Genomic DNA, 112,654 nt, shown 5'->3' with positions numbered 1-112,654 from the left:
GGCCGAGGCGGAAACCGCAACCGATCCGCACCGTATCGCGGAAATCCAGATGCGGCTTGTCGATATCGACGCCCATTCGGCGGAAGCGCGCGCCTCCAGCATTCTTGCCGGCCTCGGTTTCGATCACGAAGCGCAGCTTCGCCCGGCCTCCTCCTTCTCCGGCGGCTGGCGCATGCGCGTGGCGCTCGCCTCTGTGCTGTTTGCCGAACCCGACCTTTTGCTGCTCGATGAGCCGACGAACTATCTCGACCTCGAAGGCACGCTCTGGCTGGAAGATTATATCCGGCGTTATCCGCATACCGTCATCATCATCAGCCACGACCGCGATCTTCTCAACAATGCCGTCAACTCCATCGTGCATCTGGATCAGAAGAAGCTGACCTTCTATCGCGGCGGTTACGACCAGTTCGAGCGGCAGAAGGCCGAGGCCGACGAATTGCAGATGAAGGCGAAGGCGAAGAACGACGCCGCGCGCAAACACCTGCAAAGCTTCATCGACCGTTTCCGCGCCAAGGCCACCAAGGCGCGGCAGGCGCAGAGCCGCATCAAGGCGCTGGAGCGCATGGGCACCGTCGCCGCCGTGATCGAGGATCACGTCCAGCCGATCACCTTCCCGGAGCCGGAAAAGCAGCCCGCCTCCCCCATCGTCGCCATCAATGGCGGCGCTGTGGGTTACGAGCCGGGCAAATCCATTCTGAAGCAGCTCAATCTCAGGATCGACAATGACGACCGCATTGCGCTGCTCGGCTCCAACGGCAACGGCAAATCCACCTTCGCGAAATTCATTTCCGGCCGGCTTGCGCCACAGGCGGGCGATCTTCGCGTCGCCCCTGGCCTCAAGATCGGTTTCTTCGCGCAGCATCAGCTCGATGACCTCGTGCCGGATGAAACGCCGGTCGAACATGTGCGCAAGCTGATGCCGCTGGCCCCGGAGGCGCAGGTGCGCTCCCGCGTGGCGCAGATGGGTCTCGCGACCGAAAAGATGGCGACGGCGGCAAAGGACCTTTCCGGTGGCGAAAAGGCCCGGCTTCTGATGGGACTTGCGGCCTTCCATGCGCCGAACCTTCTCATCCTCGACGAACCGACCAACCATCTCGATATCGACAGCCGCCGTGCGCTGATCGAGGCGCTGAACGATTACAGCGGCGCGGTTATCCTCATCTCGCACGACCGCCATCTCATCGAGGCGACAGTGGACCGGCTGTGGCTGGTGGCTGACGGCACGGTCAAGACCTTCGAAGGCGACATGGAGGAATATCGCGATCTCGTCGTTTCCTCCGGTAAAAAGAAGGAAGACAAGACCGACGCTGTGGCCGATCAGGCTTCCAAAGCCGATCAACGCAAGGCAAGCGCGGAAAAGCGCGCCCAGCTCGCGCCGCTCAAGAAAAAGATCAATGAAATCGAATCCCTGACGGCAAAGCTTGAGAAAACGATTCAGTCGCTCGACGCCGAGCTGGCAGATCCCGTCTTATACGAAAAAGCGCCCGCCAAGGCCGCACAGAAAGTGAAGGAGCGCGGCGAGGCCGCCGCGAAGCTTTCGGATGCGGAGGAGCAATGGCTGCTGCTTTCGAGCGAATATGAAGAAGCAATGGCGGGGTGATGCGCGACTGCGCTTTCGGTTAAACTGGAGATGTCCTAGGCGCATGCCCTGCGCGGTTGCAGGCGGTCGAGCGGTACGGCGGGGGAATAAAGATAACCCTGCCCGAAGCGAATGCCCATCTGCATGAGGAGCCGGCTCTGCTCCTCGGTTTCTATGCCTTCCGTCACCAGTTTTGCGCCGTAACGCTCCGCACTCTCGAAGGCGAGCGCGATGGCCTCCCTGAACCGCGACTGGTCGAGCCTTGATGTCATCCAGTGATCGATCTTGACCTCTTCGAACGGGAACCGCGCCAGCAAAGTGAGGGCGGCATAACCGGTACCGAAATCATCGAGCGCCAGCCGGACGCCTGCGGCGATCAGCGTATCGAAATTCTGCTGTACGACATCCGTGGTCGGTATCCTGCTCATCTCCGTCACTTCGATCGAGAGGCGATGCGCCGGCACCGTCATTTCGTGCAGCAGCGCCACGACCCGGTCTGCAAAATGCGCGCTCGCAAAGGACGAAGCGGAAATATTCACCGCCAGATGAAAATCCGCCTCGAGGCCGTGCAGGTCGCGAAGATCGCGCACGACGGCTTCGATCGTCGACCATTCGAATTCCACCAGTAGCCGATGGCGTTCGGCGATCTCCAGCACATAATAAGGCGAAAGCGCCTGCCCCCGCGCGTCGACCGCGCGCAGCAGCGCTTCGGCACCGATCATGCGGCGATTGCGCATTTCGAATTTCGGCTGATAACAAATTGGCGGCGTGCCGGATTTGATCCAGTTGACCAGCATTTGCCGCACCGCCTCGTCCCGTGTCGCTTTCTCGGCAAAGGAGAAGGGGAAAATCTGCACCGGATGATCGCTTCCCTTCAGCGCAAGGCTGAGGTGTCTGAGGAAGGAGGCTACGTTCTGCTGGGAAAGCCGGTCCAGATTCGCCGCCCCGATCTTGAGATGCGGCACCGGCCCCGCCTCCGCCGAGCGGCAAAATGCGCTCAACCCGTCATGCAGATGCATCATGAGTTTCGCACTTTCGGACTTCTCCAGCGAAATCCCCCGCATGACGACCGCAAGTGTCGTATCGCCGAACATGAAGCTGCGGGGCGTAGTGGACCTGCATAGCAGGCCGTCTTCCCCGTCGCAGATTTCCCGCGCCAGCCTGGGCCAGAAAAGATCGCTCCAGTCCTCGCCCTCGCAGGCAGCGACATCGGCAATATTGACTATCTCGATCAGAATGAGGGCGTGCGGAACGGCCGGCTCCTGCCGCATCGTCGCTTCTATATGGTCCTTGAGGGCGCGTCTGTTGGGCAGGCCGGTCAATGCATCCGTCCGCGCCGCCACCTCGCGTTTCCTTGTCTCTTCCCGCGCCCGCGCTTCGCTGCGCAGAAGGATGAACAGGCAGAAGATCATCGGCAGGCCGACGGCGACCGCGCCCAGCGTTCGGCGGCCCACTGCACTCAAAAACAGTGCCTGGTCGACCAGCCCAAAAGCGAATGAGATCGAGATGGCAAGCAGCACGGCGATGAACCTGACCGCGAAGACGGTGAGAATATCCCGAATTCCCAGATTGGCGAGGCGGCGCTTGCGCATCCAGCCATACATGATGATGCCGCAGGCCGAAATGACGACCATGTCCTGCAGCGCCGCAAAAAACAGCACGGGACCGCCGAACACGAAACGCCCGGCCGCCACGAGGGACAGGCTGATCAGCCCGCCCTGCCAGGACCCCAGCACCCCGGCCAGAAACAGCAGGTCGGAGCGGATATAGGGTTTGGAAGGCAGCTTGATGAACTCGGACACCAGCAGCGTCAGCAGAAAGCCCGCCATTCCGAAAATGATGCCGTAATAGACTTTGTAGCGAGGATCCTCGAGCGCAATGTTTCGCCGCAGAAGGATAAGCACGGACACCATGCCAATCACGGCGGCCGCCTGAAGCAGCAGGAATGGAAGCTCGGCAGCCGACGCTGCCGCTTGTGCGGCGATCAATTCCATCATCTGCGTTCCCCGGTTATTATGTGTTCTGGCGCCGGAATTCCGGCACATGGCTCAAAAATCCCGCTTCCCGCGGGACAGAATTTATAGCGCGCCGCCAAGCCCTTAGTATCCTATGCCGACATCGCGGCTTCGATGCCGTAAAGTTCCGCTGGCCCGACAATCGTTCCCATATGCCCGGAGGCGAGCACCAGCCGGTCGCGTCCCTGACGCTTCGCCTCGTAGAGCGCCATATCGGCCCGGTTCACCATCTCGTATATGATTTCCCTGCCGTCACCGGAAACGGCAACGCCGAGGCTGACCGTGACTATTTCCCGCCCGTCGGGACGGTTGAGATGGGGTATGGCCTCATCGATCACAGCCAATCTCAGTCTTTCGCCGATGGCGAGCGCGGCGGAAACAACGCAATTGTCGAGCAGAACCACAAATTCCTCGCCACCATAACGCGCGACGAAACTTCTGTCGCCATCGTCCCTGCGAAGCGCGCTACGCAGCCTGCCGGCGATCCTGCGCAGGCAGTCATCGCCGGCCACATGACCCTCCGAGTCATTGTAGTTCTTGAAATAGTCGACATCGAGAAGGATGAGCGCCCGCGGCCTGCCGCTGCCGCCCGAAGCCTCGCTCGCCGCCTCGTCAAAGCTGCGGCGATTGCGGATGCCGGTGAGCTGGTCGGTATTGGAAAGCTGCTGAAGTTCGTGATTTGCGGTTTGAATCCGCTGCACCAGGGTCTTCTCACGTAGCGACGCCAGATAGTCCCGCCTTTCCACCTGCTCGATACGATAGGCCGCAAACAGCGAGACGGCGCTGATTCCGACGGAACACATGATCGCCGGCAGCTTGGCTACCTCGCTCGTCACCGTGACATATTCCATGCCGACGATGAAAACCGCCATGCAGCCGACCGTGCCCATAACCGCAAGCGGAAACGGTTTGCGATGTATCGTATTCATATAAAGGACGACGGTGACGATGCCCATGTAATATTCGCTCGCCGACGAGGTTTGCGCGTTGGCATAGATGAACATGATCGATGCGACGACCAACATGCAGCCCAGCCCGTGAAGGACCTCGTGCGCCACGGCATCCGGCCGCATCCTGAACGCATAATATCGCGCAGGAAAATAAAGAAACAGAAGCGGCGTGATGACAAACAGGCGGACTGTCAGATCCAGCCAGATGATCTCCGGGACCAGACTTATGTCCACAAACACGTAGAGATTGTAGAGGATGACACCGAAAATCAATCCGTATGTATTGAATTGCCGGCTGCTTTCGTTGACTTTCTGAACGAAGCCAGACAAACGGTCATCTTTAAATAAAATCACCACACACCTGCCACTCAAAATATATTAAAGTAAAATACGAAATTGACATCAATAATTACGGAACATACCTTAAAAAATTAACATTAAAACCGCCGACCAACAAAAAATATCACTTAAAGATTCAAAATAGTATTTTTTATTCTCAAATACTACACAATAAAAGAATACACATGCGAAATTTGTTATGACGTTACAGCTTGAAAAAAGACGTGCCGTATGGAAACGATCACCTTGCTCCTTTGATCGTTTCTGCTAAAAACTTGTAAAAATCACACTTTATCCCATGCAGCACTCACACGGGTTCCACTTCATGTCAGCCACCAAGCTTGCCATCGTCGGCGTCGGCAAAATCGTTCGCGACCAGCATCTTCCCGCCATTGCAGGCAATCCGGATTTTGAATTGATCTGCACCGCAAGCCGTCACGGCACCGTGGACGGCGTCGCTTCTTATGGCACCATCGAAGCCATGCTGGAAGCTGTGCCCGATATCGATGCGGTATCGCTGTGCATGCCGCCGCAATATCGCTACGAGGCGGCTTACGCGGCGCTGAATGCCGGCAAGCACGTCTTCCTCGAAAAGCCGCCGGGCGCCACCCTTTCGGAAGTGCAGGATCTCGTCCGGCTGGCGGATTCGAAGGGCCTTTCGCTGTTTGCAAGCTGGCATTCGCGTTATGCGCCGGCGGTCGAGGCTGCGAAGGCGTTCCTGGCTTCCACGAAAATCGACAGCGTGCATGTCATCTGGAAAGAGGATGTGCGCCACTGGCACCCGAACCAGGCCTGGATCTGGCAGGCGGGCGGTCTCGGCGTGTTCGACCCCGGCATCAACGCGCTTTCGATCATCACCCATATCCTGCCGCGCGCGCTGTTTCTGACCAAGGCGACGCTGGAGTTCCCGGAAAACCGCGACGCCCCGATCGCCGCCGACCTGCATTTTTCCGATGTGACGAAAACGCCCGTCCATGCTGAATTCGACTGGCGCCAGACCGGCAAGCAGAGCTGGGATATCGTTGCCGAGACGGCGGCGGGACGGATGGTGCTTTCGGAAGGCGGCGCAAAGCTCTCGATCAACGGCGAGGAAAAACTCTCCCAGCCCGAGCGGGAATATCCGGCGCTTTACGAGCGTTTCTCGGAGATCATCAAGGCTGGCCGTTCCGATGTCGATCTCGCGCCGCTGACCCACGTGGCCGACGCCTTCCTGCTCGGCCGCCACAAATTCGTGGATTCCTTCTACGACTGAGAAGCAGAAACGCTTCCCGAAGGACAATGCCTCAAAGGGCGCGGCTGACGAAACGGTCGCGCCCTGATTTTTTGGCCTGATACAACGCTTCGTCGACGCTGCATAGCAGCGTTGCCCGGTTGGCACCCGCCTGCGGAGCAAGCGCGCCGCCGATGCTGAGACGGGCGTCCACCTCCTGCCCGTCCACGTCGAAGGAGTTTCGGAAGGCGGCCAGAAGCCGGGCCGCCATTCCGCTCATGACATCTGGGCTGCGGGGTCGCGGTATAAAAATCGCGAATTCATCGCCGCCCATGCGCACGACGATATCCTCCTTGCGGATTGCCTTGCGGATGCGTCCGGCGGCGGCGGCCAGAACCCGGTCACCGGCAGGATGGCCGAACGTGTCGTTGATGGTCTTGAAACCGTCCAGATCAAGATAGAGGACACCGAAGGCCTCGTTTGCACGCAGGGCCGCGCCGAGCTGGCCATCGACAATCGCCTCCAGCGCCTTGCGATTGTAAAAACCGGTCAGCGGATCGGTCATCGCCGCATCTCGCACGCGCCACGCCAAAAACCCCTTGCCCCAGTTGTGACAGCACTTTCAGCTCCGGCATCTCGGCATTCTTGAAAGACATGATCGACCGCACCGCGACCAGACGCTCGGTTTCTCCCTCCGGTCGCGATATCGCCCGTCCCATACCCATGTCCTTCTGCTGTTGCGCTACAGGAAGCCGCCCCGAGGCAGAGCAGGTCAAACCAGCCGCCTCGATCGAAGCAGAAGCCCATTCCGTTACGTTTCCTTTGGGCGCATAATGCAAAAACCGGCAATTGGCGCCACGTGCGAATTTTTGCCGGTCTGTTTGCGTATGGAACCAATCTTTGGGATACCCAATCGGCGGTGCGATCAGGCCTTCTTCTGCCAGCGGCCTTCAGGCGACTGCTGCCAGTAGGTCAGGGAATGTCCCTCTGTTTTCAGCCTTTTCCAGTGATTCCGCGCCATTTCGAGCTGGTAGGCATCGTATCCGTCGAACATGAATACGATACGTTCATAAGCCTCGACCGCCGGCGGCTCGGCGCCATCGACGAGAAAGCGGACACTTGCCGCGTTGGCGTTCTCGTCGGACGCCGTCAGGAGAATCGGCTGGTTTTGCGGTGCGGGCGAAGTGTCGGTGGCGTGCGGCAGGAAACTATCTTCACGAAAGGTCCACAAATGCGTATCGAGGAAATCACGGCGCTCCTCGCCCACCGTCTGGATCGCGACTTTCCAGCCGCGTTCCAGCGATTTCTCGAGCAAAGGCGGCAAAGCATCCTCCAGCTTCGATTCCGTCAGATGGTAAAAAAGAATTTCAGTCATCCGCAGACGTGCCGCTCCGCTCGCTTCAATCTTCGTAATGGGCTCGAACGAGTTCGTTCAGCAGCCTGACGCCGTAGCCCGATCCCCATGACTGGTTGATCTCGGTCAGCGGCGACCCCATGGCGGTGCCGGCGATATCGAGATGCGCCCAGGAGGTTTCGCCCACGAAACGCTTGAGGAACTGCGCAGCGGTGACGGAACCCGCCAGACGGCCCGAGCTGTTCTTCATGTCGGCGAATTTGGAATCGATGATCTTGTCGTAATCCTTGCCGAGCGGCATGCGCCACAGTTTTTCGGCCGTCACATCGCCCGCCTGCGTGAGGCGCGCTGCAAGCTCGTCGTCATTGGAGAAAAGACCGGCCTGAAGATTGCCGAGCGCCACCGTGATCGCGCCCGTCAGCGTGGCGAGGTTCACCATGAATTTCGGGTTGAAGCGATCCTTGGTGTACCAGAGCGCATCGGCCAGAACCAGCCGGCCTTCGGCATCGGTATTGATGATCTCGATGGTCTGGCCGGACATGGAGGTAACGATATCGCCCGGACGCTGGGCATTGCCGTCAGGCATGTTTTCCACAAGGCCGATGACGCCGATCACATTCGCCTTGGCCTTGCGGGCGGCGAGCGCATGCATCAGGCCGGTCACGGCGGCGGCCCCGCCCATGTCGCCCTTCATATCCTCCATATTGAGGCCGGGCTTCAGCGAAATGCCGCCGGTATCGAAAACGACGCCCTTGCCGACGAAGGCAATCGGCTCATCCTTCTTGTTGCCGCCGTTCCACTGCATCACCGCAAGTCTGGGCGGGCGCGCCGATCCCTGCGCCACACCGAGAAGCGCATTCATGCCTAGCTTCTTCAGCTCCTTCTCGCCGAGGACTTCAACCTCGACGCCGAGCTTGCGCAGCTCCTCCGCCTTCTCTGCAAATTCGACGGGGCCGAGAGCGTTCGGCGGCAGGTTGACGAGATCGCGCGCCAGGGTAACACCGCCCGCAACGGCCTCGGAGACGGCAAAAGCCTTTTCCGCTTCCTGATGGGCGGCCGTGACGATGACGATCTCCACCTTCTTCGGCGTCTTCTCTTCGTCGGACTTTTTCTTGGTTTTGTAGACATCGAAGCTATAGGCGCGCAGCAGCAGGCCAAGCGCGAAATCCGCAGCCGCCTGCGCACCGACCTCTACGCCCGGCGCATCGAGATAGATGACGACCCTGTCCGCCTTCTTGAAACTGGCGGCGGCGGTGCCGCCGGCGCGCAGCCAGTCATGGGCGACCAGTTTCGAGGGCTTACCGAGGCCGATAACGAGCAGCCTGTCGGCGGCGGAACCCTGCGGCGCGATCACGTCGAGCGTCGTCATGGATTTTGCAGAAAAGCCCGAAATCTTCGCCGCCCTTTCGATCACACCGCCCGGATCGGCCTCGGAGGCGCCGGCGACGGCCTGAGCCTCACCCGAGGCCTGCAGCACAACGGCGAGCGCGTTTTCAAGCGCGGCGGAATTGGCGAAAGAAATATCGAATTTGGCGGACATGTTTTCCTGCTCTTCTTCTACGACTTGCACGATGCGCATGATCATGGCCTTTTCGGCCCCGGGCGCAACCCCGCATTCTTTAAAGGCCTACAGTCGTTAAAGGAAAGGCATTTTTGCGGAATGCGAAATCGCGTCATGAAACCGACAGCTTGTTCCACAAAAAGACACAGGCGATGGAAAAATCATCGCGCAAAACATATTTGTGAGCACGCCGGAATAGCCAATTGCAAACGATGCGATTAGATAGGCGGAAATTCGGCGAGCGATCGCACGGAAAAACAATGTCGAACAGGGCCGTATGAAGCTTCTCGAGAACTATATCCTGCGGCGGACAACGCAGATGTTTCTGGTCGCGCTGCTGCCGGTGCTGGCCATCATCTGGACCATCCAGGTTCTCCAGAGAATCAATCTCGTCACCGATACCGGCCAGTCGATGGGTTCCTTCATGGCGCTCGCGACGATGATCCTGCCGACGCTGATCCCGGTCGTCCTGCCTTTCGCGCTGGTGATCGGCATCACTCAGATCTTCACGACGATGAACAACGATTCCGAGCTTGCCATCATCGATGCGGCCGGATCGCCCCGTTCGATCATGTATCGCCCGGTTCTCGTTCTGGCCGCCATTCTGAGCGTGTTTTCCTTCACCATCACCAATTTCATCGAGCCGCCCGCCCGCAGCTCCGCCCGGCAGATGGTGGCCGCCGCCTATGCCGACCTGCTGTCCTCGGTGATCGAAGAAAAGACGTTCCGTACCATTCAGGACGGTCTTTATGTGCAGATCGCCCAGCGGCAGGGCCGCATCCTCAAGGGCCTGTTCGTCGCCGACCGCCGCGATCCGAATTTCGATCTCATCTATTATGCCAAGGAAGGCATGATCGATGAAAGCGGCACGTCGCTGACCATGCGCGACGGCGAAGTGCAGCAGAAGACGCCGGACGGCAAGGTCTCGATCGTCAAGTTCCTGTCCTATGCCTTCGACCTTTCGACCATGTCGGAAAAGCAGGATTCCGAGCCGTCGCTCTCGCCGGGCGATGCCAGCCTCGGTTTCCTTCTTTCGCCCGACGAGAACAATGCGAGCTACAAGCGCTCGCCGGAAGCCTTCCGCAGCGAGCTGCACAAGCGCCTGTCGGACTGGATGTTCGCTTTCTCCTTCGCGCTGATTTCGCTGGTCATCGCCGCCGATGCCCGTTCTCACCGCGAAGCGCGCCTGCATCCGATGGTGGCCGCGCTGGTGACGGCCTTCATGCTGCGGTGGCTTGGCTTTTACGTCACCAATCAGATCAAGCAGAGCGCGGCCTTCATTCCGCTGGTCTATGCCGTGCCGGGCCTCAGCGGCGGGGCCGCCGCCTTCATTCTGCTGACCGGCCGCAAGCCGAAAATGCCGAAAATCATCGCCGATGCGATGGGTCGTCTGCGCCGTCTCTTCTCCAGCCGGATGGCGAAAAGCTCTGGGAGCGGCAACGCATGATTTTCAACACGCTCTCCCGGTATTTCCTGAAGCGATATCTGATCACCGCCATCTGGTTCGTGCTCGGCGTATCCTCGATCATTTATCTTGCCGACTTCAGCGAAACGGCACGGCGCATGTCCGGCCTGCCCGGCTATTCCGTTCCGGCCGCCCTTGGCCTGACGGCGCTTCGCCTGCCGCTGATCCTGCAACAGACCGTGCCCTTCATCGCGCTTTTCGTCGGTATGACGACGCTGATCTCGCTCAACCGGCGTTACGAACTGGTGGTGACGCGCGCCGCCGGCATTTCCGCCTGGCAGTTCATCCTTCCCTTCGTGCTCGGCGCGGTTTTCATCGGCATCCTGTCCGTCACCATCCTGAACCCCATCGCGGCATGGGGCCAGAACAAGTCGCTGGCGATGGAAGCCGGTCTGCGCAACGAAGCGGGCGGCGGCCGCCAGCAGGAGATCATTCCGTGGATGCGCCAGGCAAGCGGCGGCCAGGATACGATCATCGGCGCCAAGAGCTTCGAGGACAATGGAACGCTGCTTCTCGACGTGGTTCTGATCGACATCGACAAGGACGGAAACATCGTCTCGCGTAAGGATGCGAAGTCGGCTAAATTGGAAGATGGTTACTGGCTTCTTAACGGCGTTTCGGAAACGCGCGCCGGGCATGTGCCAGTTCGGCAAGAAAGCACGCGGATCAGTACCAATCTGAGACGGGAATTCGTTCAGGAGCGCATGACGCAGACGGAAACCGTTGCTTTCTTTGACCTTTCTCACAAGATCGAAGTTGCAAAGTCCTTTGGACTATCTTCGAAGGCGCTTGAGACGCAGTATCATTTCCTGCTATCGACGCCCCTGCTTCTGGTCGCGATGACCTTGATCGCCGCGACCGTTTCATTAAAGTTCAGCCGCTTCGCCCAATCGCGCTCCGTGATTCTGGGTGGAATCGTTTCCGGCTTCGTGCTTTATGTAGTAACCGTGCTCGTAAGGGCATTCGGGAGTGGTGGTGTTGTCCCTCCCACCGTCGCGGTCTGGGTTCCAGTCATCGTGGCGTTGGCTTTGGGGGCAACCATTCTGCTTCATCAGGAGGACGGCTAAGTGGCGGTAATTGACCGCGGGAATATCAGGCGGCTTTGGACGGCCCTTCTGACAGGTGCCGCTGTGTGCGCGTATTTGGCATCCAGCCCGGTCGCTTTCGGCCAGGATGGTTTGCTTGCGTCGGCAAGCCAAGACGATTCGAAACTCCTGCTTACAGCAAATGAACTGACCTATAATCGCGATTCCCAGCGCGTGATCGCGAAGGGCGTGGTTCGCATGAAATATTCGGGCTACCGCATGGTGGCCCAGCAAGTGGAATATAACCAGCAGTCCGGCCGCGTGATCGCCCATGGCAACATCGAGCTGATCGAGCCGGGCGGCAACAAGATCTATGCCGACGAGATGGACGTGACCGACGATTTCGGTCAGGGCTTCGTCAATGCGCTGCGCGTCGAGACCACGGACAATACCCGTATCGCCGGTGAAAGCGCCGAGCGTCTCGAAGGCGACCTGATGGTGCTCAACAACGGTGTCTACACCGCGTGTTTGCCCTGCGCCGAGCGGCCCGAAAAGGCGCCTTTGTGGCAGGTCAAGGCCGAGCGCGTCGTTCAGGACGGCAAGACCCATACGGTGCGGCTGGAAAAGGCCCGCCTGCAGCTTTTCGGCCATTCGATCGCCTATCTGCCGTTCCTTACGGTTCCGGACAATACGGTGAAGCGTAAATCCGGCTTCCTGTTCCCGCAGATGAGCATTACCGACAATCTCGGTTTCGGTATCGGTGTCCCCTATTTCCACGTGCTGTCCGACACCTCGGACGTGACCGTCACCCCGACCTATTACACGACGCAGGGTTTGCTGCTGCAGGCGGAACTGCGCCAGCGCTTCGAAACCGGCATGCACACGGTCACGATCGCGGGCATCAGCCAGCAGAAGTCCGAAACCTTCACGGCCGGCACCAGCGACGCCCTCAACGACAATCGCGGCATGATCGCAAGCAAGGGTGATTTCTCGATCAACCCGCGCTGGGCTTTCGGCTGGGATGCCATGGTGCAGACCGACAATAACTTTTCGCGCACCTATGGGCTGAAGGGTTATAAAAACGACGTTCAGACCAACCAGATCTATCTGACCGGTGCGAGTGAGCGTAACAGCTTCGAAGCCCGCGGTTATTATTTCAACGTTCAGGATACGGACAATACCGAAGCCAAGGAACGCAAACAGGCAATCGTCCATCCGGTCGTCGACTACCGTTATTTCGTGCCGGATCCGGTTTATGGCGGCGAACTTTCGCTGACCACCAACCTGACGAGCATCACGCGCCTGCGGCAGGATGCTTACGCGCTCGGCGGTTATCCGCGTTTCAGCGGGCTTGAGGGCGACTATACGCGCCTTTCCACCGAAGCCGAATGGAAACGTACCTTCACGATGGATAGCGGTCTGCAGATCACGCCGATCCTTGCCGCGCGCGGCGACGCGCTCTGGACGGACATGTCTCCCGCAGCCTTCACCTCGGGTGGGACCTCCTATGCCTATGAGGGCATGATGCATGACGGCGCAGCTTTCCGCGGCATGGTCACCGGCGGTCTGGAAGTGCGTTATCCATGGCTGTTCACCGCGCTCAACAGCAGCCACGTGATCGAGCCCATTGCACAGATTTTCGTGCGTCCGAACGAACAATATGCCGGCCGCCTTCCGAACGAGGATGCACAGGCATTCGTCTTCGACGCGACCAATCTCTTCGAACGCGACAAATTCTCCGGTTTCGACCGGATCGAAGGCGGCACGCGCGCCAATATCGGCTTCCGCTATAACGGTACGTTCGACAACGGCTACGGCGTTCGCGCCATTGCCGGCCAGTCCTTCCATCTGGCGGGCGACAATTCCTTCGCCTCCTACGATCTCGTCAATGCAGGCGCCAATTCGGGCCTCGAATCCGACCGTTCGGATTACGTCGCCATGGCCGCTTTCGATGCGCCGATCGGACTTTCGCTGTCGTCGAGCCTGCGTCTCGACAAGGACGATTTCGACATCAACCGCTCGGAAACCGGCATCAGCTATTCGGACCGTCGCCTTACCGGCAAGCTCAGCTATACGCAGGTCAAGGCGCAGCCGAAATACGGCTATAACGAAGACCGCGATATCATCCAGGCGTCCGGTTCGCTGCGCATGGACGACAACTGGTCGCTGTTCGGTTCGATCAATTACGATCTGAACGGGAAGTTTGCCGCCGAACGCCGCATCGGCATTGCCTATCAGGATGAGTGCACGATCCTGACGGTCAGCTATTCCGACGAAGGCAATATCAATTCCAGCCGTCAGGCCGCCAATGACTGGTCGATCAACGCCCGTCTGGCCTTCCGTACGCTCGGCGATATCAGCGTCGGCTCGGCCAATGAGGACTGGAGCGACATGGATATTGGCTGGAAGCCAAACAACTACTGAGTTTAGAGGCAGGTTACGCAGCATCGTGACCTGCCTTTTTACCATTTGGCCAGTAAAGCCACGGTTTCGCCGCAACAACACGCCAATGTCGGCCGCACATGGAACCTATCGGGTTTTCTTTCAACAAACCGACACATTGCCGTCTTGCGGATCGCGATGATATATACGTGGCAAATTCGCGGTGCGGATGCACAGGTGCAGGTCTGAAAAGCGGGGGAGTTCAATATTTCCCTCATCAGGCAGAACAGATTGGCGGGACAGGGCAACAGGACCCTGCCCGACGAAAGGGAGAAGGATATGATGAATTTCGGAAAGACGGCTTTGCGTGGCGCTGCTTTCGCCTTTGCGATATTCGCCGTTCCCATGGCCGTTGTGCCCTATGCCGGCCAGGCCTTCGCCGATAGCACCGTGAAGATCGTCGTCAACAAGACCCCCATCACCAATGACGATATCGCCAAGCGCGTCGCCTTCCTCAAGCTGCAGCGCCAGTCCGGCAATCTCAATGAAAAGGCGCGCGAGCAGCTTGTCGATGAAGCGCTGAAGCGCGAGGAAATCGGCCGCGTCAAGATGTCGGTCAGCACCGACGATGTCGATGCGGCCTTCGCACGCTTTGCCGGCAACAACAAGATGACCCCGCAGCAATTGACGAAGGTGCTTGCGCAGGCGGGTGTTGGAGCCGACCATTTCAAGGCCTTCATCGCCGTTCAGATGAGCTGGCCGCGCCTCGTCAACGCCCGTTATGGCGCACGCGGCAAGATGTCGACGCAGGATCTCGTTACCCGCCTGAAGGAACGCGGCGACAAGCCCGTCACCACGGAATATTTCCTGCAGCAGGTCATCTTCGTTATCCCGGAATCGAAACGCAACGCCATTACCGGCAAGCGCAAGGCCGAGGCTGAGGCCTCGCGCAAGCGTTACCCCGGCTGCGACCAGGCCATGAGCTTCGCCGCGACCATGCGTGATGTGGCGATCAAGGACCTTGGCCGCATTCTGGCGCCGGAGCTGCCGGAAGACTGGAAGGCGCTGGTGGAGAAGACCAAGGAAGGCGGCACCACCGGCACCCGCGTCACCGAAAAGGGCGTCGAATATCTGGCCATCTGCAAGCAGCGCCAGGTTTCTGACGACTATGCGGCGGAAATGGTGTTCAAGTCCGAAGACCTGATGAAGGCCAAGGACGGCGAAAACCCGAACGAAAAGAAATATATGGATGAGCTGCGCAAGAAGGCGCAGATCGTCAACACCTGATATTGATACGAGAGCCGGGTCTTTCCGTGACATATGCATCCCTGCCGCTTGCCCTGACACAGGGAGATCCAGCCGGTATCGGCCCCGACATCGCCATCACCGCCTGGGCTAAGCGCCGGGAGAACGGCGTGCCGCCCTTCATCTTCATCGGCGACCCCGATGTGGTGGCGAGCCGTGCGGCGCTGATCGGCGTGCCGGTCAATATCGAGACCTGCGAAGCGGGTGATGCCGTAGGCCTGTTCGAGCGCGCTTTCCCCATCCTCTCCCTTCCTGTCGGCTTCGAAGTGCAGGCGGGTCAGCCGCATGTCGGCGCGGCGCACGCGACGATCAAGGCCATCGAGACGGCCGTTTCGTTGACGGTCGAGGGCAAGGCTGCGGCCGTCGTCACCAATCCGATCGCGAAATCGGTGCTTTATGAGGCGGGTTTCGGCTTTCCCGGTCACACGGAATTTCTGGCCGATCTCGCCCTGCGCCAGACCGGCGAGCAAGTCCTCCCGGTCATGATGATTGCCGGCCCCAAGGTCCGTGTCGTCCCGGTGACGATCCATATCCCCGTGAAAGACGTGCCGGCCGCTCTCACCGAAGAGCTGATCGTCACGACCTGCCGGATCATCGATGCCGATCTTCGGCAGAAATTCGGCATCGAGGCGCCGCGTCTGGCGGTTGCCGGCCTCAACCCGCACGCGGGTGAAGATGGTGCACTCGGCACCGAGGATCGCGATATCGTCCACCCGGCGACCATGCGGTTGCGGAAGGACGGGATCGATGCTTTCGGCCCCTTGCCCGCCGACACCATGTTCCACGATGCCGCACGCAAGCGTTATGACGTGGCGGTGTGCATGTATCACGATCAGGCGCTCATTCCGGCCAAGGCGCTCGGCTTTGACGATTCCGTCAATGTCACGCTCGGCCTGCCCTTCATCCGCACCTCGCCCGACCATGGCACCGCTTTCGGCATTGCCGGCCAGGGCATAGCCAATGAGGCGAGCCTTGTGGCGGCGCTGAAGATGGCGGCGGACATTTCCCTCCGCAGCCGGGCCAACGCATAATGGCGGCCATCGACGGACTACCGCCGCTGCGCGATGTCATCCAGCGCCACGGGCTCGACGCGAAGAAATCGCTCGGCCAGAACTTCCTGTTCGACCTCAACCTTACCCAGAAGATCGCAAGGACAGCAGGACCGCTAGACGGCGTGACGGTGATAGAGGTCGGCCCCGGTCCCGGCGGCCTCACCCGCGCCATTCTTTCGCTCGGGGCGAAAAAGGTCATCGCCGTCGAACGCGACAGCCGCTGCCTGCCGGCGCTGGCGGAAATCGAAGCGCATTATCCCGGGCGGCTCGAAGTCATCGAGGGCGACGCCCTCAAGACCGATTTCGAGGCTCTGGTTCCCGTCGGCGAGCCGGTGCGGATCATCGCCAACCTGCCCTACAATGTCGGCACGCAATTGCTGGTCAACTGGCTGCTGCCGAAACAATGGCCACCCTTCTGGCTCTCCATGACGCTGATGTTCCAGAAGGAAGTCGGCCAGCGCATCGTGGCCGAAGAAGGCGATAACCATTATGGCCGGCTGGGCGTTCTCGCCGGCTGGCGCACGGTTTCCGAAATGGCCTTCGACGTTCCGCCACAGGCCTTCAGCCCGCCGCCGAAGGTAACCTCCACCGTCGTGCACCTGTTGCCGAAGGACAAGCCGCTGCCCTGCGATGTCACAAAGCTTGAAAAGGTGACGGAAGCCGCCTTCGGCCAGCGCCGCAAGATGCTGCGCCAGAGCGTGAAAAGCCTTGGCGGCGAAACGCTGCTGGAAAAAGCCGGGATCGATCCCACACGGCGAGCGGAGACGCTGTCCGTGGAGGAATTCGTCACTTTGGCGAACGCGCTGGGATAAATGCGAAGCTCTGAGACTATACCCAGTTTTCGGCTCGCAAACCGGGCATCCGGACAAACTCGCGCATATTATTGGTTACGACAATCAGCCCCTCGCTACGGGCATGACCACCAATCTGCATATCATGAACGCCGCACGGCGTTCCAACCTTGGCAAGTTCGGCCCTGATCTGGCCGTAATGTGCGGCGCCTTTGTCGGCGAAAGGCAGAACGTCCAAACGCGCGGTAAAATTTTCAATGGCGTTGATGTTTTCGTGACGCCGGACGGATTTTTCAGCACCATAATAAAGCTCGCCAAGTGTGATGCTCGAAATACACAGTTGATCTGCCAGAGCGTTGAATTTCTCCCGCAGTTCCGGAGGATAAGTCTTCATCACATAGATACATATATTGGTATCGAGCATATATGTGAGCATCAGAAGGACTCGCGCTCATCCAATGCAGGCTCTTCGCGAACGGAAAGAAAATCATCCGTTGCACGAGGGCCAGTCAGAAAAAGGTCGTCCCAGCGCTTTCCCTGCGGCACTATAACACGCGCAAGACCGATTTTCAGAACATCGACCTTATGCACGTCATCAGGAAAAGCCACGGCCTTCGGTAGCCTTACAGCTTGACTGCGATTGCTTATAAAAACCGTTGACGTAGCCATTGTCAGAGCCTCGTATATCCTGCTGGGATATACATAACGTCTAACCGCTTCGATTTCAAGATTTTGGGGTCGGTAGCCAGACGCTACCTCCCATCAGAGCTTCGGCTCTTCCTCGAGCAACGCCCGCACGAAATCGAACATGCCGTGGCGGCGGTCGCGGCGGACGCGTTCGGCCTTCACGATTGCTTCGACGGCCTCGAAGGCGGCCTGCAGGTCGTCATTGAGGATGACATAGTCATAGTCGCGCCAATGCTCGATCTCGGCACGGGAATTGAGGAGCCGGGTCTTGATGACCTCTTCGGTGTCTTCGGCGCGGCGATGCAGGCGCGATTGAAGTTCAGTCATGGTCGGCGGCAGGATGAAGATCGAAACGACGTCCGCCTTCATCTTGTCCTGAAGCTGCTCGGCGCCCTGCCAGTCGATATCGAACAGCATGTCGCGGCCGGCAGCCATGGCATCTTCCACCGGCCCACGCGGGGTGCCGTAAAAATTGCCGTGAACTTCAGCCCATTCCAGCAGCGCATCGCTATCGCGCAGGCGCTCGAATTCACGCGTGGAAATGAAATGGTAGTGGATGCCGTCAATCTCGCTCTGGCGGCGCGGGCGCGTCGTGACGCTGACGGACAGGCCGATATTCTTGTCCTTGTCGAGCAGGTTGCGCGCAATCGTGGATTTGCCCGCGCCGGATGGCGAAGAAATCACCAGCATCAACCCTCTGCGGGCAATCGTGACGGGAGAATTATTCACGGGGACCATGGGGTCTACTCCAGATTTTGGACCTGCTCGCGGAACTGGTCGATCACCACTTTCAGCTCTATGCCTGCTGCGGTTACCGCACTGGCGTTCGATTTGGAACAGATTGTATTCGACTCGCGGTTAAATTCCTGTGCAAGAAAATCGAGCTTGCGTCCTACCGGCCCGCCATTGGCCAAAAGCTCCCGCGACGCCTGAACATGGGCGTGCAGCCGGTCGATCTCTTCGCGCAGATCCGCCTTGGTGGCGAGCAGCGCCGCCTCGGCATGCAGCCGGTCACGGTCGAGACCATGCAAGCCGTCGCCGATGAGGGCGATCTGCTGGGCGAGCCGTGCCGCGATCTGTTCCGGCTGGCGGGAAGGATCGTTTTCAATGATGTCCGCGAGCTGCTCGATCCGGTTGATATGACCGGACAGGATCGCAAACAGCGACGCCCCTTCCCGTTCGCGCATATCCTTCAGCTTCTCGACGGCGGCAGCGAAGCCGGCAAGCACATCGCCGTTGCGTGCGGCCTGCGCCTCCGCGTCATCTTCCGCCTCGCGAAAATCGACGAGCCCGCGCAGCGTGAGCAGTGTGTCGAAGCTCAGCGGCTTGTCTTCCACGACATCGCCAAGCTCCTTCTTCAGCGCCAGAACCGCCGCCAGAGCATCGCGGTTGATCACCGCCTCCAGCCGGTTTTCCGCAATCGCCAGCGTCAGGCCCGCCTGGATATTGCCGCGGGAAAGATGCTCGCCCGCGATTTCGCGCAGGGCCGTTTCCAGCGCTTCAAGACCGGTCGGCAGACGCAGGCGCACATCGAGCCCCTTGCCGTTCACCGAGCGCAATTCCCACGCCCAGCGGTAACGGCCGGAGGTCCCTTCGCTGCGTGCGAAGCCGGTCATCGATTGCAATGTCATATCTGGAAGCCCCCGTCATGCTGTGCAAAACCGGGCCCGTGCGGATCGCAGGGCCCGGTCAGGATTATCAATTATTGGCCGGCTTTTCCGCCTCGGCCCCGCCCGGCTGGCCATCCACGACAACATCGGGATTGGCGCCGGAGGCCGCCTTTTCGGCCTCTATCTTGCGCCAGCGGCGCACATTGGCGTTATGCTCTTCAAGCGTCTTTGCAAACACATGGCCGCCGGTGCCATCGGCAACGAAATAAAGGTCATCCGTGCGCCATGGATTGGCCACGGCCTCAAGCGCCGCCCGGCCCGGATTGGCGATGGGCGACGGCGGCAGGCCCTTGATGACATAGGTGTTGAACGGCGTCTGCTTCTGCAGGTCCGACTGGTAGATCGGACGGTCCGACGGTTTGCCATCGCCACCGAACAGGCCATAGATGATCGTCGGGTCGGATTGCAGGCGCATGCCCTTCTTCAGACGGTTGTAGAACACCGAAGCGACATGGGCGCGCTCGTCATCCTTGCCGGTTTCCTTCTCGACGATAGAGGCGAGCGTCACGAATTCCTCGATGGTCTTGATTGGAAGGTCCGGATCGCGCCGTTCCCAGATCATGTCGATCAGCTTGTCCTGCGCCGCACTCATCTGGTTGATGATTTCTTCGCGCTTGGTGCCGCGGGTGAAGCGGTAGGTATCGGGGCGCAGGCTGCCTTCCGGCGGCAGGGCTGAGGGCAATTCGCCGTCCAGCACTTCATCCGCCCCAAGGCGCGCGAACATCTGCTTCACGGTCAGGCCTTCCGGCAGCGACACGGAATAAAGGATCGACTTGCCGGACTCCAGCAGCATCATGATATCCTTCATCGATGCGCCGGCCTTGATCTCGTATTCACCGGCCTTCAGCGTCTGGTCCTTTTGCAGGTAGCTGCCGGTCATAAGGCGGAAGACACGGGCGTTGGAGATCACCTCATTACGCTCGAGATTATTGGCGATCTCGATGATGCCGGCGCCGTTGCGCACCGTGAAATGTGTGTTCGTCTGAAGCGGACCGGGCTCCTGGAACGCATCGATCATGTAATAGAAAGCGGCAATGGCCAGCACACAGACGGCAACCGCGAGCGTCATCAGAAAATTCAGAAAGATCACAAGCTGGCCGTGGGCCTTGCGGGAGCGCTTGGGCGGAGCCGGCACTTTCTCCGGCCGCAGTGCTTCCGTCGGGGATTTCGGAATGATCGGGCCGCGATTGCCTTCGCCCGTGCCGTTTTGTCCGTATGGTCCCTGGCTGTTCTGGTTCGTGTCGCTCACCGTCGGTCCTTTTCAGTTCGGCGTTGTCAGCGCTTTTTGCGCAGGTAATGCGGCAAAAACAGGTTCGGAATGTCTTCCTGCACCACATAGAGATATCGTGAAGCCTTGCTATTCCGCTTCACGAACATCGTTTCGGACAAAGCCGATGGAGGAAGCAGCCTGCGGCCGGAAATTACCCCGAACCGGCAAACGCTTCCCATAAACGACTACAATATCGGCGCGAAAACCGGAATGGCCTTCGCAAGCCGCAATGCGTTCTTCAAAGGAAAGAACGTCCTTTGTCAGCACCCGGTGGGAGGGCGCCAGCGGCGGCAGAGCCGCCGCCGCAATTATGCTTCGTAACGACGCAGCACGAGGGAGGCGTTGGTGCCGCCGAAGCCGAAGGAGTTCGAGAGCGCCACGTCGACCTGCCGCTTGCGCGCCTTGTGCGGCACGAGATCGATCTTCGTCTCCACATCGGGATTGTCGAGGTTCAGCGTCGGCGGAACGATGTTGTCGCGGATCGCAAGCGTCGCGAAGATTGCCTCGATAGCGCCCGCCGCACCCAGAAGATGGCCGGTGGCCGACTTGGTGGAGGACATGGAAATTTTCGAAGCCGATTCGCCGACAAGCCGCTCGACCGCGCCAAGCTCGATCGTATCGGCCATGGTCGAGGTGCCATGGGCGTTGATGTAGTCGATATCGTCAGGCGTGAGACCTGCACGCTTCAGCGCCATCGACATGCAGCGATAGGCGCCTTCACCGTCCTCGGACGGTGCGGTGATGTGATAGGCATCGCCCGAAAGACCGTAACCGACGACTTCCGCATAAATCTTCGCACCGCGCGCCTTGGCATGTTCCAGCTCTTCCAGAACGACGATGCCCGCACCTTCACCCATGACGAAACCGTCACGGTCGCGATCATAGGGGCGCGAGGCCTTTTCCGGATTGTCATTGTGCTGGGTGGAGAGCGCCTTGCAGGCGGCGAAGCCGGCAAGCGCGATGCGGCAGACCGGCGATTCGGCGCCACCGGCGACCATGACGTCAGCATCGCCAAGCGCGATCAGACGGGCGGCGTCGCCAATGGCGTGCGCGCCGGTCGAGCAGGCCGTCACCACGGCATGGTTCGGTCCGCGCAGCTTGTGGCGGATGGAAACCTGGCCGGATACGAGGTTGATCAGGCGGCCGGGAATGAAGAATGGAGAAATGCGCCGCGGGCCCTTGTCGCGCAGCGTATAGCCCGCCTCGACAATGCCCTCCAGGCCGCCGATGCCGGAGCCGATCAGAACGCCGGTCGCGATCTGGTCCTCGTCCGTTTCCGGATGCCAGTCCGCGTCGGCAAGCGCCATGTCGGCGGCAGCCATGCCGTACAGGATGAAAGGATCGATCTTGCGCTGTTCCTTGGGTTCCATCCAGTCGTCGGCATTGAAGGTGCCGTTGGAACCATCGCCCACGGGAATACGGCAGGCGATCTTTGCGGGCAAGTCCTCGACTTCGAATTCAGTCACGAGACCGGCGCCGTTCTGGCCGGCCAGCAGCCGCTCCCAGGTCACTTCCGTCCCACATCCAAGAGGAGATACCATGCCGGTACCGGTGATAACGACACGCCTCATCGCCAATGCTCCGCCCTTATCCAAATCATCGGTCTTCATGCAACGCCGGACATCAGGAGATGTTCATCGGATGCTGCAGTATTTCAAATCTCAGCATGACGGTTGTGGGCGCCGTTTCCGGGCCCGTGACCCCATGCATTGCCCGGAACACGCACCGTCGGGGGCATGTTACCGTCTGCCTATAAAACATTGGCCCGGACGAGCCGGGCCAAGGACGGGAGGATATTGCACCTCCCCCATCAAGGTCGATCAGGCCTGGGCCTTCTCGATGAACTTTACGGCGTCGCCGACGGTCAGGATCGAGTCAGCTGCGTCGTCGGGGATTTCAACGCCGAATTCTTCTTCGAAAGCCATGACCAGTTCAACGGTGTCGAGCGAATCAGCGCCCAGATCGTCAATGAAGCTGGCGCCTTCGACAACCTTGTCGGCGTCAACGCCAAGATGATCAATTACAATTTTCTTTACGCGTTCTGCGATATCGCTCATGTCGGTTTCCTCGACCTTTATTTTGAAGGGAATGCCTTGCGGCACCCTGCCCTGTTAGAAGCCCTCATGCGCCGTTCAAATCCGGCACTGCTGGCAAACCCGTTCAACCCGGTCCAAGCTAGACATCGTCACGCAAAATCGCAACGGCTTCCTGTCTCTCCGGGACGACTGTTCACAGTCTTGGCCCGCTTAACATGGTTTCAATCGGTCGAAAAGCCTGAAAACGCGCTAAGCACAGCGTATGACAGGCAATTTCGCCGAAAACCAGCCGGCGGGGCCTTGCGGCGCCAGCTACCCAAGAAGGTGCTTAAACAGCGCCGCAATCCTTTTATGACGGTCACGAGTGCCGTCAGATCATCGCCATGCCGCCATTGACGTGCAGGGTCTGGCCGGTCATGTAGCCCGCCTCGTTGGAGGCGAGGTAAAGAACGGCCGATGCGACCTCAGCACCGGTTCCCATGCGCTTCATGGGAATAGCGCCCATGATGGCGTCTTTCTGCTTGTCGTTCAGCTTGCCGGTCATGGCGCTTTCGATGAAGCCCGGCGCCACGCAGTTGACGGTGACGTTGCGCGTGGCGATTTCCTGGGCCAGCGACTTCGAAAAACCGATCATGCCGGCCTTGGAGGCGCAGTAGTTGGCCTGGCCGGGATTGCCGGTAACGCCGACGATGGAGGTGATGTTGATGATGCGGCCGAAACGGCGGCGCATCATCGGATGCGTCAGCTCGCGCGTCAGGCGGAACATCGCCGTCAGGTTCACTTCGATGACGTTGTCCCAGTCCTCGTCGCTCATGCGCACAAAGAGGCCGTCCTTGGTGATACCGGCATTGTTGACGAGGATATCGACGCCTTCCAGCTCGGCTTCGGCCTTTTCGCCGAGCGCCTTGACCTCGGCGCGGTCGGCAAGGTTCGCCGGGAAAATCTTGACGCGTTCGCCAAGTTCCGCCGCCAGCGCTTCGAGCTTTTCAACGCGGGTGCCGTGCAGGCCAACGGTTGCGCCCTGGCTGTGCAGAAGGCGGGCGATTTCTTCGCCGATGCCGCCGGTCGCGCCGGTTACGAGAGCCTTGCGGCCTGTCAGATCAAACATGTCCTATTCCTTCTTTAGAGCTTCGGACTGAAAATGTTCAGCGCAGTTGCGCCCGATGAATGCGGCAGCCGGAGTATCCCGTCTCAGCCGATGAGGGTGGCAAGAAGCTGGTCGATATCGGCAGCGCCGTTGACGGCAACGCCGTTCACCGTCTTGTCGATGCGGCGGGCAAGGCCCGTCAGCACCTTGCCGGAGCCGATCTCGAAAAGCTGCGTGACATTGTTGGCGGCGAACCATTCCACCGTCTCGCGCCAGCGCACCTGACCCGTCACCTGCTCGACCAGCAGGGCGGCGATCTCATTGGCATCGGAAACGGGGGCGGCGCGCACATTGGCGATAACCGGCACGACCGGGTTGTGCTTTTCGACGGCCGCCAGCGCCTCGCGCATGGCTTCCGCCGCCGGCGCCATCAGCGCGGAGTGGAAGGGGGCGGAAACCGGCAGCATGATGGCGCGCTTGGCGCCCTTTTCGGAAGCGATCGCCGCAGCCTTTTCGACAGCGGCCTTGCCGCCGGAGATGACGAGCTGACCGCCGCCATTGTCGTTGGCGATCTGGCAGACGCCGAGAATGGCCGCCTCTTCGCAAATTGCCGAAACGGCGTCATGCTCCAGCCCGATGATCGCCGCCATGGCGCCCTCGCCCACCGGCACGGCGGCCTGCATGGCGTTGCCGCGGATGCGCAGAAGACGGGCGGTATCGGCAACCGAGAAGGTGCCGGCGGCACAGAGCGCCGAATATTCGCCGAGCGAGTGGCCCGCGACATAAGAAACCGTATCGGACAGTTTGAAACCCCGCGCTTCTAGAACCCGCATGACCGCCATGGACACAGCCATGAGGGCCGGCTGGGCGTTGGCGGTCAGCGTCAGCGTCTCTTCCGGGCCGTTCCACATGATATCGGAAAGCTTCTGGTCGAGCGCCTCGTCGACTTCCTGAAACACGGCGCGCGCTTCCGGATAGGTATCCGCCAGCTCCTTGCCCATGCCGACGGCCTGGCTTCCCTGTCCGGGAAATGTGAATGCAATACCCATGGGATGTCGTCCTTCTTGTCTGGCCTTGCCTTTATTCTTTCGGACTTCCATTCACATTCCCGCCAGCGAAGTCAAGGCTTGAAGCCCCATGGCAGGCCCATGTCAGGGGTTTTGCCGTCCTGTTTTCCCCTTTCTTTTCATCATATTTTTTCTTGCACTGCGGCAATTCCCCATTACTTTCACACCACCTTCCAAACTATCTGGCCAAGCACCGGGACATTTCCATGAAACAGAGACTATTGGGCCGCACGGATATTTCCGTGTCTGAAATCTGCCTCGGCACGATGACGTGGGGCACGCAGAACACCGAAGCCGACGCGCATGCGCAGATGGATTACGCCGTCGAAAACGGTGTCAATTTCTTCGATACGGCAGAACTTTACCCCACCACCCCCGTTTCCGCCGAAACCCAGGGCCGGACGGAAGATTATATCGGCACATGGTTCGAAAAGACCGGCAAGCGCGATCAGGTCGTGCTCGCCACCAAGGTCGCCGGTTCGGGACGCGATTATATTCGCGGCGGCCGCGATATCGACGCCGCCGCCATCCGCGAGGCGGTGGATACCAGCCTCAAGCGCCTGAAGACGGATTACATCGACCTCTACCAGATTCACTGGCCGAACCGCGGCACCTATCATTTCCGCGGCGTCTGGAGCTTCGACGCTTCCGGTCAGGAAAAGCAGCGCACGCTCGCCGAAATCACCGAAAAGCTCGAAACGCTCGGCGAACTGGTGAAGGCCGGCAAGATCCGCGCCATCGGCCTTTCCAACGAGAGCGCCTGGGGCACGCAGAAATATATCGACATCGCCGAGGCCAACGGCCTGCCGCGCGTCGCCACGATCCAGAACGAATATAACCTGCTCTACCGCAGCTTCGATCTCGACATGGCGGAAGTCGCCCATCACGAGGATGTCGGCCTGCTCGCCTATTCGCCGCTGGCGGCGGGTCTTCTGACCGGCAAATACCAGAACGGCGCGCGCCCGGCGGGATCGCGCGGCACCATCAACAGAGACCTCGGCGGCCGCCTGCAGCCGCTCCAGGAAGCGCCGGTCAAGGCCTATCTGGAGCTTGCCGCGCAGCATGGAATCGATCCGGCAAAGCTCGCCATCGCCTTCTGCCTGACACGTCCCTTCATGGCCTCGGCCATCATCGGCGCAACGACGATCGAACAGTTGAAGGTGGATATTGCGGCTGCGGATGTGACGTTGTCGGAAGAGGTACTAAAAGGGATTGCGGCAATCCATCGCCAATATCCGATGGCGATCTGATATCGAGCCTATGAACCATCGCAAGCGCTTCTTTTGGGGCGCTTGCATAATGACGCCATAGACTTTTTCGCGACAATACAATATATCGTTTACTCAAATTAAGCTCAGTAATTTAATAAAGAAATATTTCACATCTATGTTACCATTCTCTGGTTTATTCGGCCGGATCGCTAAAGGTCTTGATAAAAACTCCGAAGCGCTTTTGCTTTTCGGTCTTTCGACAGTGGCTATCACTCTGGTCTACATGAAAGTGAACGAGTGGCTTGCTTGCGGTATGCCCATGGCGCTTTATATCGTGTATATTGTAAGGCAGGAGCGAAGTGAGAAACATGCTGTTGCGATGGCCAAGCACGATCTGGACAAACTTGAAGCGGCCAGAGCTGCAAGCCTTGCGAAAGCATATGGGAAGAAAATGAAACCGCAGGGGCAGATCGCCTCTTCCGTACCAAGGGCAAGAAGATAGGAGGTGGCAACAATGTTCGATTTACAAATGACCGTAGCGCCCCTCGCCGCTTTCCTTGTGGGAATTCTGGTTGCGTGGAGTTACAAGCGCCGGATCGCCCAGCATAGGGAACGGCTCCGCGATCTTCAGGAAACACGTAAGGCAATGCTCTCGCATTACGACGCGATGGACAGAATTATTGCCCACGAGGCCGTACCCGAAAAAATAAAGCGGTCGATGATTTCTGTCACGAATGCGCTGAATGATCGCGAGCTCGCGATAAAAATGTGCGCACTTCTGACCACCAAGCCTCGGTCTACCAAGAGCAGCGGGTTCGAAGACGCCGTCTCCAAACTGCGTATCGAACGGCCGGACGTCATGGACGATATTGAAACAGCCATGAGTTCAGCACTTTTCATCGTCATGCTGCGCTGGCCGGAAACATCGAAACAGTTCAAACAGTTCGTTGTATCGTCAATGGTCAGTGAGCACAGGGAAGCAACGGTATTCAACCGGGTCGCCGAAATCGTTCGCACCAATACGACGCGACAACGGCTTGGGAACGATCCGATCGAATCAGACGGCGCATACGCCTGATAGAAACGATGCAGGCCGCACGGCAAATCCTTCGCTGCCGCGCGGCTTTCCAGTCTCAAACTTCCCCCTATGGGCAAAGGCCCTTGCATTCCGGGCAAAACTGCGTATAAGCGCGCTGTTCACAACACCCGGTCCAATTGGCTGGTGGCTGAACGGAGGGCTGGTTCCGGTAACGGAACAGCAGGAACCATAAGGTTTTTCCGGCCTCCCGTGTCTCCGCTCTCGACCGTCTCGAACAACGCTTTTCTTGCTTCAAGGCCTTACCGCCTTACCCAAGAGCAGTCGTTGAGGCTTAGCGCCGTTGCCGGGTGAAGGACGAAACGCAAGAAAGGCAAAGCTTAAATGGCTCTTTACGAACACATCTTCCTTGCCCGGCAGGATATTTCTGCCCAGCAGGTCGACGCACTTGTCGAGCAGTACAAGGGCGTTATCGAATCGTTCGGCGGTAAAGTCGGACGCATCGAGAACTGGGGTCTGAAGTCCCTCACCTACCGCATCAAGAAGAACCGCAAGGCTCACTACGCTCTCATGGACATCGACGCTCCGGCGGCCGCCATCCATGAAGTCGAGCGCCAGATGCGCATCAACGAAGACGTTCTTCGCTACATGACCATCGCCGTCGAAGCCCACGAAGAAGGCCCGTCCGCGATGATGCAGAAGCGCGACCGTGACGACCGTCCGCGCCGCGATGGCGACCGTCCGGACCGTGGCCCGCGTGAAGATCGTGGCCCGCGCGCACCGCGCGAAGGTGGCTTCGGCGACCGCGAAGACCGTCCGCGCCGTCCGCGCGAAGACCGTGCATAAGAAGGAGTTTTGACCAATGGCTGACGCATCCTCTTCCCAGGCACGCCGCCCGTTCCACCGCCGTCGCAAGACGTGCCCCTTCTCCGGCGCAAACGCTCCGAAGATCGACTACAAGGACGTACGTCTGCTGCAGCGCTACATTTCCGAGCGCGGCAAGATCGTTCCGTCCCGCATCACGGCCGTTTCCCAGAAGAAGCAGCGCGAACTCGCCCAGGCGATCAAGCGCGCCCGTTTCCTCGGCCTGCTGCCCTACGTCGTAGCGTAATACACTAAACGAAGACCCTCTGGTCCCAAACCAGAGGGTCCTCATCCTTCCGCGTTGGGCGCGGATCGATACCATAAAACCCATGTTGGGGATGAGGCTCCACGGAGCGATCCTCTAACTGCTTTCGTTTCAGCAGGACAGCGAAGTGCAAAAGTTGAACCAGACAGTGCTGATCACCGGCGTTCTCGCCGGCATATGCGCCGCGTTTTTGACGCTTGGCGCAACGGCACAGTCGTCCTTTTCCTTCCTGCTCTATGCCGGTTCCGCCATGCCGATCCTGATCGCAGGCATGGGCTGGGGCAATCGCGCCGCCATCGTCGCAATCATCACCACGGCCATCATCGGCGCGCTTGTCATGTCGCCGCTGTTTGCGCTGACCATCGCGATCTTCACGCTGATCCCGGCGGGCTGGCTTTCGCATCTCGCCAATCTGGCGCGCCCGGCTTCCGAACTCGGCGGCCCGGACGATCTTCTCGCCTGGTATCCGCTCTCCGGCATCGTCCTGCACCTGTGCATTCTGGTCTCCATCGCCGTCGTCATTCTCGGCTGGATGATCGGTTACGGTCCCGATCTGGTCGCCCGCATGGTCGATATCATGATGACCTCGGTGCAGAACCGTGAGCCGCTGTTCGAACCCAATGCCGAGGCGCTCGCCCAGACGAAATCGCTGCTGGTGCTGATGCTGCCGATCGTGCAGGGCGGCCTGTGGGTCATCCTTTTGTTTGCGGCCTATTATTTCGCGACCCGGCTGGTCGGCTCCTTCGGCAAGGGCCTTCGCCCGCGCGAGGACATCGCTTCCGCGCTGCGCATGCACCGCAACGCCATCTTCATTTTTCTGGCCGGCATCGTCGCCATGTTCCTCGGCGGCGTCGCGGCCATGGTCGGCGCGGTCATCTGCGGCACCTTCGGCGCGGGCTTCCTGATGGCGGGTTACGCCTCGCTGCACAAACGCGCCCGCGGCAAGGACTGGCGGCTGCCGGTTCTCATTCTCGCATATCTCTCGGCGGTCTTTGTCTTTCCGCTGTTCATCATTCTCGTGTTCGGCCTGAGCGACGTGCGCAGCACGATCTCTCTTACTCCGACGCGGAAAACCGACAATACGAACGAAACCAAACCATAGAAAGGATCAAGAAGATGGACGTCATTCTTCTCGAACGCATCAACAAGCTCGGCCAGATGGGCGAAACCGTAAAGGTTCGCGACGGCTACGCCCGTAACTTCCTGCTGCCGCAGGGCAAGGCGCTGCGCGCCAACGCTGCCAACAAGGCACGTTTCGAAACCGAGCGCGCAACGCTCGAAGCCCGTAACCTCGAGCGCAAGTCGGAAGCCCAGAAGGTTGCCGAGGCTCTCGAAGGCAAGTCCTTCATCGTCGTCCGTTCGGCTGGCGAAACCGGCCAGCTCTACGGCTCTGTCGCTGCTCGCGACGTCGTTGAAATCCTGGCTGCCGAAGGCTTCAACATCGGCCGCAACCAGGTTGAACTGAACACGCCGATCAAGACCATCGGCCTGCACAACGTCACCCTTCACCTGCATGCCGAAGTCGAGCTGCAGGTTGAGCTGAACGTTGCCCGTTCGGCTGAAGAAGCAGAGCGTCAGGCCAAGGGCGAAAGCCTCACCTCCGCTGACGCCATCTACGGCGTTGACGAAGACGCACTGCGTCCGGAAGACTTCTTCGATCCGGAAGCCGATCGCGACGGCGACGACGAATAAGATTTGGCTTAAAGGTCAAAGGAAAACCCCGGATGGAGACATCCGGGGTTTTTTGGTTTTCGGTTAGGTCGAATGTGTGGAGGGATACCCCCCTCTGTCCTGCCGGACATCTCCCCCACAAGGAGGGAGATCAGCAGGGCGATCCCACATCGCTACAGCCGCAACGTTGAGGTTGTCGAGCGCAAGCCACGATTCGATCTCCCCCCTTGTGGGGGAGATGTCCGGCAGGACAGAGGGGGGTGTCCCGCAGCAAATTCGGCGTAATACTACCTCGCCGCCGTCTCCGCCCCCTCCGGCGCCACGCTCTTGTCCACATGCACCACCACCGACATGCCCGGCGACAGATCCGCGGCCAGCGGCTGATCGGCATCAATGGCGATACGCACGCCGAGGCGCTGGGCGATCTTCACGAAATTGCCCGTCGCATTGTCCGGCTTGATGACGGCGAATTCCGAGCCGGTGGCGGGCGAGAACCGTTCCACATGGCCGGTAAGCTTGCGGCGATGCAGCGCATCCACGGCGATCGTCACCGGCTGGCCGACCTGCATGCCCGCAAGCTGGGTTTCCTTGAAATTGGCGATGACCCAGACATCATGCGGCACGACGGCCATCAGTTGCGTTCCGGCGGTGACATATTGGCCGGTGCGGACGCCGACTTCGCCGAGCCTGCCATCCACGGGCGCGTGGATTTCGGTATTGGCAAGGTCGATCCGGGCAAGTTCGACCGCCGCTTCAGCATTGGCGACGGCCGCCTGCAGCGAACTGCGGTTGACGATGATGGTTTGCAGATCCTGCCGCGAAACCTCAAGCGCCGCCTTGGCCTGCGAGAGCGACGCCCGCGCCTTTTCGAGCGCGGCATGGGCCTCTTCCTGGAGGCTGGAGGTTCCCACACCGCTCTTGATGAGGTTATCCTGACGGTCGGATGCGAGCTGCGCCTGTTTCAACGAGGCCTGCGCGCTGTCGACCGCCGCCTGGCTGGAAAGAATATTGGCATTGGCCGCATTTTCCTGCTGGCGGGAATTATCGAGAGCCGCCTTCTGCGTATCGAGCGTTGCTTCCGCCTGCGCCTGCTTCTGGCGGTAGATGCGGTCATCGATCTTCGCCAGAAGCGCGCCTTGGCTGACCTCCTGATAATCCTTCACCGGCACGTCCACCACATAGCCGCTCACCTGCGGGCTCATCGTCGTGACATAACCACGCACGAAGGCGTTGTCGGTCATTTCGACGGTGGAAAGGAACGGCGGCAGCCGCCAGGCGTAAAGCACCAGCGCCACGCCGGCGAGACCGCCGAGCAGCACGAGAATGGAAACGGGGGTAAAAAACTTCTTCAGCATTTTGTCACTCTTGGAATGGTCAAGACTGTGGTGCCGGTACGGCATCGATTTCTTCCCGGAAAAGGAAAGGACGGATGCGCAGCCATGCAAGGTGGATCAAAAGCGTGGCCAGCGCCAGCGCAGAGACGACGGAGATCAGCAGGAACGTATCGTTATAGGCAAGCACATAGGCCTCCTTGCTGACCTGCTGGCCAAGCAGCGACAGCCCCTCGGCCTTCAGCAATGCCGGATCGGTGATGACATGGCTGTAAGCGCCGGAAAGCTGCGAGACGCGCTGGGCGACCACGGGATTGGTGAGCAGGATATTTTCCACCAGAATATTGGAGTGGAATTTCTCCCGCAGCGTCACGAAACTGCCGAGCAGGCCGGTCATCAGCATCGATCCGGTGATCTGCGTAAACAGGAAGATTGTGATGAAATTCACGAGATAGGGCGCACCCCGGGCCAGAGCGGCGGCAAAACCCTTGGCCATGACGGGCGGCAGGAACATGGCCGCGCCAAAGGCGATCATCATCTGGCTGAGATACATCTCACCCGGCCGCGTTAGATTGTTGGACTGGCTATCCATGAACGAACCGGCGGCGATCAGCGCCAGCGCAATCACGTGGGCAGTATCGACGTATTTCGTGAGCATCAGCCACGCACAGGCCGCACCGCCGAGAATAGTCGCCAACAGCACAAGTGCATAAAGTGTCGTCGTCTGTTCGTTCAGCAGGCCGAGTTGCTGGTAAAAGCTGACCGCCGTTGAAGATTGCTCGGAGGAAACCGCACGGTAGACGAGCAAGACCGCAATAATGTGCAGGTTGGTTTTCGAGAAAATCCAGCGCAGGTCGAGCAGCGGGTTCTTGCGCGGCAATTCGATGAAAGCCATGAGGGTCAGAAGTGCGATCGACGTCGCCAGAAGAACGCCCAGCCACCAGGTTTCGAACCACCAGTAGAACCGGCCGAGCGTGAGCATGACCGCCAGACAGCCGAGACCACCTGCAAACAGAAGATAGCTCAGAATATCCATGCGCTCGATAACTTTCGCGCGCGGTGGTGGGGTGACTTTCAGCACATAGATCATGGCGAAAGCGACCAGCGCGAATCCCACTTCCATGGAATAGAGCGCATTCCAGCCGTCGATTTCCAAGAGGGATGGCGAGACGATGCGCGCGAGCGGCGCCGACAGCAAAGTGCCGGTCAGCGCTATGCTGAAACCGAGCGAGAATTTCCGCGCAGGCGGAAAGGCCTCCAGAATATAGAGAAAGCCGAGCGACGAGATCGGTGCGGCGGCCATGCCACTGACAAAACGGATAACGATTGCCGAATGCAGGTCTGTCACGAAAAGGTTGAGACAGGAAGCGACGACAAACACGATAATCGAAACTTCGGCAAAGGGCCGCAGGCCATATTGCGCCCGGACCTTGAACAGCGCGATGGAAAAGGTGGCATAGGGCGCCATATAGGCGGCGGAGAGCCAGGCGACCTCGGCCACGGTGGCGGAAAACTCGCCCTGCAACTGGTAGATATTGGCCATGACGAGGTTCATGCCCAGACCCTGGGTAATGAAGAACGACAGGCCCGCGAAGATGAAGCACAGCCGCAGCCATAGCGGCCGCTCGACCGGCTGAGGTGCGGCGGCGGCAGGCTCTGGCCCGGTTTCACCCGCGCCCGAAGCCCTCATCGGCGTCACAACCTCTTCCGGAAGGTCGGCGGGCTTGGAGACCGCCTCAGCATTTCGGGCAGCGGCCTCATCTGCGGTTTGTGGCACAGGGGTACTCACGACTGCACCCTCCCCGCCGCCAGATTTTGCAGATTGGCCGAAAGCCGGCGCATGACATCGAGCGCCATGGCCAGTTCCTGCGAAGAAATATCGGCGGCAATCTCGGAGCGCAGCGACTTCGCCATCGCCTGCACCGTCTCGGAGGTTTTCTCCCCTTCCGCCGTCATGTGGATGCGTTTGGCGCGGCGGTCGTTCTCATCGGAACGGCGTTCAATGAGGTTCTGTTTCTCCATGCCATCCAGCACCCGCACCAGCGTCGGCGTTTCGATTTCCATTTCCTCGGCAAGCTCCGTCTGCGTCAGCGGTCCACGACGCGAGAGTGCAAAGAGCGCGCGCGCGCGCGCAAGCGTCAGCCCGCTCTCCCCCACCCGCGCATCGAAAAACGCGCGCAGTTTGCGGGTGAAAGCGGAGACTTCATCCAGAAGCTGTTCCTTGTCGGTCTCGCGGGACATGTCAGCAAGCCTTATAATTAGCACACTACTTATTTTCTGCCTATTTATTCGTAAGACTGACGATTTTCAAGTTTCTTTCACGCCGGGTCTGCCATGCGATAAACTCATGGCAGCGAATCACCTTGCCGGAAGGATCCGGCGCCTTGTCCCCAACCCGCCTGTGGATTGCTGGGGACAACTGAAGAAGTGATCGAGCTTCGCAGAGCGGACGTCAGCCTGCCATAGAGTGTTGCAACATTATCATTGACTGCCATGCCCCAGAAAGCCAAACCCGAGGTTCAAGGACAAAGGCAAAGGGAGATCGCGCAAACCATGAACGACGCTGTGAGAAAGATCACCCCCGCGCAACCGGCGGAACCGCATTACCGCGAAGCGCCGAACAACATCGAGGCCGAACAGGCGCTGCTCGGCGCCATCCTCGTCAATAACGACGCCTATTACCGCGTGTCGGACTTTCTGAAGCCCGTGCATCTTTACGAACCGCTGCACCGCAAGATTTTCGAGGTGGCGGGCGATATCATCCGCATGGGCAAGACCGCCAATCCGGTAACGATCAAGACCTTCCTGCCCGCCGACGACAAGATCGGCGATCTGACGGTGGCGCAGTATCTCGCACGTCTGGCGGCGGAAGCCGTATCGATCATCAACGCGGAAGATTACGGTCGCGCGATCTACGATCTGGCGCTGCGCCGCGCGCTGATCCAGATCGGCGAGGATGTCGTCAACATCGCCTATGACGCGCCGCTCGACATGCCGCCGCAGGCGCAGATCGAAGACACCGAACGCCGCCTGTTCGAGCTGGCGGAAACCGGCCGTTACGATGGCGGTTTCCAGTCCTTCAACGATGCGGTGGCGCTGGCGATCGACATGGCGGGCGCCGCCTTCGAACGCGACGGCAATCTCTCCGGTATTTCCACCGGCATTCATTCGCTCGACGCCCGCATGGGCGGGTTGCAGCGTTCCGACCTTATCGTGCTTGCCGGTCGTCCGGGTATGGGCAAGACCTCGCTTGCGACCAACATCGCCTACAATATTGCCGCGTCCTATGAGCAGGAAGTACAGCCGGACGGGTCGTACAAGGCCAAGAACGGCGGCGTCGTCGGCTTCTACTCGCTCGAAATGTCGTCCGAACAGCTGGCCACCCGTATCATTTCCGAGCAGACGGAAGTATCTTCCTCGAAAATCCGCCGCGGTGACATTACCGAGGCCGATTTCGAAAAGCTCGTCGCCTGCTCCCAGATGATGCAGAAGGTGCCGCTTTACATCGACCAGACCGGTGGTATCTCGATTGCCCAGCTTTCCGCCCGCGCCCGCCGCCTGAAACGCCAGCGCGGCCTCGATGTTCTGGTGGTCGACTACGTTCAGCTGATGACCGGCTCCGGCAAGAGTGGCGAAAACCGCGTGCAGGAAATCACCCAGATCACCACGGGTCTGAAAGCACTCGGCAAGGAACTCAACGTTCCGATCATCGCGCTGTCACAGCTCTCCCGTGCGGTGGAAAGCCGCGAAGACAAACGCCCGCAGCTTTCCGACCTGCGTGAATCGGGCTCCATCGAGCAGGACGCCGACGTGGTGCTTTTCGTGTTCCGCGAGGAATATTACGTCAAGAACATGGAGCCGCGCGATATTTCCGATCCCAAATATGCCGAATGGGAGGCCCTGTTCGACAAGGTGAAAGGCACGGCCGACGTCATCATCGCCAAGCAGCGTCACGGACCGACCGGTACGGTGAAGCTCGCCTTCCAGTCCGAATTCACCCGCTTTACGGATCTGGCCGATCCGAGCTTCAGCCAGTACGAAGAACATTGAGGCTCAGCAACGCCGGCCATCGATAAAAACGCCCCGTCCTGCTTCAGGATGGGGCGGAATCTTTTCAATGGCTTGGGACTGACACCTCAGAAGCCGATTCATCGATTGTACCGCTCGGCAATGCAATGACCTGATCGCCGGCGCGGATGCTGCTCTGGCGGTGGGTGATGGCGATGATGGTGATATCGCTGTCGACCCGTCTTAACTGGTCCATGATTTCCCGCTCCGTCTCCTCGTCCAGCGCCGAGCTTGCCTCATCGAGCAGCAGAATGGAGGGTTCGCCGTAAAGCGCACGGGCAATGGCAACCCGCTGGCGCTCACCGCCGGAAAGCTTCAGCCCCCTTTCCCCGACAATCGTATCGAAACCCTCCGGCATCGCCTCTATCCTGTCGAGTATCGCGGCGCGCTCAGCCGAGCGGCGCAGTTTTTCCTCATCCAGCACCCGCCCAAGCACGACATTGCTGCGCAGCGTATCGTTCAGCAATTGCACCTCCTGCGGAACGATGCCGGCAACGGCAAACCAGTCGTCGCGGCCGATTGCGGTCAGATCGGTGCCATCGATGGTGATACGACCCGATTGCGGCGCCATGGTTTTCTGCAGAAGCCGGAAGAGTGTCGATTTGCCGGAACCGGTCTCGCCGATAATGAAGGTCATACGTCCCGGCGTTGCAGTGAAAGAAACACCTTCGACGCCGCGACCGTTTTCGTAGCGAAACCCCACATCGTCGAATTCTATCGCTTTGCCCGATAGCCGCAGCGGGTTGGCATGGGGCGGTTCCTCCTCTTCCGGCGCATTCCACATGCGGGCATAGGGCGCGAAGTGGGCGAAGGAACGAACCGCCTCGCTGATCGACTGCCCGATCAGTTCAAAAGGCATGTTGAGCTGAAGCAGAAGCGTGTTGAAGAGAACGATATCGCCTATCGACAGGGCTCCCGCCTCGTAACGCGGCAACAGGAGATAAAAGCCGATAACCATCTGCATGGCGAGTGCGAGCGAGATGGTGAAGACGAAGCCGATCCGGCGCAGGGAATAAAGCCGCCAGTTATGATAGATCGAGCCCGCATTATCCGCAAAGCGACGCTTCATCCACGCCGTGCTGCCCGTGTGCCGCAAAGGCTCGATCATGCCGATGGCGTTTCCGACAAAACCGGCATTCTCCTGCCCGGCTTCGATGGCCTTTTCCAGAAAAGGCGTGGTCAGGCGGTTCGAAGCGAGCGTGAGCGCAATGAAGGCCGCGCCGTAAACGACGACGATGGCGACCAGATCCGCACTGAGGACCGTTCCCAATAACAGGGTGCTGAACAGGAACGTGGCGATGCCCGGCACAAAATAAATAAGGCCGATCTGCATGATCGCCGAGGCGGCCGAAGCGCCCCTTGTCTGCGCAGCCTGAATTTCCGCCGGGTTGTGATCGTTGAAGAACGACGGGTTTTTATGGACGATGCGCTCGAAGAAGCGTGTCGTCGCGACATATTCCAGCCGCTCCGAATGGATGACCGACATATATTGCGTGGAGCGCTGAATACCCCTCGCCAGTGCCGTCAGGCCCGCATAGAGCGAAAAACCGAGCATCCATTGCAGCGGCGCATCCGGCAGATCGTCGATCAGGCGGGAAAACACGTAAGGCCCCGCGGTGGCGAGAACAGACCCGAGCAGGATCGTCAGCAGCAAAAAGGTGATGGACGGCCATGACGTCTTCAGGTCTTCGGCATAGATTCGGGAAAGCGGTCCGAATGCAACTTCGCGATTGCCTGTCATCACTCTCTCCCGCCCGGCGCTGCTTGAAAGATACGGCAGGCATTGGATAACGGCTTGGAAGCGCCTGCTCAAGTCCGGACTATCGTACTCCGTTCACATTCAATATTCCGCATGGAACGGGTTTGCGCCCTATCCCGCCCGTTCTGCTCCCAAGGGCGGAATCTTTTCAACGGTTTGACCGGATTGTCTCACAATCCGATTCCACGCAGCAGCGCCACGGCGGCAACACCGAGCGTTGCGGCCGGCAGAAGGCTGAGGCGCAGCGCCGCAACCGCGGTTATCGCGCAGGCGATGGTTTCCGCCGGTCCGCTGGCGAGCGCCGTCGGCGTCACCACGGCCATCAGGACGGCGGGCGGCACCACGCCGAGCGCCTTTTTCAGGCGCGGTGTCAGCGTAAAATGAGTGACCAGCAAAAGGCCGCCAAGGCGCGTGGCGACGGTTGCCGCCATCATGGCAAGGATTGTCAGCAGCGTATTCGGATCGAGCGTCATGCCGGCTGCTCCGCCTGTTCCTCGTGGCCGAAGGCGGCGACGGCCAGACCCGCCAGCGCGCCGGCGGCGATATACCAGGCGCCGGGAACCAGCGCGTGGGTAAGACAGGCAGCGGCAGCGCTTGCCAGAAGCACGAAGCCGGTTTCCCTGCCCTTCCAGAAACCCATGAGCAGCACGATGAAGACGGCGGGAAAGGCAAAATCCAGACCGATGACCGACATGTCCCCCACCACCGAGCCGAGCAGCGCGCCGGCAAGGGTTGCAAGGTTCCAGACTAGATAGATCGAGAGCGCGGCGCCGGTGAAGAAACCCGCCGTCAACCGGCCGGCAATGACACGAAATTCCGACAATGCCCAGGATTCATCCGTCAGCACCAGCATGGCGGCATATTTGCGCCAGCCCCTGAAATCATCCAGCTTGCCGGCGATGGAGGCACTCATCAGCACATGGCGCAGATTGACCAGCAGCGCCGCAAAGCCGAGTGCGCTCCAGCTTGCCGGATGCGTCCATAGATCCATCGCCACGAATTGCGAACCGCCGGCAAAGACCAGCAGCGACATCAGCGAGGCTTCGAGCGGCGACAGACCCTTGCCGATGGCGACCGCACCGAACACCACGCCGATGGGCACCATGGCGACCAGCAACGGCGCGGCTGCCCGCAATCCCGCGCTGAATTCCGTGCCTTTTCCCGATATGGACATCGCATTCTCCCTTTCGAAAGAGAGGGATTACGCTTGCGACATTCTTCGGTCTTGAACGAAAGTGACGTCAGGCGGTTTTCCGCTGAAGCGTCGCTTTTTCTTTTGTTACATTTCCGAACGGAAATGCGGGCTTTGAACTCAGGCCATCCGGAACTGCCCCGGTGTGACGCCGGTGCGGGCCTTGAAATGCCGGGTGAAATGCGCCTGGTCGGCAAAACCGCACATTGCCGCCACCTCGGCCGGCATCTCGCCGGCGCGCAGAAGCCGGCGCGCCCTGCGGATGCGCACATCCGTCAGATAAGCGTGCGGGGTGATGTGAAACTCTTTCCTGAAAGCGCGAATGAGGTGCGCGCGGCTGAGACCGGCGATGGAGGCCAGTTCCTCAAGACCGATATCGGTCTCGTAATTGTCGGAAAGATAGTCGCGGGCGGTATAAACCGCCGTTTTCTCTCGTGTTTCGACGGGCAGGATAATGGCGCTGCCGTGCCTGCCGAACAGGGCGGCAAGAACCGAGAACATACCCTCATCCGCCTCCAGAGCGCCGGATTTCTCCTCCAGCCGCCGATGCGCCATCTGGAAAGCCGCCGCCATCTGCGGATCGCGCGGCAGAAATCTTGGAAAGGAGGGCGTGCCGTGAAAGGCCCTGCCCGTCACATCCTCGATAATATCGCGCAGCAAGACGATATCGGGATAGATCATCCGATAGCGATAACCGCCGCCGCCCGGTGCGCCATCGTGAACCTCATCCGGATTGATGAGATAAAGATGCCCCGGCCCCGTCTGCTCGGTGGTGCCCTGAATGGTGGAGATCTGCGAACCGCTTTCGATCGCGCCGATCGAGAAGGTATCATGCGCATGCGGGGAATATTCATGGGTCAGAAAAGTCGCGCTCAGGCACTCCATGCCGCCAAAACGCCTGTCACGCCAGAAACGCGTGGTTTCCGTCGTCGCAACCGGCATGACATCTATGGCCTGTTCCTGCGAAACATTGTGCATGGAACGAGTTTAAACCAATCGACCGGTACCGTCTTGAACAAAAGTGCCCGCGCTTCATTCCCGCACATTTCCACAAATGTGCGGGAATGAAGCTCTAACACTTTGAATCTACGCATCGTGCTTTGCAAAAATCGATAACGATTTTTGCGCCGATGCTGTAGGGTCCGCGAGGTTCCAACCAACCGGACGCATGGCATGACAGACGACTTCGAAGACAGCTTTCCCGAAAACGAAACCGACACTTTCGAGCACGCGCCGCTGAGGCTGACCGTCGATCTCGGCGCGCTCGCCGATAATTGGCGGGACATGAAGAAGCGTTCCGGCAGGGCGCGAACGGCGGCTGTCGTCAAGGCCGATGCCTATGGTCTCGGTATCGAGGATTGCGGCGCCACCCTCTACCATGCCGGCGCGCGCGATTTCTTCGTGGCGACGGTGGCCGAGGGTGCGACCCTGCGCTCCTATACCCCGGAAGCGCGCATTTTCGTGCTGTCAGGCATATGGCAGGGTCAGGAACGGCAGGTCTTCGACAACGATCTCGTGCCGGTTCTCGCCTCCGAGGAACAACTGTCCTTCTGGATGGCGACGGTTGCCGAGCGGGGCGATCACCCCTGCGCGCTGCATGTGGACACGGGCTTCAACCGCCTCGGTCTGCCCCTCGACGACGCGCTGTTTCTGGCCGACGACGTGACGCGGCCGGCAAGTTTCGATCCGGTTCTGGTGCTGTCGCATCTCGCCTGCGCCGACACGCCTTCCTCGCCAATGAACAGGGTTCAACTCGAATCATTCCGAAAGGTTAGCGCCGCTTTCGAAGGCATCGAATCAAGCCTCTCGGCTTCCGCCGGGATTTTCCTCGGCTCGGAGTATCATTTCGACCTCACCCGCCCCGGCATCGCCCTTTATGGCGGCGAAGCGGTCAACGGCATGGCGAACCCGATGCGGCCCGTCGCCACAGCCGAAGCGCGGATCATCCAGATTCGCGAAGCGGGCGAAGGCCAGACCGTGAGTTATGGCGGCACCTTCCTGCTGAAACGCGCAAGCCGCCTTGCCATCGCTTCCGTGGGTTATGCGGATGGATATCAGCGTTCGCTTTCCGGTTCCGGCATTCCGCTGCGCGAAATGGGCCATGGCGGCGCCTATGGCGTCGTCAACGGCCACAGGGTGCCGGTCGCCGGCCGCGTGACCATGGACCTCACCATTTTCGACGTGACGGATATTCCGGCCAACGCCATCCGTGCCGGCGACTATATCGAGCTTTTCGGCCCCAATGTGCCGGTCGACGAGACCGCACGGGCGGCCGGCACCATCGGTTACGAGATGCTGACGGGGCTTGGCCTGCGTTACGAGCGGCAATATCTGATGGCCGACGACTGAGCAGCGCCTTTAGCCCTTGGAAAGCTGCGGCGACCTGTGCTAGAAGAGAACAAAAGGAGATCGAAATGCCCGAAATCCATTTGAGCGAGCAGGACGAGAAGTTCATCGAGGAGCAGGTGGCGGCGGGCATCTACAGCGATGCGGACGCGGTTATTCATGCAAGCCTGCAATTGTTGAGCAGTGACGAGGGACGACTCGCGGAGCTTCGGAAGATGATTCACGAAGCTGACGCAGAGTTCGAACGGGGTGATTACGTGACCTTTTCCCCGGAGGATGATCTGACCGCCTACATCATCGAACGCGCCAGAAATGAAAAGTGACAAAGGCCCGCACCTATTCACTATCATCGCAGGCCATTCGCGATCTTATTCATCTCTATAAATTTCTGGAGGACAAAAATCCGGTCGCCGGCGAACAGCTTGTGTTGGCCATTGAGTGGAAAATCCGGGACACGGCCCGGCTGGGCCTGACCGGAGTTTCCCGTGACTGGATCAGCAGCGGTCTTCGTGCCGTAAATCACAAAAATCGCTGCATCTATTTTCGTGTAAAAGAAAACGAATTGCGCATATTGCGCATCGTCCACGGCCATCAACACATTGGCGCTGAAGACGTAGAAGAAGAAAACTGACACAAAATGGCCAAAGCCAAGACCCAATTCGTGTGCCAGAACTGCGGCACGGTTCACACCCGCTGGGCGGGAAAATGCGAAGGCTGCGGCGAATGGAATACCATCGTCGAGGAAGACCCAATGGGTGGCATCGGCTCCGGACCGGGCAAGACACCCAAGAAGGGCCGGCCCGTCACGCTCACCTCGCTTTCAGGTGAAATCGAAGAGGCGCCGCGCATTCCGACCGGCATCAGCGAACTCGACCGGGCGACCGGCGGCGGTTTCGTGCGCGGTTCGGCGGTTCTGATCGGCGGCGATCCGGGCATCGGCAAATCGACGTTGCTGATGCAGGCCGCAGCGGCCCTTTCGCGGCGCGGGCATCGCATCATCTATGTCTCGGGCGAGGAGGCGGTGGCGCAGGTGCGTCTGCGCGCGCAGCGTCTCGGGGCTGCGGAAACCGATGTGCTGCTGGCGGCGGAAACCAATGTCGAGGATATTCTCGCCACGATTTCCGAAGGCAAGCGGCCCGATCTCGTCATCATCGATTCCATCCAGACGCTGTGGAGCGATACGGCCGATTCCGCCCCCGGCACGGTGACGCAGGTGCGCACCGGCGTGCAGGCGATGATCCGCTTCGCCAAACAGACGGGCGCAACCATGGTGCTCGTCGGCCATGTGACCAAGGAAGGCCAGATCGCCGGTCCGCGCGTGGTCGAGCACATGGTCGATGCCGTGCTTTATTTCGAAGGCGACCGCGGACATCATCATCGCATCCTGCGCACCGTCAAGAATCGCTTCGGGCCGACCGATGAAATCGGTGTTTTCGAAATGTCGGATCGCGGCCTCAGGGAGGTCTCCAACCCCTCCGAACTGTTTCTCGGCGAGCGCAACGAAAAGTCGCCGGGTGCTGCGGTTTTTGCCGGCATCGAGGGCACGCGGCCCGTGCTTGTCGAAGTGCAGGCGCTGGTCGCTGCCACTTCGCTGGGTACGCCGCGCCGCGCCGTGGTCGGTTGGGACAGTTCTCGCCTCGCCATGATTCTGGCGGTGCTGGAGGCCCATTGCGGCGTGAAGCTCGGCCAGCATGATGTCTATCTGAATGTCGCCGGCGGCTACCGTATTTCGGAACCGGCCGCCGATATGGCGATTGCCTCGGCGCTCGTTTCCTCGCTTGCCGGTCTTGCCCTGCCCGCCGATTGTGTTTATTTCGGCGAAATCAGCCTGTCGGGTGCGGTTCGGCCGGTCTCGCATACGGGCCAGCGATTGAAAGAAGCTGAAAAACTTGGCTTTTCCGCCGCACTTCTGCCTTCTGCTTCGGCTGAATTGCCGAAAGGCGGCAAGGGACGCTGGACGGAAATCGAAAGCCTTCCGGACCTCGTGGCCCGCATCGCCGGCTCCGGCAACCGGTTCAAACAGGTTGAGGACGACGAATATTGATCCTTTCGCCAAGGGAAACAGTGGTGTAAGAGGATCGCAAAATTGGCAAGGCAGCGTCTGACAAGGCGTCGCACCTCCGGAGTTGGTATATGCCCATTACAATTTTCGACGGCATCGTCATCGCCGTTGTTCTTTTCTCCGCCCTTCTTGCAATGGTGCGCGGTTTTTCACGCGAGATTCTGTCGATTGCGAGCTGGGGCGGTTCGGTCGCCGCCGCCTATTATCTCTATCCGGTCCTGCTGCCCTATGCGCGCAACTATACCGATGACGACAAGATCGCCATTGCCGGTTCGGCAGGCGTGGTTTTCCTCGTTTCGCTTATCGTGATTTCCTTCATCACCTCGCGCATTGCCGATTTCATCATCGACAGCCGCATCGGCGCGCTGGATCGCACGCTCGGTTTCCTGTTCGGCGCGGCGCGCGGCATTCTGCTTTTGGTCGTCGCGGTCGCCTTCTGGAACTGGCTGGTGGATGTGAAGACGCAGCCGGAATGGGTGACGCAGGCAAAGTCCAAGCCCTTCCTCGACGGGCTGGTGGGCAAGCTGGAAGCGGTTCTGCCTGACGATATCGAGCCGCAGATCCGCGCCCGCATCCTCGGAAAACCACAGGAGCCGGCAGCCACGCAGGCGCCTGCAGAAGATGTGCCGGCAACAAATCCGCCGGCAACGAATAATTGACACAGTGTCGCGCCTTGCAATGCATGCAAGGCGCGCTATTTGTGCTAAATATCAAGCACGACACAGACGGACCGACCGGGGGAAATACTCACCGGAGAGGTCTTTCTTTTTTTTCTCGGTAGAGAGCAAGGGCAAGCCGGATGATTGAGCCGCTTTCGCATTCCCCGTTCCCTGGGGCCACTTTCAAGGAAGAGATCGACGGCGACACGCTGCATGAAGAATGCGGCGTGTTCGGCATTCTCGGCCATGCCGACGCCTCGGCGCTGACCGCTCTCGGCCTGCATGCGCTTCAGCATCGCGGCCAGGAAGCAGCAGGCATCGTCTCCTTCGATGGCAAACGCTTCCATCAGGAACGCCATATGGGCCTCGTCGGCGATCATTATACCGATCCCGCAACCCTTGCCCGCCTGCCCGGCTCGATCGCCATTGGCCACACCCGTTATTCCACGACCGGCGAAGTGGCGATGCGCAACGTGCAGCCGCTGTTTGCCGAGCTGGAAGAAGGCGGCATTTCCATTGCCCATAACGGCAACTTCACCAACGGCCTGACGCTTCGCCGCCAGATCATCGCGACGGGCGCCATCTGTCAGTCGACGTCGGATACCGAAGTCGTGCTGCACCTCATCGCCCGCTCGCGCCACTCCTCCACCGCCGATCGCTTCATCGATGCGATCCGCCAGATGGAAGGCGGTTATTCGATGCTGGCGATGACGCGCACCAAGCTGATTGCCGCGCGTGACCCGATCGGCATCCGCCCGCTGGTCATGGGCGAGCTGGACGGCAAGCCGATCTTCTGCTCGGAAACCTGCGCTCTCGATATCATCGGCGCGAAGTTCGTTCGCGACGTTGAAAACGGCGAAGTCATCATCTGCGAAATCCAGCCTGATGGTTCGATCACCATCGATGCGCGCAAGCCCTCGAAGCCGCAGCCGGAGCGTCTCTGCCTGTTCGAATATGTCTATTTCGCCCGCCCCGATTCCGTCGTCGGCGGCCGCAACGTCTATACGACGCGCAAGAACATGGGCATGAACCTGGCCAAGGAAGCCCCGCTGGAAGCCGATGTGGTGGTTCCGGTTCCCGATGGCGGCACACCGGCAGCACTTGGTTTTGCGCAGGAAAGCGGCATTCCCTTCGAATACGGCATCATCCGCAACCATTATGTCGGTCGTACCTTCATCGAACCGACGCAGCAGATCCGTGCATTCGGCGTCAAGCTCAAGCATTCTGCCAACCGGGCGATGATCGAAGGCAAGCGTGTGGTGCTGGTGGACGATTCCATCGTGCGCGGCACGACCTCGGTGAAGATCGTGCAGATGATCCGCGAGGCGGGCGCCAAGGAAGTTCATATCCGCGTCGCCAGCCCGATGATCTTCCACCCGGATTTCTACGGCATCGACACGCCGGATGCAGACAAGCTGCTCGCCAACCAATATGCCGATGTCGAGGCGATGGCGAAATATATCGGCGCCGATTCGCTGGCCTTCCTGTCCATCGACGGGCTTTACCGTGCGGTGGGCGGCGAAAACCGCAACCCGGCCCGCCCGCAGTTCACGGACCATTATTTCACCGGCGACTATCCGACCCGCCTTCTCGACCAGAATGGCGAGGCGATGGGCAGCAAGATTTCCATGCTGGCCAGCAACGGCTGATACGCCTTAAACAAAGCGGCCATCCGGCTTCCGGTGGCCGCTTTTTTCTTGCCTTTTGTTCAGGCCCTCGCATGCGACGATATGATCGCTTGCGAAAAGCCAGCGGCGCTTCGTAGAAGGAAGCGCAATCAATTCGGGGGAGACAATGACTATCGATCTGAAGGGGACTATCGATCTCAAGGGCCGCATCGCTCTCGTTACCGGCGCTTCGCGCGGCATCGGCTATTTCACGGCGCTGGAACTCGCGAGGGCCGGCGCGCATGTCATCGCCTGCGCCCGCACGGTGGGCGGCCTTGAGGAGCTGGACGACGCCATCAAGGCCGTCGGCGGCACGGCGACGCTCGTTCCCTTCGATCTCTCCGACATGAAAGCCATCGATGCGCTGGGCGCGAATATCTTCGAGCGCTGGGGCAGGCTCGATATTCTCGTCGCCAATGCCGGCGTTCTCGGCGTCATCTCGCCGGTTGGACATATCGAGGCGAAGGTCTTCGAAAGGGTCATGAACATCAACGTCACCGCCACCTGGCGGCTGATCCGCTCGGTCGAACCGCTGCTTCTGAAGTCGGACGCCGGCCGCGCGCTGATCCTGTCTTCGGGCGCCGCCCATAGCTGTCGCCCCTTCTGGGGTGTCTATTCCACCTCCAAGGCGGCTGTCGAAGCGCTGGCCCGCACCTGGGCGGCGGAAACCCAGAAGAGCGCGCTTCGCGTCAACAGCATCAATCCCGGTGCGACACGCACGGCGATGCGCGCCCAGGCCATGCCCGGCGAAGACCCGGCCACCGTGCCGCATCCATCAGAGGTGGCCGCGGCCATTCTTCCGCTCGCCTCGCCCGATCTGACCGAAACCGGCAAACTCTTCCTCGTGCGCGAGGGAAAATTCGTGGACTACCGCCAGCCGGAGTGAATATTTTCCGCTCGGGGCGGCGATAAGGCCACCACGGTTGCTCTTGACCGGGCCGCACCGCCGCGCCATAAAGCAAGATATGAGAACGATGATCTGCACCTGCTGCTGAGATTTTTTTTGCTGGTTCGCCACCGGCCAGATCGTTTTCGTCTCCCGCAAGGTCAAGAAAGATAAACGTTCCGGCCAGGATAATATTCTGCCTTTAGGGAACTGCCGCATGTCCTTGCGCCTGAAATTTCACAATACACTCACACGCGAAAAAGCGGAATTTTCACCGATCGACGCTGACAATGTGCGCATGTATGTCTGCGGCCCGACGGTTTATGATTTTGCCCATATCGGCAATGCGCGCCCTGTCATCGTGTTCGATGTTCTCTACCGGCTGCTGCGCCACGTCTTTGGCGAAGACCACGTGACCTATGCCCGCAACATCACTGATCTCGACGACAAGATCAACGCGCGGGCGCTGAGGGATTATCCGCATCTGCCGCTGAACGACGCCATCCATGCGGTGACGAAAAAGACCGCCGACCAGTTCCATGAAGATGTGGCCACGCTCGGCTGCCTTCCGCCGACCGTCGAACCGCGCGCCACCGACTACATCGCGGAAATGATCGACCTCATCGAGAGGCTGATCGCCCGCGGCCATGCCTACACTGCCGGCGGCGAGGTGTTGTTCGACACCCGCTCGATGGCCGATTACGGCCAGCTTTCCAAGCGGCCGCTGGACGAGCAGCAGGCCGGCGCGCGCGTGGCGGTGGAAGCCCACAAGAAGACCCCCGGCGATTTCGTGCTGTGGAAACTGTCCTCGGATAATGAACCGGGCTGGGAAAGCCCCTGGGGCCGCGGCCGTCCGGGCTGGCACATCGAGTGCTCGGCCATGGCCGGTCGCTATCTCGGTGAAGTCTTCGATATTCACGGCGGCGGGCTCGACCTTATCTTCCCGCATCATGAGAACGAAATTGCGCAATCGCGCTGCGCCAATGGCACGCATGTCATGGCCAATGTGTGGATGCATAATGGCTTCGTGCAGGTGGAAGGCCGCAAAATGTCGAAGTCCGAGGGCAACTTCGTGACGATCTACGAATTGCTGCACACGGAGAAATTCGGCGGCCGGAAATGGCCGGGCGAGGTTCTGCGCCTTGCCATGCTGATGACGCATTATCGCGAGCCGATCGATTTTTCGGTGAAGCGTCTGGAAGAAGCCGAACGCCTGCTCGCCAAATGGCCAGCGGCGGAAGCCTCCGATGCTGCACCGGATGAAACCGTGCTCGAAGCGCTTGCCGACGATCTCAACACGGTTGCCGCCGTGCAGGCGCTGCATGCGCTGGCGCATGCAGCCAATCTGGACCCATCCAGGCTGCCCGCCTTTGCGGCCAGTGCTGCCCTGCTGGGTGTCCTGCCGAAGAAGGCGGAAATGGACGAGGCCATCGTTTCGGCTGTCGATGCGCTGGTTGAGCTGCGTCTGGAAATGTTGAAGGCGAAGAACTTTGCGGAAGCGGATCGTTTGCGTGACGAGCTTTCCGAGAAGGGCATTCAGTTGAAGGATGGGAAGGACAAGGAGACCGGGGAGCGGACGACGACGTGGGAGTTGAAGCGGTAATTTACTGCTGCGGCTTGCGGCTTACCCCCCTCTGCCCTGCCGGGCATCTCCCCCACAGGTGGGGAGATCGGCTAGAAGCACACTCCCCGCTCGATCCGCAGCGTCAGAGTTAGGCGAGCGGTTACCGCGATTGATCTCCCCACCTGTGGGGGAGATGCCCGGCAGGGCAGAGGGGGGCCCGACGGTCACCACAATCCGCTTGCGGTTTTGAGTTACCTCAACCAATCTGAGTTGAGGTACTAAACAGCGAGCCAAATCATGCCGCATGCAGACGTAGATCCGATGCATCGCAAATATGCGAAGCAGATGCGTAAAGTCATGACGGATGCCGAGCTGAAGCTCTGGAATGCCATTCGCGCTCATCGCCTTGAACGACTAAGTTTTCGCAGACAAATGCCGATTGCCGGCTTTATCGTTGATTTCGCCTGTTCGGATCATCGTCTGATTGTTGAGGTAGACGGTTCTCAACACACATCTGAAGCGGCACTGCGCTACGATCAGGCAAGAACTGCGCGGCTTCAGGAAGACGGCTGGACAGTCCTCCGTTTCTGGAACGAGGATATCCTCAGAGACATCGACAATGTCTGTCTCCACATTATCCGAACGATGAAGGAGGACCGAGCATGACGACATATACCGGCGGATGCCAGTGCGGCGCGATCCGTTTTCGCGCCTCCGGTGAACTGAAAGACAGTTCCATCTGCCATTGCCGCATGTGCCAGAAGGCTTTCGGGGCCTATTACGCGCCGCTGGTTTCGGTGCGCGGCGTGCAGTTTGAATGGACCCGGGGAGAGCCGAAACGCTTCCAGTCTTCCAGTGTCGTCAAGCGCGGTTTCTGCCCTGAATGCGGAACCCCGCTGACCTATGAGGCGCCTGACGGTGTGGCGGTGGCGGCCGGGGCTTTTGACGATCCGGCCGCGTTGCCGCCGACCATTCAGTGGGGCGTGGAGCGCAAGATCGATTTCGTCGACACGCTTCACACGCTGCCTGCCGTTGCCACCGAGGACGACCTGACGCAGGTGGATTACCTCGCCGATCTCGTTTCTTACCAGCACCCCGACCACGACACTGAAAACTGGCCACCGGAGAAGAGATGATGAGCGAAGCGGGATTTTCCGGCGGTTGCCAGTGCGGCGCGGTGCGTTTCCATGCGGGCAAGCTCGGCCGGGCCTCCATCTGCCATTGCCGCATGTGCCAGAAACATTTCGGCAATTTCTTCGGCGCGCTGGTCAGCGCCGATCAGGCGCATCTGACCTGGACACGCGGCCAGCCTGCCCTCTTCCGCTCCTCGGGGAAAATCCATCGCGGTTTCTGCAACAAATGCGGCACGCCGCTGACCTACCATTATCCCGGCGGCGTGGAGATCGCCATCGGCGCCTTCGATGAACCGGAGCGGATCGAGCCGCAGGTGCAGGTCAATTTCCACAAGCGCATGCCGTGGATCGAGCAGCTGTTCGGCAAGCCCGCCGTGGAGCAAGGCGTGGACGAGGCGGAAATCACCTCCTATCAGCACCCGGATCACGACACCCAGGTCTGGCCGCCGGAAGACGAGCGCGCATGAGCGGAGCCGAGGGTTTTAGCGGTGGATGCCAGTGCGGCGCGGTGCGTTATCGGATAGGAGGCGGTCTTCGTTATCCGCATCTGTGCCATTGCCGCATGTGCCAGAAGGCATCGGGCAATTATTTCATGCCGCTTGCCGCAAGTACGCTTACGCAGTTTGAAATGACCCGCGGCGAAGCAGCATGGTTCCAGTCCTCCGATCACGTGCGTCGCGGCTTTTGCGGCCGATGCGGCACGCCGCTGTTCTACGACATGCCGGGCGCTGATTTCATCAATATCACCCTCGGTTCGCTGGACGAGCCGCAGCGGGTAAGGCCCGAGGCGCAATCCAATCTCGCCGGCAAAATGCACTGGTTCGGCGCACTCGATGGCTTGCCGGTCGAGCCGGAACCTGCAACGGATAGCCCTCCCCCTCGGGTGAGCAATTGCCAGCACCCGGACCATGATACGGCCGAATGGCCAGCGAAGGATGATGACCCATGAGCGAAGAATTGCGCGGCCTTTACCCCGAGATCGAACCTTTCGAGACCGGCATGCTCGATGTCGGCGACGGCCATACGATCTGTTGGGAACGGGTTGGCACACGCGGTGCGAAACCGGCGGTATTCCTGCATGGCGGCCCCGGCGGCGGGGTGAACCCCACGCATCGCCGCGTTTTCGATCCCGCCCTTTACGACGTCATCCTGTTCGATCAGCGCGGCTGCGGTCGCTCCACGCCGCATGCGGAGCTTGAAGCCAACACCACATGGCATCTTGTTGCCGATATCGAAAGGCTGCGCGAACTCTGCGGCTTCGAAAAATGGCTGGTTTTCGGCGGTTCCTGGGGCTCGACGCTGGCGCTCGCCTATGCCGAGACCCATCCCGACCGCGTCAGCGAACTGGTTCTGCGCGGCATCTACACCGTCACCAGACCGGAACTGGACTGGTATTACCAGTTCGGCGTTTCCGAAATGTATCCGGATCGGTGGGAAAAATTCATCGCGCCCATCCCGCAAGCCGAACGCGGCGAGATGATGCAGGCCTATAACCGCTATCTCACTGGCGCCGACGAGGCAAAGAAACTCGAATGCGCCAAGGCATGGAGCCAGTGGGAAGGGGCGACCATCTCGCTCGTCAGCGATCCCGACCGGGTCGAGGATTTCGGCGAGGATAAATACGCCATTGCTTTCGCCCGCATCGAAAACCACTTCTTCGTCAATGGCGGCTGGCTGGAGGAAGGGCAATTGCTGCGCGACGCCGGCAAACTGAAAGATATCCCCGGCGTCATCGTACATGGGCGTTATGACATGCCCTGCCCGCTGAAATATGCCTGGCAACTGGCCAAGGCCTGGCCGAAGGCGGATTTCCACATCATCGAGGCGGCCGGACACGCGATGAGCGAGCCGGGCATTCTTGACCAACTGATCCGCGCCAACGACCGTTTTGCCGGGAAATAACCAGTCCTTTCAGCGCCTTGCAACGGCCGGATAAGACAATGATTCACGCGGGGCTTCCTGCGTGAATCATTTCCTGCTGTCGCGGGGCAGCCCATTTCAAGGGCAGCGCGCCTTTTATTCATGCAGTTTTTCTCATGAACCCTTCACGGAAATGAATTGGCCGCCACTGTGGCGATCCGTTATAAAACGCCATCCGAACAATTGGCGGTACTCCCCATGGCACTCGACAAATCGCTCCCGGCCCAGGAGGGCGGCGACAGCGCGCGCGGTTTTGCTTTCGCGCTTTCCGCTTATCTGCTCTGGGGGTTCCTTCCCTTTTACATGAAGGCGGTTGCGCATATTTCGCCGATCGAGGTCATCGTCCATCGTGTCGTCTGGTCGGTGCCGATTGCGGCGGTCGTGCTGATTGCGCTGGGGCGCACGGCGGAAATCAGAACCGCGCTCAGAACCCCGAAGATGCTGGCGATGGCCAGCCTGACGGCCATCCTCATCAGCATCAACTGGGGCGTCTATATCTGGGCGATCGGCGCAGGCCGCGCGCTCGATGCCGCGCTTGGCTACTTCATCAATCCGCTGTTCAGTATTTTCCTCGGTGCGGTTCTGCTCAAGGAAAAGCTTTATCCGGCGCAGATCGCCGCCATCGGTCTTGTGGCGCTGGCGGTGGCGATCCTCACCTGGCATGCGGGCAGCCTGCCCTGGGTGTCCATCGCACTCACCGTGTCCTGGGGTTTTTACGCCTTTTTCCGCAAGACTTTGCCGATTGGCGCGACGCAGGGCTTCCTGCTGGAAGTCATGCTTCTGTCCATCCCCGCCGTACTGGTAATGATCTGGCTTGCCTTCAACGGACAGGCGCATTTCATGGGCGGCAATTCCGCCGATACCTGGCTTCTGGCGACAAGCGGGCTCATCACGGCCGTGCCGCTCATCCTCTATGGCAATGGCGCAAAACTGCTGCGGCTGTCGACCATCGGCATCATGCAATATATCGCGCCGACGATGATCTTCCTCATCGCCATTTTCGTCTTCAAGGAGCCGTTCGACATGGTGCGCATGGCAGCCTTTGCGATGATCTGGGTGGCGCTGGCGATCTATACCGGCTCCAGCCTGCTGCGGCTCAAGCGGTAATCAGAGCCGCTTCCCTCATTCCTTTGCTCATCACGGGAATGAGGAGAAGTGGCGTCAATAATCCACCAGCAATTGCGGGTTGGCATCATAACCGAAACGCGGTTTGACGCCGAGAAGACCTGCCGTCTGGGCGATGATTTCGCGGGTCATGGGGGCTGCGGTGGAGGCCGCCGTGCGCCCGCCGTTCACGCCGGTTCGCGGGGCGTCGATCATCGTCAGCACGACATATTTCGGCTTGTGCATGGGAAAACCGGCCACGAAGGCGTTGAAATTGATATCCTTGGCGTAACGGCCATTGATCACCTTGTCGGCGGTTCCGGTCTTGCCGCCCACATGAAATCCTTCCACCTGCGCGCCACGGCCGGAACCCTTGATGCCGTTCCAGTTGAACAGGTAACGCATATCGGCGCTCGTCCTGTCGTTGATGACGGTGCGCGCGAGCGATGCGGCGGCCTCTTTCGAACGCGGCAGGAAGGTCGGCGAAATCAGGTTGCCGCCATTGATCAGCGCGGCAGCGGCCACCGCCGTCTGCAACGGGGTGGTGGCGACGCCATGGCCGAAGGAGATGGTGACGGAATTGATCTTCTTCCAGTTTCTCGGCTGGGTGGGCGTGGCAACGCCCGGCATTTCCGTGTCCATCCGGGTGAGAAGCCCGAGCTTCGTCAGGAATTGCTGATGGCCTTCGACGCCAACCTTGTCGGCCACCGCCGCCGTGCCGATATTCGATGAATATTGAAACACTTCCGGAATGGAGAGCGGCCGGTTCCGGCCCTTGAAATCCTTGATGGTGAAGCCGCCCATGCGGATCGGCCGCGACGCATCCACCACCGAACCCAGCGTGATCGCCCCGGCATCCAGCCCCATGGCGAGCGTGAAGCTCTTGAAGGTGGAGCCCATTTCGAAGGTGGCGTTACTCATCCGGTTGAACCAGCCCTTTTCGTACTCCTTGTCGATGCTGCCATCGGCAAGGGTGCGGGAAGGCTCGTTCGGATCGTAATCCGGCACGGAGGCCATGGCCAGCACCTCGCCCGTCTCCACATCGAGGATCACAGAGCCTGCCGCTTCGGCCTGATAGGCGCTTTTCGCCTTCACGACCACTTCGCGGACGATGTTCTGTACCCTGAGATCGATGGAGAGCCGCACCGGCTCCAACGGCGCGCCGCTGGCAAGACCCACGGCGCGCAGATCGGCCAGGCCCTGCTGGTCGAGGTAACGCTCCATGCCGGCAAGCCCCTGATTGTCGACATTGACGTGGCCGATAATGTGAGAAGCGGTGGGGCCGCCCGGATAAAACCTTCGCTTTTCCGGCCGGAAGCCGATGCCCGGTATGCCGAGATTGAGAATATCCGCCTGCTGCCGGGGCGTCAGCTGGCGTCGCAGCCATTGAAAGCCGGTATCCGAGCGCAGCCGGCGGTGCGTTTCACGCCAGTCGAGATTGGGGATAACGGTCGCGAGTTTCTCCACCACCTCATCCGGATCGACGATCCGGCGCGGATCCGCATAGAGCGAGACCATGTTGAGATCGGTCGCCAGAAGCGTGCCGTTGCGATCGACAATATCCGGCCGGGAGGCGACGGCGTTGGCGCCGGTATTGATCCATGCGGTCACAACCGGTTCGGCAAGGCCGTATTGGACGAGACGCGCGGCGACAACGGCATAGATGACAGCGAAGACGGCGATCAGGATGCCGAGCCTCATGCGCGCATCGACCCTGCGGCGGGCGGCGGAACCGAGGAGCGTCTCCCTGCCCTGCGCGGAATTTCTCTGAATAATAAAATGCGCCCGGCTTTTGAGCCGCACCACAAAAGCAATCATTTCCCGATGACACCCACTCTCATGGCGGCGAAACGAATTCCGCGACAACCAACGCCTTATTGAGGCTGGCACAGGATCAGTCGCAGGGCCATGAAAAGAGCGGGCGGTGCGAGGCCGCCGTTAAATCTGTATTAATATACATTTAAAATTGTAAAGAGCCGCCCGGGCGGCCGTTAACAATCGTCACGCCGATCAGGATGAACAGACCGGGATTTAAGGCGAAAACCGCTTACGCTTTTCGCCATCCCGGCCTAGAGGCGGGAAATCACCGAAGGATCGCCTTCCGGGTTCTGCTGCGCCAGCGCCCGGTCGATGATGGCGGGCACGATATCCTTCACCTCGTCGATGACGAGCGGGTTGAGAAGATGCGCGCGGTGGATGAAACCCTGATCGCGCATGTGCTGCACCAGTTCCAGCATCGGGTTCCAGAAACCGTTGATATTGGCGAAGACCATCGGCTTGGCATGGCGGCCGAGCTGCGCCCAGGTCATGATCTCGACGATCTCCTCCAGCGTGCCGACACCGCCCGGCAATGTCACGAAGGCATCGGAGCGCTCGAACATCATATGTTTGCGCTCATGCATGTCCTTGGTGATGACAAGCTCGTTCAATTGTCCGAGAGAATGGCGCGTCGCCTCCATATCGACCAGAAATTCCGGTATGATGCCGGTCACTTCGCCGCCATTGGAAAGAACGCCGCTGGCAACCGCGCCCATGATGCCCTTGGTGCCGCCGCCATAGACGAGGCGAATGCCGTTTTCGGCAATGGATTTCCCAAGCGCGCGGCCCGCTTCCATATGGGCCGGATCACGTCCGGGCTGGGAGCCGCAATAAACGCAGATGGATCGAATCGCTGTATTTTTGTCCGTCATGAAGGGAAGGAACTATGTGCGATGCGGCACGTCAAGAAAATTTGGGAAATCCCTTGCAAATATGGCCTTTTGGCCACTCGCCGCTTGTCTGGCGCAAGGTAAGACGCTAGCAATCTCAACTCGTGTGAAAAGCTTGAAATACCCGGAGATTCCAGGATGAAAAACAATAAGGCCGGTTTGCTGGCGCTGATCGTGCTGGGCGTTGCGTCCCTGCTCATGATCTTTTTCGTCCTGCCGCGGATTTCAAACGACGGCAAACCGATCGGCGACGCCATCAACGAAGCCGGCAACGCCGTGAAGAACAGCGTTGAAATGGGCGCCGACAAGGCGGGCGACATCCTCTCCGACGCCGCCGAGGAAACCGCCAATATCGCCGACAAGGTGGGGCGGCTGGCGGCTTCCGCCACCCAGTCGATCAAGGATCTGACGACGCTTTTCGCCGATAGCAAGGTTCCCTCCGACGCTGATTTCGCGGCGGCGCGCAAGAAGGTCGAGACCTCGCTCAAGGAACTGACGAATATCGAAATTCCAGAGTCGCTGGACGAAACGACGTCGCGGCTCATCACCACCGCCCGCACGGCCGCCGAACGCACCACGGCGTTCCTGCGCGGCCTGCCCGAGAATGCGGCGGCGGCGGCAGCACAGGTGCGTCGTCTGGCAGGCGTTTTCGCCGGCACCGACGATGGCGCGCCCGAACCTGCGGCACAATCGTCTGCCGCCACGCCGACTTTCGACGTGCTGCGCGTCGAGCCGGACGGTTCGGCCGTGATTGCCGGCAAGGCACAGCCCGGCGCAAAGCTCGAAATCTTAAGCAACGGCAAGGTGGTTGCCCAGACGACCATCGACGGCACCGGCGATTTCGCCGCCGTTTTCGACAATCCGCTCCCCCCGGGCGATCACGAGCTGGTGCTGCGTTCGACCGATGCCAGCGGCAAGGCGACGCAATCCGAAGAAGTGGCAACGGTTTCCGTGCCTGACGGCAAGACGGGCGAGCTTCTGGCCATGGTTTCCAAGCCCGGCAAGGCAAGCCGCGTGCTGGCCATGCCGGAGGCGGCTCCTCCGGCGCTTCAGCCGCAAGCCGCGCCGTCGCAGCAGCCTGCGGCAACACCTGAGCCCAGCGCCAACACCGCTTCCGCACCGCTCGCCGGTACTGCGGTTCCGTCCGCTACGGCCCCGCTGACGTCGAGCGTTCAGGTCACCGCCGTCGAGTTCGAGGAATCGAAGATTTTCGTCGCGGGTTCCGCGCCCGCCGGTTCGACGGTGCGCGCACTGGTCGATGACAGGGAAATCGGCAAGAGCATCACGGAAGCCTCCGGTCATTTCGTCGTCGAAGGCGATGTCGATCTTAGCGTCGGCAGCCACATCATCACCGTCGAGGAACTGAATGCCGACGGCACCGCGAAGGTGCGTGTGCGCGTTCCCTTCGAGCGGCCGCGGACCGATCAGGCAACCGTCGCCATGCAGGCACCGGCCGCTTCGTCATCAGCGACCGCGACTGCGGCGCCGGCCGAAAACCAGAGCACGGCAAGCGACCGCGCCGCTTTCGAAAAGCTGCGCGCCGATGTCGCCAAGGCCTTCGGCATTCTTTCCAATCTTTACAAGGATCAGGCCACGCCGGCGCTCGATCAGGCCATTGCCGGTCGCTCCGCCGTCGTCATCGGTCTCAAGTCGCTTTCGGAATTCCGCACCGCAGCCGCGACCGAACCCGCCTTCACCGCTTTTGCGGGCGATATCACCGCCAAGGCGCGCCAGTTGCTGACATCCGTTGAAGCATGGCCGAACGATGTGGCGGCAATCGGCAAGGGTATTGCCTCGCTGGCAAGCCGGTTGGCGGAACTCCACATCACGGCACCCGCTGCTCCCGCGCCACAGGCGCCCGCCGGCCCGCAGACCTTCGAGCAGGCGCCGCTGGCCGAGAGCCAGAACAGCGTCATCATCCGCCGTGGCGATACGCTGTGGCAGATTTCCCGTCGCGTCTACGGTCAGGGCGTGCGTTACACCACAATCTACCTTGCCAACGAAGACCAGATCAAAAACCCCGATCTGATCGAACCCGGCCAGATTTTCGGCGTGCCGAAAGAGGCGCTGCCGAATGCGGAGGAACTTCACCGCAAGCGGCTGAAGAGCGGCTCCTGAGCATTTGAAGCGTTGCGGTGAACCCGCAACGACCCTATCTGTGACACGCGCGGCGGCTTGACCAAAGCCGCCGCCCTGCTGTCGGCTTCCGGCAGTGACCGGAGCGAATGATGGCCACGAAGAAAAAAACCATTTCGGCGGATTCCAGCAATCCCACCCAGACGCTGATCAATCTCTGGCCCTATATGTGGCCGGAGGGACGGTGGGACCTGAAGATGCGGGTGATCTGGGCCACCGTGTACCTGATCGTCGCCAAGCTGGTGCTGATCTCCGTTCCCTATTTCTTCAAATGGGCGACCGATGCGCTGAACGGCCGGCTGGACATGGCCGGGCTTGTTCCCGCCTTCCTGCTCGGCGCCGTCGCACTGGTGATCGCCTATAATCTGACGCGGCTGATCCAGGTGGGGCTCAACCAGCTTCGCGATTCGCTTTTCGCCAGCGTCGGCCAGCATGCGGTGCGCCAGCTCGCCTACAGGACCTTCGTGCACATGCACCGGCTTTCTTTGCGTTTCCATCTGGAGCGCAAGACCGGCGGACTGTCGCGGGTCATCGAGCGTGGCACCAAGGGCATCGAAACCATTGTCCGCTTCACCATTCTCAACACCGCGCCGACCTTCATCGAATTCCTGCTGACGGCGATCATCTTCTGGGCCTCCTACGGTTTTTCCTATGTGCTCGTCACGGTCATCACGGTCTGGGCCTATATCTGGTTCACCGTGCGGGCCAGCAACTGGCGTATCGGCATTCGCCGGGCCATGAACGACAGCGACACCGACGCCAACACCAAGGCGATCGACTCGCTTCTGAATTTCGAAACCGTCAAATATTTCGGCAATGAGGAGATGGAGGCGCGGCGTTTCGACGTCGCCATGGAGCGTTACGAAAAATCGGCGATCTCCATCTGGACCTCGCTAGGCTGGCTGAACTTCGGCCAGGGTGTGATCTTCGGCATCGGCTCCACCGTCATGATGGTGATGTCGGCGCTTGCCGTTCAGCGCGGCGAACAGACCATCGGCGATTTCGTCTTCGTCAATGCGTTGCTGCTGCAGCTTTCGGTGCCGCTCAACTTCATCGGTTTCGTTTATCGCGAAATCCGCCAGGGCCTGACCGACATCGAACAGATGTTCGATCTTCTGGAAGTGGAGGCGGAAGTCACCGACAGGCCGGATGCACAGCCGCTCGCAGCCGGACCGGGCGCGATCTCCTTCCGCGACGTGCATTTCGCCTATGACCCCGAAAGACCGATCCTGAAGGGCGTTTCCTTCGACGTGCCGGCGGGCAAGACGGTGGCCATCGTCGGCCCTTCGGGTGCGGGGAAATCGACGATCTCGCGGCTGCTTTATCGTTTTTACGATATTCAGGAAGGCTCCGTCACCGTCGACGGGCAGGATATTCGCGATGTGACGCAGAAGAGCCTGCGCTCGGTGATCGGCATGGTGCCGCAGGATACGGTGCTCTTCAACGACACACTCGCCTATAACATCCGTTATGGCCGTCCCTCGGCCACCGATGAGGAACTGAGGGCGGCAGCGGATGCGGCGCAGATCAGCGCCTTCATCGGCAAGCTGCCGGAAGGTTATGCCACCATGGTCGGCGAACGCGGTCTGAAGCTTTCCGGCGGGGAAAAACAGCGCGTGGCGATTGCCCGCACCATCCTCAAGGCGCCGCCGATCCTCATTCTCGACGAAGCCACCTCGGCGCTCGATACGCATACGGAACAGGAAATCCAGAGCGCGCTCGACATCGTCTCGAAGAACCGCACCACGCTGGTTATCGCCCACCGCCTTTCCACCGTCATCGGCGCGGATGAGATCATCGTGTTGAAGGAAGGGCAGATCGCCGAACGCGGCACGCACAGCTCGCTGATGGGGCAGAACGGCCTCTACGCTTCGATGTGGAGCCGCCAGCGCGAGGCGATCCGGGCCGAGGAAATGCTGCGCCATGTGCGCGAAACCGACGATCTGGGTGTCATCGACCGCGGGGAACCCGCGCATTGATGGGTATAGCCGGGGTAACAGGGCCGACAGAAGAACCCCACCATTGCCGGGCGGCCCTTTTGGCTGTAACCAGCTAGGCAAAATTTGTCGCATTGCCGTTTGGATCGTGTCGTATCACGACCACATATAGACGCGACAGACGGAAACCGGAGCAAGGAATCTCATGAATCTGTTCGACACCATTCACAACACCATCGTACCGATCCACAAGGAAGGTTATGTCTTTGTGGCGGCCTTCTTCGTCGCATCGCTGGTGCTCGGCTGGATCGCCGAACCGCTGTTCTGGGTCGGTCTGGTGCTGACGGCCTGGTGCGCCTATTTCTTCCGCGATCCCGAGCGCGTCACGCCGCAGGATGACGACCTCATCATCAGCCCGGCCGATGGCAAGGTTTCCGCCGTGCAGAGCGTCGTTCCGCCGCTGGAGCTGGAACTCGGCAAGGAGCCGCTGGTGCGCATCTCGGTGTTCATGAACGTGTTCAACTGCCATGTGAACCGTTCGCCGGTGCGCGGCCGTATCGTCAATGTCGCCTACCGTCCCGGCCTCTTCCTCAATGCCGAAGTGGACAAGGCTTCCGAAGACAATGAGCGCAACGGCCTCGTCATCGAGACGTCGCACGGCAAGGTCGGCGTGGTGCAGATCGCCGGCATGGTTGCACGCCGCATCGTCTGCTGGGTAAAGCCGAATGAACCAGTCGATGCCGGTGAGCGTTTCGGTCTTATCCGTTTCGGTTCGCGCCTCGATATCTTTCTTCCCGCAGGTTTCGAGCCGCGTGTATCGGTCGGCCAGACGGCGATTGCCGGTGAAACCGTGCTCGCCGAATTCGGCTCCGCCAAGGGTCCGGTCGTCAGCCGTCGCGGCTGACGGAAACAGGAAGGGCATGCGCATGAAAACGCCGATCGCCGAGCCGCAACAGAACGGCAAACCAGAGGGCCGCAGCGACAGCGGCCGTGGACCGCGGCTGAGGGAAATTCCCTTTCGCCTCGTCGTTCCCAATCTCATAACCGTTCTGGCCATCTGTGCGGGCCTGAGCGGCGTGCGTCTCGCCATCGAGGGTCGCTTCGAGCTGGCCGTCGGCATGGTGCTGCTCGCCGCCTTCCTCGACGGCATAGACGGGCGCATCGCCCGCATGATGAAAGCGACGTCCAAATTCGGCGAGCAGATGGATTCGCTGGCCGATATCGTCAATTTCGGTGTCGCCCCTGCGCTGGTGGTCTATGCCTACCTTCTCGACCAGGCACGCTCCATCGGCTGGATCGCCGCCCTCATTTACGTCATCGCCGCCGGCCTGCGTCTGGCGCGTTTCAACGTCATGATCGAGCGGCCGGTGAAGGCGCCCTGGCAGAATGAGTTCTTCGTGGGCGTTCCCGCCCCGATGGGCGCCATGCTGGTGCTGCTGCCGGTTTATCTCGGTTTCCTCGGCGTCGAGCCGGACAAGCCCTTCGCCTATGTCGCCGCCGCCTATACCGTGCTGATCGGTTATCTCCTCATCAGCCGCCTGCCGGTCTGGTCGGGGAAATCGGGCACCAGCCGCATTCGCCGCGATCTGGTGCTGCCGATGATCCTCGTCGTCGTGCTCTATGTGGCGATGCTGATGAGCTTCACCTGGGAAGTTCTGGTTCTGACGGTTGCCGCCTATCTCGTCTTCATTCCCATCAGCGCCCGCCTCTGGCATCGCCGCTACGGCACGCTGACCATCGAGGAAGACGTGCATGACGACGCCAATGGCGGCAACGGCCTCGACCGCGGCATTTAAAACCGCAGGTTTATTTTTTCTCGCACAAGCCGGCGCAGGATGTGACGCAAAATGTCGCAGCCTGAAAAGCCGGCTTCGTTTTTCTTCGCCTCGAATCCGTCAAGATTAGCCGCGAAAGAAGTGGCTCACACGCATCGCAACGGCGATTGGCGTGAATTGTGGAGAGAGAGAAATGACGAACGAGACGAAGGCGCAGCCCTAGGCGAAGCCCGACCTCAACAGCCACTACCGCCCGCTCGGACTGAAGGCCGTTGCGGCCGCAGCCCTGATGCTGAAGCGCAAGCCCGCCGCCAAAACCGCCTGAAAATATTCGATTTTTTGATTTTTCGAATTTTGCGGACTGCCCGGAAAACGGAACGTTTCCAACGGAAAATCAACAATCACGCGGCGCCTTTTCCGGGCGCCGTTTTTATTTCAAGCACTGCCGCTAAACTGCAGAGCGTCAGTCTTTCATAAAATCGGCAGCCTTCTGTAACGAAGCTGCAACGAAAGTGTAGTAAAAAGCTCGCCTTCCACAAGAAGGCTATACGAACACCGACGTATAGATTAGTGAATACAAAATAACTTTTCTATTCCGCATTTTTTTCCACAACAATGCATAAGCCGGCTTTCGAATCCGCAGACACGCGGATGACGAATATTCGGCGTTGAGGGAAGATTGTGAAGACAGGCCAGGGGGGCTTGGGACGGCCATGCAGGATAAAATCCTTCTGATTGAAGATTCCGTTGCTCTTTCCATGCTGCTGAAGACGCGGCTTTCGGAAGAAACGGAAGCCGAGGTCGTCCATTGCGACAGCATGGCCGCGGCCGATACCCTCATGCAGGCCCATAATTTCACGCTGGCGCTGACGGGCCTTAACCTGCCCGATGCGCCGAAGGGCGAAATTCTCGCACTTCTATCCGAGCGCAAGGTGCCGGCCATCGTTTTCACCGCCACGGTGGATGAGGAGGCGCGCAAGCGCTACGCCGAAAAGAAGATCATCGATTACATCGTCAAGGACGGCCATCGCACCGTCGATGCGGTGGTCAGAACGGTCCAGCGGATTTTGAGCAACAAGCTCTTCTCCGTTCTGGTCGTCGATGATGTGCGCACGGCCCGCTCCGGTCTTGTGGAAATTCTGGAGCGGCAGAATTTCAGGGTCAGCGAGGCCCATTCGGGCAAGCAGGCGCTGGAAATACTGTCGCAAGACCCGACGATCCAGCTTGTCATCACCGACTACCATATGCCCGACATGGACGGTTATGAGCTGACGCGCCGCATCCGCGACAGCCGCTCATCCGAAGATTTGCGGGTGATCGGCATATCGTCCTCCACAGACCGGTTGCTTTCGGCAAGCTTCCTGAAGGCCGGCGCCTCGGATTTCGTCTACCGCCCCTTCGTGCCCGAAGAATTGCAGTGCCGCATCGATAACAATATCGAGACGTTGAAGCAGCTTAAACGCCTGCGTGAACTGGCCGAACGCGACCACCTCACCGGCCTGCCGAACCGCCGCTCCTTCTTCGAGCGCACGCGGGCGCTGATGGATGTCATCAACGGCAATGACGAAAGCGGCGCCGTCGCCATTCTCGACATCGACCATTTCAAGAAGATCAACGACACGCTGGGCCACGATGCCGGCGACAGGGCGCTGAAAAAACTGGCAGAACTGCTGCATGACATGTGCGGCGAGCAACGCCACATTCCCGCCCGCCTCGGCGGCGAGGAGTTTGCCGTGTTCCTGCGCGGGCTGGATGCGCGCGCCGCCTATCAGTTCTGCGAGGAGCTGCGCGGACAGGTGGAAAAGAACGGCCGGCAGCTGAGCGGCAGCAGCCTCGCCCTGACGATTTCGCTCGGCGTCGTGGAGATCGAAAAGGGTGAACCCTTCGACAACCAGCTGAATGCGGCCGACCAGCTGCTTTATCTCGCCAAGGCGAATGGCCGTAACCGCGTTTATTCCGATATCATGATCCAGGAAGGCCTGCAGAAGATCGGGCGGAAGGGCTGATCCTCTCGGGTGCCGTCAAAACAATGACATCTGCCCTTCGTCCTTTACCGGCTTGATCTTCGCCAGCGGCGCGCTTTCCGGCACCGGCTCGATGAGATCCGCGCCGACATTCGCGACCTTGTTGACCTTGTCCGATACCGGGATCATCTCGAAAAAATCATCCTGAACCGGCCGCATCAGATCGGCGACCTCGCGCGGCTCCTGGGTCTTGCAATCCAGCCAGCGGCTGAAATCCTCGGGCGCGATGACAACAGGCATGCGGTCGTGAATGCGGCCAATTGCGGCATTGGCGGCGGTAGTGAGGATCGCGCCGGTGTCGACCTCCGAGCCATCGGCGGAAGACCAGGTTTCCATGAGACCGGCGAAGGCGACGATGCCGCCGCTTTTCGGGCGGATGAAATAGGGCTGCGGTTTGCCGCCCTCCTCCTTCGGCGAGCGTCGCCATTCGTAAAAACCGGTTGCCGGAACCAGCACGCGGCGATGGCGCATGGCGGCGCGGAAGGAGGCCTTGCCGATGGCGGTTTCCGACCGCGCATTGATGAGCAGCGGAAAATCCTTCGGATCCTTCACCCAGCCCGGCATAAAACCCCAGCGGACCAGCACGGCCCGGCGATTGGGCAGGTTGCTGCCGCGCTCCTGCCGCTCCCCCTCCATCACGACCAGAATGGGCTGCGTCGGCGCGATGTTGAAACGGGCGGGAAAATCCTCAAGGCCGATCAGATCGAGATAATCGGCGATCTCTTCCGGCGTCGCCTTCAGCACGAAACGTCCGCACATGGCCTTCTCCTTGAGCATTGTTCACCGGAAATGTTCTAGGCCCTTGGCCCGAACAGGATGATGGCGGTGCCGGCAAGGCAGACGACGCCGCCGGCAATATCCCACCGGTCCGGCGCATGCCCTTCCACGCCCCAGAGCCAGAAGAGCGAAGCAGCAATGTAAATCCCGCCATAGGCGGCTTAGGCCCTGCCCGCCGCCTCTGTCGGAACCAGCGTCAGAAGCCACGCGAAAGCGGCCAGCGCCACCATGCCGGGCAGCAATATCCACCCAGTCTTGCCGAGTTTCAGCCAGGCCCAGAAGGAAAAGCAGCCGGCAATTTCGGCAAGAGCCGCCAGAACATAGATAAGATAGACCTTCATTCCACCGTCTTTAGCATGCACAATCGCGCCAGTTCCGGACTATAACCATCGGCACGGAAACCGGAATCGATTTTTCCGAGCCACGTACCACTATAGACAGGCCGGCAACGGCCGAAACAAGCGAAACCATTCATGACCCTCCGTATCAAGCCCCGCCCCGCCTCCTCCGCCATTGTCAGGAACGGCGACCGGCTGCTTCTCGTGCGCCGCATCAACCCGCCTTCAAAGGACATGTTCGCCTTTCCGGGCGGTCGCGGCGAAGACGGCGAAACGCCGGCCGAAACGGCGCTGCGCGAATTGCACGAGGAAACCGGCATCGTGGCGCGCCGGCCGCAGCTTTTCGCGACATACGATCTTCCCTCCCGCGACGCCGAAGGGGTGCTGACGAGCCACTATTTCCTGTCGGTCTTCACCGTGGAAACCGATGCCGATCCGCTCGTGACTGTCGGTGACGATGCGGTGGATGCGGGCTGGTACACATTGGCGGAAATCCGCCTTCTGCCGGCGCCGGAAAGCGTCGTCGAATGCGCCGAACGCCTGCTTGCATGATTGCCAGCCAGCCAGAATCGCTATTATCTAGGGCTGATCCGCCCGCCGGATGGTCACGAGCCAACAGTTCACGAGCCAATAGTTCACGAGTATGTGTGGGGCAGAATAGAATTTTGATACGGCCAACCATCTTCCTGTCTCTTTTTCTGACAATGCTTGCCACCGCCGGGCAGCAGGGCGTCGCTTATGCGCAGCCTTCAAAACCCGGTTCCGAGGTGCGTCCGGCGGAAACCGCGCCGCCCAAACCGGCCCCTTATGACGACAAGCTGGCACGGCTGTCGGAGATACTGGGCGCGGTGCAATATCTCAGAACCCTGTGCCCTTCTTCCGGACCGGAGGACTGGCGCAGATCGATGAGCGATCTTCTGGCTGCGGACACGGCCAACGAACCTGAACGACGTCAGCGCATGACGGCTGCATTCAACCGTGGATACCGCTCCTTTGCGGCCATCCACACCAGTTGCACACGCGCCGCCATCATGGCAGAAGAGAACTACCGTAACGAAGGGGCAACACTCGCGCAGGAAATCGCGTCCCGGTTCGGAAATTAGAGGATTATTAACCTCTTTTCGCCGCAGGCCGTGCCGTTTTGATAAAAGGCTGCTAGTGTTGTTAACAGGGTGGTAAGGACTTGCCCGCCCTGTCGAGGATGAAAGATGCAGACAAGCCGTAACGAAATCGACGATATGATCGTGCATGAAAAGATGCAGGTCGCTCTGGAACACCAGAACGAGGCATGGGCTGACGGCATGGCCGACGGCATCGAGCCGGAGATCATCGCCGATGCCGCCATCGCTCTGGCCATGCGCGAAACCATCCGTATCCATGGCGAGGCCGGCGCTGAAGCAATGCTGGAATCGCTGCGCCAGCGCATGCTTCAGGGCGAATTTTCGCCGCAGCGGGTAATACAGTAAAGCCGGGGTCTATCATGTCTTGCCTGAGCAAGGGGCTTTTGCGCTCTTCCGCCCTGCTGTCCATCCTGCTTGCCCTGACCGCCGGGCCGATTGGCATGCCAGGCCGCGCCTTTGCCCTTTCCGAGCTGAAGCCGGCGCAGAACACCGAAAGCGAGCCGAAGGCTGAGAATGGCGGTGAGCCGCAGCAGGCCCAGCCTGCGGAGCCGGACGAAATCGAAGGCGATTCGGAAGGCATTCCCCTGCCCGACCCGCTGGTGGACCGTTCCGCCAATCAGTCGAACCAGCAATCCTCCAAGCCCGACAACACGCCTGAAATGTCCGTTGTGATCGAGCACGACATTTCCAAGGCGCCGGAACCCGTGCGCAAGCTGCGCCAGCAGATTATCGATGCCGCCGCCTCCGGCGATATCGAAAAGCTGCGGCCCTTCATCGCCGCCGGCCAGAAAGAATTCCGCATCGACGGCAATGACGGCGAAGACCCGATTGCGGCGCTGAAAAGCTATTCAGGCGATCCTGACGGGCTGGAAGTGCTGGCGATCATCATCGACCTGCTGTCGACCGGATATGCCCATATCGATGCCGGCACGCCTGACGAAGCCTATGTTTTCCCCTATTTCGCCGGAAAGCCGCTGAATACGCTGACTGCGCCGGAAAAGGTGGAGCTTCTGCGCATCATCACCGCGGGCGATCTGGCGGACATGCAGGAATTTGGCAATTACAGCTTCTACCGGGTCGGCATTTCGCCTGACGGCAAGTGGAAGTTCTTCACCGCCGGCGATTGATCGCATCGCGGTGCTTGCCGTTCTCTGGCAAAAATCCTAACTGTGCGGAATGAGCATTCCGGCAAAGCGCATCTGCTTTTTGCCGGAGATCACAGAGTCTCGACGAACCGAACGGTGACGCCATGCCTTCCGCCCTTCTTGCCGACCGCCGCCTGATCCGGGTTTCCGGCACCGGCGCCGAGGAATTTCTGAACAACCTCATCACCGCAGATGTTGAAAACCTGCCGGAAGGCGAAGCACGGGCCGCAGCCCTTCTGACGCCGCAGGGCAAGATCCTGTTCGATTTCATGATCTGGCGCGATGGCGGGGATTATCTGATCGAGACGGGCGCTGCAGAACAGGACGCGCTGCTGCGCCGCCTGACCATGTACAAGCTGCGTGCACCGGTCGATCTCAAAGCCGAGACTGTCGAAGGCGTGAGTGTTTTCTGGAACGAGACTGCGCCGACGGCAGGCATTCGGGATGGTCGTTTCGGCAAGGCCGGCATCGATCTTTACCGTATACCGGGCGCGTCCGCATCCGGCGGCATCGCGGCTTATGATGCGCTCCGTATCGAGCATGGGATTGCCGAATCCGGCCGGGATTATGCGTTGCAGGATGCCTTTCCCCATGACGTGCTGATGGATGTGAATGACGGCGTTTCCTTCAGGAAGGGCTGCTTCGTCGGTCAGGAAGTCGTCTCGCGCATGAAACATCGCGGCACGGCAAGACGCCGCGTCGTCACCGTTTCGGCCGAAGGCGCGCTTCCCGCCAGTGGGACGGAGATGACCGCCGATGGAAAACCGATCGGCGCGCTCGGAACCGTTTGCGGCAACAGGGCGCTTGCCATTGTGCGGATCGACCGCATTGCCGATGCGCTCGCATCCGGCACGCCGCTTCTGGCGGAGACTGTCCCCGTGACCGTGGCGCTGCCCGCCTGGAGCGGCCTTTCCTTCCCGGCGGCTGATCCGGCAGCGCGGGCGGAGGACTGAGAGTGGCGCCTGCAAAAAGCCCGCGCGCCTGGCAGCGCATGCTGTCCGGCCGGCGGCTCGATCTGCTCGATCCTTCGCCGCTCGATGTGGAAATCGCCGATATCGCCCACGGTCTTGCCCGCGTTGCCCGCTGGAACGGCCAGACACGCGGCGACCACGCCTTTTCCGTCGCCCAGCATTGCCTCATCGTCGAAACCATCTTCTGCCGCATGTGCACAGGCGCGACGCCTGACGACATGCAGATGGCGCTTCTGCACGATGCGCCGGAATATGTCATCGGCGACATGATCTCGCCGTTCAAATCCGTGGTCGGCGGTGGTTACAAGACCGTGGAAAAACGGCTTGAAGCGGCCGTGCATCTGCGTTTCGGCCTGCCGCCGCATGCATCGCGCGAATTGAAGGACCGCATCAAGAAGGCCGATACGGTCGCCGCCTTTTTCGAGGCGACGGAGCTTGCCGGTTTTTCTACCGCCGAGGCGCAGAAATTCTTCGGCCTGCCGCGCGGCATTACCCGCGACATGTTCGACATCACGCCCCTGCCCTCAACCGAAGCGCAAAAGCTGTTCATCGAACGTTTCGAGGCGATCGAGGCGATGCGTGCGGTCAAGACGGGGAGTGCGACATGACGGCCATTGTCGTATCGCCGCTGTCGCGGATCGCGGAGATGGCCGTCAAACACAAGGCCCGCGAAATGGTGACGCTGATCGCCAAAGAGCAGTCCTTTCACCGTCCCGCCGTCATTGCCGCAGGCCGGCATCTGACGCTCGCCATGAACGACATCGCATTCAAGGGCACCGCCGATCTCATCGCGCCTGACGATGCACATGTGCTGAAGCTGATCGATTTCGCCCGCGAATGGGACCAGTCAGCACCACTGCTCATCCATTGCTGGATGGGCGTTTCCCGCTCACCCGCAGCCGCCGTCATCGCCGCGCTCAGCCTTTATCCCGATCAGGATGAGATGGAACTTGCGCTGCGCCTGCGCGCCGTCTCACCCTATGCCACGCCCAATGCACGCATCATCGCCATCGGCGACCGTCTGCTCGGGCGCGATGGACGACTGGTGGCGGCAATCAAAAAAATCGGCAGGGGCGCGGATACGGATGGTAACGTGCCCTTCGTGCTGCCGCTCGGCAACTGAGGTCGTTTTGGCGGAACCCTCACGGCGTCCAGTCGTTACCAACCCTGAAGAGCAATGAAAATCACAGGATAATTTATGGAACAACAGGCAACGGATATCATCGTCGCATCGCAGGCGGCGTTGCAGCAGGCAAGCGCGCTTGCGGTGCAATATTCCTTCTCGGTCGTCGGTGCGCTTCTGCTGCTGATCATCGGCTGGCTGGCCGCCACTTTCCTGCAACGCTGGGCTTTTCAGGGCCTGTCGCGCATTCGCGGCTTCGATGCGACACTCGCCGGTTTCTTCGCCGGCGCCATCCGCTATGTGGTTCTCATTCTGGTGCTGGTCATGGTGCTTGGCCAGTTCGGGGTGCAGACGGCCTCCATTCTCGCCGCCCTTGGCGCCGCCGGTCTGGCCATCGGCCTTGCGTTGCAGGGCACGCTGCAGAATATTGCCGCCGGCATCATGCTTCTGGTACTGCGCCCCTTCCGGGTCGGGGAATACATCGAGACCAGCACGGTCAGCGGCACGGTGATCGAGATCGGGCTGTTTGCGACCGAGCTGAAGACCAGCGACGGACTTTACCGTCTCGCCCCCAACTCCACGCTCTGGAACGTGCCCATCACCAATTACAGCCGCTTTCCCTCGCGCCGTCACGAACTCAGCCTGACGGTCAAGAATGACGAGGATCTGGCGGCCGCACAGGATATGCTGATGAAAGTCGTGCGTTCGGAGAGCCGGGTTTTGCTGGACCCCGCCCCCGTTACTTTCGTCGATTCGGTCAGCGCCGACAGCGCCACCGTCAAATTGCGCTACTGGGTACGCAGCGACACTTATTTCGCGACGACCCGCGATGTGACGAAAGCCATGAAACTCGCCTTCGACGAGCGCAAGGCGGAAGTGAGCGCCCAGCCGGCCTGAGACCTTACGTTTCCCTTTTTTCCAAGCGCGGTGGCTGCAACAGCCATCGCGCTTTTTCGTTGCGCCACCTTGCAGCGCGCACTTGCATCCCGCGAATGCGGTCTCTATAGGTCGATACGTAATGTTATTACGTAACTATCTTCGTCGATATGAGAGGGCCGAAACAATGCAGAAGATACTCACCCGCGTCACCGGCGCCGTCGCACTTGGTTCCCTGCTGCTGGCGGCGACCGCGGCAATGGCTGCCGGTGGCGACAAATCCGCTGCCCACAGCCACGACCACGGGCACGATCACGGCCACCAGATGACCGAGGCTGAAAAGCAGATCTACAAGGGTTATTTCGAGGATGCGCAGGTGAAGACGCGCACGCTTTCCGACTGGGAGGGCGACTGGCAGTCGGTCTATCCCTACCTGTTGAACGGCTCGCTCGATTCCGTCATGGCCGAAAAGGCGGCGCATGGCGACAAGACGGCGGCGGAGTACCGCGCCTATTACGAGATCGGTTACAAGACCGATGTGAACCGCATCGTCATCAAGAGCGACAGCGTGGCGTTTTATAAGGACGGCAAGCCCGCTGAAGGCACCTATGTCAGCGATGGCCATGAAATCCCGACCTACAAGAAGGGCAATCGCGGTGTCCGCTACATCTTCAAGAAAACCGGCGGCGATGAGGCCGCACCGCAATTCATCCAGTTCAGCGACCACTCCATCGCCCCGGTCAAGGCGGGCCATTACCATCTCTACTGGGGCAACGACCGCAAGGCATTGCTGGACGAAGTGACCAATTGGCCGACCTATTACCCGTTCCTGATGGACGGCGGCGATATCGTGGAAGAAATGGCGGCGCATTAACTTCGCACGACATTCCGGCACGGGCATATTCTTCATGCCCGTGCTGCATTCCTTATTGCCCCATGGTGGAGCGATGCGCCCAGCCGGTCATGCGCTTTTCAAGCCAGGCCATGATCGCATACATGACGATGCCTTCCACCGCGAGCATCAGCAGACCGGCAAAGACGAGCGGCACGTTGAACTGGCTCTGCGCCGAACTCATCATGTTGCCGAGGCCGTAATTGGAAGCGACGGTTTCCGACACGACCGAGCCGACGAAGGCGAGCGTGATGGCGATTTTCAGCGAGCCGAAGAAATAGGGCATGGAACGCGGAATGCCGACCTTCAGCATGATGTCCATCTTCTTTGCGCCAAGCGCCCGCAGCACATCCTCCGTTTCCGGCTCTATGGTGGCAAGCCCAGTCGCGACGTTGACGACGATGGGGAAGAAAGAGATCAGGAAGGCGGTCAACACGGCAGGCACCGTGCCGATGCCGAACCAGATGACGAGGATCGGCACCAGCGCCACTTTCGGGATGGCGTTGAAGCCGATCATCAGCGGATAAAGCCCGGCATAGATGGTTTTGGACCAGCCGATGAACAGGCCGATGGCGAGACCGGCGGCCACCGCAATGGCGAAACCCAGCGTCGTGGTATAAAGCGTCTGCAGCGAATTCTTCCAGATCGGCGACCAATATTGCACGATGGCCTGTCCGACCCTTACCGGTGACGGCAGAATGGTGGGCGGCATTTTCAGCGCGTAGACCAACAGTTCCCACAACACGAAAAGCGCCAGAGTATAAAGCCAGGGGGCGGCTTTCACCCAGTTGACGCGGGCAATCAGCGGCTTGCGCGGCTCGGCCGCAACGGTGCCTTCCATGATCGCGCTCATGCCGCCACCCTCGCCTGCGCGATCTCGCCATGCAGTTCCTGCACCATGTCGTTGAAACCCTTGTCATACATGATATCGAGCTGGCGCGGGCGGGCAAACGGCACGCGATGTTCCGCCAGCACGCGGCCCGGCCTTGCGCTCATCACGAAAATCTTGTCGGCCAGAAATGTCGCCTCGCGCAGATCATGGGTCACGAGGATGATGGTGACGCGCTGCGCGGCGTGCAGGTCGCGGATGACGCACCACAATTCCTCGCGGGTGAAGGCATCGAGTGCGCCGAAAGGCTCGTCCAGCATCAGCAGTTCCGGTTCGTGGATCAGGGCCCGGCAAAGATTGGCGCGCTGCTGCATGCCGCCGGAAAGCTGCCAAGGATACTTCGAACCGAACCCCTTCAGACCGACGATTTCCAGAAGGCGCTCGGCTTTCGCGACATATTCCGCCTTGTGGGCGCGCAGGCGTCGGCGATGTTTCTCGACGATCTCCAGTGGCAGCAGGATGTTCTCAAGCGTGGTGCGCCAGGGCAGCATCGTCGGGTTCTGAAACGCCATGCCGACAATGGAAACCGGCTCCGTCACCTGCCGCCCGGCAACGATGACATTGCCCTTCTGCGGAATGTGCAGCCCCGTCACCAGCTTCATCAGGGTCGACTTGCCGCAGCCGGAGGGCCCGACCACGGCCGCGAATTCGCCCTTGTCGACCGTCAGGTTCAAACCGGATACGGCCAGCGTGCCGGCGGAACCGCCATAGCGCATGTCCACACTGTCTATTTCCACGAGATGTGACATTGCTGTCCCCTATTTTGGCGCGCGCCCGCGGCCCCATCATCCTCGCCTCAATTTCGAGGCAATCGCTTACGCCCGGCGTCGCTGCTTGTTTCTTCTCCCCGCCGGGGAGAAGGTGGCCCGAAGGGTCGGATAAGGGGGCAACGTCAGCGATAGACCGCACCCTTGCCCCCTCATCCCGCTGCCGCGACCTTCTCCCCGGCGGGGAGAAGAAATTTGCGACGCCCGCTCGCTCTATCCGCAACGGCTATCCCAATCAGGGAAGCATGCGCTCTTCCTTGGCCGGCAGATAGGTCGCGTCGAAGACCTGTTCCGCCTTGACGTTGCCCTTCAGGCCGAGGGAAACTTTCAGCGTCTCGATGGAGGCGGAAAGCCGGGCCGGATCGACGCCGCCCATGCCGTTCTCCACCACATAGGGCGTCTTGATATTCATGCTGTTGGCCATGTTGAGGCGTTCAAGCTCGATGGCGCTGTCGAGCGTCTCGTTGCGCTTGAGCACGGCCGCCACGCCCTCTTCGGGGTTCTTGACGGAATCGGCGAAGCCCTTGGCCAGCGCTTTCAGGAAGCCCTTCACGGCATCCGGGTTTTTCTCTGCGAAATCAGTGTTTACCAGCACCGCATTGCCATAGAGATTCAAGCCGTGCTCGGCCATCAGGATGGTCGAGATATCGTCATCGGCGATGCCCTGTTTCTTGAGGTTGAGGATCACCGAAAAGGCAAAGCCGAAAACGGCGTCGACATCGCCCTTGGCGAGCATCGGTTCACGCACCGGAAAACCGATCGATTCGATCTTGATCTTGCTGTCATCGAGACCTGCGACCTGCTTGAAGGCAGGCCATTGCGCGAAAGCGCCATCCGGCGGCGGCGCGCCGAGCTTCTTGCCTTCCAGCGACTTCGGATCGCCGGTGACACCGAGCGACTTGCGGCCCACCACGGCAAAAGTCGGGCGCTCATAGACCATATAAACGGCCTTGATCTTCTGGCTGGGATCCTCGTCGAGGAACTTCATCACCGAGTTGATGTCGCCGAACCCCATCTGATAGGCGCCGGTCGCCACGCGCGGAATGGCTTCCACCGAGCCGTTGCCGCTATCGATGGTGACATCGAGGCCTTCAGCCTTAAAGTAACCCTTGTCGAGCGCCAGCAGGAAACCGGCGGCGGGGCCTTCGAACTTCCAGTCGAGCGTGAATTTCACCGGCGTTTCGGCCCGCGCCTCGACGACCGGCAGCGAAAAACCACCGGCTACACCGATGGCGGCAATGGCCAGAGCCCTGGTCAACAACCTGCGCGTTAAAATCATCTATTCCCCCTGATGGTTTTGTTGGATTGGTTGCATAAGACCCAATTCCAGCCCTCAAGGCAAGATAAAATTGCATACAAAATAGCCGTTATTTTGTATGCTTATTTTATATGCACAAACACGCGCAAGGCAGGCAAAAAGCTGGCATCTTGCCCATCGCGCATGCAACGAAGCGAAAGCGGGATCGTTCACGCAGAGAACACAGCGTTCTCATTTGCCGGGGTTGCGGATCAGGGGCAGCGTGCGGCAAATAGGGCCACGAACAGCAGGCGAAACAGCGGGACGGCAAGATGAATTCTGCACTGGGAATACACCACATCACCATGATTACCCGGAAGGTGCAGGCGAATGTGGATTTTTACGCCGGCTTTCTGGGCTTGAGGCTTGCCAAACGCACGGCCGGTTTCGAAGACGCCATGCAGCTGCACCTGCTTTATGGCGACGATATCGCCTCGCCCGGCTCGCTTCTCACCTTTCTCGTCTGGGAAGATGGCGGCCAAGGCCGTGTCGGTTATGGCCAGACGCTGGAGATTTCCGTGGCTATCGATCCCGCCGCCATCGGCTTCTGGCTGACACGGGCGCTGAAATTCGGCATCCGGGCGGAAGGCCCCTCCGATGAGTTCGGCGCTCCGGTCATCCGGCTGAAAGATCCTGACGGTCTGATCGTCAAGCTGGTCGGCACCCACGCCTTTGCCGATGCCACGCCGCATGTGACGGACGATATTTCCGCGGAGGACGCCGTTCGCCGCATCTATGGCGCGACGGTGCTAAGCGAAGTGCCGGAAGAAACCGTGGCGTTTCTGGAGAAACATTTCGGTTACCGGCAGGAAAGCCAGGCAGGCGCAATTCGCCGGCTCGTTTCCGACAGCGGCGACATTATCGACGTGCGCGACGCCACCGGCTTCTGGTCGAGCGCGCCGGGCACCGGCACCGTCGATCATATCGCCTTCCGGGCGAAGGACATGGATGAGCTGAACGCGGTTCATACCGGGCTGAAATCGCTGAACTCCAGCACCACCAACGCCCATGACCGCAAATATTTCCACTCGCTCTATGTCCGCGAACCGGGCGGCGTGCTGATCGAAATGGCGACCGACGGGCCGGGCATGACGGTGGACGAACCGTTGGAATCACTTGGGGAACAACTGTTCATCCCACCGCTCTTCATGAAGGACGAGGCGGATGTGCGTGTCGCCCTGCCGCAATTTGCAATGCCGGGCGAAGAGCGCATCGTCTATCGCGACCTGCCCTTCGTGCACCGTTTCTATACGCCCGAGGAGCCGGATGGCAGCACAATCATCCTGCTGCACGGTTCCGGCGGCAGCGAAACCAGCCTGATGCCGCTGGCGCACCGGGCAGCGCCGCGCGCCACCCTTCTCGGCGTGCGCGGCCGCAGCACGGAAGAAGACATCGCCCGCTGGTTCCGCCGCAATCCCGATTTCAGCTTCGACCAGAAGGATATCACCTCGGAAACGGAAGCCTTCGCCGCCTTCGTGGAGGGGGCGATACGGTCCTATGGTCTCGACCGTTCGAAACTGCGGTTTATCGGCCATTCCAATGGCGCAAATTTCTACGCGGCCTTTGCCGCGCTTTATCCCGAACTTGCCGGAGACGCCCTGCTCTATCGCCCGATGCCGGTTCTGGAAACATGGCCGCAGGCCGAACTTTCCGGCCGCAACTTTCTGCTTATGGCGGGAGAACGCGACAAATATCTCGACAAGGCGCGAGAATTGCAGGGCCGGCTGGCGGCGAACGGAGCAAGAGCCGAGATGGAAACGGTTGAGGACGGGCATGAGCTCGGTCTTGCCGATATCGAAGCGGCGCGGCGCTGGCTGGCGGATGTTTCCTGACACGGCGGGCGGGCGTGTGCCACCCACTCGCCACCCAGCCATTCATCAACCGGGCCTTGCATAAATTCACCAAAAGGGCTTTAAAAACAGCTTCGTAATTGGAGAGTCCGTTTGGAAATCCCGCTGTTTGTCCTCGCCCTCGTCGCGGCCTTCATCTACACGCTGGTCGCGAGCATCCGCAATTCAAGTCGAATCAAGTCGCTGGAACGGGAAGTTCTCAGTCTCAAGCGGCTGATGGCTGCGGGCGTGACGTCGCCTGTGGCGGCGCAGGCGGAGAGCGCGGAAACCACGGCAAAACCGGATCTCGAGGTGGAACAGGAAAGCAGGACGCCTGCGGAAGACGCAACCTTCCAGGCTGAATACGCCTCCGAACCCCAGGACGCCGCCGCCATGGCGCAGGCGGAAGACGCCGTCCGCGAGGAAGCACCTTCCGCTCCTGCGAGCGATACGGCATCAGCACCGGCAACGAAGGAAAGCTTCGAAATCCTGCTCGGCGCGCGTTGGGCCGTATGGGCAGGCGGGCTGGCGCTGGCGCTTGGCGGTATTTTCCTCGTCAAATATTCGATCGAATCGGGGCTGCTCAGCCCGGCGGTCAGGCTGTCGCTCGCCGCCATTTTCGGCTTCGTCCTCGGACTTGCAGGCGAGGCTGTCCGCCGCAAGGCGGTGCCGGGTATCGCCGCCACCTATTCCAACGCCATGATACCGGGCGTGCTGACGGCGGCCGGCGCCTTGACGCTGTTCGGCGTCGTCTACGCCGCCTATGGCATTTACGGCTATATCGGCCCCGGCATGGCTTTTGGCCTGCTTGGGCTCGTCGCCTTCGCCACCATCGGGCTTTCGCTGCTGCACGGGCAGGCGCTGGCCGGTCTCGGCCTTCTCGGCTCGATGCTGACGCCGGCACTGATTTCCACCGAAACGCCGAATATCTGGGCGCTCTTCGTGTTCCTCACCATCTCCTGGCTGGCAACAGCGGCCGCGGCGCGCAGGCAGGGCTGGACCGTGGTTCCCTCTCTCGCCAATGCCGGCCTCGGCCTCTGGGCGCTCGGCTATATCGGCTTTTCCGAAACGATCAGCGCCGAACCGCCGACACTCGCCCTGCTCGTCATGATGGCGGGAACCATATTCCTCTGGCCGGGCAAGACATTCGACACGCCGCCTGCCGAGGCCGGTGAAACCGCCGTTCCCGAGCGGCGCGCCATCCGCGCCATGCGGCTTCTGCTGCGCCCGTCGCTCGCCCTCAATCTCACTGTCTCGATGGCCGTGATCCTGCCGGCCATCGGTTTCCTGTTTGCCGATGGCGGTATCGACACCCATCCAGCGCTCATCGTTTCAACGCTCATCGCCGCCCTTGCGGCCCTTGGCGCCGCCCGCCATTATGCGGTATGGCCCGCCATCATCGCAGCGCTCGGTGCGCCGGCTGCCGTGTCGCTGATGTCGCGGCAGGGCATCGACTTCATCGGCCTCATCAACGATACGTCCGTGTCCCTTCCGCCCGTATCGGTCGGCTACACGGCGGAAATCGCCATGGCGCTCGGCCTCGGGGCCGTCTTCGTGCTCTGCGCCTTCTCCTTCCTGAAGCGCAAGGGCGCTGACGATGCGGATTTCGCCCAGCTCTGGGCAGGTATCGCAGCACTTTTCCCGGTCTGGCTCGCCACCGCAAGCTTTGTCGAATACGGCAATCTCGGCCGTGACTGGCTGCACGCCGCCTATGGCCTTGGCCTCGGACTGGTGTTGCTTGCGGGCGCCGAGTGGCTGCACCGGCAGAACGACGAGGCCTATCGCAAGCCGCTGAACATCCTCGTGCTCGGCTCCTTCGCCGCCTTCGCGCTTTGCCTGCACACGCTGACGGAGGGGCTTGCGACGACCGTGCTGCTCTCCGCCATCGGTTTCGTTTATGTGCTCGCGACACGTTACCGCAACTGGGATGTGCTGCCCTGGGTGATGGCCGTGGCAAGCGTTGCCGTTCTCGGCCGCATCGCCTGGGAACCCACCATTGTCGGGCCGCAAAATCTTGGGCTCACGCCGGTCTTCAACGCGCTTCTGCCGGGTTACGGCATTCCCGCACTGCTGGCCGTCGCCTCGGCATGGCTGCTGCGCGACTGGCCGGGGGTCAGGGCGAAGAACTTCCTGCAGGCGATTGCCAGCGTCATGGGCCTTCTCGCCGTCGCCATCCTCATCCGCCACGCGATGAATGGCGGCACGCTGGATGACAGCGTGCCGACGCTTGGCGAACAGTCGATCTACACGCTGCTGACCATCGGCTTCTCGGGCGTGTTGATGACGCTCGATCTCAAGAGCCCCAGCCCCGTCTTCCGCTACGGCTCGATGATTGCCGGCGTGATTGCCGTCATCAACGTGCTGACGATGCATTTCTTCACGCTCAACCCTTATTTCACCGGCGAAAATACCGGCAGCATCCCGTTCCTCAACCTGCTGCTGATCGGTTACCTGTTGCCGGCGCTCGCCTATGGCGGCCTTGCCTATTATGCGCGCGGAAAACGTCCGCCGCCCTATGTCAGCATGCTAGCGGTGGCCGGTGCGGCACTCGGCTTTGCCTGGGCCACGCTTTCGGTGCGCCGTTTCTGGCAGGGCGAGAACATTGCCGACTGGAAGGGCTTTCTGCAGGGAGAGACCTATAGCTATTCGGTGGTCTGGCTGCTGATCGGCGTGTTGCTGCTCGTGCTCGGTTCGCGCTTCAATGCCCGCAGCCTGCGTCTTGCATCGGCCGCCTTCGTGCTGATCTCCGTCGCCAAGGCCTTCCTGATCGACATGAGCAATCTCGAAGGCGTGCTGAGAGCGCTGTCCTTCATCGGGCTCGGCGCGGTGCTGATCGGCATCGGCCTGTTCTACCAGAAAATCCTCACCCGGAAGCCGCAGGCATGATCGCGGCCGATGCTTTCGCGCCCTATGCGGCGCTTGCGCAGGATTTGATACCGCACGCCGCCGATACGGGCGACGGCTCGCATGATCTTGCCCATATTCACCGCGTCTTCCGCAACGCCATGCGCATCCATGCGGGCGAAGGCGGCGATGGCACCGTGCTGGCGGCCAGCGTGCTGTTGCATGATTGCGTGGCGGTGGAGAAGAACTCGCCGCTCCGCGCGCAGGCCTCACGGCTCGCGGCAGAAAAAGCCTCGGGCATTCTCGAGTCTCTCGGCTGGCAACGGCAGGATATCGACGCCGCCGCCCACGCCATCACCACCCACAGCTTTTCCGCCAATATAGAGCCGCAGACGCTGGAGGCAAAAATCCTTCAGGATGCCGACCGGCTGGACGCCATCGGTATGGTGGGGGCGGCGCGCTGCTTTTATATTGCCGGGCGCATGGGTTCGGCGCTTTACGACCCGGTCGACCCGCTGGCGAAGGAGCGGCCGCTTGACGACCGCGCCTTTGCCATCGACCATTTCGAAACCAAGCTGTTCAAGCTGGCCGACGGCTTTCGCACCGAGACGGGCCGGCAGATGGCCAAGGCCCGCCATGAGCGGCTGAAACAGGTGCTGGACCTGTTTCTCGACGAGATTTGAGGAGACCCGAGATGCGTGTGACCGAACTCAACATCTATCCGCTGAAAAGCGCGCGCGGCATTCCCCTCTCCGAAAGCACTGTTTCGGCAGAAGGCCTGCCGGGCGACCGTCGCGCCATGCTCATCGATCCCACCGGCCATTTCATCACCCAGCGCGAATTGCCGGCCATCGCCACGGTTCTGGCCCGGCATGAAGATGGCGGCATGGTGCTTTCGCGGGAAGCGAATGGCGAGGTTCTCGCAAGACCTTCCGGAGAGCGCATGGATGTGGCGGTGTGGAAATCGATCGTCAGCGCCAATATCGCGGATGGCGAGACCAACGACACGCTCTCGGCATGGCTGGGGCGCGAGGTGAAGCTGGTGTTCTTCGACGACGCCTCGAAACGCATTGCAAGCCTCGAATGGACCGGCAACGAAACGCCCGTCACCTTTGCGGACGGTTACCAGATCCTCGTCACCACCACCGCCTCGCTTGCCGCGCTGAACGACAATATGCGCGCCAATGGCGAGGACGCGGTCGGCATGGAGCGCTTCCGGCCCAATATCGTGCTTGATACGGACGAGCCATGGGCCGAGGACCGCTGGGCGGCCATCGAGATCGGCGGCATTCGCTTCGATCTCGTCAAACCCTGCGCCCGCTGCATCATGACCACGCAGGACCAGACGACCGGCTCCCGCGATGTGCCCTCCCCCATGAAAGCCATGGGCCGCATCCGCATGTCCGGAGACCGTCGCGTGCCCGGCCCGCTGTTCGGCTGGAACGTGACGCCGCGTGGCGAAGGCAGGCTATCGGTTGGCGATGTGGCGAAGGTGATCGAGGAAAGGCCGGAAGGCTGGGCGATCAAGCGGCGGTAAGCGACTGGTTCGGTCAAACCGAACCCACAGCCCACGGCGAAAAGTTTCATAGGCTGGCGCACCCTCTCTCCCTCATTCCTGTGCTTGTCACAGGAATGAGTAGACGGAGGGTTCATCGCCTCACGGCTTGCGCGCCCCGACGATCAGAAAAATCGGGCGGCGATCTTCGTGCCTGAGTTCCGGCCGCTCGGCCATCAAAGCGGGATCCGGCCTCGGTTCCGCCAGCCGCTTCAAAACGAATCCGGCGGCCAAGAGACCGTTGAGAATGCCTGACACCGTGCGGTGATATTTGACCACATCGTCCGCCATCCAGTTGGAATGGCGCACGCCCTCGCTTTGATAATTATCGAGCGGCCAGTGCAGGATTTCACCATCCTCGCCATAAAACCAGTCCTGTTTTTCCAGCGCCGTGAAAACGGGATGTTCGATGGAAAAGATGAAATCACCGCCGGATTTCAGCACGGCGAAAATCTTTTCGAATGCCATGTCGAGATCGCGAACGTAATGCAGGGCGAGAGAACTCAGCACCACATCGAAACTTTCCTGCGGAAAATCGATGTCTTCGATAGCGGCGCGACGGTATTCGATGCCGGGCCCGCCATTTATCTCGGCGGCGCGGCGCAGCATATTCTCCGACAGATCGACGCCAACGATATGGGCCGCCCCCTGCTCTGCGGCATAACGACAATGCCAGCCGAAACCACAGCCGAGATCGAGAAAATCCGTGCCTTTCAGATCCGGCAACATAGCGCGCAATTCATGCCACTCGCCGGCCTGACGCAGACCTTCCACGGAGCGCGGCATGGCGCTGTAACGCTCGAAAAACCCGGGATCGTCGTAGATATTCTGTTTCATCGTCGTCTCTCCGGTGGCCGGCATGTGGGGCATTCCATCAATGGCATGAATAGTGGCCGTCAAGAAAAGTCGCTAGTGGGACCGGCTGACAAAAGATAATATTCATCCCATCGCAGCGGAATCCGCGGCAAGCCATGCCCCTCTTTTTTGGGGACGAGGCGCCGCGATGGGGGAATATTCATGTCGCAAGCCACACGCCAGACCATGCCCTGGCTGATTATCGCCGCCGGGTCGCTGATCGCGGTCATGACATTCGGCCCCCGTTCGGCCATGGGCTTTTTCCAGCTGCCGATGCTCGCCGATACCGGCTGGGACCGCTCCACCTTCGGTCTCGCCATGGCCCTGCAGAACCTCTTCTGGGGGCTCGGCCAGCCCTTCTTCGGCGCCATCGCCGATAAATACGGCACGGGCCGCGTACTCGTGCTTTCCGGCCTGCTTTATGCCGCCGGCCTCATCTGCATGTCCTTCGGCACCTCGCCCTTCTGGCTGCATTTCGGCGGCGGCGTGCTGGTCGGGCTCGGCATTGCCGCCGGCTCATTCAGCGTCATCCTTTCGGCCTTTGCGCGCCATGTCACGCCGCAGCAGCGTTCGCTCGCCTTCGGCATCGGCACCGCGGCGGGCTCAGCCGGCATGTTCCTGTTCGCGCCGATCAGCCAGGGCCTGATTTCCACCTATGGCTGGTCGGACAGCCTCGTCTGGCTTGCCGCGATGATGATGCTCGTGCCGCTGCTCGCCTTTCCGATGCGCGGCAATTCCTCTTCCGGCAGCCAGTCGCAGGCGCAGTTCCAGCAGACGGCGGGCGAGGCCTTGAAGGAAGCGCTCGGCCATAAAAGCTACCTGCTTTTGACCACGGGCTTTTTCGTCTGCGGTTTTCAGGTGGCCTTCATCACCGCGCATTTCCCGGCCTATCTCGGCGATATCGGCATCGAACCGCGCTACGCCGTCATCGCCATGGCGCTGATCGGCTTCTTCAACATCATCGGGTCGCTTGCCGCCGGCGTCATCGCCCAGCGTTATTCGAAACCCTATCTGCTGGCCTATATCTATCTCGCCCGTTCGGTTGCCGTCACCGCTTTCCTGCTTCTGCCGCAATCTCCGCTTTCGGTCATCATCTTTGCAGCCGTGATGGGCATTCTCTGGCTTTCCACCGTGCCGCCGACCAACGCGCTGGTGGCGATCATGTTCGGCACGCGCCATCTCGGCATGCTCGGCGGCGTCGTGTTCCTGTCGCACCAGATCGGCTCGTTCCTCGGCGTCTGGCTCGGCGGCTTCCTTTACGACAGGCTGGGTTCCTATGATCTCGTCTGGTGGCTGGGCGTCGGCATGGGGATTTTCGCGGCCATCGTACATTGGCCCATTCAGGAACGGCCGGCTCCGCGGCCTGCAATGGCCTAGTCAGACAGCCTTATCGAGGGCGGGCGGCATCGCCCTGCCCTCCGTCGCCCTGCGCTCAAGCGCCTTCAGCGCCGCCTGCACGAAACCGTCGCGGGCGGCGTTTTCGTTGAGGCCACGCGGATCGTAGACATGCCGGTTGAGGAAATGAGCGGTGAGGCGGAAAGCCGCCGCGAGGCTGTCAGGATCGGCGGCTTTCGACTGGCCTTCGCTTAAGAAAGCCGGAAGCGACAGCATCCGCTCCGCATAGGGCGCACCTGCCGTGCGGCACACCGCCCTGCCCGTTTTCGGCGATACATAGATGAGGTCGGTGCGCAGCCCCGTCGCCGCGCATTCGGTAAGATCGAGCCCGAAACCGAGTTCGTTCAGCACCGCCAGTTCGAAGCGCACGAACAATTCCCCGGCATCGACGGGGTCATGCAGATTGTCGAGAATGATATCCAGCGCCTGATAGAGATGCGGGTGCGGATCGCGCTCCGGCAGAAGCCTGAGCAACGCGCCCATGGCCTGCACGCCATAAACGGCGGTCGCCGTTTCCATCAGTTGCGCAGCGCGCAATTGCAGCGGCTCGATGCGGAATTCACCCAGATGATCGTGAAGGCGCGCCCGCCAGATGACATCCACCCGGTTGCCCGCCTGTAGCACGGGCTGCATGCTGCGGGAACGGCCGGAACGCACCAGCCCCAGATGGCGGCCACGCGAAGGGGTCATCACCTCGGCGATGACACTGGTCTCGCCATGGCGTTTGACGCCGAGAATGATTGCCTCTTCCTGCCACTGCATGAAACGCGTCCGAATTTCGATTCAGGTCCGATCATACCCGATCTGGCGGCAAAACGTTATTCTTTTACGGCACCGTCGACCGCGCCGACGAGGTTGAGAACGAAATCGACAATTTCGTTTTCCCCGAAGGGCTTGCCAAGCAACGGCGCGTGCATGAGATCGTCCGGAAAACCCGTCGTGTCGCCATAACCGCTGACGAAACCGAAGGGAATGCCCGCATCGCGCAGCCCGCGCGCGAAATCGTAGCTCTTGCCGTCGGTGAGGCTGACATCGAGAAGCACGCAATCGGCGCCATCCTCTTCGACAGCCTGCCTCGCCTGCGCAAGCGTGGTGGCGATGGCGACGGTTTCCACCCCCATGGACTGGAGAACCGCTTCGACATCGAGCGCCACCAGATATTCATCCTCAACGATGATAACCCGTTGTGGCACCATATGTTTTCTTCTTCCCAAAAAAGAGGACCGCACGGCTCGAAGCTGCGGTCTCCGACATGATTCTCCCGTGAGATAACACGGCAGGAGTCGCAAATTGCGGCTCCGCCGTCATTTAAAAAAGACATGTCAAAGGAAGATCAGATGAATGGCCTCTGCCGCTTCTCTTCACTTTCCCATCCGGCCACATGGCTCAACCCGGCATCGTCCAGCACCAGGCAGCCCTTGTCCGTCCAGCGGATGAGATCGCGATCGACGAGCTTTCTCAAGGTCTTATTGGTGTGGACAATGGAGAGGCCGAGCGTATCGGCCACATGCTGCTGGGTGACCGGGATCGGCGTTTCCCCCTGTATGAGATGGGCTGCTTTTGCCTTGCTGTAGAGGAAAACAATGAGATAGGCGGCGCGTTCCAGCGCGGTGCGCCGGCCGATGCTGAGGAGGTGGCTGTCGAGCATGCGTTCCTCACTCGCCGCGATCCAGGTGAGGTCATAGGCAAGCGTCGGATGATCGGTGAAGAGGTTGTTGAGGCGGGACCGCTCGAAGACGCAGAGCGTCACCGGCGACAGCGCTTCCACCGAATGCTGCATTTCCCCCATCACCGTGCCCTGCAGACCGACGAGATCGCCGGGCATGACGTAATTAAGGATCTGCCGTCGGCCATCTTCCAGCGTCTTGTAACGGAAAGCCCAGCCCTGCAAAACGGTGTAAAGATGGGCGCTATGCGAGCCTTCCATCAGGATGACGGAGCCGCTTTCCACCGCAAGTTCCCCCGTCTTGAAACGCGAGACGAAATCCAGTTCGGAAGAGGAAAAATCCCGGAAATGCGGCAGGTCGCGCAGGGGACATTGCTGGCACGGGGTGGTGGAAATTCCGTTCGGTTTTTTTGGCGACATGAATATCCGTCATCGAAAAAGGTTGCGCCCAATTGTTTTGGAACAACCCGCCCGAACGTATTCGGTTCCCGATGGTGGGTGAAGATATTCAGTTCGTTCTTTGTGCGTCTTTCCGTTTCCCCCGGCGCCCTCATTCCTGTGCCTGTCACAGGAATCCAGCCGACGCGCGTCTGCGCGGCGGGAAGGACTCCTTTCAGCCCAAGGACTTGGGCTGGCTGGATCCCTGTGACAGGCACAGGGATGAGGGAGGATGCCTGGAACTAGCCCCGCGGGAACTCCAGTCCCATTTCACGGAAGCGCTCGGGGTCGTCGCCCCAGTTCTCGCGCACCTTGACGAACAGGAAGAGATGCACCGGCTGTTCGAGGATTTCCGACAGCTCCTTGCGCGAGGCGGTGGAGATGGCCTTGATCGCATCGCCGTTCTTGCCGAGCGCAATCTTCTTCTGGCTGTCGCGCTCGACATAGATCACCTGCTCGATGCGCACGGAGCCGTCCTTGCGTTCTTCCCACTTTTCGGTCTCGACGTGCGAGGCGTAGGGAAGCTCCTGATGCAGGCGCAGGAACAGTTTTTCGCGGGTGATTTCGGCGGCGAGCTGGCGCATCGGCAGATCGGAAATCTGGTCTTCCGGATAATACCACGGGCCTTCCGGCAGTTCGGCGGCCAGATAGTTCATCAGGTCCTCGCAGCCCGAACCGTTTGTCGCCGAGATCATGAAGGTGCGGTCGAAGGCGACCGTCTCATTGGCGGCGGCGGCGAGCTTCAGAAGGTCTTCGCGCTTCACCTGGTCAATCTTGTTGAGGCAAAGGATTTTCTTCTGCGGGACATCCTTCAGACCTTCGAGAATGGTTTCCGCATCGCCCTTCAGGCCGCGTTCGCTGTCGATCAGCAGCAGGATGAGGTCCGCGTCCTTCGCGCCGCCCCAGGCGGAGGTGACCATGGCGCGGTCCAGCCGGCGGCGCGGCTTGAAGATGCCGGGCGTGTCCATGAAAACGATCTGGGCATTATCGTGAATGGCGATGCCGCGCATCACGGCGCGCGTCGTCTGCACCTTGTGGCTGACGATCGAAACCTTGGCGCCCACCAGACGGTTCACCAGCGTCGACTTGCCGGCATTTGTGGGGCCGATGAGGGCGACAAAGCCGGAGCGGGTCGGAAGGGCGGCATCTTCGCCAGTCATGGCGGGGTTTTCGTGATCGGTCATGATATCCATTCAAGGTCAGAGGTATTCAACATGCGACCAAAGGGCCCGTCATGCGCTCGATGTTCAGCGCCCGGTTCGCCGGGTGCTCAGTTCCGGGTGGAGGTCTTCTGCCAGACGCCTTCGCGTTCCAGCAATCTTGTTGCCGCCACCTGTTCGGCCGCGCGCTTGGAGCGCTCGACGCCGGTTTCCGGCTTTACGCCGGGAATTTCGACAGTCACCGTAAAGCGGGGATCGTGATCCGGTCCGGAGCGATCGTCAACCCGGTAAGAGGGCGTCACCGCAAATCTGGCATGCGCCCATTCCTGCAACTCGGTCTTGGCGTCGCGCCGCCCGGCATCCACGCTGGTGGCGCGGCCCTGCCAGTATTTCAGAATGAATTTGCGCGATGCTTCCAGCCCGCCATCCAGATAGATGGTGGCGATCAGGCTTTCGACGACATCGGCGCGCACGTTCAGCATCGCCTTGCCGGTCAGCTTCTTCACATCCGAGCCGGTGCGGATGAAATTATGCAGGCCCATCTCGTCGCCGATCGCGGCGCAGGATTCGGCGCTGACGAGCTGGTTCAGACGGACCGAAAGCTCGCCTTCGGTGGCATTGCGGAAGGTGGAGAACAGCAATTCGGCAACGCAGAGACCGAGAACACGGTCCCCTAGAAATTCCAGCCGCTCGTAATTGCCGGCCGCAGCCGAGCGGGCGCTGGCATGGGTCAAGGCCCGGTCGAGCCGGGCCTTTTCCTTGAACTCATATCCGATCAACGCTTCCAGACGGGAAATCTCGTCCGCCGCAAGCGGCTTGGTCTTGCTCATTCCACAACCTTGAAGAGGCGGTCCCAACGCATGTTGGCCGGCCATTCCCAAATGCGGCTGAACGGCGTGTCATTGCCCAGCGAGAAGAAGATGACGCTGGCGCGGCCGATCAGGTTTTCTTCCGGTACGAAACCGACATCGAAGCGGCTGTCGAGCGAATTGTCGCGATTGTCGCCCATCATGAAATAATGGCCTTCCGGCACCACGAATTCGCGGGTGTTGTCGCCACGCGAATCAGGCGACTGGTCGAGCGTGTCGTAGGTGACGCCGTTATCCAGCGTTTCGCGGAAGACCGGCACGTTGGCGCCCGGATCGGCGCGGTAATCGGAGGTGAAGGTGCCATCGGGCTGCTTCGGCACCGGCTGGCCGTTGATGAACAGCACGCCGTTCGTCACCTGGATGCGATCACCCGGCAGGCCGACGAGGCGCTTGATGTAATCGACTTCAGGATTGGGCGGCAGGCGGAAGACCACGACATCGCCGCGCTTCGGCTTGCTGAATTCCAGAATGCGGCCCGAAAACAGGTTCGGCGAGAAAGGCAGCGAATATTTCGAATAGCCGTAGGAGAACTTGTTGACGAAAAGATAGTCGCCAACCAGAAGCGTTGGCATCATCGAGCCGGACGGGATCGTGAAGGGCTGAAACAGCACGGTGCGGATGACCATGGCCAGCAGCAGCGCCTGAATGATGACCTTGACGTTCTCCCAGAGGGCGTTCTGCTTCTTTTCAGCTTTTTCCGACACTTAAAGACCTGCCTGATTGTTTCCCGGCTTCTTCGGTTTCACGAAGGCCGCCGGGCCGTTGTTTTATCGCATATGCGGCGGGCAAGCGGTTTTTACGCAGCCGGCAACGCTTTCATATTTCTGCGACTTCTCTAGAACCTTTCCAGCCCGAAGGGAAGCGCTTCTGTGACACGTCCGCAAATAGGACGCCAATGCGGCTTCACCGGGTCTTACCCGTTCACGGGAAGCGCCTCGATAATCACAAATGCCTGAGCGTAAGGAAAATCATCCGTGATCGTCAGGTGAATATTGGCGCGGTGGCCGGCGGGCAGCAGCGCCGCCAGCCTTTCCCCTGCCCCATTGGTCAAAACCATGGTCGGCTTGCCGCCCGGCAGATTGACGACGCCCATATCCTTCCAGAAAACGCCGTTCGCAAGGCCGGTTCCCAGCGCCTTGGAACAGGCTTCCTTGGCGGCGAAACGCTTGGCATAGGAAGCGGCGCGGTTCTTGCGGCCATCGGACTTGGCGCGCTCGATATCGGTGAAACAGCGATGGGTGAAGCGCTCGCCGAAACGTTCGATCGACTTTTCAACGCGGCGGATGTCGATCAGGTCGCTGCCCAATCCAATGATCATTTCAACATCTCCAGAGAAGCATTCTTGTTGGCGGCGCGATGCGCGAGATTTTCCATCTTGCGGCGCTGGAAACCGCTGATGAGACCATAGACGGCGATATAGGCGACGACCGCACTGATAACGGCAGGAAGCAGCGCGCCGATGGTCATGGGTTCCAGCACCGGCGTCCATATCTGCCGGAATTCGAGATGGCTGAACAGCGCCACGAAATCCACGTGCGCAGCGCTTTCCGTCTTCTGCCGGCCGAGGATGAAGTGCCCCAGCTCCCAGGTGGATGCCCAGATGAAGGGAAATGTCAGCGGATTGGCGAAGGTGGTGCCGAGCGCTGCCGCCACGAGATTGACGCGCATGAGAAAACCGAGCGCCATGGCGATGATGATATGTACGCCGAGAAACGGCGTCCACGCCACGCCGACACCGAGAGCGACACCGGCGGCAACCGAATGCGGAGAGGCGGAAAGCCGCAGAAGGCGCAGCTTCATATAGCGCAACGAACGGGAAAAACCCGTGCGCGGCCAGAAGAGGTCGCGAATCTTCTCTGAAAAACCAACGGGTTCACGGCGGCGAAACGGCATGGGGGCAGTCTATTTCATCGCCCCGGCCGCGCCAAGAGCATCCTAAACGCCGCGGAGATCTTTTGCAGGCGTATTTTCTTCCGTCATTCCGGCCTTGAGCTGGCATTCCGCCGATACTGCGCGGCGTCACCAGATGAATACGAACCTTGCCGTACATTCTGACGTCATCCTCGGGCTTGTCCCGAGGATCTGCAACCGATTGATTTAATTCGACGTGATTAGATCCTTGGGACAAGCCCAAGGATGACGTCGGGGAAATACGCACCCTCTCGCCGTCAACTTCGCTTCAAAGGCAACGTGTCCTGTCATTTAGACCGGACAGCGGTGGACAACCGCTTGAAGCGCGCATTCACATAGTTTTGCGAGACACAGCAATACACAGGCCGATACGGCTGCATCCGCTGGCTTCCATACGCATGGCGATGGGCTGCCATGCGCTGAGTGCATTACCGGCGGAACAGGCCGCGGTCGATTTCGCGCTGGCGGAACTCCAGGTCGACATTCGATACCGAGCCGCTGAGATATTCGAATTCGCGTTCCTGAGTGGTCTTGCCACGAACGGCGCGGGCGATCTTGCGAAGCGGAGTAAACATGATTTTCGGTCCTTTCGGTTTGGAACTGGCGTTTCTCATCGGTGTCCATCCACCGGCACGCCGCGTTTCCTTCTCTTCAATTTCTGAGAAGAAAATAGTCGCAAACCGTCTCCACCACCAGAGACAGGAAAAGGCCGCTGCCATGCGTTCAATGCATAACATCGGCCTTTTAATATTTGCAAAGGATCAAAAATGCCTCAATCGAAGGCACGCGTTACTGTCGAGACGCAATCGAGATCCTTGAGCTGCGACAGAAGCTGGTTCAGCTGCCTGAGATCCCATACTTCGACATCCAGCGCCAGCTCGGAGAAATCCGTGCCGATGCGCACCATGTTGAGGCCGCGAATATTGACATCCAGCGTCGCGATGGACTGCGCCACCGAGGCGAGCGTGCCCGGCTCGTTCAGCGCATTGATCATCACCCGCGCCATGAAGCGCGACTTGTTCGCCTCATCGAGATCCCAGCGCACATCGATCCACCGCTCCGGCTCGTCATCGAAGCGTTGCAGCGCCGGCGCCTGAATCGGATAGATGGTGATGCCCTTGCCCTTTTCCATGATGCCGACAATGCGGTCACCCGGAACGGCGCCGGCCGCACCGAAATGCACGTCGACATTGCCGGAAAGGCCACGGATGGGCAGCGGGTCCGGCCCATCCAGCATTTCGGCCGCACCGTCGTCCTCAAGCACCGAGCGCGACTTGCCGGGGATCTTGAAGACCATGCCGGAGGCGCTGCGCATGTTGAACCAGCCATCGTCGCCGGTCATCTTCACCGTCACGCGCTCATCCTGATAATCGGGATAAACCGCGCGCAGCACATCGAGCGAGGAGACCTCACCGCGGCCGACGGCGGCAATGGCGTCTTCGACATCTTTCTGCGCCAGGCGATGCAGCACGGGCTTCAGCGCTTCCCGGGAGAAGGCCTTGCCAGCGCGCTCGAAGGTACGTTCCAGAATGCGATAACCGAGGCCGGAATATTGCTTGCGGATGGCCATGCGGGTGGCGCGGCGGATGGCCGAGCGGGCCTTGCCCGTCACCACCACCTCTTCCCATGCGGCCGGCGGCACCTGCACGCCGGAGCGGATGATCTCCACCTCGTCGCCGTTGTTCAGGCGGGTGACGAGCGGCATGATCCGCCCGTTGATCTTCGCGCCAACCGTGGTGTCGCCGATATTGGTGTGCACCGCATAGGCGAAATCGATGGGGGTCGCGCCGCGCGGCAGCGCAATCAGCTTGCCCTTCGGCGTGAAGCAGAACACCTGATCCTGGAAAAGCTCGAGCTTGGTGTGCTCGAGGAATTCTTCCGGGCTATCGCCTTCGGCCAGCGATTCGATGGTGTGGCGCAGCCAGGAATAGGCGTTGCTCTCCGGCGAGAGCAGATCGCCCTCCCCGTTCTCGCCATCCTTGTAAAGCGCATGGGCGGCGATACCGAATTCGGCGATCTCATGCATGCGCTTGGTGCGGATCTGCAGCTCGATACGCTGGCGCGACGGGCCGACGATGGTGGTGTGGATGGAGCGATAATCGTTCTGCTTCGGGGTGGAGATGTAATCCTTGAAGCGGCCCGGCACCACGCGCCAGCGGGTGTGAACGATGCCCAGCGCCCGGTAGCAGGAGGGAATGTCATCCACCAGAATGCGGAACCCGTAGACATCGGAAAGCTGCTCGAAAGAGAGCGACTTCGACTGCATCTTGCGGAACACCGAATAGGGCTTTTTCTGACGCCCTTTGACATTGGCCCCGATGAGGCCGTTCGCCACCAGAAGCTCGCGTAACTCGTCCTCGATCTTCTTGATCAGCCCTTCATTGCGCGTTTCCAGTTCCTGAAGGCGGTTGGTCACCGTCTCGTAGGCTTCCGGGTTGAGATAACGGAAGGACAGGTCCTCCAGCTCATCGCGCATATCCTGCATGCCCATGCGGCCGGCGAGCGGCGCATAGATTTCCATGGTCTCTTCGGAAATGCGGCTGCGCTTGTCGGCCGGCATATATTCCATGGTGCGCATATTGTGCAGACGGTCGGCGAGCTTCACCAGCAGAACGCGCACGTCGTCGGAAATCGCGAGCAGCAGCTTGCGCAGGTTTTCGGCCTGCTTGGCCTTGCGGGTAACGAGATCGAGCTTCTTGAGCTTGGTCAGCCCCTCCACCAGCCGGCCGATATCCTCGCCGAACAGCTCGTCGATTTCGGCGCGGGTAGCGGTGGTGTCCTCGATCGTATCGTGCAGCAGCGCCACCGCGATGGTCGATTCGTCGAGATGCATTTCGGTGAGGATCGCGGCAACTTCGAGCGGATGCGAAATATAGGGGTCGCCATTGGCCCGCTTCTGCTGGCCGTGTTTCTGCATGGCGTAAACATAGGCCTTGTTCAGCAGGGCCTCATTCGCATCCGGTTTATATTTTTGAACCCGCTCGACGAGTTCGTATTGCCGCATCATGCGATATTCCACAAAAAGAAAGCGCGCCAACCTGAGGGTCGGCGCACAATGCTGCATCAATAGGGATCAGATTATGACGGTAACTATTGACAGACGGTAACCGCCGCCTGCCAAAGGCATCATAAAATCCTATCAATAGTCGTCATTTTTTTCCGGCGGCACAAGGCCTTCGATACCGGCCAGCAGTTCTTCTTCCGACATCTGGTCGAAAGTAACGGTTTCCGGCTGGTCGTCTTCTTCGCCATCGGCAATGGCGGAGGCGGCGAGCGTGACCGGATCGGGCTCGGGCTCGTCCACTTCCACGTGCTTCTGCAGCGAATGGATCAGGTCTTCCTTCAGATCGTCGGGAGACAGCGTCTCGTCGGCGATTTCGCGCAGCGCCACAACCGGGTTCTTGTCGTTGTCGCGGTCAACCGTGATGGAGGACCCTTGAGAAATCTGGCGCGCACGGTGGCTGGCGAGAAGCACCAGCTCGAAACGGTTGTCTACTTTATCAATGCAATCTTCAACTGTGACGCGGGCCATTGCCTGTCCTTTGCGGGTCGTAATGTCGTGGATCAGAGCGCCGTGCGATGTTCGGGGTGCACAAGGGTTGCTCTAACCTATTGAATCTGCGCTTCGTGCCTTGCGAAAAACATTCAATATTTCTCGCGACGATGCTTTCCAGCTTCCGATACAGCCATTGGCCGCGGAATTCAAGTTTTTCCTGTCTTTGGCGTCTTTTGGCACCTTATTGCCCACCTTTGGCGTCTGATGAACAAAATGTCTAGAAGAATTGTCTTGGAATAAGGGGGAAGGTAGCTTACTTAAAACGCAACGGTGATACGCAAAGCTCGTTGATACGACATGTTTTTTTGCGTTATCGACCGGATATAAAAGCCAGATAATGGCCTTTCCAAAAAAAGGAATGGGATGGAATGTTCGATCCACGGGAGAAAATTGCGCTCTTCATAGACGGAGCCAATCTTTATGCAGCATCGAAAAGCCTGGGATTCGATATCGACTACCGCAAGCTCCTGAAGGCGTTTCAAAAGCGTGGATATCTGCTGCGCGCCTATTATTACACCGCGCTCATCGAGGATCAGGAATATTCCTCGATCCGCCCGCTGATCGACTGGCTGGATTATAACGGCTACAAGGTCGTGACGAAGCCGGCGAAGGAATTCACCGACGCTCTCGGCCGCCGCAAGATCAAGGGCAACATGGATATCGAACTGGCAGTCGATGCCATGGAACAGTCCGAGACGGTCGATCATCTGGTGCTCTTCTCCGGCGACGGCGATTTCACCACGCTGGTAGACGCGCTGCAGCGCAAGGGCCGCAAGGTTTCCGTGGTTTCCACCATGGCCACGCAGCCCGCCATGATCGCCGACGACCTGCGTCGCCAGGCCGATCACTTCATCGATCTGATGACGCTGAAGGCCGAGATCGGGCGCGACCCGAACGAGCGCCCTGCCCGGCACGCCGAAAGCCCGGAAACGATCTGATCCTAGCTTTCGCATCGCTGATATTTCAGAAACGCGCCCGTCGCAAAGACGGGCGCGTTTTTGTTTGACACCCTGTCGGCAGGGCAAAAATTCCCCTTGGAATTAACAACCGTCAAATCCGGCCAGTCGAAATTATATCTTGGTTAATTTTAGACGTGTCTAAATCACGCAACGGCACCAGCGACGTGATTTGGGTGTCAAAGCAGGATGACTAAACATGCATGGCCAGACAAAAACCGACCGACAGCTCGATGAAAGACTGAATTTTCTGGGGCTCGGCCACGAGCAGCGGCAAAATCTTTCAGACATGAAGGGCGTCATCACCGGCTCTCTCGATGCATCTCTGGATCGTTTTTACGCGAAGGTTCGCTCAGTGCCGGAGACGGCGAAATTCTTCGCCAGCGACGCGCATGTGCAGCACGCCAAGGGCATGCAGCTCAGACACTGGGAGAGGATCGCCTCCGGCACATTCAATGCGGATTACACCGACGCCGTAACCGCCATCGGCCGCACCCATGCGAGACTGGGGCTGGAGCCGAGATGGTACATCGGCGGTTATGCCCTTATGCTCGACGGCATCGTCAAGGCCCTGATCGAATCCGAATTGAAGGGCTTTTTCATGGAAAAGAAGGCCAAGAAGGTGAAGGACGCCCTGTCGGCCACCATCAAGGCCGCCCTTCTCGACATGGATTATTCGATCTCCGTCTATCTCGACGTGCTGGCCGCCGAGCGGCAGAAGGTGGAAGCCGAACAGGCGCAGATGAAGAAGGAACAGGAGCACGTTCTCGCACTGCTCAACAGCGCTCTCGACAGGCTGGCCAATGGCGACCTCACCTCCAGCATCGGCGAAAAACCCGCACCGCAATTCGAAGGGCTGGTCGCCAATTTCAACGCGGCGGTCGGCAATCTCTCCGGCGCATTTGCGCAGATCGTCGAAGAGGCGAACAAGATTTCCGGCAATACGCGCGAGCTGACTTCCGCGACGGACGACATGGCCCGCCGCACGGAGCAGCAGGCCGCCGCCCTGGAGGAAACCGCCGCCGCCGTCGAGGAAATCACCACCATTTCCAAATTGTCGGCGCAGCGTTCAGAAGAGGCCAAGGCCATTGTCGAAAGCTCGGCCGTTGAAGCCGCGCGCTCACGCGATGTGGTGACGGAAGCGGTGAAGGCGATGGGGGCCATCGAGGACTCATCGCAGAAGATCACCCAGATCATCTCCGTCATCGACGAGATTTCGTTCCAGACCAATCTTCTGGCGCTGAATGCCGGTGTGGAAGCCGCGCGCGCCGGCGAGGCCGGCAAGGGTTTCGCCGTCGTCGCCCAGGAAGTGCGTGAACTCGCGCAGCGCTCCGCCACCGCCGCGAAGGAAATCAAGACGCTGATCGCCAAGTCTTCCGAAGACGTGATGCGGGGTGTTTCGCTGGTCAACAAGACGGGCGAATCCTTGAATACGATCGGCAACAAGGTGGATCATATTCAGGAGCATATCGCCTCGCTGACCAAGGCGGCGCAGGAACAGTCCGTCGGCATTCAGGAAATCAATGCCGCCATCAACAGCATGGACAATCTGACCCAGAAGAATGCGGCCATGGTGGAAGAGACGAATGCGGCGACGCATAATCTGAGTGATGTCAGCGCCAATCTGGCGGCGCTTGTCAGCCGGTTCAGCGTTTCGACGACGAAGGCGCATGTGGAGCGGACGTATCGGGCTGCTTGAGGGGCATCAGGCACCTCCCTCTCCTCATTCCTGTGCTTGTCACAGGAATGAGGGAGGCGGGTCTCAGGCGTTGCCACCCTTCAGCAACCGCGATTTCTGCCGGTTCCAGTCGCGTTCCTTCTCCGTCTCGCGCTTGTCGTGCAGCTTCTTGCCCTTGGCGAGCGCCAGCTCCAGCTTCGCACGGCCCCTGTCGTTGAAATAGATCTTCAAGGGCACCAGCGTCATGCCTTCACGGTTGATGCCGGCGCGCAGGCGGTTGATCTCGCGCTTGCTCAAAAGCAGCTTGCGGCGGCGGCGCGGCTCGTGGTTGAAGCGGTTGGCCTGCAGATATTCCGGCAGGTGGGAATTGATGAGCCAGATTTCATCACCCTCGTCGGAGGCGTAGGATTCGGCGATATTCGCCTTGCCTTCACGCAGCGACTTGACCTCGGTGCCGGTCAGCACGAGCCCTGCCTCATAGGTGTCGATGATTTCGTAGTTGAAACGAGCCTTGCGGTTTTCCGCAACGATCTTGTTCACCACGCGCTGGCTGCCTTTGGGGGCCATGATATTTCAATCCCTTGTTTTTCTTATTGCGCCTTCGGCTTACCGCCGAGAGCGGTTTTCGAACCCCTATTTAATGTTGTCGCCGCGAAAAGAAAAGGCGCGCCGAACGGCTTCTGTTGCGAAGCGGTTCATGGCGCGCCTCAAGCGCTTTCAGGCCTGTCTCAGTTCATCAGGCCGGCGTGCTTCAGCGCCGCATCGATGGCCGCTTCCGTCGCCGGTTCCAGCGTGCTCATCAAGGGTGAACGGACCCGGCGGTTGCCGCCACGCGTCTTCGACAGCGCATATTTAGTGCCGCAAACACCGGGCTCCATGAAGATCGCCTTGTGCAGCGGCATCAGGCGATCCTGATAATCCAGCGCCTTGGCATAATCGCCGGCGAGCATCGCCGCCTGGAACTCCGAACAGAGGCGCGGCGCGACATTGGCGGTGACGGAAATGCAGCCGACGCCGCCATGGGCGTTGAAACCGAGCGCCGTGCCATCCTCGCCTGAAAGCTGGATGAAGTCCTTGCCGCAGGAAATGCGCTGCTCGGAAACGCGGTCGATCTTGCCGGTCGCATCCTTCACGCCGACGATGTTCCTGTGCGCCTTGACCAGCGCGCCCATGGTTTCCGGCGACATATCCACCACCGAGCGCGGCGGGATATTGTAGATAACGATAGGCAGCTTCACCGCTTCGGCAACGGCGGAAAAATGCGCGAACAGGCCCTTCTGGGTCGGCTTGTTGTAATAAGGAGTGACCACCAAGAGCGCATCCGCGCCGGCTTCCTGCGCATGCAGCGCAAGCTCGATCGCCTCATCGGTATTGTTGGAGCCAGCGCCCGCAATGACCGGAACCCGTTTCGCCGCTACCTCAATGCACAGCTCGACGACACGTTTGTGCTCGTCGTGGGAGAGGGTTGGAGATTCCCCCGTCGTGCCCACGGGCACAAGTCCGTTGCTGCCTTCGGCAATCTGCCATTCCACATGGGCGGCAAATGCCTGTTCGTCCACGGCGCCATTGTCCGTGAACGGGGTAATGAGGGCGGGAATTGATCCCTTGAACATGCAAAGCTCCTGGCGCCGAGCCGGTTCATGCTTCGGCCGCATTCGATGGTTAAAACCGGCACACATTAGTGCCAGCCCTTGGCGCCGACAAGCGCAAAGGCAGGGTATTTTGTCCGAAATTGTCGGAAGTGTGACAGTCTCCGGGCCGCGATCGGCAAGCATAAAAAGCAGGCGCCGAAATGAGACGCCGCTCGCGGGACGGTGAATAAAAGTTGATTGAATTGCAGGGCGGCGATTAACATTTCATTAAGCCTGAAATCCCAATATTTCCGGGTGGGACATCAGACCGTTTTCGGCAATCCCGCTGCAATGAAATGATATTACAAGAAAGTCGGCAACTCCGTTACACGATGAAGAACGGCATGAAAAAGACAGTCTGGGGATTGATGGCGGCGGGCCTTGCCGCAACTGTTTGGAATGCATTGGCCGGGCCGCTGCCGGAAGGTGCGGCACCGCTTCCCTATGTCAAGCCGAATGCGCCGACCGTTCCGGCCTTCATGCCGGCCTCGCCCGAGATCACCGGCGCCATACCGCGCCTCGACCGCCCCGACGATACAAGCCAGTTGAAGGCCGGTCTCGACGCGCTCTCCAGCCGCGATGCGGCGCGGGCGATTGCGTTGCGCAACACCATGCCGACCGGCAGTCTCGACCGCCATATCCTTACCTGGGCAATCGCCGTTTCCGGCCAGAAGGACGTCGCTTCCGCCGAAATCGCCGCCGCCCAGCGCGAGCTCTCCAGCTGGCCGGGTGCTGCCACCCTGCGCGCCAATTCCGAAAAAGCGCTTTATCGTGAAGACCCGCCGGCGTCGCAGGTGCTTGCCGCCTTCGGCAATAGCCGGCCGGAAACCGCGGAAGGCAGCGTGGTGCTCGCCAAGGCGCTCGCCTCTTCCGGCAAGGGTACGGAATCGCAGCGTCTCATTCGCCAGCTCTGGGTGAGTGAAGGCATGGACAAGGACATAGAAGACCGTGTTCTTGCCGAGTTTCCCACCTATCTGACGCCCGCCGATCATAAGGCGCGCATGGATTATCTGATGTATCGCAGCCGCATCGGCCAGGCGAAGCGTTTCGGCGATCTCGGCAAAGCGCAGTCGCTTTACAATGCCTGGGCGGCCGTGTTGCAGCGATCCACTACTGCGACTGCGCTGCTCGGCAAAGTCGACGCCTCCTGGCGCAGCGACCCCGCCTATCTTTTCGCGCGGGTGGAAAACCTGCGCAACCAGCAGAAATATTCCGAAGCCGCCGTGCTTTTGCGGCAGGCCCCGAAAGAAACGGCCAAGCTCGTCAATCCGGGCGAATGGTGGAATGAGCGGCGCATCATTGCGCGTGGCGTCGCCGATCTGGGCGATTTCGCCGAGGCCTATCGCATCGTCGCCAATCATTCGGCCACCTCTGCCGTCGATACCGCCGATGCGGAATTCCATGCCGGCTGGTATGCGCTAAGAGCGCTGCGCGATCCGGCCACGGCTTCGCGCCACTTCAACACGCTGCTTCAGACTTCGAACCGGCCGCTTTCGGCGTCGCGTGCCTATTATTGGCTCGGACGGGCGGCGGAAGCGGGCGGACCGGGGGATGCCCGCGACTTTTTCACCAAAGCCGCCGCTCATCCCGGCACGTTTTATGGCCAGCTCGCCGCCGCGCGAATCGGCGCCAAGACACTGAATGTCACCTATCCAAGCCCCAGCAGCGGCGACCGCGAACGTTTCGCCGGCCGCGAAGCCGTGCGCGCCATCGACCGGCTGGAAGCAGCCGGTTACGGCTGGCGGGCCGATAGCCTTTACCGCTCGCTTGCCGAACAGCTCGACAGTCCCGGCGAGCTTGCCATTCTGGCGGCAAGGGCGGAGGGCAACGGCAATCATCAGGTTTCGCTGCAGATCGGCAAGACGGCTTTCAGCCGCGGCATCGATGCGGCCGCACTCGCCTATCCGCTCGGCGTCATTCCCGCCAGCGCCAATATTGCCGGCTCCGGCAAGGCGCTTGCTTACGCGATTGCCCGGCAGGAAAGCGCCTTCAACCCGGCCGCCGTCTCCGCCGCCAATGCGCGCGGCCTGCTGCAACTGCTGCCCGGAACCGCCAAGGGCGTAGCCGGACGCCATGGCCTGCCCTACACCCAGGCGCGACTGACCACCGATGCGGGCTATAACGCCACGCTCGGCGCGCATTATCTCGGCGAGCAGATCGACAGTTTCGGCGGCTCCTATATTCTCACCTTCATCGCCTATAATGCCGGGCCAAAGCGCGTGCCGGAATGGATCGCCCGCTATGGGGACCCGCGCGGCAAGCCAATCGACGAGGTGGTCGACTGGATCGAGCGCATCCCCTTCCCCGAAACCCGCAATTACGTGCAGCGGGTGATGGAGAATTATCAGGTCTACAAGACGAGGCTCGGGCAACAGGCCGATATCGTTGACGACCTGCGCCATGGGCGCGCGGGGTAAAGGCAGTATTCTTTCACCAGCCGCTGACGATTTTAAAGATATTCAAGCATCGGTTCGCCCGGTGCTTTTTTGCTTTCCGCGTCTGAATTAAGGCTTCGCCGCGCCGAAAAGCCGTCAAACGAAAAACCCCGGCATTTCTGCCGGGGTTTCCATCACTGACTTGTGTCAGATCAGATTAGAACGAACGCTGAAGGCGAACGAAACCGGTGACTTCGTCGTCAGCACCGTCTTCGTCGTAGTAATTGGCGGTGATCTTGGTGGCCAAACCTTCGGTGATCTTGTAGTCAACCGTCAGACCAGCAGTCCAAGCGTCGCGGTCACCAACGAAGTCGCCGTCAGCAGGGTTGACGTCCAACGTGCCGAGGTATTCAAAGCCGGGGGTAAGCGTCAGGCGATCGGTTGCCTTGATCGCGTACTCAACGGCAACAGCCCATTCAGACTTTGCGTAGTAAGCGTTATCGCCAGAAGCCCATACACCAGCAAGACCGAAGGTGCCCGGACCGATATCTGCGAACAGCATACCGCGGATGGCAACGTTTTCTGCATCGAAGTCGTAGCTGGCGATCAGGTTAGCCGTAACAGCGCCAAACTTGGCGCCGATCATGCCACCGATACCGACGTTGTTGTCGGCTTCATACTGGAACTGACCGTACTGACCTTCCAGCTCGTCAACGGAGAGCGCAGCCTGGAAAGAACCTGCGTCGTAGGTGTACTTGATCGAGTTGAACAGGGTGTTGGTCGACAGAATATCAGTTTCGCCGTTCAGATCGTCATCCCACCAGCTGTAGAACTTACCGACCTTCAGGCCGCCGAGTTCGATGAAGGCCTGATCGACGTGAACGCCGGAGCCACTATCGTTGTCGCCGTCGCCGAACGCGCTGCCGCTGTCAGCATTGCCGCGGAAGCCGATGAAACCACGCAGAGCGCCGAGTTCGGTGTCGGTGCGGGTGTCAACTTCGAACTGGGCGCGCGTGAACGAATCCCAGTCAGACGTGCCGGACGCGTCGCGACCGAAGTTGGTCTGGAAACGGATGTAACCGCCGAACTTCAGGCAGGTTTCGGTGCCGGGGATGTAGAAGAAGCCGGTGCCGAAAGCGTCGCAAACGCGAACGTATTCCAGGGGCTCGGGCTCGGCAGCGACGATAGCGTCAGCGGCCTGTGCGCCGGATACTGCTGCGAGAGCTGCAGCGGAGCCGATGAGAAGGCTCTTGATGTTCATGGTTGACCTCCAGTCAAACGCTTAATCTTCTAAGCAGCGGGTGGGAAAGCACTTCAGAAATGCGTGCCGCTTATGAAGCTGATTAGAGCCAAAACCGGACGGATCGGCAATCGCAATCATGACGAAGGAAGACAGTAAGGTGTCCTTAGTTTTTCATTGTTGCGAAATAGCTACAATTCTAACCTACCCCACCAGATTCATTACCGAATAGTTAATTTCCGATCTATTTCAGGGGCTTAGCTGATGAGTTCAGTCCTCATCCAAAAGCAAGAGAAATGCCATTAGAGAATTTGGCCATAATCAGGACGCAGGAAATTGTCCGAAAGCTGATCTGCCACGTCGCAGAATCGATCATGTTGCAATTTGGCCGCCCGCAATTCCGATTGATCTGGCGCGGCTATCGGTGACAAGCACAAAGCGATTCGGCGAATCTGAATCGCGATGAACCCTATTCTGCGAAGCGCATAAGTGTTGTCTAAACGATATCATCAATTGACGGTCGATCGCTTGAGCCCAACATCCACATTCTAAAATCGTCATAACGAAAAAAGCCCGGCTTAAGAGCCGGGCTTCCATCACTGACAATGTCAGATCAGATTAGAACGAACGCTGAAGGCGAACGAAACCTTCTACGCCGTCGTCACCGTTGTCGACGTCGAAGTAGTTAACAGCGATCTTCGTGGAGAGACCCTGCGTGATCTTGTAGTCCAGCGTTACGCCAGCGGTCCAAGCGTCGTCGTCAGAGAAGTCATCCCAAGAAACGAGACCGTAGGAGCCGTAATACTGAGCGCCGGGGGTGATCGTCAGCTTGTCGGTAGCCTTAATGGCGTACTCGGCGGCAACTGCCCACTCGGATACAGAGTAGTAAGCGTTTGCGCCAGAAGCCCAAACACCGGCCAGGCCGAGGGTGCCCGGACCTACGTCAGCGGTTGCGATCAGGCGAACAGCGCCATTTTCGCGGTCGATGTCGTAGCCGCCGAGGAGCTGCAGGGATGCAGCGCCGAACTTCGCGCCGATAGCACCGGAGATACCGATATTGTTGTCAGATTCGTTGAAGCCGTCAACGTCGATGCCTTCGAGTTCGTCAGCAGAGAGGCCAACGTAGAACGAACCAGCGTCGTAGGTGTAACGAATCGAGTTGAACAGAGCGTTCGAGGACAGCTCGTCGGTTTCGCCGGAGAGACTATCGTCCCACCAGTTGTAGAACTTACCGACCTTCAAGCCGCCGAGTTCGATGAAGGCCTGGTCTACGAAAACGCCAGAGTCGTCAGCGGAGCCGGTGTCAGCGTTGCCGCGGAAGCCGATGAAGCCACGCAGAGCGCCGAGTTCGGTGTCGGTGCGGGTGTCAACTTCGAACTGGGCGCGCGTGAACGAGTCCCAGTCAGACGTGCCGGAACGGTCACGACCGAAGTTGGTCTGGAAACGGACGTAACCGCCGAACTTCAGGCAGGTTTCGGTGCCGGGGATGTAGAAGAAGCCGGTGCCGAAAGCGTCGCAAACGCGAACGTATTCCAGGGGCTCAGGCTCAGCAGCGACGATAGCGTCGGCAGCGTGAGCGCCGGATACTGCTGCGAGAGCCGCAGCGGAGCCGATCAGAAGGCTCTTGATGTTCATGGTTGACCTCCAGTCAAAGTTTTTAAGTGGGTCTGGGTACTTTCGCTGAAGGACAGCATTCCCTGCCCCATTCCCGTGTTCTTAGAAGCCAAACGATCCACCGCCTCGCTTCTGGTGGTGAAAATACAAAAGGTTTCGCCGCTTGCAATCGCCAACATCCGATAAATAGCATTTACGTATATGCTTCATTTCGGTTTGTTGCGGAAACAACACACAGTGCGCAGCCGGGCCGCAGGCGGCTTTACCTTGCGTTAAGAAATTGCTTGAAAATCCGTTAGTTAGCGAGGTTAACAAGGTCTTTCTAAACTACCGGCTTTTTCGGCGAAACCTTGCCTCGCCGGGCAAGGATGATGGAAACTTTTGCTTCCTCACACCCCTGCACCTGACACTCCTTCGCAGCACGCATGGAGAAACGATGGAAAAACCCATGCCGTTTGCCGCCCGATTCCCCGCATAACGATTCGAAAGGCTCGCCGCGTGTCGGTTACGATACCGATACGCCGCCACCCGTCCGGTTCGCCGCGAGAACTGATTTGATGACGTGACGTCGCGTTTGACGATTGCCCGTTAATATCGGCAGCAGCCGATTTGTCGCGCGTGTCAATTCGAAACAGACGGAAGAACAAACGGCATGCGGAGACCGTCACCAAAGCGCTCCGGCGGTGGCTTCGTACTGGGAATGATGGGGCTGGGATTTTCCGGTCTTGTGCCGAAGTGGCGGAGAGGATGTCCGCCGCGCTTCGTAAGCTATTGAAATTATTGACACGATTGCGTTGACAATGGCCGTATTTGCCATAATTTCATGCATAAAGTTATGACAACGGGCGAAGCATGGCGCGCAATAAGCTTTCAGAGACCAAGATAAAGACGCTCAAAAAGCCTGGCATTTACGGCGACGGCGACGGCCTTTTCCTTCGCGTGCGCGCCGGCGGCAGCCGCCAATGGGTCTTTATATACAAGCGCGCAGGCAAGCGCGTCGAGATAGGCCTTGGCGGGTATGGTCAAGGCACCGCACCGGTGCCGCTGGCTTTGGCTCGCGAAAAGGCGGATGAGGTTCGCGCACGACTGGCGCGCGGCGAGGATCTGGCAACGCGCAAGACATTCGCCGACGTCATGGAAGACGTCATCGCGGTTAAGGAAGCCAGCTTCAAAAATGAGAAGCACAAGGCGCAGTGGCGCATGACGCTCGATGAATACGCAAAGCCGCTTCACAAGAAGGCTGTTGGCGACATCACGCGCGACGACGTGGTTGAAGCCCTGAAACCTATCTGGACCACCATTCCCGAAACCGCAGACCGAACCAGAATGCGAATTGCGGCCGTAATGGATCACGCACGTGCACGCGGGCTATTCACCGGCGACAACCCGGCCAGCTGGCGCGGTGGCCTGAAAGAGCTCCTGCCCGCACGCAGCAAACTGACGCGCGGCCACCACGCGGCGGCAGCGTACAAGGATATACCCGCCATCATGGCGAAGCTTCGGGCCAGTGACGCCGTTTCTGCTCGGGCTGTTGAATTTACCGCCCTCACCGCGTCACGTTCTGGCGAAGTCCGTGGCGCCGTCTGGTCGGAAATCGATTTCGCCCAAGCGGTTTGGATTGTGCCGGCCGAGCGTATGAAGGCTGGCCGTGAGCACCGCGTCCCGCTCACCGGCCGAATGCTGGCGATCCTTGAGGCGCGCAAACAGGTGGCGACCGGTGACTTGGTGTTTGAAGGCGGCAAAGAAGGCGCCGCGATATCAGACACGGCGATGGTGAAAAGCCTGCGCGCTGCGTCAGAGGACAAAACAATCACTCTGCACGGCCTGCGCTCATCTTTCCGCGACTGGGCAGGTGATACAACTGGCCATCCCCGCGAAGTTGCCGAGGCTGCCCTTGCCCACGCCGTGGGTGATGTCGTTGAGCAAGCATACCGCCGAAGTGATGCGCTTGCGAAGCGTCGCGCCATGATGGAGGACTGGACTGAATACTGCGAGATCAAGGTATCAACAGTTTCCAAATCTTGACAAATTTGTAAAATCAGTCTATTAAATAACTGTCGCGATTGTGGTGTTTGCGGCAATCGGCGGGGTGGTGCCCGCCAAGAAGCAGCGCCGGGAAAACCGGCTGATTGGCGCCAAAAGCCAGCAACCCTCCCCCGGCATCGACCGGCGACCGTCCTTCTCAAAAAATCAATCGTTCCATTTAACGCCATGACTCTGTCTTGGCTTCGAGGAGACACCATGACTATTCCAGCGAATGACAACAAGCCGCGTCTAATGACGCCTAAAGAAGCGGCCGCGGCAACGACCATGTCGCGCGTACTGCTTGCGCGCATGTCGAGAGAAAACCGATTCCCCCAGCCGGTGCAAATTGGCTTGAAGCGCATCGCCTATGTCCGCGCCGAAGTTGAGGCATGGATCGAGAGCGCGATCGGATCGAGGGCGACGGCATGAGCCCAGTTCACGACTACCTCAGCGCCCTCAAAGAGAAGCGCAGGAAGCTAGTCATTCAGGCGGCCGAATGCGGCGAGCTCGCCGCGAGTTATAAAGAAATAGCGAGAGTTCAGCTGGCCATAATTGCCTTTGAGGCGGTGGCATACGAGAAAGAAGCTGCACACCATTTTGACGCGGCGATGTCCGAATTCAAGCTGGCACACAGCGTTCAGATCTAAAAGTAGACTAGGATGCGTTATCTTTAGCCGCGCGCTCAGCCTTCTTTTCTTCGGCTAACTTAGTCAGACGCTCCCGAATGTTGGCGTCATTCATTCCTATTGGAACGGAAACAACATCGCTCACGCCGAAGACAATTAGCATCTCTGAAATCTGGTTTCGGCCCGGCATAGTGTAGTGGTTAAAGTTTCCGAGCGAGAGTCGACCATCGCGACGCTCCCATATACTCACGACCTCGAAAGTATCCATGTGGATACCGTAGTGAATGTAGATGTACTCTTCTTTGTAGGCTTTTGTGCCTTTTTTGGGTCGCAAAGCGAATCTCCACCCTTACTCGCCTCATGGTGGCACGGGGAGGCTGAGCCGTCAATTTTTACAGCCGATCCCCGCTCGACCTTTGGCGAAATAAATCCTCACCCTGCCGGCGCACACCGGCAGGAATGCATTCGTGCGCTCTCCTGAAAGGATTGAGATGGACCACCAATCGCTCAACGATGACGATATCGAGCGTCTAACCGACTACATGACCGCTGGCGCCTATGTGCTCAAGACAAAGAACGGCTTTCGCATTCCAGCGCTGGTCGTGGAGCAGTGGCGAGAACATGGGTTTGCCGTCCTGCGCACCAATGCCCTGGCGGCGCGTTACGGCGTCGGTCGCAAAACCATGTGGAACACCATAAAGGGCGCGATCGATGCCGGCTTCATAAAGGAGATCGGACGCACCGAGGACGGCCGTGCGATGTACGTCCCCGTGGTCGAGCGTGGCGATGAATGGCGAGCAGCACATGACGCACGGATGGCGAAATATGAGCAAGCCTGATCACGCTGGCGGTCCCGTCGACCGTATCGAGCTCTTAGGAGCCATCATTGACGATGAGCGCGTGCGGCTCATCCACATCAAGACCGCGCGCCACATTCTGAAGCGCTATTACCAAAAGCATGGCAACGCGCGCGCAAGTGTTAGCTTCTTGCAGCAGGCCACCGGCCTGACAAGGGGCAGCGTCGCAAGCGCAACAGAGGATCTTGTTGCCTGGGGATATTTCACCCGTGTCATGGGTTCCGGCAAACGGCCCTCCGAATACCACCCGAACTTTAGCGTCCTACAGTCGCCGGACGCTACTAGCGTCCTACCGTCACAGGACGAAACAAAATCAAGCGTCCTACAGCCACAGGACGAGATCGTCCTACGGTCACAGGACGCTAAATCTGTTAGTGTCCTACAGCCGCAGGAGCAAACTCATTTACTTGTCTCGGCTACAGCCAGAGACAAAGTAAATACATCCGCAGCGGGCGCGGGGCCGGGCCTCTCGGCCGCCCCGGCCCGTGCGTCTGAAGACCGCGTTATGACCATTGTATCGAGCCACATTGAGCACGACGAAGACGACGGTTCTGACTGGCTTCAAATGGAGCTCGAAGCCCAGGACGGCGCCAAGGAGCAATATGCCGTGTGCGTTCAAAGCGACGAAGATCAAGCGATGCAGGATCGCGGCATGAAAAAACTAGAAAGGCTGGCAACCGCCCTGGGCATTGACCAGATCAATGAGCCGGGCGACGTGGTGGGCAAGACGCTGGTTCTTACGGCAAGCGACGACTTCCTGCCTTTGGTGGCCGCATGAAATACTTCGCCCGCCTGAATGCCATAGCCAACCGTCTAGAGCGGTTGGCGCCAAGCCACCGCGATCCCTTTCGCTTCCACGAAGAGAAGTCCGAATTGGTGCATGAGCTTCGAAGTCTAGCAGATGAAAGCGCCGGCCTTCGTGCCGCCAATGACAACGTCAAGGGCTATGCCCCAGGTCACTACACGTGCATGTGCAATGAATGTGGAAAGCGGTTCACTGGCGCTAAGCATTCGTGGCGGTGTGAGCAGTGCGAACCTCAACCAATTCCAGAGAGAAAGTAGTTCGGAATTTCCTAATAGCTGAGTTGTGGCAAATTTTGCCATGGCTGGTGCGGCGGATATTTGGACGTTGCCCGCATTCGTCAAACAAGGTCGGTCAACACAGCAAGTTGTTTCCTGTTCTTTCGGACGAAGAGTCGCATGTTGCCGAATGTGGTTCGATCGTGAACAGCTCTTTTCACCATTTCCACCAGTTGCGGATCACGCTGAACTGCTTTCAGAACATCAATCAAAAGAAGGCGCGCGACATTACCAGTCCTGCCCGAAGCGGCTCCGTCCAGGATAATTGCCGAAGCCAACTCAAGCTCATTGAGAAGATCCCTAAACGCAGCCTCAAACTCGGATATTTCACCCGCAGCAGCCTGGTGGCTTTTAGACCCAATTCCCCTTAGCTCGTTCCGGACGTTAGTGCATATAGATAGAACTACTGCTGCGGACGAATTACGGCCATCTTTCCTCATCTGATAGAGGACGATGCCAACACCGATCACCGTTGCGATGTTGGCAAAAACCGATATCCACTCCGCCAGTTTAATCTTTTTTCCCCTGGCCAGTTGGTGCGTTGCTCTGCGACGAACTTGGGGCGGGAGCCTGCACGGGGACTTTAAGCTGGCTCGTTAGGTGCTGGGTCGATAACCCTTTCTCGACCCATCCGCCAGCAAGGTTTTTCGTCAGATGGGTTGTAGATAGGGATTCACCTACAAAAACCTTGGTCGTCTTTTCTTCGCTCATTATATTCTCCACGAAACAAAAAAACGGCGGGATTGCTCCCGCCGCCGTTACAGTCATTCATTTCTTTTTTGTGTCGCCGTATCCAGGCTTGGGAACCCGTTCGACAGTAGTGGTCGATGGTCGGCGTTTCGCTTCTTCGACCGTAATGAACTGCCCGTTGCCAGAGTCTCGACCTCTAGGAGTAGTTTTAGTCACCATAACTTGTAGTCCCGCTGGCCTTGCCAAATCAGCCTTTGGGCGCTATTTACGGTGCTGCTAGACTACCGTTTCGGGCGCGCGGATTGCTTCTCGGCAAGCCAGTCAACCGAGGCAAACACACAAAAGCACGTCGATTCGTCGACGTGCTTTTTATTTGCCCGATGCGCTCGGACATTGCAAGAAGTAAATTATTTGTTAACGGGATAACGCTAGTTATCCCCGCTTATACGCCAAAAGCCACTCAAGTCAACCGATTGCGTTAATAATAGTTAACGAGACTCCGGTGAGAATGAAAAATTTCCCTTGATGGCTATCTGCGCCGCTCGCAGCCAAAAAATATTTCACAAATCGACTACCCGTTTTCGGCACGTTCTCGGAAAGTATGTGCATCCGGCGCCTCGTCGGTATGCAGCCCTAAACACCCCTCTTTCATAAGGTGACGGCCTAATGGAAAAAGAAACCCCGGTTTTCGACCGGCGCGACACGCCGACTGCAATTTCCCTCGATGCTGGCGAATGGTCGCCCAGACGCACGCGCATGAAGCGCGGCGATGTCGTGTTGATGGAGGGCGATCCCCTACCTAAAATCTTCCTGTCAGTTGCGCCTCAAGATGAGGTGGAGAGGTTCCGCGCTAACGGCACCGCGTGGTACAAGTCGTCAAGGTACGACGGCCAAGCGGCCAATGACAATGCGGATTGGCCGCTGCAGAAGCTTTTGCGAACCGAAGGCAAGGACTACTTCCTTTCGCTCGCAGGTCGGTACCGAGACCTGCACGACACCGCTTCGCGGCCGACGCAGTTGATCGGCAAGGAATGCGAAAACCTCTTCTTCGTAGAGAACCAAGACGCGGAAGGCCGGTCAAAAGGCGTTAAGGTCGTAACGAGCAAGAAGGCGAACGCCGACACGGCGCCAACCAAGAAGACAGCTGCCGGCGAGACCACTCGCAAGCTTGCGGCACCGGTGCCGAAGAGGTGGAACGGTGACTGGCCAATCTTGGCGGCGATCGATGCAAAGCGAGAACTAGCGATCCTTCGCGCCAAGCTGGCTTATGTCCCGGCCATCCTTGAAGCTTTCGAATGGTCGGTCGTAGACGGCCTGACGCTCGATGAAGTCGGCAAGCGGCTCGGCGCAGGGAGCAAAGGAGCCAAAGGTGAGGCGCGCGCTCGGATCTTCGACGGGTTCGGGATTGTGGATCGCCATTGGCGCGCTCAGGATAGGCTGGCCGCGTAGGGGTACCCCATTTCCCCGCGCCAAAAGGTATAAGAGAGAGATTGGCTCGCAGCGATGCGGGCCTTTCGTTTTTGGGGCGGCCGTCACCGCTCTGAAGGTGGGTTGCCGCGCGCGGTGGCTCACCACCCATTCCCATCACGGTGAGCACGGATGTACTGCCACCCTGAAATCCCGACGCTGTCCCCAGCTCGGTTTGATCGCGCGCACCAGCCCTGTTTCGTCTCCTCGGCAGAACGGCTGGTGCGCATGCGGTCATTTTTTAAACACCCCGGAAATTCATTTCAAAAAATGAAAGGAGGCGACCGTGCGCAAAGCCGCGGCATGTCTTGCCCTATCTAAAACACTTGGCATTGGCCTTGGTCGCGTCACTTCATTGGCCCAGCGCGCATCTGACGCCGGTGTTCTGCCTAAGGCCCTGGGACGTACCTACCCGCCACTTTCCGCTGACCAAATGGCGCGGCTGCTTATCGCCGTCCTTGCTGACAACGGGCTCGGCACCGTAGGCGAAAGCGTCCATAAGTTTGCCCGTATCCATTCACCAACGCTCTGCATGTCGCTTGTCGAGGCCATTGCCGCTGCGTTCGATGGCGGACGGACAAACCCTTTTGCCCCGGTCATCAAGAGCATTGTGCTGCGAAATGATCTGGACAACCCCGGCGTTGATATCCTCGCGGACGTCGGCGGTCACGGCGTTCACGCCGTTTTCGGCGCAACGCAGGCAACCGGTGCTGTGAAGCAGGCCCTTGTTGCCGGCCCCGCATTCGAAGCCCTGGCGAAAGAATGGCGGGCTGCGCAATGACGTCTGAAGTTACGCGCCTGCTCGCAGAAATTCGAGAGGATGTAGCAACCAGGAAGGCACAAGTTTTGGCCAACCCCGTTGCCGCTGCATTCGAAGCAACCACCCAAAAGCACCGAACAGCCGAACAGATCGCTGCGCATCGCGATCTATACCGGCAAGCAAAGCGGCACGTCGTCGAAATCGACGCATGGAATGCCGCCAACATAGACAAACCCGCACGAACGTATCTGCCGCACATGCTGGCCTACCTCGGCGCATTCTCCTATGTCGAAAAGGACACCTGAATGACTGACAATATCGCGACCAAAATCGAGCAGCTTGGATCTGCTTTCGATACCGCAACAACTGGCCTTTCTGAGCGGATTTCTGGCCTGGAAAAGCAGTTCGCCCGCATGGACGGCCACGCGAACGACAACTTCGCCACCGGCGAGAGCCTGGCAACAGCGCTGGTCAACACGCCCGCATTCAAAGAGTTGAACGGCGGCGCCAATCGCGGCCGCGCTTATGTCGAATCTGCCGCCATCACATCCGGCAACACGACCGTCGGCACTGGTCGCTCTCAGGGCACTTCTCTTGTCCCCGCCGATCGACGCCCCGGCATTGTCACCCCCGCCCAGCGCGTTCTCACCGTCCGCGACCTCATTGCGCCAGGCAAGACCACTGCGGGCTCTATCGAATTCGTGCAGGAAACCGGCTTCACCAATAACGCGGCTCCCGTCGCCGAGACTACCCAGAAGCCCTATTCTGACATCACGTTCGACCTCAAGACTGCATCGGTTCGGACCATTGCGCACCTCTTCAAACTCTCCAAGCAGATGCTTGATGACGTCGCCGGGTTGGTCTCCTATCTGGATCTGCGCGGCACAACCGGCTTGAAGCTGGTCGAGGAGCAGCAGCTTCTGTTCGGTAGCGGCACTGGCCAGAATATCCTTGGCCTTATTCCGCAGGCGACCGAATTCGACGAGAGCCTGCGCCAGACCGGCGATACTCGCGTTGACACCATTCGCCGAGCCATCCAGCAGGTGCGTCGCGCGGAGTACACTGCGACCGGCATTGTCATGAACCCGGACGACCTGGCCGAGCTTGAGCTCACCAAGGATGCTGGTGGAAACTACATCATCGTCGATCCCGTAGAGGGCGGACAGGGCCGCATCTGGCGTCTGCCCATCGTTGATACCACGGCGATGCCAGTAGGCCAGTTCCTCGTCGGTGCCCTTGCTACCGCGGCGCAGATATTTGACCGGCAGCAGGTCACGTTCGAACTCAGCACAGAGAACGACAAAGACTTTGAGCTCAATATGGCGACGGCCCGGATCGAGGAGCGCTTGGCGCTTGCGGTCTATCGTCCTGAGTCTCTGGTCACCGGTGGCTTCGAAGCCTAAGCGCCATCTACCCAGGTAGCGTGGGTGTGAGTGGCCACGCTACCAACGGCCTGCTGCTGAGCCCCGGCGGCAGGCCACCCTTTCCACATATAAGGACTAACTAATGCCATCAGGCAAGATCATCAAGTGGATGACCGATCGCGGTTTCGGTTTCATCCAAGAAGACGGAGCGCGCGGTAGCGCCGGTGACTTCGTACACATCACCGCAATGCCAGATACTGAGGCACCACGTATTGGACAGCGCTTCGACTACGACCGCGTGACCGGCATGGATGGCCGCACCAAAGCGGTGAACGTCCGCGAGGTTACGACGTGGGGCGAGGCAGCGTACCTTTAGGTGGCAGGTATGTGGCGCAGTAAGAACCGCGCTAAGAGTGCCGACTGGCAACACCTCTATAAGCGCAAGCGCTGGCTCGACCTACGAGAACGGCAGTTGATGCAAGAGCCCCTGTGTCGGTTCTGCCTCGCAACCGAAGAGGTGACCGCCGCCGAGGTCGTCGACCACATCAAGAAGCATGAGGGCAACGAAGATCTATTCTTCGACCCCGACAATCTTCAAAGCCTTTGTCGCCATCATCATGACAGTGCCAAGCAGGCAATGGAACGCGGGCGCAAGGTTTTCGCTTGCGGTGTGGACGGATACCCCATCGAGCTAGGCTAGGGGGTGGATTCGAAGTGACCGTTCGCTCAGCCACGGAGCGGCGCGGGAATGCACTTTTAATGCAAACACAGTTTTTTGCCTCACGTGTGCGCAAACGCGCGCGCGAGAAATCATTACGTTTTTTCGCCCGATACGGGCCTACCGAAACTCTGGAAATCGCCTTTTTCGGGGACCGGCCGGGGTCATCTGCGTGCATTTTTCCAATTGAAAATATGAGCCCTAGTTCTCGGTCGGGCTTTCCTCATCCTCGTCAGGGACGGTTTCCAGATCTTTGCAAAGTGCTCTGGCCTGTTCTGCCAATGCCGCCAGCTGCGCCGTAATCTCTGCCAGCGGCAGGCCCTCAACCCGTTCTTCCATTGCATCCCTCCTGCATTTCGTCGATGACGAACGCGAATTGGTGCAGCCTGGTTCCCTGCTAGATTTTCATGCGTTGCTGCGCGAGCTCCTCGTACAGGTTACAACGCTCCGCAATTTCTTGGTAGAGTCGGCTGTATATGCCAACATTGTGTATCGCAGCAGAGAGCGCGCCTGGAGGCAACGTTTCAGGGACCAGTTCTGCCTCGAACCTTGCGTAGTCAAAAAGACAGGAACAGCGGGCATAAACCTCTAGGGCATCTATTAGGTGAGATTCCATCGTGCTTTTGGACGGCGATTGCCCGCCAGCTTTATCTCGCGCTGTGCCGCGCAACCTCGCGCTCTGAACCTGAAGCTTCGACGCGAGTTTTGCGAAAACCATACCTGCGGCATGATCGCTCAACTCAACCATCTCCTTCAATACAGCAACCGGCGTGTCTGGAACTGAAGGGTACACGGGAAGCACAATATCTTGTGGCAATCGATCTTCACCGCATCGGAGAAGCAGATCGTGGGTCAGCTGGGCGCACGTGGTCGAGTAGTCACATAAATTGCTCAAGGAAAGCGACAAAACGGAACGAGCTGCCTGCAATTTTGCGAGCCGCCTCTCGTCTTCTAGCGACCGCTCCTGCTCAATCTGATCTCTCACCGCCCTAACGCTGACATAGGCAGCCGCCACTGCCGCCAGACCGGTGACAAGGGTTGTATCGATCCAACCCAAGCGGCCTACTTTGCTCATCGCATCGCCAATCATAACCGGCCATGATCGCTCATCTAGCGCGATCTCGCGCCCGACAGCGAACAGCAGCAATCCAACAAGAAACCCAACAGCAGCGGCGACCGATTTTTTCATCCTCCCATGAAGCGCTCAATCCTGAGTCGCGTCGATGCAACCCGCCTAAAATCCACAAGGAAAATCAAAATGACCACAGCACAACCCTTTGCAATCATCGAAGCAGACTTCGCCGACGGCACGTACAAATTCGCCCTAACCTGGGATCTGGCAAGTGAATGGGAGAAAACAACAGATCGCTCAATGTATGCGACGCTGCTTCACGCTGTCCGCACTGGCATCGTCAATCTCCATGACGCACGCGAAATTCTGCGACTCGGCCTAATCGGCGGCGGCATGACCCCTACAGACGCGCTGCGCTTGGTTCGGACCTACGTTGAGAATCGACCCGCGGCTGAAAATTTTCCGTTGGTGGTTCGGGTGATGGATGCCGCATTCCACGGCAAGGGTGTGCCCGATCCGGATGAAGGAAAGCCCATCGAAAGCGCCGGCGCCGTCGATGGCTAAAGTCCAGGGCTGGGACCGCTTAAAGCGCCGTCTCGAAAGAATACCCAAGGCCGTGCGCGAGCAGACCCAGCCCGCCATAACGTCTGCCGCACAAGATGTGGCGGACGTTATGAAGGCGCTGGCACCAGTCGACGACGGCGACCTCAAGGACAGCATTGTAGTCACCGCAGGCGGGCAAAGAACGCCGCCCCATAGTCAGCCAGGCGGCGCAACAACTGTGCCTGAAAACGCGGCGATGATTACGGCCGGCAACTCCAAGGTACGCCACGCGCACCTCGTCGAGTTTGGCACGCGAGCCCACATCAATGGGGGCCAGTTTGCCGGAACAAAAAACCCCGGCAGCAGGGCTCAGCCTTACTTCTTCTCGGGGTTCAGGCTGGCGCAGAAAAAAGCAGCAGCCAAGATCAAACGCGCGATGTCCAAAGCCGTTAGGAGCAAGAAAAAATGAGCGTAGAGTACGAACGGCTTGCCGTGTTGCTTGAAGCGCGCGTCAGCGACTTCGAAAGAAAGATCGCCAGTGCCACGCGTAATGCGGAGCGCAATTTCAAGCGCGTCGAAACCACTTCCGCCAGAATGCAGGCCCGCCTGAATTCGACCTATTCGGGGATCGCTGCCAGTGCGGCGAAAGCCTTCGCTCTTATCGGTGGCGCCCAGGGCTTTCGCCAGCTATCGGACAGCGGAACGCGCATCACCAACTCCCTGAAGGTAGCGGGCCTCGCCGGCGAAGAACTTGAAGGCGTGTATCAGAAGCTTTTCACGGCGGCGCAGAAGAATGCCGCGCCGCTCGAAACACTGGTGCAGTTGTACGGCCGCGTGTCACTGGTGCAAAAAGAACTGGGCGTCTCGTCCGACGAGATCATCAGCCTTTCCAGCAACGTTGCTCTTGCGCTGCGCGCGTCTGGCCAGTCCAGCCAAGAAGCGTCCGGCGCGCTATTGCAGCTTTCGCAGGCCCTAGGCGCCGGCGTGGTTCGCGCTGAGGAATTCAATTCGATCCTCGAAGGCGCACCGACTATCCTGCAGGCCGCTGCCGCTGGTATCAAGCAGGCCGAGGGATCGGTCGCGAAACTTCGCCAGATCATGCTGGACGGAAAGCTTTCCTCAAAGGCATTCTTCGACGGCATTAATGCTGGCGCCCCCGTGCTTGAGCAGAAAGTTGCCGGTGCGGTACTGACGGTCGACCAAAGACTTGAGAACCTTCGCACCGCCCTGACGAACTCTGTCCGCAGGTTCAACGAATCCACGCAGGCTGCGAACACGTTCGGCGGCGCGATCGACAACATGGCGAACTTCGTCAACAGCGTCGACATGGATGGCCTGGCTTCCGATATTCAGTACATCATTGATAAGCTGAATACTGGTGCTGATGCCGCACAGAACCTTGGCGTGCAGATCGGTAAACTTATACCAAGGCCCGATGAAATTGACTCACGGGATTCCGTTTTCGGGCAAATCATGATTCAACATGGCGGAAGGAGATTTCGCCATGGGAACGGCCCTCAA

At 59.7% G+C, this 112,654-nt stretch carries 115 protein-coding genes and 1 pseudogene (1 of these 116 cut by a window edge); 67 read left to right on the top strand and 49 right to left on the bottom strand.

What is annotated here, in order from left to right:
* Positions 1–1,600: the 3' portion of an ABC-F family ATP-binding cassette domain-containing protein gene (locus tag ACQZ5K_RS16725; RefSeq protein WP_448740950.1), read on the top strand. The gene continues 284 nt to the left of window position 1, outside the view; the window shows 1,600 of its 1,884 coding nt (coding positions 285–1,884); its start codon lies beyond the left edge, outside the window; its stop codon occupies positions 1,598–1,600.
* Between the two features lie 35 nt (positions 1,601–1,635).
* Here the strand turns inward: ACQZ5K_RS16725 and ACQZ5K_RS16720 are convergent, their stop codons facing one another.
* Both ACQZ5K_RS16720 and ACQZ5K_RS16715 read right to left on the bottom strand, forming a co-directional pair.
* A complete protein-coding gene (locus ACQZ5K_RS16720) occupies positions 1,636–3,576 on the bottom strand; it encodes an EAL domain-containing protein (RefSeq protein WP_448740893.1) in 1,941 nt (646 codons plus the stop codon).
* A gap of 110 nt (positions 3,577–3,686) precedes the next feature.
* Positions 3,687–4,874: a GGDEF domain-containing protein gene (locus ACQZ5K_RS16715; RefSeq protein ID WP_142779001.1), complete on the bottom strand. Its 1,188-nt coding sequence runs from the start codon at positions 4,872–4,874 to the stop codon at positions 3,687–3,689.
* Positions 4,875–5,208: 334 nt separating this feature from the next.
* Here ACQZ5K_RS16715 and ACQZ5K_RS16710 point away from each other — a divergent pair, with 334 nt between their 5' ends.
* Complete coding sequence (locus tag ACQZ5K_RS16710; RefSeq protein WP_003520747.1) at positions 5,209–6,135, top strand: Gfo/Idh/MocA family protein; 927 nt, start codon at positions 5,209–5,211, stop codon at positions 6,133–6,135.
* Between the two features lie 31 nt (positions 6,136–6,166).
* Here ACQZ5K_RS16710 and ACQZ5K_RS16705 read toward each other — a convergent pair whose 3' ends face one another.
* The 3 genes from ACQZ5K_RS16705 to ACQZ5K_RS16695 all read right to left on the bottom strand — a co-directional run bounded on the left by ACQZ5K_RS16705 (position 6,167) and on the right by ACQZ5K_RS16695 (position 8,987).
* Positions 6,167–6,658, bottom strand: a complete 492-nt coding sequence (locus tag ACQZ5K_RS16705; protein WP_448740892.1) for a GGDEF domain-containing protein — start codon at positions 6,656–6,658, stop codon at positions 6,167–6,169.
* Positions 6,659–7,018: 360 nt separating this feature from the next.
* Complete coding sequence (locus tag ACQZ5K_RS16700) at positions 7,019–7,468, bottom strand: DNA polymerase III subunit chi (protein WP_448737564.1); 450 nt, start codon at positions 7,466–7,468, stop codon at positions 7,019–7,021.
* A 25-nt stretch (positions 7,469–7,493) separates the two neighbouring features.
* Positions 7,494–8,987 (bottom strand): leucyl aminopeptidase, encoded by a 1,494-nt coding sequence (locus ACQZ5K_RS16695; RefSeq protein ID WP_448740949.1) that lies wholly within the window; start codon positions 8,985–8,987, stop codon positions 7,494–7,496.
* Between the two features lie 298 nt (positions 8,988–9,285).
* On the opposite strand from ACQZ5K_RS16695, the gene ACQZ5K_RS16690 reads away from it, so the two are divergent.
* From ACQZ5K_RS16690 to rsmA, 6 genes are all read left to right on the top strand, one after another.
* The gene (locus tag ACQZ5K_RS16690; RefSeq protein ID WP_448737563.1) at positions 9,286–10,455 is read left to right on the top strand and encodes an LptF/LptG family permease; all 1,170 of its coding nucleotides are present in this window, start codon (positions 9,286–9,288) and stop codon (positions 10,453–10,455) included.
* A complete protein-coding gene (gene lptG, locus ACQZ5K_RS16685; RefSeq protein WP_035263022.1) occupies positions 10,452–11,540 on the top strand; it encodes an LPS export ABC transporter permease LptG in 1,089 nt (362 codons plus the stop codon). Before ACQZ5K_RS16690 ends, lptG begins: the two co-directional genes overlap by 4 nt.
* Complete coding sequence (locus tag ACQZ5K_RS16680; RefSeq protein WP_448740891.1) at positions 11,541–13,922, top strand: LPS-assembly protein LptD; 2,382 nt, start codon at positions 11,541–11,543, stop codon at positions 13,920–13,922.
* 297 nt (positions 13,923–14,219) lie between these two features.
* Complete coding sequence (locus ACQZ5K_RS16675) at positions 14,220–15,167, top strand: SurA N-terminal domain-containing protein (protein ID WP_003520739.1); 948 nt, start codon at positions 14,220–14,222, stop codon at positions 15,165–15,167.
* 26 nt (positions 15,168–15,193) lie between these two features.
* Positions 15,194–16,216 (top strand): 4-hydroxythreonine-4-phosphate dehydrogenase PdxA, encoded by a 1,023-nt coding sequence (gene pdxA / locus ACQZ5K_RS16670; protein WP_448737561.1) that lies wholly within the window; start codon positions 15,194–15,196, stop codon positions 16,214–16,216.
* Complete coding sequence (gene rsmA, locus ACQZ5K_RS16665) at positions 16,216–17,049, top strand: 16S rRNA (adenine(1518)-N(6)/adenine(1519)-N(6))-dimethyltransferase RsmA (RefSeq protein ID WP_448740890.1); 834 nt, start codon at positions 16,216–16,218, stop codon at positions 17,047–17,049. Before pdxA ends, rsmA begins: the two co-directional genes overlap by 1 nt.
* Before the next feature lie 16 nt (positions 17,050–17,065).
* Here rsmA and vapC read toward each other — a convergent pair whose 3' ends face one another.
* From vapC to fabD, 9 genes are all read right to left on the bottom strand, one after another.
* The gene (vapC, locus tag ACQZ5K_RS16660) at positions 17,066–17,464 is read right to left on the bottom strand and encodes a type II toxin-antitoxin system tRNA(fMet)-specific endonuclease VapC (protein WP_448740889.1); all 399 of its coding nucleotides are present in this window, start codon (positions 17,462–17,464) and stop codon (positions 17,066–17,068) included.
* On the bottom strand, positions 17,464–17,697 hold the full coding sequence (vapB, locus tag ACQZ5K_RS16655) for a type II toxin-antitoxin system VapB family antitoxin (protein ID WP_448740888.1): 234 nt from the start codon (positions 17,695–17,697) through the stop codon (positions 17,464–17,466). The genes vapC and vapB overlap by 1 nt, the downstream gene beginning before the upstream one ends.
* A gap of 93 nt (positions 17,698–17,790) precedes the next feature.
* Positions 17,791–18,453, bottom strand: a complete 663-nt coding sequence (gene gmk / locus ACQZ5K_RS16650; protein ID WP_080817281.1) for a guanylate kinase — start codon at positions 18,451–18,453, stop codon at positions 17,791–17,793.
* 5 nt (positions 18,454–18,458) lie between these two features.
* A complete protein-coding gene (locus ACQZ5K_RS16645) occupies positions 18,459–19,346 on the bottom strand; it encodes a YicC/YloC family endoribonuclease (RefSeq protein WP_125145877.1) in 888 nt (295 codons plus the stop codon).
* A gap of 67 nt (positions 19,347–19,413) precedes the next feature.
* On the bottom strand, positions 19,414–20,634 hold the full coding sequence (gene mltG / locus ACQZ5K_RS16640) for an endolytic transglycosylase MltG (RefSeq protein ID WP_448740887.1): 1,221 nt from the start codon (positions 20,632–20,634) through the stop codon (positions 19,414–19,416).
* Positions 20,635–20,963: 329 nt separating this feature from the next.
* Positions 20,964–22,226, bottom strand: a complete 1,263-nt coding sequence (gene fabF / locus ACQZ5K_RS16635; protein WP_448740886.1) for a beta-ketoacyl-ACP synthase II — start codon at positions 22,224–22,226, stop codon at positions 20,964–20,966.
* Positions 22,227–22,475: 249 nt separating this feature from the next.
* Entirely contained in the window at positions 22,476–22,712 is a 237-nt protein-coding gene (locus ACQZ5K_RS16630; protein WP_003502080.1) for an acyl carrier protein, read from the bottom strand.
* 349 nt (positions 22,713–23,061) lie between these two features.
* Positions 23,062–23,799 (bottom strand): 3-oxoacyl-[acyl-carrier-protein] reductase, encoded by a 738-nt coding sequence (fabG, locus tag ACQZ5K_RS16625; RefSeq protein WP_003520726.1) that lies wholly within the window; start codon positions 23,797–23,799, stop codon positions 23,062–23,064.
* An 83-nt stretch (positions 23,800–23,882) separates the two neighbouring features.
* Positions 23,883–24,827, bottom strand: a complete 945-nt coding sequence (fabD, locus tag ACQZ5K_RS16620) for an ACP S-malonyltransferase (protein WP_448740885.1) — start codon at positions 24,825–24,827, stop codon at positions 23,883–23,885.
* 224 nt (positions 24,828–25,051) lie between these two features.
* Here fabD and ACQZ5K_RS16615 point away from each other — a divergent pair, with 224 nt between their 5' ends.
* The 7 genes from ACQZ5K_RS16615 to rplI all read left to right on the top strand — a co-directional run bounded on the left by ACQZ5K_RS16615 (position 25,052) and on the right by rplI (position 29,913).
* Positions 25,052–26,095 carry an aldo/keto reductase gene (locus tag ACQZ5K_RS16615; protein ID WP_080817284.1) on the top strand — a complete coding sequence of 348 codons (1,044 nt, stop codon included), beginning with the start codon at positions 25,052–25,054 and terminating at the stop codon, positions 26,093–26,095.
* Positions 26,096–26,231: 136 nt separating this feature from the next.
* Positions 26,232–26,558 (top strand): hypothetical protein, encoded by a 327-nt coding sequence (locus tag ACQZ5K_RS16610; protein ID WP_448740884.1) that lies wholly within the window; start codon positions 26,232–26,234, stop codon positions 26,556–26,558.
* Between the two features lie 12 nt (positions 26,559–26,570).
* Positions 26,571–27,134, top strand: a complete 564-nt coding sequence (locus ACQZ5K_RS16605; RefSeq protein ID WP_065654090.1) for a hypothetical protein — start codon at positions 26,571–26,573, stop codon at positions 27,132–27,134.
* Positions 27,135–27,476: 342 nt separating this feature from the next.
* Positions 27,477–27,938, top strand: coding sequence for a 30S ribosomal protein S6 (gene rpsF, locus ACQZ5K_RS16600; protein ID WP_003520723.1), 462 nt, complete (start codon positions 27,477–27,479; stop codon positions 27,936–27,938).
* 16 nt (positions 27,939–27,954) lie between these two features.
* Positions 27,955–28,203, top strand: a complete 249-nt coding sequence (rpsR, locus tag ACQZ5K_RS16595; RefSeq protein WP_003502063.1) for a 30S ribosomal protein S18 — start codon at positions 27,955–27,957, stop codon at positions 28,201–28,203.
* A 145-nt stretch (positions 28,204–28,348) separates the two neighbouring features.
* The gene (locus ACQZ5K_RS16590) at positions 28,349–29,323 is read left to right on the top strand and encodes a DUF2232 domain-containing protein (protein WP_080852341.1); all 975 of its coding nucleotides are present in this window, start codon (positions 28,349–28,351) and stop codon (positions 29,321–29,323) included.
* A gap of 14 nt (positions 29,324–29,337) precedes the next feature.
* Positions 29,338–29,913 (top strand): 50S ribosomal protein L9, encoded by a 576-nt coding sequence (gene rplI, locus ACQZ5K_RS16585; protein ID WP_035261991.1) that lies wholly within the window; start codon positions 29,338–29,340, stop codon positions 29,911–29,913.
* 266 nt (positions 29,914–30,179) lie between these two features.
* Here the strand turns inward: rplI and ACQZ5K_RS16580 are convergent, their stop codons facing one another.
* The 3 genes from ACQZ5K_RS16580 to ACQZ5K_RS16570 are packed head-to-tail and all read right to left on the bottom strand — an operon-like array spanning position 30,180 to position 33,464.
* Positions 30,180–31,247, bottom strand: a complete 1,068-nt coding sequence (locus ACQZ5K_RS16580; protein WP_448740883.1) for an HlyD family secretion protein — start codon at positions 31,245–31,247, stop codon at positions 30,180–30,182.
* A gap of 19 nt (positions 31,248–31,266) precedes the next feature.
* Positions 31,267–33,012, bottom strand: a complete 1,746-nt coding sequence (locus ACQZ5K_RS16575) for an MFS transporter (protein WP_448740882.1) — start codon at positions 33,010–33,012, stop codon at positions 31,267–31,269.
* Positions 33,009–33,464, bottom strand: coding sequence for a MarR family winged helix-turn-helix transcriptional regulator (locus ACQZ5K_RS16570; protein WP_080852347.1), 456 nt, complete (start codon positions 33,462–33,464; stop codon positions 33,009–33,011). Before ACQZ5K_RS16570 ends, ACQZ5K_RS16575 begins: the two co-directional genes overlap by 4 nt.
* Before the next feature lie 312 nt (positions 33,465–33,776).
* Between ACQZ5K_RS16570 and ACQZ5K_RS16565 the strand changes: the two genes are divergently transcribed.
* The gene (locus ACQZ5K_RS16565; RefSeq protein WP_003520716.1) at positions 33,777–35,273 is read left to right on the top strand and encodes a replicative DNA helicase; all 1,497 of its coding nucleotides are present in this window, start codon (positions 33,777–33,779) and stop codon (positions 35,271–35,273) included.
* Positions 35,274–35,337: 64 nt separating this feature from the next.
* Here ACQZ5K_RS16565 and ACQZ5K_RS16560 read toward each other — a convergent pair whose 3' ends face one another.
* The 4 genes from ACQZ5K_RS16560 to ACQZ5K_RS16545 form a co-directional block, all read right to left on the bottom strand.
* The gene (locus ACQZ5K_RS16560) at positions 35,338–37,032 is read right to left on the bottom strand and encodes an ABC transporter ATP-binding protein (protein WP_448740881.1); all 1,695 of its coding nucleotides are present in this window, start codon (positions 37,030–37,032) and stop codon (positions 35,338–35,340) included.
* Positions 37,033–37,220: 188 nt separating this feature from the next.
* Positions 37,221–37,523: an AzlD family protein gene (locus ACQZ5K_RS16555; protein WP_077987773.1), complete on the bottom strand. Its 303-nt coding sequence runs from the start codon at positions 37,521–37,523 to the stop codon at positions 37,221–37,223.
* Positions 37,520–38,224 (bottom strand): AzlC family ABC transporter permease, encoded by a 705-nt coding sequence (locus ACQZ5K_RS16550; protein ID WP_125145867.1) that lies wholly within the window; start codon positions 38,222–38,224, stop codon positions 37,520–37,522. Before ACQZ5K_RS16550 ends, ACQZ5K_RS16555 begins: the two co-directional genes overlap by 4 nt.
* A 138-nt stretch (positions 38,225–38,362) precedes the next feature.
* A complete protein-coding gene (locus ACQZ5K_RS16545) occupies positions 38,363–39,220 on the bottom strand; it encodes an AraC family transcriptional regulator (protein ID WP_448740880.1) in 858 nt (285 codons plus the stop codon).
* 195 nt (positions 39,221–39,415) lie between these two features.
* Between ACQZ5K_RS16545 and alr the strand changes: the two genes are divergently transcribed.
* The 14 genes from alr (at position 39,416) to rarD (ending at position 51,586) form a co-directional block, all read left to right on the top strand.
* The gene (alr, locus tag ACQZ5K_RS16540; protein WP_448740879.1) at positions 39,416–40,591 is read left to right on the top strand and encodes an alanine racemase; all 1,176 of its coding nucleotides are present in this window, start codon (positions 39,416–39,418) and stop codon (positions 40,589–40,591) included.
* Between the two features lie 65 nt (positions 40,592–40,656).
* On the top strand, positions 40,657–40,911 hold the full coding sequence (locus ACQZ5K_RS16535; protein WP_448740878.1) for a type II toxin-antitoxin system ParD family antitoxin: 255 nt from the start codon (positions 40,657–40,659) through the stop codon (positions 40,909–40,911).
* On the top strand, positions 40,908–41,219 hold the full coding sequence (locus ACQZ5K_RS16530) for a type II toxin-antitoxin system RelE/ParE family toxin (protein WP_448740877.1): 312 nt from the start codon (positions 40,908–40,910) through the stop codon (positions 41,217–41,219). The genes ACQZ5K_RS16535 and ACQZ5K_RS16530 overlap by 4 nt, the downstream gene beginning before the upstream one ends.
* A 6-nt stretch (positions 41,220–41,225) precedes the next feature.
* A complete protein-coding gene (gene radA / locus ACQZ5K_RS16525) occupies positions 41,226–42,632 on the top strand; it encodes a DNA repair protein RadA (protein ID WP_003520708.1) in 1,407 nt (468 codons plus the stop codon).
* A gap of 89 nt (positions 42,633–42,721) precedes the next feature.
* Positions 42,722–43,309, top strand: coding sequence for a CvpA family protein (locus ACQZ5K_RS16520; protein ID WP_035261832.1), 588 nt, complete (start codon positions 42,722–42,724; stop codon positions 43,307–43,309).
* 140 nt (positions 43,310–43,449) lie between these two features.
* A complete protein-coding gene (gene purF / locus ACQZ5K_RS16515) occupies positions 43,450–44,958 on the top strand; it encodes an amidophosphoribosyltransferase (RefSeq protein ID WP_003520704.1) in 1,509 nt (502 codons plus the stop codon).
* A gap of 145 nt (positions 44,959–45,103) precedes the next feature.
* Complete coding sequence (locus ACQZ5K_RS16510; RefSeq protein WP_448740876.1) at positions 45,104–45,862, top strand: SDR family NAD(P)-dependent oxidoreductase; 759 nt, start codon at positions 45,104–45,106, stop codon at positions 45,860–45,862.
* Positions 45,863–46,079: 217 nt separating this feature from the next.
* A complete protein-coding gene (gene cysS, locus ACQZ5K_RS16505; protein ID WP_448740875.1) occupies positions 46,080–47,465 on the top strand; it encodes a cysteine--tRNA ligase in 1,386 nt (461 codons plus the stop codon).
* Positions 47,466–47,723: 258 nt separating this feature from the next.
* Complete coding sequence (locus ACQZ5K_RS16500) at positions 47,724–48,092, top strand: endonuclease domain-containing protein (RefSeq protein WP_448740874.1); 369 nt, start codon at positions 47,724–47,726, stop codon at positions 48,090–48,092.
* Positions 48,089–48,562, top strand: a complete 474-nt coding sequence (locus ACQZ5K_RS16495) for a GFA family protein (protein ID WP_080852366.1) — start codon at positions 48,089–48,091, stop codon at positions 48,560–48,562. The genes ACQZ5K_RS16500 and ACQZ5K_RS16495 overlap by 4 nt, the downstream gene beginning before the upstream one ends.
* The gene (locus ACQZ5K_RS16490) at positions 48,562–49,026 is read left to right on the top strand and encodes a GFA family protein (protein WP_448740873.1); all 465 of its coding nucleotides are present in this window, start codon (positions 48,562–48,564) and stop codon (positions 49,024–49,026) included. Before ACQZ5K_RS16495 ends, ACQZ5K_RS16490 begins: the two co-directional genes overlap by 1 nt.
* Positions 49,023–49,508 carry a GFA family protein gene (locus ACQZ5K_RS16485; protein ID WP_448740872.1) on the top strand — a complete coding sequence of 162 codons (486 nt, stop codon included), beginning with the start codon at positions 49,023–49,025 and terminating at the stop codon, positions 49,506–49,508. Before ACQZ5K_RS16490 ends, ACQZ5K_RS16485 begins: the two co-directional genes overlap by 4 nt.
* A complete protein-coding gene (gene pip / locus ACQZ5K_RS16480) occupies positions 49,505–50,461 on the top strand; it encodes a prolyl aminopeptidase (protein ID WP_448740871.1) in 957 nt (318 codons plus the stop codon). Before ACQZ5K_RS16485 ends, pip begins: the two co-directional genes overlap by 4 nt.
* A 216-nt stretch (positions 50,462–50,677) precedes the next feature.
* A complete protein-coding gene (gene rarD / locus ACQZ5K_RS16475) occupies positions 50,678–51,586 on the top strand; it encodes an EamA family transporter RarD (RefSeq protein ID WP_035237103.1) in 909 nt (302 codons plus the stop codon).
* A 54-nt stretch (positions 51,587–51,640) separates the two neighbouring features.
* Here rarD and ACQZ5K_RS16470 read toward each other — a convergent pair whose 3' ends face one another.
* On the bottom strand, positions 51,641–53,401 hold the full coding sequence (locus ACQZ5K_RS16470) for a peptidoglycan D,D-transpeptidase FtsI family protein (RefSeq protein ID WP_448740870.1): 1,761 nt from the start codon (positions 53,399–53,401) through the stop codon (positions 51,641–51,643).
* 251 nt (positions 53,402–53,652) lie between these two features.
* On the bottom strand, positions 53,653–54,273 hold the full coding sequence (locus ACQZ5K_RS16465; RefSeq protein WP_003520687.1) for an LOG family protein: 621 nt from the start codon (positions 54,271–54,273) through the stop codon (positions 53,653–53,655).
* 156 nt (positions 54,274–54,429) lie between these two features.
* Here ACQZ5K_RS16465 and ACQZ5K_RS16460 point away from each other — a divergent pair, with 156 nt between their 5' ends.
* The 6 genes from ACQZ5K_RS16460 (at position 54,430) to ACQZ5K_RS16435 (ending at position 62,145) form a co-directional block, all read left to right on the top strand.
* Positions 54,430–56,409: a LysM peptidoglycan-binding domain-containing protein gene (locus ACQZ5K_RS16460; protein ID WP_448740869.1), complete on the top strand. Its 1,980-nt coding sequence runs from the start codon at positions 54,430–54,432 to the stop codon at positions 56,407–56,409.
* Positions 56,410–56,519: 110 nt separating this feature from the next.
* Positions 56,520–58,406: an ABCB family ABC transporter ATP-binding protein/permease gene (locus ACQZ5K_RS16455; protein WP_448740868.1), complete on the top strand. Its 1,887-nt coding sequence runs from the start codon at positions 56,520–56,522 to the stop codon at positions 58,404–58,406.
* A 163-nt stretch (positions 58,407–58,569) separates the two neighbouring features.
* Positions 58,570–59,268, top strand: coding sequence for a phosphatidylserine decarboxylase (locus ACQZ5K_RS16450; protein ID WP_448740867.1), 699 nt, complete (start codon positions 58,570–58,572; stop codon positions 59,266–59,268).
* A 22-nt stretch (positions 59,269–59,290) separates the two neighbouring features.
* Positions 59,291–60,160, top strand: a complete 870-nt coding sequence (pssA, locus tag ACQZ5K_RS16445) for a CDP-diacylglycerol--serine O-phosphatidyltransferase (protein ID WP_448740866.1) — start codon at positions 59,291–59,293, stop codon at positions 60,158–60,160.
* 51 nt (positions 60,161–60,211) lie between these two features.
* Entirely contained in the window at positions 60,212–60,616 is a 405-nt protein-coding gene (locus ACQZ5K_RS16440) for a hypothetical protein (RefSeq protein ID WP_448740952.1), read from the top strand.
* Positions 60,617–60,852: 236 nt separating this feature from the next.
* Complete coding sequence (locus ACQZ5K_RS16435; RefSeq protein WP_448740865.1) at positions 60,853–62,145, top strand: GGDEF domain-containing response regulator; 1,293 nt, start codon at positions 60,853–60,855, stop codon at positions 62,143–62,145.
* A gap of 15 nt (positions 62,146–62,160) precedes the next feature.
* On the opposite strand, the gene ACQZ5K_RS16430 is transcribed toward ACQZ5K_RS16435, so the two are convergent.
* Complete coding sequence (locus tag ACQZ5K_RS16430) at positions 62,161–62,922, bottom strand: SOS response-associated peptidase (protein ID WP_448740864.1); 762 nt, start codon at positions 62,920–62,922, stop codon at positions 62,161–62,163.
* Between the two features lie 35 nt (positions 62,923–62,957).
* A pseudogene (locus ACQZ5K_RS16425) lies at positions 62,958–63,281 on the bottom strand (YnfA family protein).
* Positions 63,282–63,413: 132 nt separating this feature from the next.
* Here ACQZ5K_RS16425 and ACQZ5K_RS16420 point away from each other — a divergent pair.
* The 9 genes from ACQZ5K_RS16420 to ACQZ5K_RS16380 all read left to right on the top strand — a co-directional run bounded on the left by ACQZ5K_RS16420 (position 63,414) and on the right by ACQZ5K_RS16380 (position 69,388).
* Positions 63,414–63,830, top strand: a complete 417-nt coding sequence (locus tag ACQZ5K_RS16420) for an NUDIX hydrolase (protein WP_448740863.1) — start codon at positions 63,414–63,416, stop codon at positions 63,828–63,830.
* Positions 63,831–63,943: 113 nt separating this feature from the next.
* Entirely contained in the window at positions 63,944–64,381 is a 438-nt protein-coding gene (locus ACQZ5K_RS16415) for a TIGR02301 family protein (RefSeq protein WP_448740862.1), read from the top strand.
* A 105-nt stretch (positions 64,382–64,486) separates the two neighbouring features.
* The gene (locus tag ACQZ5K_RS16410) at positions 64,487–64,744 is read left to right on the top strand and encodes a hypothetical protein (RefSeq protein WP_003501987.1); all 258 of its coding nucleotides are present in this window, start codon (positions 64,487–64,489) and stop codon (positions 64,742–64,744) included.
* 14 nt (positions 64,745–64,758) lie between these two features.
* Positions 64,759–65,526, top strand: a complete 768-nt coding sequence (locus tag ACQZ5K_RS16405) for a hypothetical protein (protein WP_448740861.1) — start codon at positions 64,759–64,761, stop codon at positions 65,524–65,526.
* A gap of 122 nt (positions 65,527–65,648) precedes the next feature.
* A complete protein-coding gene (gene ygfZ, locus ACQZ5K_RS16400) occupies positions 65,649–66,497 on the top strand; it encodes a CAF17-like 4Fe-4S cluster assembly/insertion protein YgfZ (protein WP_448740860.1) in 849 nt (282 codons plus the stop codon).
* 2 nt (positions 66,498–66,499) lie between these two features.
* Entirely contained in the window at positions 66,500–67,123 is a 624-nt protein-coding gene (locus tag ACQZ5K_RS16395; RefSeq protein WP_448740859.1) for a YfbR-like 5'-deoxynucleotidase, read from the top strand.
* Entirely contained in the window at positions 67,120–67,638 is a 519-nt protein-coding gene (locus ACQZ5K_RS16390) for a tyrosine phosphatase family protein (RefSeq protein ID WP_003520667.1), read from the top strand. The genes ACQZ5K_RS16395 and ACQZ5K_RS16390 overlap by 4 nt, the downstream gene beginning before the upstream one ends.
* A 75-nt stretch (positions 67,639–67,713) precedes the next feature.
* Positions 67,714–68,535, top strand: coding sequence for a mechanosensitive ion channel family protein (locus tag ACQZ5K_RS16385; protein ID WP_078054114.1), 822 nt, complete (start codon positions 67,714–67,716; stop codon positions 68,533–68,535).
* Positions 68,536–68,701: 166 nt separating this feature from the next.
* The gene (locus ACQZ5K_RS16380; RefSeq protein ID WP_448740858.1) at positions 68,702–69,388 is read left to right on the top strand and encodes a metal-binding protein ZinT; all 687 of its coding nucleotides are present in this window, start codon (positions 68,702–68,704) and stop codon (positions 69,386–69,388) included.
* Between the two features lie 52 nt (positions 69,389–69,440).
* Here the strand turns inward: ACQZ5K_RS16380 and ACQZ5K_RS16375 are convergent, their stop codons facing one another.
* The 3 genes from ACQZ5K_RS16375 to ACQZ5K_RS16365 all read right to left on the bottom strand — a co-directional run bounded on the left by ACQZ5K_RS16375 (position 69,441) and on the right by ACQZ5K_RS16365 (position 72,341).
* Entirely contained in the window at positions 69,441–70,259 is an 819-nt protein-coding gene (locus tag ACQZ5K_RS16375) for an ABC transporter permease (RefSeq protein ID WP_003520664.1), read from the bottom strand.
* A complete protein-coding gene (locus tag ACQZ5K_RS16370) occupies positions 70,256–71,044 on the bottom strand; it encodes an ABC transporter ATP-binding protein (RefSeq protein WP_003520663.1) in 789 nt (262 codons plus the stop codon). The genes ACQZ5K_RS16375 and ACQZ5K_RS16370 overlap by 4 nt, the downstream gene beginning before the upstream one ends.
* 253 nt (positions 71,045–71,297) lie before the next feature.
* Positions 71,298–72,341, bottom strand: a complete 1,044-nt coding sequence (locus ACQZ5K_RS16365; RefSeq protein ID WP_448740857.1) for an ABC transporter substrate-binding protein — start codon at positions 72,339–72,341, stop codon at positions 71,298–71,300.
* 290 nt (positions 72,342–72,631) lie between these two features.
* Between ACQZ5K_RS16365 and ACQZ5K_RS16360 the strand changes: the two genes are divergently transcribed.
* The 4 genes from ACQZ5K_RS16360 (at position 72,632) to ACQZ5K_RS16345 (ending at position 78,569) form a co-directional block, all read left to right on the top strand.
* Positions 72,632–74,191, top strand: coding sequence for a VOC family protein (locus tag ACQZ5K_RS16360; protein WP_448740856.1), 1,560 nt, complete (start codon positions 72,632–72,634; stop codon positions 74,189–74,191).
* Between the two features lie 111 nt (positions 74,192–74,302).
* Positions 74,303–77,074, top strand: a complete 2,772-nt coding sequence (locus ACQZ5K_RS16355) for a DUF2339 domain-containing protein (protein WP_448740855.1) — start codon at positions 74,303–74,305, stop codon at positions 77,072–77,074.
* Positions 77,071–77,715 (top strand): HD domain-containing protein, encoded by a 645-nt coding sequence (locus ACQZ5K_RS16350; protein WP_448740854.1) that lies wholly within the window; start codon positions 77,071–77,073, stop codon positions 77,713–77,715. The genes ACQZ5K_RS16355 and ACQZ5K_RS16350 overlap by 4 nt, the downstream gene beginning before the upstream one ends.
* A gap of 11 nt (positions 77,716–77,726) precedes the next feature.
* Positions 77,727–78,569: an MOSC domain-containing protein gene (locus ACQZ5K_RS16345; RefSeq protein ID WP_443407082.1), complete on the top strand. Its 843-nt coding sequence runs from the start codon at positions 77,727–77,729 to the stop codon at positions 78,567–78,569.
* A gap of 120 nt (positions 78,570–78,689) precedes the next feature.
* On the opposite strand, the gene ACQZ5K_RS16340 is transcribed toward ACQZ5K_RS16345, so the two are convergent.
* Positions 78,690–79,424 (bottom strand): class I SAM-dependent methyltransferase, encoded by a 735-nt coding sequence (locus ACQZ5K_RS16340; protein ID WP_448740853.1) that lies wholly within the window; start codon positions 79,422–79,424, stop codon positions 78,690–78,692.
* 180 nt (positions 79,425–79,604) lie between these two features.
* Between ACQZ5K_RS16340 and ACQZ5K_RS16335 the strand changes: the two genes are divergently transcribed.
* Positions 79,605–80,819, top strand: coding sequence for an MFS transporter (locus ACQZ5K_RS16335; RefSeq protein ID WP_162934057.1), 1,215 nt, complete (start codon positions 79,605–79,607; stop codon positions 80,817–80,819).
* Here ACQZ5K_RS16335 and recO read toward each other — a convergent pair whose 3' ends face one another.
* From recO to rpoZ, 11 genes are all read right to left on the bottom strand, one after another.
* Positions 80,820–81,599, bottom strand: coding sequence for a DNA repair protein RecO (gene recO, locus ACQZ5K_RS16330; protein ID WP_003521134.1), 780 nt, complete (start codon positions 81,597–81,599; stop codon positions 80,820–80,822).
* Positions 81,600–81,655: 56 nt separating this feature from the next.
* Positions 81,656–82,033, bottom strand: coding sequence for a response regulator (locus ACQZ5K_RS16325; RefSeq protein WP_003521133.1), 378 nt, complete (start codon positions 82,031–82,033; stop codon positions 81,656–81,658).
* Positions 82,034–82,170: 137 nt separating this feature from the next.
* Positions 82,171–82,923, bottom strand: a complete 753-nt coding sequence (locus ACQZ5K_RS16320) for a Crp/Fnr family transcriptional regulator (protein WP_003521132.1) — start codon at positions 82,921–82,923, stop codon at positions 82,171–82,173.
* Positions 82,924–83,183: 260 nt separating this feature from the next.
* Complete coding sequence (era, locus tag ACQZ5K_RS16315) at positions 83,184–84,134, bottom strand: GTPase Era (protein ID WP_162936692.1); 951 nt, start codon at positions 84,132–84,134, stop codon at positions 83,184–83,186.
* 77 nt (positions 84,135–84,211) lie between these two features.
* Positions 84,212–84,931 (bottom strand): ribonuclease III, encoded by a 720-nt coding sequence (gene rnc / locus ACQZ5K_RS16310; protein ID WP_125146846.1) that lies wholly within the window; start codon positions 84,929–84,931, stop codon positions 84,212–84,214.
* Positions 84,928–85,674 (bottom strand): signal peptidase I, encoded by a 747-nt coding sequence (gene lepB / locus ACQZ5K_RS16305; RefSeq protein WP_003496938.1) that lies wholly within the window; start codon positions 85,672–85,674, stop codon positions 84,928–84,930. The genes rnc and lepB overlap by 4 nt, the downstream gene beginning before the upstream one ends.
* Positions 85,675–85,883: 209 nt before the next feature.
* Complete coding sequence (gene acpS, locus ACQZ5K_RS16300) at positions 85,884–86,288, bottom strand: holo-ACP synthase (RefSeq protein ID WP_003521129.1); 405 nt, start codon at positions 86,286–86,288, stop codon at positions 85,884–85,886.
* Positions 86,285–86,863 carry a DUF2062 domain-containing protein gene (locus ACQZ5K_RS16295; RefSeq protein WP_425647590.1) on the bottom strand — a complete coding sequence of 193 codons (579 nt, stop codon included), beginning with the start codon at positions 86,861–86,863 and terminating at the stop codon, positions 86,285–86,287. Before ACQZ5K_RS16295 ends, acpS begins: the two co-directional genes overlap by 4 nt.
* A 446-nt stretch (positions 86,864–87,309) precedes the next feature.
* Positions 87,310–87,456: a hypothetical protein gene (locus tag ACQZ5K_RS16290; RefSeq protein ID WP_003496944.1), complete on the bottom strand. Its 147-nt coding sequence runs from the start codon at positions 87,454–87,456 to the stop codon at positions 87,310–87,312.
* A 197-nt stretch (positions 87,457–87,653) separates the two neighbouring features.
* Positions 87,654–89,888 (bottom strand): RelA/SpoT family protein, encoded by a 2,235-nt coding sequence (locus ACQZ5K_RS16285; RefSeq protein ID WP_003521127.1) that lies wholly within the window; start codon positions 89,886–89,888, stop codon positions 87,654–87,656.
* 132 nt (positions 89,889–90,020) lie between these two features.
* Positions 90,021–90,413, bottom strand: a complete 393-nt coding sequence (gene rpoZ, locus ACQZ5K_RS16280) for a DNA-directed RNA polymerase subunit omega (RefSeq protein WP_035262680.1) — start codon at positions 90,411–90,413, stop codon at positions 90,021–90,023.
* A 392-nt stretch (positions 90,414–90,805) separates the two neighbouring features.
* On the opposite strand from rpoZ, the gene ACQZ5K_RS16275 reads away from it, so the two are divergent.
* Positions 90,806–91,375 carry a LabA-like NYN domain-containing protein gene (locus ACQZ5K_RS16275; protein WP_003521125.1) on the top strand — a complete coding sequence of 190 codons (570 nt, stop codon included), beginning with the start codon at positions 90,806–90,808 and terminating at the stop codon, positions 91,373–91,375.
* A gap of 217 nt (positions 91,376–91,592) precedes the next feature.
* The gene (locus ACQZ5K_RS16270; protein ID WP_448740852.1) at positions 91,593–93,092 is read left to right on the top strand and encodes a methyl-accepting chemotaxis protein; all 1,500 of its coding nucleotides are present in this window, start codon (positions 91,593–91,595) and stop codon (positions 93,090–93,092) included.
* Between the two features lie 63 nt (positions 93,093–93,155).
* On the opposite strand, the gene smpB is transcribed toward ACQZ5K_RS16270, so the two are convergent.
* A complete protein-coding gene (gene smpB / locus ACQZ5K_RS16265; protein ID WP_003524122.1) occupies positions 93,156–93,638 on the bottom strand; it encodes an SsrA-binding protein SmpB in 483 nt (160 codons plus the stop codon).
* Between the two features lie 161 nt (positions 93,639–93,799).
* Positions 93,800–94,684: a 4-hydroxy-tetrahydrodipicolinate synthase gene (gene dapA, locus ACQZ5K_RS16260; protein ID WP_003524121.1), complete on the bottom strand. Its 885-nt coding sequence runs from the start codon at positions 94,682–94,684 to the stop codon at positions 93,800–93,802.
* Between the two features lie 362 nt (positions 94,685–95,046).
* On the opposite strand from dapA, the gene ACQZ5K_RS16255 reads away from it, so the two are divergent.
* A complete protein-coding gene (locus ACQZ5K_RS16255; protein WP_448740851.1) occupies positions 95,047–97,119 on the top strand; it encodes a lytic transglycosylase domain-containing protein in 2,073 nt (690 codons plus the stop codon).
* 175 nt (positions 97,120–97,294) lie between these two features.
* Here the strand turns inward: ACQZ5K_RS16255 and ACQZ5K_RS16250 are convergent, their stop codons facing one another.
* Both ACQZ5K_RS16250 and ACQZ5K_RS16245 read right to left on the bottom strand, forming a co-directional pair.
* The gene (locus ACQZ5K_RS16250) at positions 97,295–98,338 is read right to left on the bottom strand and encodes a porin (RefSeq protein ID WP_080817326.1); all 1,044 of its coding nucleotides are present in this window, start codon (positions 98,336–98,338) and stop codon (positions 97,295–97,297) included.
* A 597-nt stretch (positions 98,339–98,935) separates the two neighbouring features.
* Positions 98,936–99,952: a porin gene (locus ACQZ5K_RS16245; protein WP_448740850.1), complete on the bottom strand. Its 1,017-nt coding sequence runs from the start codon at positions 99,950–99,952 to the stop codon at positions 98,936–98,938.
* Positions 99,953–100,783: 831 nt separating this feature from the next.
* On the opposite strand from ACQZ5K_RS16245, the gene ACQZ5K_RS16240 reads away from it, so the two are divergent.
* From ACQZ5K_RS16240 to ACQZ5K_RS16230, 3 genes are all read left to right on the top strand, one after another.
* Entirely contained in the window at positions 100,784–101,956 is a 1,173-nt protein-coding gene (locus ACQZ5K_RS16240; protein ID WP_448740849.1) for a tyrosine-type recombinase/integrase, read from the top strand.
* A 216-nt stretch (positions 101,957–102,172) separates the two neighbouring features.
* Entirely contained in the window at positions 102,173–102,385 is a 213-nt protein-coding gene (locus tag ACQZ5K_RS16235) for a helix-turn-helix transcriptional regulator (RefSeq protein ID WP_448740848.1), read from the top strand.
* Complete coding sequence (locus tag ACQZ5K_RS16230; RefSeq protein WP_448740847.1) at positions 102,382–102,603, top strand: hypothetical protein; 222 nt, start codon at positions 102,382–102,384, stop codon at positions 102,601–102,603. The genes ACQZ5K_RS16235 and ACQZ5K_RS16230 overlap by 4 nt, the downstream gene beginning before the upstream one ends.
* A gap of 7 nt (positions 102,604–102,610) precedes the next feature.
* On the opposite strand, the gene ACQZ5K_RS16225 is transcribed toward ACQZ5K_RS16230, so the two are convergent.
* Positions 102,611–102,916, bottom strand: a complete 306-nt coding sequence (locus ACQZ5K_RS16225; protein WP_448740846.1) for a hypothetical protein — start codon at positions 102,914–102,916, stop codon at positions 102,611–102,613.
* Between the two features lie 157 nt (positions 102,917–103,073).
* Here ACQZ5K_RS16225 and ACQZ5K_RS16220 point away from each other — a divergent pair, with 157 nt between their 5' ends.
* Positions 103,074–103,421, top strand: a complete 348-nt coding sequence (locus tag ACQZ5K_RS16220; RefSeq protein ID WP_113138211.1) for a hypothetical protein — start codon at positions 103,074–103,076, stop codon at positions 103,419–103,421.
* Positions 103,408–104,217, top strand: a complete 810-nt coding sequence (locus ACQZ5K_RS16215; RefSeq protein ID WP_448740845.1) for a hypothetical protein — start codon at positions 103,408–103,410, stop codon at positions 104,215–104,217. The genes ACQZ5K_RS16220 and ACQZ5K_RS16215 overlap by 14 nt, the downstream gene beginning before the upstream one ends.
* Positions 104,218–104,581: 364 nt before the next feature.
* Here the strand turns inward: ACQZ5K_RS16215 and ACQZ5K_RS16210 are convergent, their stop codons facing one another.
* Positions 104,582–104,797: a hypothetical protein gene (locus tag ACQZ5K_RS16210; RefSeq protein WP_448740844.1), complete on the bottom strand. Its 216-nt coding sequence runs from the start codon at positions 104,795–104,797 to the stop codon at positions 104,582–104,584.
* A gap of 232 nt (positions 104,798–105,029) precedes the next feature.
* Positions 105,030–105,230: a hypothetical protein gene (locus ACQZ5K_RS16205; RefSeq protein WP_045533612.1), complete on the bottom strand. Its 201-nt coding sequence runs from the start codon at positions 105,228–105,230 to the stop codon at positions 105,030–105,032.
* 645 nt (positions 105,231–105,875) lie between these two features.
* On the opposite strand from ACQZ5K_RS16205, the gene ACQZ5K_RS16200 reads away from it, so the two are divergent.
* The 6 genes from ACQZ5K_RS16200 (at position 105,876) to ACQZ5K_RS16175 (ending at position 109,500) form a co-directional block, all read left to right on the top strand.
* Entirely contained in the window at positions 105,876–106,658 is a 783-nt protein-coding gene (locus ACQZ5K_RS16200; protein WP_448740843.1) for a hypothetical protein, read from the top strand.
* Between the two features lie 304 nt (positions 106,659–106,962).
* Positions 106,963–107,457 carry a hypothetical protein gene (locus ACQZ5K_RS16195; RefSeq protein ID WP_448740842.1) on the top strand — a complete coding sequence of 165 codons (495 nt, stop codon included), beginning with the start codon at positions 106,963–106,965 and terminating at the stop codon, positions 107,455–107,457.
* Complete coding sequence (locus ACQZ5K_RS16190) at positions 107,454–107,741, top strand: hypothetical protein (protein ID WP_448740841.1); 288 nt, start codon at positions 107,454–107,456, stop codon at positions 107,739–107,741. The genes ACQZ5K_RS16195 and ACQZ5K_RS16190 overlap by 4 nt, the downstream gene beginning before the upstream one ends.
* Positions 107,742–108,839, top strand: a complete 1,098-nt coding sequence (locus tag ACQZ5K_RS16185; RefSeq protein WP_448740840.1) for a phage major capsid protein — start codon at positions 107,742–107,744, stop codon at positions 108,837–108,839. It begins immediately after the preceding gene.
* Positions 108,840–108,942: 103 nt separating this feature from the next.
* Positions 108,943–109,176: a cold-shock protein gene (locus ACQZ5K_RS16180; RefSeq protein WP_078054139.1), complete on the top strand. Its 234-nt coding sequence runs from the start codon at positions 108,943–108,945 to the stop codon at positions 109,174–109,176.
* A 9-nt stretch (positions 109,177–109,185) separates the two neighbouring features.
* Positions 109,186–109,500, top strand: coding sequence for an HNH endonuclease (locus ACQZ5K_RS16175; protein ID WP_448740839.1), 315 nt, complete (start codon positions 109,186–109,188; stop codon positions 109,498–109,500).
* A 219-nt stretch (positions 109,501–109,719) separates the two neighbouring features.
* On the opposite strand, the gene ACQZ5K_RS16170 is transcribed toward ACQZ5K_RS16175, so the two are convergent.
* Positions 109,720–109,857: a hypothetical protein gene (locus ACQZ5K_RS16170; RefSeq protein WP_448740838.1), complete on the bottom strand. Its 138-nt coding sequence runs from the start codon at positions 109,855–109,857 to the stop codon at positions 109,720–109,722.
* A gap of 58 nt (positions 109,858–109,915) precedes the next feature.
* Positions 109,916–110,707, bottom strand: coding sequence for a hypothetical protein (locus ACQZ5K_RS16165; protein ID WP_448740837.1), 792 nt, complete (start codon positions 110,705–110,707; stop codon positions 109,916–109,918).
* Between the two features lie 69 nt (positions 110,708–110,776).
* Between ACQZ5K_RS16165 and ACQZ5K_RS16160 the strand changes: the two genes are divergently transcribed.
* The 3 genes from ACQZ5K_RS16160 to ACQZ5K_RS16150 form a co-directional block, all read left to right on the top strand.
* Positions 110,777–111,154 carry a gene transfer agent family protein gene (locus ACQZ5K_RS16160; protein WP_448740836.1) on the top strand — a complete coding sequence of 126 codons (378 nt, stop codon included), beginning with the start codon at positions 110,777–110,779 and terminating at the stop codon, positions 111,152–111,154.
* Positions 111,147–111,602 (top strand): HK97 gp10 family phage protein, encoded by a 456-nt coding sequence (locus ACQZ5K_RS16155; protein WP_448740835.1) that lies wholly within the window; start codon positions 111,147–111,149, stop codon positions 111,600–111,602. The genes ACQZ5K_RS16160 and ACQZ5K_RS16155 overlap by 8 nt, the downstream gene beginning before the upstream one ends.
* The coding region (locus ACQZ5K_RS16150; protein WP_448740834.1) for a tape measure protein at positions 111,599–112,654 on the top strand (1,056 nt) is incomplete at its 3' end. The genes ACQZ5K_RS16155 and ACQZ5K_RS16150, both read left to right, overlap by 4 nt.

It is taken from the genome of Agrobacterium sp. 22-226-1, from assembly GCF_053522345.1.
This window is presented reverse-complemented; position numbering and strand designations above follow the sequence as displayed.

Bases quoted from the DNA above. Each gene is read 5' to 3' on its own strand.
- ACQZ5K_RS16720 (WP_448740893.1), bottom strand. From the start codon at position 3,576: ATGATGGAATTGATCGCCGCACAAGCGGCAGCGTCGGCTGCCGAGCTT.
- ACQZ5K_RS16710 (WP_003520747.1), top strand. From the start codon at position 5,209: ATGTCAGCCACCAAGCTTGCCATCGTCGGCGTCGGCAAAATCGTTCGC.
- ACQZ5K_RS16705 (WP_448740892.1), bottom strand. From the start codon at position 6,658: ATGACCGATCCGCTGACCGGTTTTTACAATCGCAAGGCGCTGGAGGCG.
- ACQZ5K_RS16700 (WP_448737564.1), bottom strand. From the start codon at position 7,468: ATGACTGAAATTCTTTTTTACCATCTGACGGAATCGAAGCTGGAGGAT.
- ACQZ5K_RS16695 (WP_448740949.1), bottom strand. From the start codon at position 8,987: ATGTCCGCCAAATTCGATATTTCTTTCGCCAATTCCGCCGCGCTTGAA.
- ACQZ5K_RS16690 (WP_448737563.1), top strand. From the start codon at position 9,286: ATGAAGCTTCTCGAGAACTATATCCTGCGGCGGACAACGCAGATGTTT.
- lptG (WP_035263022.1), top strand. From the start codon at position 10,452: ATGATTTTCAACACGCTCTCCCGGTATTTCCTGAAGCGATATCTGATC.
- ACQZ5K_RS16675 (WP_003520739.1), top strand. From the start codon at position 14,220: ATGATGAATTTCGGAAAGACGGCTTTGCGTGGCGCTGCTTTCGCCTTT.
- rsmA (WP_448740890.1), top strand. From the start codon at position 16,216: ATGGCGGCCATCGACGGACTACCGCCGCTGCGCGATGTCATCCAGCGC.
- vapC (WP_448740889.1), bottom strand. From the start codon at position 17,464: ATGCTCACATATATGCTCGATACCAATATATGTATCTATGTGATGAAG.
- vapB (WP_448740888.1), bottom strand. From the start codon at position 17,697: ATGGCTACGTCAACGGTTTTTATAAGCAATCGCAGTCAAGCTGTAAGG.
- gmk (WP_080817281.1), bottom strand. From the start codon at position 18,453: ATGGTCCCCGTGAATAATTCTCCCGTCACGATTGCCCGCAGAGGGTTG.
- ACQZ5K_RS16645 (WP_125145877.1), bottom strand. From the start codon at position 19,346: ATGACATTGCAATCGATGACCGGCTTCGCACGCAGCGAAGGGACCTCC.
- fabF (WP_448740886.1), bottom strand. From the start codon at position 22,226: ATGAGGCGTGTCGTTATCACCGGTACCGGCATGGTATCTCCTCTTGGA.
- ACQZ5K_RS16630 (WP_003502080.1), bottom strand. From the start codon at position 22,712: ATGAGCGATATCGCAGAACGCGTAAAGAAAATTGTAATTGATCATCTT.
- fabG (WP_003520726.1), bottom strand. From the start codon at position 23,799: ATGTTTGATCTGACAGGCCGCAAGGCTCTCGTAACCGGCGCGACCGGC.
- fabD (WP_448740885.1), bottom strand. From the start codon at position 24,827: ATGGGTATTGCATTCACATTTCCCGGACAGGGAAGCCAGGCCGTCGGC.
- ACQZ5K_RS16615 (WP_080817284.1), top strand. From the start codon at position 25,052: ATGAAACAGAGACTATTGGGCCGCACGGATATTTCCGTGTCTGAAATC.
- ACQZ5K_RS16610 (WP_448740884.1), top strand. From the start codon at position 26,232: ATGTTACCATTCTCTGGTTTATTCGGCCGGATCGCTAAAGGTCTTGAT.
- ACQZ5K_RS16605 (WP_065654090.1), top strand. From the start codon at position 26,571: ATGTTCGATTTACAAATGACCGTAGCGCCCCTCGCCGCTTTCCTTGTG.
- rpsF (WP_003520723.1), top strand. From the start codon at position 27,477: ATGGCTCTTTACGAACACATCTTCCTTGCCCGGCAGGATATTTCTGCC.
- rpsR (WP_003502063.1), top strand. From the start codon at position 27,955: ATGGCTGACGCATCCTCTTCCCAGGCACGCCGCCCGTTCCACCGCCGT.
- rplI (WP_035261991.1), top strand. From the start codon at position 29,338: ATGGACGTCATTCTTCTCGAACGCATCAACAAGCTCGGCCAGATGGGC.
- ACQZ5K_RS16580 (WP_448740883.1), bottom strand. From the start codon at position 31,247: ATGCTGAAGAAGTTTTTTACCCCCGTTTCCATTCTCGTGCTGCTCGGC.
- ACQZ5K_RS16570 (WP_080852347.1), bottom strand. From the start codon at position 33,464: ATGTCCCGCGAGACCGACAAGGAACAGCTTCTGGATGAAGTCTCCGCT.
- ACQZ5K_RS16565 (WP_003520716.1), top strand. From the start codon at position 33,777: ATGAACGACGCTGTGAGAAAGATCACCCCCGCGCAACCGGCGGAACCG.
- ACQZ5K_RS16560 (WP_448740881.1), bottom strand. From the start codon at position 37,032: ATGACAGGCAATCGCGAAGTTGCATTCGGACCGCTTTCCCGAATCTAT.
- ACQZ5K_RS16555 (WP_077987773.1), bottom strand. From the start codon at position 37,523: ATGACGCTCGATCCGAATACGCTGCTGACAATCCTTGCCATGATGGCG.
- ACQZ5K_RS16550 (WP_125145867.1), bottom strand. From the start codon at position 38,224: ATGTCCATATCGGGAAAAGGCACGGAATTCAGCGCGGGATTGCGGGCA.
- ACQZ5K_RS16545 (WP_448740880.1), bottom strand. From the start codon at position 39,220: ATGCACAATGTTTCGCAGGAACAGGCCATAGATGTCATGCCGGTTGCG.
- alr (WP_448740879.1), top strand. From the start codon at position 39,416: ATGACAGACGACTTCGAAGACAGCTTTCCCGAAAACGAAACCGACACT.
- ACQZ5K_RS16535 (WP_448740878.1), top strand. From the start codon at position 40,657: ATGCCCGAAATCCATTTGAGCGAGCAGGACGAGAAGTTCATCGAGGAG.
- radA (WP_003520708.1), top strand. From the start codon at position 41,226: ATGGCCAAAGCCAAGACCCAATTCGTGTGCCAGAACTGCGGCACGGTT.
- ACQZ5K_RS16520 (WP_035261832.1), top strand. From the start codon at position 42,722: ATGCCCATTACAATTTTCGACGGCATCGTCATCGCCGTTGTTCTTTTC.
- purF (WP_003520704.1), top strand. From the start codon at position 43,450: ATGATTGAGCCGCTTTCGCATTCCCCGTTCCCTGGGGCCACTTTCAAG.
- ACQZ5K_RS16510 (WP_448740876.1), top strand. From the start codon at position 45,104: ATGACTATCGATCTGAAGGGGACTATCGATCTCAAGGGCCGCATCGCT.
- cysS (WP_448740875.1), top strand. From the start codon at position 46,080: ATGTCCTTGCGCCTGAAATTTCACAATACACTCACACGCGAAAAAGCG.
- ACQZ5K_RS16500 (WP_448740874.1), top strand. From the start codon at position 47,724: ATGCCGCATGCAGACGTAGATCCGATGCATCGCAAATATGCGAAGCAG.
- ACQZ5K_RS16495 (WP_080852366.1), top strand. From the start codon at position 48,089: ATGACGACATATACCGGCGGATGCCAGTGCGGCGCGATCCGTTTTCGC.
- ACQZ5K_RS16490 (WP_448740873.1), top strand. From the start codon at position 48,562: ATGAGCGAAGCGGGATTTTCCGGCGGTTGCCAGTGCGGCGCGGTGCGT.
- ACQZ5K_RS16485 (WP_448740872.1), top strand. From the start codon at position 49,023: ATGAGCGGAGCCGAGGGTTTTAGCGGTGGATGCCAGTGCGGCGCGGTG.
- pip (WP_448740871.1), top strand. From the start codon at position 49,505: ATGAGCGAAGAATTGCGCGGCCTTTACCCCGAGATCGAACCTTTCGAG.
- rarD (WP_035237103.1), top strand. From the start codon at position 50,678: ATGGCACTCGACAAATCGCTCCCGGCCCAGGAGGGCGGCGACAGCGCG.
- ACQZ5K_RS16470 (WP_448740870.1), bottom strand. From the start codon at position 53,401: ATGATTGCTTTTGTGGTGCGGCTCAAAAGCCGGGCGCATTTTATTATT.
- ACQZ5K_RS16465 (WP_003520687.1), bottom strand. From the start codon at position 54,273: ATGACGGACAAAAATACAGCGATTCGATCCATCTGCGTTTATTGCGGC.
- ACQZ5K_RS16460 (WP_448740869.1), top strand. From the start codon at position 54,430: ATGAAAAACAATAAGGCCGGTTTGCTGGCGCTGATCGTGCTGGGCGTT.
- ACQZ5K_RS16455 (WP_448740868.1), top strand. From the start codon at position 56,520: ATGGCCACGAAGAAAAAAACCATTTCGGCGGATTCCAGCAATCCCACC.
- ACQZ5K_RS16450 (WP_448740867.1), top strand. From the start codon at position 58,570: ATGAATCTGTTCGACACCATTCACAACACCATCGTACCGATCCACAAG.
- pssA (WP_448740866.1), top strand. From the start codon at position 59,291: ATGAAAACGCCGATCGCCGAGCCGCAACAGAACGGCAAACCAGAGGGC.
- ACQZ5K_RS16440 (WP_448740952.1), top strand. From the start codon at position 60,212: ATGTCGCAGCCTGAAAAGCCGGCTTCGTTTTTCTTCGCCTCGAATCCG.
- ACQZ5K_RS16435 (WP_448740865.1), top strand. From the start codon at position 60,853: ATGCAGGATAAAATCCTTCTGATTGAAGATTCCGTTGCTCTTTCCATG.
- ACQZ5K_RS16430 (WP_448740864.1), bottom strand. From the start codon at position 62,922: ATGTGCGGACGTTTCGTGCTGAAGGCGACGCCGGAAGAGATCGCCGAT.
- ACQZ5K_RS16420 (WP_448740863.1), top strand. From the start codon at position 63,414: ATGACCCTCCGTATCAAGCCCCGCCCCGCCTCCTCCGCCATTGTCAGG.
- ACQZ5K_RS16410 (WP_003501987.1), top strand. From the start codon at position 64,487: ATGCAGACAAGCCGTAACGAAATCGACGATATGATCGTGCATGAAAAG.
- ACQZ5K_RS16405 (WP_448740861.1), top strand. From the start codon at position 64,759: ATGTCTTGCCTGAGCAAGGGGCTTTTGCGCTCTTCCGCCCTGCTGTCC.
- ygfZ (WP_448740860.1), top strand. From the start codon at position 65,649: ATGCCTTCCGCCCTTCTTGCCGACCGCCGCCTGATCCGGGTTTCCGGC.
- ACQZ5K_RS16390 (WP_003520667.1), top strand. From the start codon at position 67,120: ATGACGGCCATTGTCGTATCGCCGCTGTCGCGGATCGCGGAGATGGCC.
- ACQZ5K_RS16385 (WP_078054114.1), top strand. From the start codon at position 67,714: ATGGAACAACAGGCAACGGATATCATCGTCGCATCGCAGGCGGCGTTG.
- ACQZ5K_RS16380 (WP_448740858.1), top strand. From the start codon at position 68,702: ATGCAGAAGATACTCACCCGCGTCACCGGCGCCGTCGCACTTGGTTCC.
- ACQZ5K_RS16375 (WP_003520664.1), bottom strand. From the start codon at position 70,259: ATGAGCGCGATCATGGAAGGCACCGTTGCGGCCGAGCCGCGCAAGCCG.
- ACQZ5K_RS16370 (WP_003520663.1), bottom strand. From the start codon at position 71,044: ATGTCACATCTCGTGGAAATAGACAGTGTGGACATGCGCTATGGCGGT.
- ACQZ5K_RS16365 (WP_448740857.1), bottom strand. From the start codon at position 72,341: ATGATTTTAACGCGCAGGTTGTTGACCAGGGCTCTGGCCATTGCCGCC.
- ACQZ5K_RS16360 (WP_448740856.1), top strand. From the start codon at position 72,632: ATGAATTCTGCACTGGGAATACACCACATCACCATGATTACCCGGAAG.
- ACQZ5K_RS16350 (WP_448740854.1), top strand. From the start codon at position 77,071: ATGATCGCGGCCGATGCTTTCGCGCCCTATGCGGCGCTTGCGCAGGAT.
- ACQZ5K_RS16345 (WP_443407082.1), top strand. From the start codon at position 77,727: ATGCGTGTGACCGAACTCAACATCTATCCGCTGAAAAGCGCGCGCGGC.
- ACQZ5K_RS16340 (WP_448740853.1), bottom strand. From the start codon at position 79,424: ATGAAACAGAATATCTACGACGATCCCGGGTTTTTCGAGCGTTACAGC.
- ACQZ5K_RS16335 (WP_162934057.1), top strand. From the start codon at position 79,605: ATGTCGCAAGCCACACGCCAGACCATGCCCTGGCTGATTATCGCCGCC.
- recO (WP_003521134.1), bottom strand. From the start codon at position 81,599: ATGCAGTGGCAGGAAGAGGCAATCATTCTCGGCGTCAAACGCCATGGC.
- ACQZ5K_RS16325 (WP_003521133.1), bottom strand. From the start codon at position 82,033: ATGGTGCCACAACGGGTTATCATCGTTGAGGATGAATATCTGGTGGCG.
- ACQZ5K_RS16320 (WP_003521132.1), bottom strand. From the start codon at position 82,923: ATGTCGCCAAAAAAACCGAACGGAATTTCCACCACCCCGTGCCAGCAA.
- era (WP_162936692.1), bottom strand. From the start codon at position 84,134: ATGGATATCATGACCGATCACGAAAACCCCGCCATGACTGGCGAAGAT.
- rnc (WP_125146846.1), bottom strand. From the start codon at position 84,931: ATGAGCAAGACCAAGCCGCTTGCGGCGGACGAGATTTCCCGTCTGGAA.
- acpS (WP_003521129.1), bottom strand. From the start codon at position 86,288: ATGATCATTGGATTGGGCAGCGACCTGATCGACATCCGCCGCGTTGAA.
- ACQZ5K_RS16295 (WP_425647590.1), bottom strand. From the start codon at position 86,863: ATGCCGTTTCGCCGCCGTGAACCCGTTGGTTTTTCAGAGAAGATTCGC.
- ACQZ5K_RS16290 (WP_003496944.1), bottom strand. From the start codon at position 87,456: ATGTTTACTCCGCTTCGCAAGATCGCCCGCGCCGTTCGTGGCAAGACC.
- ACQZ5K_RS16285 (WP_003521127.1), bottom strand. From the start codon at position 89,888: ATGATGCGGCAATACGAACTCGTCGAGCGGGTTCAAAAATATAAACCG.
- rpoZ (WP_035262680.1), bottom strand. From the start codon at position 90,413: ATGGCCCGCGTCACAGTTGAAGATTGCATTGATAAAGTAGACAACCGT.
- ACQZ5K_RS16275 (WP_003521125.1), top strand. From the start codon at position 90,806: ATGTTCGATCCACGGGAGAAAATTGCGCTCTTCATAGACGGAGCCAAT.
- ACQZ5K_RS16270 (WP_448740852.1), top strand. From the start codon at position 91,593: ATGCATGGCCAGACAAAAACCGACCGACAGCTCGATGAAAGACTGAAT.
- smpB (WP_003524122.1), bottom strand. From the start codon at position 93,638: ATGGCCCCCAAAGGCAGCCAGCGCGTGGTGAACAAGATCGTTGCGGAA.
- dapA (WP_003524121.1), bottom strand. From the start codon at position 94,684: ATGTTCAAGGGATCAATTCCCGCCCTCATTACCCCGTTCACGGACAAT.
- ACQZ5K_RS16255 (WP_448740851.1), top strand. From the start codon at position 95,047: ATGAAAAAGACAGTCTGGGGATTGATGGCGGCGGGCCTTGCCGCAACT.
- ACQZ5K_RS16250 (WP_080817326.1), bottom strand. From the start codon at position 98,338: ATGAACATCAAGAGCCTTCTCATCGGCTCCGCTGCAGCTCTCGCAGCA.
- ACQZ5K_RS16245 (WP_448740850.1), bottom strand. From the start codon at position 99,952: ATGAACATCAAGAGCCTTCTGATCGGCTCCGCTGCGGCTCTCGCAGCA.
- ACQZ5K_RS16240 (WP_448740849.1), top strand. From the start codon at position 100,784: ATGGCGCGCAATAAGCTTTCAGAGACCAAGATAAAGACGCTCAAAAAG.
- ACQZ5K_RS16235 (WP_448740848.1), top strand. From the start codon at position 102,173: ATGACTATTCCAGCGAATGACAACAAGCCGCGTCTAATGACGCCTAAA.
- ACQZ5K_RS16230 (WP_448740847.1), top strand. From the start codon at position 102,382: ATGAGCCCAGTTCACGACTACCTCAGCGCCCTCAAAGAGAAGCGCAGG.
- ACQZ5K_RS16220 (WP_113138211.1), top strand. From the start codon at position 103,074: ATGGACCACCAATCGCTCAACGATGACGATATCGAGCGTCTAACCGAC.
- ACQZ5K_RS16215 (WP_448740845.1), top strand. From the start codon at position 103,408: ATGAGCAAGCCTGATCACGCTGGCGGTCCCGTCGACCGTATCGAGCTC.
- ACQZ5K_RS16205 (WP_045533612.1), bottom strand. From the start codon at position 105,230: ATGAGCGAAGAAAAGACGACCAAGGTTTTTGTAGGTGAATCCCTATCT.
- ACQZ5K_RS16200 (WP_448740843.1), top strand. From the start codon at position 105,876: ATGGAAAAAGAAACCCCGGTTTTCGACCGGCGCGACACGCCGACTGCA.
- ACQZ5K_RS16190 (WP_448740841.1), top strand. From the start codon at position 107,454: ATGACGTCTGAAGTTACGCGCCTGCTCGCAGAAATTCGAGAGGATGTA.
- ACQZ5K_RS16185 (WP_448740840.1), top strand. From the start codon at position 107,742: ATGACTGACAATATCGCGACCAAAATCGAGCAGCTTGGATCTGCTTTC.
- ACQZ5K_RS16180 (WP_078054139.1), top strand. From the start codon at position 108,943: ATGCCATCAGGCAAGATCATCAAGTGGATGACCGATCGCGGTTTCGGT.
- ACQZ5K_RS16175 (WP_448740839.1), top strand. From the start codon at position 109,186: ATGTGGCGCAGTAAGAACCGCGCTAAGAGTGCCGACTGGCAACACCTC.
- ACQZ5K_RS16170 (WP_448740838.1), bottom strand. From the start codon at position 109,857: ATGGAAGAACGGGTTGAGGGCCTGCCGCTGGCAGAGATTACGGCGCAG.
- ACQZ5K_RS16165 (WP_448740837.1), bottom strand. From the start codon at position 110,707: ATGAAAAAATCGGTCGCCGCTGCTGTTGGGTTTCTTGTTGGATTGCTG.
- ACQZ5K_RS16160 (WP_448740836.1), top strand. From the start codon at position 110,777: ATGACCACAGCACAACCCTTTGCAATCATCGAAGCAGACTTCGCCGAC.
- ACQZ5K_RS16155 (WP_448740835.1), top strand. From the start codon at position 111,147: ATGGCTAAAGTCCAGGGCTGGGACCGCTTAAAGCGCCGTCTCGAAAGA.